Genomic DNA, 110,808 nt, shown 5'->3' with positions numbered 1-110,808 from the left:
CAGTCGAGCTTGACCTGCACCCGGGTTGCCGCCGACAGCGCCGGTCCCTGGCCGATCTGCATCACCCGATAATGAATCCGCGCGGTGCCACTGGCGATGAAACTCTCCGGCACCCGCAGGCTGACCGTTGCGCCAAGGTCTTCACTGGTCAGGACCCGCGAGGCGACGTAACAGTTGTTCCAGAACAGTTCGATCAGATCGCCGACGTCCATGCCGGGGTAGGGCATGACATCAATCAGCAAGTGCGCGGCAGCGGCCAGGTTGATGGCGTTTTTCTGCGCGGATGCGAGGTTCGGCGCTGCCAGTTCGGGGGTAGGCGAAGTGCGGGTCATCGGGTTCTCTCCTTGAAGTCTTGCGGCGAAGTCCGTTTCTTGAAAAAACAAAAGGCGTGATGAATCGGTAATGCAGCCATGAACTTTTGTTCGGGCTGAGTACGGATTGATTCAACTAATGGGTGCCGGTTGGCGACTAGATAAGAGCGTGCGGGAAAGAGTGTCAATAGAGCGCCTTAGTTAATCCATGAATTACGGATTAATCAGAAGCTTCCTACGCTGATGAGGCATGCTGCCTAGCGTTGATTGCGAATGGAACTACGGTTTTTCGCGAGTTTTTGCGATTTTTGTGCGGGCTCATCCAGTTCATTTCACAGGCGCGCAAGCGCGCATCAGATTACTTGTATCTGTTGCAGAACATATATGAATTGTTTTGACAGGTTTAAGGTTGGAGCGGTTTAGATGTTTTTTTCAAATCGGGGGAAGTATAACTTCCATCCATGGAAGTTAATGATGCAAAACAATGATGCTCTCAGGCGTGATTCAGAAACTTGCTGAGAAACTGTTGGGTGCGCTCTTCTTTCGGGTTGGCAAACAACGCCTTGGCTTCGCCTTGCTCGACGATCACGCCCTTGTCGAAAAACACCACACGGTTGGCCACGTCGCGGGCGAAACCCATTTCGTGGGTGACGATGACCATGGTGCGTTTTTCTTCAGCGAGACCGCGAATGGTCGCCAGCACTTCGCCCACCAGTTCCGGGTCGAGGGCCGAGGTCGGCTCGTCGAACAGGATCACTTCCGGCTCCATCGCCAGCGCCCGGGCAATCGCCACGCGCTGTTGCTGACCGCCGGACAGACGACGCGGATACGCATCTTCCTTGCCGGCCAGACCGACCTTGGCCAGCAGCTTCATGCCCAGGGCAACGGCTTGCTCGCGCGGCATCTTCTTGACCACGATCGGCCCTTCGATGACGTTTTCCAGTGCGGTGCGGTGGGGAAACAGGTTGAAGTTCTGGAACACGAAACCCACGTGCTGGCGCAGGTTGCGCACCAGACTCTGCTGCTGGCTCAGCGGGCGGCTGGTATCGATTTCGATATCGCCGACCTTGATCCGGCCGCTGGTGGGTTGTTCAAGGAAGTTCAGGCAGCGCAGGAACGTGGTTTTACCCGAACCGCTGGGGCCGATGATGGCCACGACCTCGCCTTCCTTCACCTCAAGATCGATGCCTTTGAGCACCTCTTGACCCTTGAACTGCTTTGTCAGTTTTTCCACGACAATCATGGGGTCAGGACTCCTGGTCGTGCCGATTGGCCCGCTCTTCCAACTTGTTCTGCAGGTGCGACAGCACCGTGGCCAGAATCCAGTAGATCAGTGCGGCGGCAAGATACATGGTGAAGACTTCGAAAGTCCGGGCGGTAATCAGTTGCGCCTGGCGGAACAGTTCCGGCACCTGAATGGTGGCGGCCAGTGCCGTGTCCTTGACCAGCGAAATGAAGCTGTTGCCCAGCGGCGGCAGGGCCGTGCGCATGGCCTGCGGCAGGATGGCTCGGCGCAGGGTTTGCGCACGGGTCATGCCGATGCTCGCAGCGGCTTCCCACTGACCACGCTCGATCGAACCGATCGCGGCCCGCAGGATTTCACAGGCGTAGGCGGCCATGTTCAGCGAGAAGCCGATCAGCGCTGCCGGGAGCGGATCCAGTTCCAGACCCAATTGCGGCAAGCCGTAATAGATCACGAACAGTTGCACCAGCAACGGCGTGCCGCGAAAGAACGACACGTAGATGCGGGCAATCCAGCTCACCAGTTTGAAGCGCGACAGGCGCATCAAGGCCAGGCCGAAGCCCAGCAGCAAGCCGAAGAACATGCCGCCCAGACTGAGGATGACCGTGTAGTACGCGCCCTTGAGCAGAAAGGGCGCGGAGTCCAGTGCGAGTTGGAAAGCTTCTTCCATTATTTGGTGACGTCAGCTTGGAAGTATTTTTCCGAGATCTTCGCCAGGGTACCGTCGGCACGCAGCTCATCGAGAGCCTTGTTCACCGCAGCCAGCAGTTCAGGCTCGCCTTTGCGCAGGGCGATACCGGATTCCTGACGGGAGAACGCTTGACCGGCAGCCACGGTTTTCGGGGCTTTTTTGGCGTATTCAAGCGCAGCCAGACGGTCGATCAGGATGGCGTCGGTGCGGCCGTTGTTCAGGTCGGCGAACTTGGTCGGATCATCATCGTAGGTACGCACGTCAGCGCCCGGCACATTGGCGCGGACCCATTGTTCGTAGTTGGTGCCCAGGCCGACACCGACTTTCTTGCCGGACAGGTCGGCAGCAGTCTTGATGTTCAGCGCGGCTTCCTTGCTCTTCAGCACCAGCGCCTGAATCCCGGAAATGGTGTACGGCTCGGAGAAGTCATACTTCTTCTTGCGCTCGTCGGAGATAGTCACCTGGTTGACCACGATGTCCAGACGCTTGGATTCCAGCGCCGCGAGAATGCCGTCCCACTTGGTCGGCTGAATCTTGGCTTTGACGCCCAGCTTTTTCGCCAGGGCTTCGGAAAGCTCGACTTCGAAACCGGACAGCTTGCCGTTCTCGTCAACAAAACTGAACGGTGGGTAAGTGCCTTCCAGGCCGACGTTGATAACGCCTTTGTCCTTGATCTGTTGCAGTTGCTCACCGGCGGTTGCCTGACCGATCAGGCCGGCGCTCAGTGCAAGGCCCAGCGAACCTACCAGCAGATTGCGACGTAGTGCGGAAAAATTCATGACAAGCCCCTGTGTTTTCTTATGGAAGACGCTTAAGGAAAGTTGGCGAATCCGGGATTTGAACGACTGCGTTATCGTGCCCTAAAGCAGCTTATGCGTCTTGCCCGAAATTCGCCTGCGGCGAGACTATAAGATGTCTGCTTTAGACTTGAAAATACTTAATATCTAATTTGATATTCGTATATGGAATATGTGGCTTCTACCTGTGGCGAGGGAGCTTGCTCCCGCCCGACTGCGCAGCAGTCGCAATACCTTCCGCCAGTGTTCAACTGAAAATGGGGAAGCAAGTTTGGGGGCGCTGCGCGCCCCAGCGGGAGCAAGCTCCCTCGCCACAAAGGCGCTTCAACCGCTCAAAGCGTCCTTGTAGGCAAACAACGCCGGCGCCCCACCGGTGTGCAGGAAGATGATCGGGCCATCGTCGAAACGCTGGCGGCCGATCCCGTCGAGCAACCCGGCCATGGCCTTGCCGGTGTACACCGGGTCGAGCAGCACCGCGTCCTGACTGGCCAACAGTTTCACCGCCGCCAGTGTCCCGGCATTCGGCTCGCCGTAACGCGGGCCGAAGTATTCGTCCCACAACTCGACCTTGAAGCTCTCCGGCAATTTCACGCCCAGCAGGTCTGCCGTGCGTTCGGCCAGACCCTGCACTTTTGGTCGCTGATCTTCCTCAGTGCGCGATACGGTCACGCCGATCACTGGCAGTTTCGGCAGTGCTTCGCTCAAGGCCAATGCCAGACCGCTGTGGGTTCCGGCGCTGCCCGAGGCCAGCACCACGGCGGCGAAATCGAGGCCGGTGTCCTTGATCTGCTCGGCCAGTTCCAGACCGGCACGCACGTAGCCCAATGCACCGAGAGCATTCGAGCCACCGATCGGCACCAGATACGGCTTCTTGCCATTGCTGCGCAGGCGCACGGCGAGGGCGGCGAGTTGTTCGTCGGCGTTGTCGAGGTTGTCCACCAGCTCGACCTTGGTGTCGAACAGATCCAGCAGCAGGCGGTTGCCGTTGCCGGTGTAGTTGCTGTCGTCGGTGCCCAGCGGATTTTCCAGCAGCGCCACGCACCCCAGGCCGAGTTTGGCCGCCAGCGCGGCGGTCTGGCGCACGTGATTCGATTGCAGGGCACCGGCGGTGATCAGCGTGTCGGCGCCCTGGGCGAGGGCATCGGCGGCGAGGTATTCGAGTTTGCGCAGCTTGTTGCCGCCCATGGCCAGCGGCGTCAGGTCATCGCGTTTGATGTACACCTCGCGGCCCAGCCAGGCGGACAGACGTTCAAGTTTTTCCAGCGGCGTGGGTTGGCCGAGCAGGTCGAGACGGTTAAAGCGATCCAGCTGTTGTTTGATCATGAGCCCGTACTGGCGGAGAAAGATGACAGGACTATAGGCACGCCGTTTTACCGGGGCAACCGCGAATCGCTTATAGCCAAATGTGCTTAGCCCAGCACTATCGGTTCTTAATTCGCCTTCGTTGGCATGCCGTAAAGTAGTCGCCGTTGACGCGGCCCGACCGTCCGGCCGCCCGTGAGGAGTCTTTACCGTGAGCGAGCGTTCCAGCCATTGGCAATTGCAGACCATCGTCAGCCAACTGCGTACCGCGCGGGATCAGTGGCGTACCCAGAATGGCCGGGCCAGCGGCGAGCAGGGTGGCCGTGAGTTACCGTCTCGCGCCGCGATGGCTGAGATTCTCGAGGCGCTGTGTGGCGCGTTGTTCCCGATGCGTCTGGGGCCGGTGGACCTGCGTGAGGAGAGTGAGGACTTCTATGTCGGGCATACCCTCGATGCAGCCCTGAATGCGTTGCTGGGGCAAGCGCGGCTGGAGTTGCGTTATGTCGCCCGGCACAGCGCTCAAGGTGACGCTGACGTCGAAGCTCAGGCGATCCGCATCATCCAGGACTTTGCCTTGGCCTTGCCGGGCCTGCGCAGCCTGCTCGACACCGACGTGCTGGCCGCCTATCACGGTGATCCGGCAGCGCGCAGCGTCGATGAAGTGCTGCTCTGCTATCCGGGGATTCTGGCGGTGATTCACCATCGTCTGGCGCACCATTTGTATCGCGCCGGGTTGCCGTTGCTGGCGCGGATCAGCGCGGAGATTGCGCACTCGGCCACCGGTATCGATATCCACCCGGGCGCGCAGATCGGCCGCAGTTTCTTCATCGACCACGGCACGGGTGTGGTGATCGGCGAGACCGCGATCATCGGCGAGCGGGTGCGGATCTATCAGGCTGTGACCCTCGGGGCCAAGCGCTTCCCGGCGGATGAAGATGGGCAGTTGCAAAAGGGCCATCCACGGCACCCGATTGTCGAGGACGACGTGGTGATTTATGCCGGGGCGACGATTCTCGGGCGGATCACCATCGGCCAGGGTTCGACCATTGGCGGCAACGTCTGGCTGACGCGCAGCGTGCCGGCGGGGAGCAACCTGACGCAGGCCAATCTGCAGCATGATGACGGCACGCAGAAGTAAGATTCCAGTTCGTTTGTGGCGAGGGAGCTTGCTCCCGCTGGAGGCCGCAGGACTCCCAATTGCGACTAACGCCGGATTGGGACCGCTGCGCAGTCCAGCGGGAGCAAGCTCCCTCGCCACAATTTACCCATCAATTCAGGTTGATGGCATTCAGCCAATTCTCCATTGAACGAATCCCCTCAAACCCGCGTCATACCCCTCCTTGGGCTACTGTAGGAAAACTACCGCCTGGCCCTGCGATTAGTCCTTAGCGCCCTATCCATGTTTAACTTGAACGTTCATTCAAGTTAAACCGGTGGTTCGCTGCCCGCTCACAACAGGAGGCTTGCCTTTGCTGAGTCCGATCATTTCAGCCACGTTTCAACCCCTCGAGGTGCACGTTTCATGAGTGCATCGTCTACCCCCGCCAGCGGTCTGGTACGCATGAATCCGCCGGTGTTCTACTTCGCCGCGACGGTCATTCTGCTGTTTGGTCTGGTTGTCATCGCCATGCCGGAGCAGGCCGGTGCCTGGCTGCTGCAAGCGCAAAACTGGGCGGCCAACACGGTCGGCTGGTACTACATGCTCGCGATGACTCTGTATCTGGTCTTCGTGGTGGTCACCGCGTTATCGGGCTACGGCAAGATCAAACTCGGTGCCGACCACGACGAACCCGAGTTCAGTTACCTGTCCTGGGCCGGCATGCTGTTTGCCGCCGGGATCAGCATCACGCTGTTTTTCTTTTGTGTCTCTGAACCGCTGACGCACATGCTCCAGCCGCCACAAGGCGAGGCCGGCACGGCGGACGCGGCGCGGCAGGCGATGCAGATTCTGTTTCTGCACTGGGGCCTGCACGGCTGGGGCGTGTTTGCCTTCGTCGGCATGGCGCTGGCCTATTTCGCCTACCGACATAACCTGCCGCTGGCCTTGCGTTCGGCGCTGTATCCGCTGATCGGCAAGCGCATCAACGGCCCCATCGGTTACGCGGTGGACGGCTTCGGCATCATCGCCACGGTGTTCGGTCTGGGTGCCGACATGGGCTTCGGCGTGCTGCACCTCAACTCCGGTCTCGATTACCTGTTTGGCATCGCGCACACCCAGTGGATTCAGGTCGGCCTGATCACGCTGATGATGGGCGCGGCGATCATCGTCGCCGTGTCGGGTGTGGATAAAGGTGTGCGGGTGATGTCCGACATCAACATGCTGCTGGCCTGTGCGCTGCTGCTGTTCGTGTTGTTCGCCGGCCCTACCCAGCACCTGCTCAACACCCTGATCCAGAACCTCGGCGATTACCTCGGCGCGTTGCCGATGAAGAGTTTCGACCTCTACGCCTACGACAAGCCAAGCGACTGGCTCGGTGGCTGGACGGTGTTCTACTGGGCCTGGTGGATCGCATGGTCGCCGTTCGTGGGTCTGTTCATCGCACGGATTTCCCGTGGCCGCACCATCCGTGAATTCGTCTTCGGCGTGCTGTTGATTCCGCTCGGCTTCACCCTGGCGTGGATGTCGATCTTCGGCAACAGCGCCATCGATCAGGTGCTCAACCACGGCATGTCGGCGCTGGGTATGTCGGCCATCGACAACCCGTCGATGACCCTCTACCTGCTGCTGGAAACCTACCCGTGGAGCAAGACCGTCATTGCGGTGACGGTGTTCATCAGCTTCGTGTTTTTCGTCACTTCCGCCGATTCCGGCACCGTGGTGCTCTCGACCCTGTCGGCCAAGGGCGGCAACCCGGATGAAGACGGGCCTAAGTGGCTGCGGGTGTTCTGGGGCGCGATGACTGCGCTGATCACCAGTGCGCTGCTGTTCTCCGGCAGTATCGATGCGCTGAAGTCAGCGGTGGTGCTGACCTCGCTGCCGTTCTCGCTGATTCTGTTGCTGATGATGTGGGGGCTGCACAAGGCGTTCTATCTGGAATCGCAGAAGCAGATCGCGCAGTTGCATTCGCTGGCACCGGTCTCCGGTTCGCGGCGTGGCACGGGCGGCTGGCGCCAGCGTCTGAGTCAGGCGGTGCACTTCCCGTCGCGCGACGAGGTGTACCGCTTCATGGACACCACGGTGCGCCCGGCGATTGAAGAGGTGACGGCGGTATTCGTCGAGAAGGGCCTGAACGTGGTCACCCAGCCGGATCCGGCGCACGACAACATCAGCCTGGAAATCGGCCACGGTGAGCAGCATCCGTTCATCTACCAGGTGCAGATGCGCGGCTATTTCACGCCGTCGTTTGCCCGGGGCGGCATGGGTTCCAAGCAGCTCAACAACCGCCGCTATTACCGCGCTGAAGTGCACTTGAGCGAGGGCAGTCAGGACTACGATCTGGTCGGCTACACCAAAGAGCAGATCATCAACGACATCCTCGACCAGTACGAACGCCACATGCAGTTCCTGCATCTGGTGCGTTGATCGGCAACTGAGCGCCGGGACGTTTCACGACTCGGCGCTCAGCACCATGAACAACACCATCGCCGCCATCGGCACCCCGAACACCGCACTGCCCACCGCGATTTCCGACCCCAGCGGCTGCCCGGCATGCACCACCCCCACCGCACCATTGATCACCGTCAACGCCAGCCACAGCGCGGCGAAACTGTAGGCCAACGTTTGTCGGCTGAAGCCAACGCGCTCGCCGATGTAGAGCATCAGGGCGAGCAGGACCAGGCCGAAGAAGATGATGATGGCGGTGTGCATAGGCGTGCCTGCGGGTCATGCGGTGCTTGATCGGACGCCTTCGCGGGCAAGCCCGCTCCCACAGTGATCTCGGTCATTCACAGATTCTGTGTACAACCAAAATCCTGTGGGAGCGGGCTTGCTCGCGAAGGGGCCACCTCGGTGTTACTTGGAGCATAGCCAATCCAGCCTAGGCCATTTTGGTCAGGTGCTCTCGCGCTCAATCACCTTGCACTGCAATAAATTCAGCCGCTGCACCTCATCGCTCGGCAACACCCCAAGGCTTTCCAATACTCGCGTTGCCGCCAGCACGCCAATCTCCAGTGCCGGTGGTTTGATCGTGCTCAGGCTCGGCAGCAGCATCTCGGCGAACGGGTAATCGCCGAAGCCGAGCACGGCGCAGTCTTCGGGGATCTTGAGGCCGGCGCGTTGCCCGGCGAGCAGGCCGCCGGCGGCGAGGTTGTCGTTGGCGAAGATGATGGCGTCGGGGCGGGGTGAAGCGTTCATCAGTGCTTCCATCGCTTGCTTGCCGGCCTCGAACGGCGCGCGGTCGGCGTCCGGGGCGAACACCCATGGCTGCAGTCCGAACTCGCGCACGGTGGCGGCGTAACCGTCGCGACGTTCGAGGGCACTGAGGTCACCAGGGGCGCTGTTCTGCACGAAGGCGATGCGGCGATAGCCTTTGCCGTGGAGATATTTTGCAGCCGTGACGCCGACTTCGTAGTGCGAAAAGCCGATCTGCATCGGCTCGCGATCCGGCTGGTAATCCCAAGTCTCGATCACCGGAATCTCTGCCTCGGCGATCATCTTTTCCGTGCCCGAACTGTGGAAGTGGCTGGTCAACACCAGCGCCGCCGGCGACCAGCCGAGAAATGCGCGCACGGCGTTTTCTTCCTGCTCGGTGCTGAAGTAACTCGACGCCAGCAGCAGTTGATAACCGTGGCGGCTGAGGGTGTCGCTGAAGCCCTGGATGGTGTTGGCAAAGATCGGCCCGGAGATGTTCGGAATCACCATGCCGACGATTTTGCCCCGCGCCGAGGCCAGCCCGCCGGCCACCAGGTTCGGCACGTAACCCAACTCGGCGACCACCGCCGCAATCCGCTCGCGGCGCTCCGGCGAGACGGTTCCCGGCTGATTGAAATAGCGCGACACGGTAATCGCCGACACCCCGGCCTCGCGCGCTACCGCATTGAGGGTCACGCGTCCGGCGCCACGGCGTTTGCGGGGCTTTTCCTGGCTCAAGGCTTGATCCTTCTTAAAAACCAAAACGCATATAAAAGTAATTTTTCAGTATTGGACGCTCTATGCCGAGCTTGCCGATACTGGCGATGTTAGCGCTAACAAAGCGCATTGTCTGCTACTCGCTCGAGCGAATGCCCAAGACACCGATTCAGGCGCTGTCGTCGCAGAACGGCAGTGGTTCAGGGCCAATTTCGAGCGGGCAAACATGCACAACATTCCTGGGGTGACACACACACTGGCGCAGTCGATTCGCGCCGCTGGCTGGATCCTTACCGGGCTGGCGGCGTTGCCGCTGCCCACTGCGTTCGCCGCTGACAGCAGCGATCAAGAGCCGACCCTCAAGTCCGTCACGGTCACCGCCACCCGCCGCGAAGAGTCGTTGCAGAAGGTGCCGGTGGCGGTTTCGGTGATCGACGGCGAACAACTGGAGCGCGACAACCGCAATGGCGTGGCGAGCATCGTCCAGCAAGTGCCGTCGCTGAATTTCCGTACCGGTGCGTCGAACAAGGACACCTCGTTGTTCGTGCGTGGCGTCGGCACGATTTCCACCTCGCCCGGCGTCGAGCCAACGGTGGCCACGGTGATCGACGGCGTGGTCTATGCCCGCCCCGGTCAATCGACTCTCGACCTGCTGGATCTGGAGCGCGTCGAAGTACTGCGCGGCCCGCAGGGCACGCTGTTCGGCAAGAATGCCTCGGCCGGTGTGCTCAACATCACCAGCAAGGCGCCGACCAACGAGACCCACGGCTACATCGACCAGTCGTACTACAGCGGCAACGAAAGCCGCACCCGCTTCGGCATTGGCGGCAGCCTGATTCCGGATACGTTGAAGGGCTCGATCAGCACCCTGGTCAGCAGCTACGACGGCAACGTCGACAACAAATACAACGGCCAGGAGGTCAACGGCTACAACCATCGCGGCGTGCGCGGCAAGCTCGAATTCACCCCGAATGACGACGTCACCTTCACCCTGATCGCCGACTACATGCAGTCCCACGACGACGGTCCCAACGGCGTCGTCAGCAAGTCGCTGACCCCGGCCTTCGCCAACGCGCTGAGCCCGGTCTACGCCAGCAGCCACAACCGCGACATCAACACCGATACCCGCACCCACGTCGAGGACACCAACAAAGGCCTGTCCGGTCAGCTCGACTGGCAACTGGGCGATTACACCCTGACGTCGATCACCGCGTGGCGCGGCTGGGACAACACGCAATATCAGGACGGCGATCGGCTGAGCACGATCACCGCCGCGTTCCCCGGCACCGCCGACAAGGGCGACCTGGCCTTCGATCAGTACTCGCAGGAGCTGCGCCTGGCCTCGCCAAAAGGTGAGTTCCTTGAATACGTCGGCGGCCTGTTCTACATGCACGGCAAGGATGACGAGACCTACCAGCGCACCCTGACGACGCCGACCAGCGTCAACCGTGGCGTGGCTGACTACAGCACCACCAGCGACAGCTACGCCGCGTTCGGTGAGACCACGCTGAACTTCACGTCGGCTTTCCGCGGCATCGCCGGCCTGCGCTACACCCACGATGATCTGGAATACGATCACCGTCGTGTCTCGACCTCGGCGACCACGGTCAGCGGCATCCAGCCGGCCACCAGCAGTTCCGGTTCGGTGGACGAGGACGGCTGGTCCGGGCGCCTCGGCGTGCAGTACGACCTGAGCGCTGCGGTCACTACGTACCTGACCTACTCGCGCGGCTACAAAGGCCCGGCCTACAACGTGTTCTTCAACATGCAGCCGCGTGACACCGAGGCGTTGAAACCGGAAACCTCGAACACCTGGGAAGCGGGGATCAAGGCCACCAGTTGGAACAACCGGCTGACCACCAACCTCGCCGTGTTCCATAGCGATTACGACAACTATCAGGCGAACTTTTTCGACACCGTCGCCGGGCAAGTGGTGACGCGCCTGATCAACGCCGGCAGCGTCAGTACCGAAGGCGTCGAACTCGATTACGCCTTGCAGGCGACCCAGCAACTGAAGTTCTCCGGGGCGCTGGCCTACACCCGCGCACGCATCGACCAATTCAGCTGCCCGGCGGGCGCGGCGGCCTCGTGCAACGTCAATGGCAAACCGTTGCCGTTCAGTCCGGACTGGAAAAGCTACGTGCGCGCCGACTACACCATCCCGCTGGAAAACGGTCTGGATATCGAACTCGGTACCGACTACAGCTGGCAGAGCGAAGTGCAGTACGACATCAGTCAGAACGCCGATACCAAGCAGGGCGCCTACGGCATCTGGAATGCCAGTGTGGCGCTGGCCGATTACAGCAACGGCTGGCGCGTGGCGCTGCTGGGCAAGAACCTCGCCGACAAATCCTACTCACCGCTGCTGGCCAGCGGCGGCAACTACATCTACCGCGCCGTGCCACGGGATGATGAGCGCTACTTCGGCGTGCAACTGCGCAAGGATTTCTGAGATGAGCAGACAGCTGAAACTCGGCGCCTTTCTCATGGCCACCGGGCACCACGTCGCCGCGTGGCGCCACCCGCAGGTTCCGGCGAATGCCGGGCTGGATTTCGCCCACTACAAGCGTTTGGCGCAGATTGCCGAGGCGGCGAAGTTCGACACGCTGTTCGTCGCCGACAGTGTGGCCGCGCCGACCCAGGACATCGCCAGCCGCATGGCGCGCTCGGATCACTTCGAACCGCTGACCTTGCTCTCGGCCCTGAGTGCGGTGACCGAGCACATCGGCCTGATCGCCACGGCGACCACCAGCTACAACGAGCCGTACCACGTGGCGCGTAAATTCGCTTCGCTCGATCATCTGTCGGGTGGCCGCGCCGGGTGGAATCTGGTGACCTCGGACAACGCCGCCGAGGCGCTGAATTTCGGTCGCGACGAGCACATCGGCCACGCCGAACGCTACAGCCGCGCCCGCGAGTTTCATCAGGTGGTCACCGGGCTGTGGGACAGTTGGGAGGACGATGCCTTTGTCCGCGACAAGGCCAGTGGCGCGTATTACGACCCTGCGAAGCTGCATGTGCTGGATCATGTCGGTGAGCATTTTCGGGTGAAAGGCCCGCTGAACGTGGCGCGCTCGCCGCAGGGACAACCGGTGATCGTGCAGGCTGGCTCGTCCGAAACCGGGCGTGAACTGGCGGCACAGACCGCCGAAGTGGTGTTCACCGCGCAGACTTCGCTGGCCGGCGCGCAGGCGTTCTACGCCGACCTCAAGGGCCGCTTGGCCAAGTACGGGCGCAGCGCCGATTCGCTGAAAATCATGCCGGGGGTGTTTGTCGTCGTCGGCCAGACAGAAGCCGAAGCGCAGGAAAAATGTGAAACGTTTCAGCAATTGGTCGAACCGGAGGTTGGCGTGGCGTTGCTTGGGCGTATGCTGGGCAACTTCGACTTGTCGAAGTACCCGCTGGACGGACCGCTGCCGGCGTTGCCGCTGACCGACAGCGGCCAGCAGAGCCGGCAGAAATTGCTGACTGAACTGGCAGGGCGGGAGCATCTGACCCTCGCCGAATTGGGCCGCAGGATTGCCGGTGGGCGCGGGCATTACAGCTTGGTGGGCACGCCGGCGCAGATCGCCGACCGCTTGCAGGAGTGGTTCGAACAGGGCGCGGCGGATGGCTTCAACGTGTTGGTGCCGCACCTGCCGGGCGGACTCGAAGACTTCGCTAATGGCGTGGTCCCGGAACTGCAGCGGCGTGGGCTGTTCAGAACCGAGTATGAGGGCCGGACCTTGCGCGAAAACCTGGGCCTCGCCCGACCGCAAAACAGATTTGTGTAAACACCCTGTGGTGAGGGGATTTATCCCCGATGGAGGGCGTAGCCGTCCCAAAAATTCGCTACAGAGAACGCAGATTCTGGGGCGGCTTCGCCGCCCATCGGGGATAAATCCCCTCACCACAAAGTTGGGATTCACCCTCAATTTGCTGGCAATCAAACAAGAGAGGATTCGATGACTTACACCGCTGCCGAAAACCGCTACGACTCCATCCCTTACCGCCGTGTCGGCCGCAGTGGTCTGGTACTGCCGGCGCTGTCGCTAGGCCTGTGGCACAACTTCGGCGACAGCACGCCGATCGACAGCCAACGCGCCTTGCTGCGCACCGCGTTCGACCTGGGCATCAACCACTTCGACCTGGCCAACAACTACGGCCCGCCGTACGGCAGCGCCGAGATCAATTTCGGTCGCCTGCTGCGCGAAGACTTCAAGCACTACCGCGACGAGCTGATCATCTCCAGCAAGGCCGGTTGGGACATGTGGCCCGGCCCCTACGGTCAGGGCGGCGGTTCGCGCAAATACGTGCTGGCCAGCCTCGACCAGAGCCTGCAGCGCCTCGGTCTGGACTATGTGGATATCTTCTATTCGCACCGCTTCGACCCGGACACCCCGCTGGAAGAGACCGCCAGCGCCCTCGCCACCGCCGTGCAGCAGGGCAAGGCGTTGTACATCGGTATCTCGTCGTACTCCGGGGTAAAAACCCGCGAGATCGCTGCGCTGCTCAAGGAATGGAAAGTACCGCTGCTGATTCATCAGCCGGCGTACAACCTGCTCAATCGCTGGGTGGAAAATGACCTGCTCGACACCACCGAAGAACTCGGCACTGGCGTCATCGCCTTCACGCCGTTGGCGCAAGGTCTGCTGACCGACAAATACCTCAACGGCGTGCCGGCGGATGCGCGGGTCAATCGTCCGGGCGGTGGTTCGCTGCAGGCTTCGCACCTGTCCGAGGCCAACATTGCGCATGTTCGCGCATTGAACGAGATCGCCAAGCGTCGCGGCCAGAGCCTGGCGCAACTGGCACTGGCCTGGACCCTGCGTGATCCACGCGTGACCTCGGCGCTGATTGGCGCGAGCCGGCCGGAGCAGATCATCGAGAACGTCGGGGCGTTGAAAAACCTGAGTTTCAGTGCCGAGGAACTGGCGGAGATCGACCGGTTTGCCCAAGAGGGCGGGATCAATCTTTGGGAGAAGCCTTCGACGGCTGAATAAGCGTTCCGCGCCGGATCACCCGGCGCCGGTACTGACGCCTTCGCGAGCAAGCCCGCTCCCACAGTTAATCGCGTTCCTCCTGAAGAAACACGATCAAACTGTGGGAGCGGGCTTGCTCGCGAAGGGGCCTTTAAACACAGCACATAAATCAGGCTTTATTTAAAAAACGGCACATCCCCCAACACCGTAGCCCGCTGCATCACTCGCCGCGCCGGACGGTAATCATCCACCGCGTAATGCTGGGTCACGCGGTTGTCCCAGAACGCAATGTCGTCTTTCTGCCAGCGCCAGCGAATGGTGAATTCCGGTCGGGTCGCATGAGCGAACAGGAATTTCAGAATCGCTTCGCTCTCGGTTTCCGACAGTTCGTTGATCTTCGAGGTGAAGCCTTCGTTGACGAACAACGAGCGCCGTCCACTGACCGGATGGGTGCGGATTACCGGGTGTGACAACGGTGGGTTCTTGCGTCGTGCCTCTTCCCACTGGGCCAGTGCTTGCGGCGTATTGCCGTAGCGTTCCAACGGGAAAGAGCGGGTGAAATCGTGAGTCGCGGTCAGCCCTTCGAGCAGGTTTTTCATCGGTGCCGACAGAGCTTCATACGCGGCAATCCCGCTGGCCCACAGGGTGTCGCCGCCAAACTCGGGCAGCAGCTTGGCGCTGAGCACCGCGCCCATCGCCGGGGTCGGCAGGAAGGTCACGTCGGTGTGCCAGATCGCGTTGTCGCGCACGTCGGTGACGGCGGTGTCGAGGATCAGCACTTCGGGCTGCTCCGGCACGTTCGGGTAGATCGGGTGAATGTGCAGGTCGCCGAAGTACGCGGCGAAACGCGCCTGTTGCGACGGTTTGATCGGCTGGGCGCGAAAGAACAGCACTTGATACTTGAGCAGCGCCTGCTCGATGGCGTCGCGCTGTTCCAGGTTCAACGGCTGGCTGACGTCGACGCCGTTGATCTGCGCGCCGAGGGCCGAGCTTAATGGGGTGATGGTCAGGCTGCTCATGGTGGGTCTCTGGAATTCGGGTTTTGAGCTCTTGGTGGGAGCGGGCTTGCTCCGGGCGGCGTTCCGACGAATGCGGTGTGTCAGAAGACATTTCTGTGACTGATACACCGCATTCGCGAGCAAGCCCGCTCCCACAGGTTTTGGATGGCAAGTATTCAATGCGCCTGGCCGTGCCACGGCACCAGTTTGCGCTGCAGGGCACGCAGGCCCATTTCCATGGCGAAGGCGATCAGGGCGATCACCAGAATCCCCAGCACCACCACATCGGTGACCAGGAACTGCGCAGCCGATTGCACCATGAAGCCCAAGCCGCTGGTGGCGGCGATCAGTTCGGCGGCGACCAGGGTCGACCAGCCGACGCCCAGACCAATGCGCACACCTGTGAGAATATCCGGCAACGCGCTGGGCAAAATCACATGAAGAATCAGCTGTGCGCGAGTGGCACCGAGCGACTGCGCGGCACGCAATTTAGCCGGGTCAACGGTGCGCACGCCGGTCGCGGTAGCGATGGCGATCGGCGCGAAAATCGCCAGGTAGATCAGCAGCACTTTCGACAACTCGCCGATGCCGCACCAGATCACGATCAGCGGCAGATAAGCCAATGGCGGAATGGGCCGGTAGAACTCGATCAGCGGATCTAGCACACCACGGGCAATACGGTTGGCACCGATGGCGATGCCCACCGGCACCGCGGTCAGAATCGCAAAACCAAGGCCCAGGCCAATGCGGCTCAGGCTCGCGCCCAGGTGCTGCCACAGGGTCGAATCCATGTAACCGGTGGTCGCGAGCAACCAGCCTTTTTGCAGCACGGCGGACGGTGGTGGCAGGAACAGCGGTTCGATCAAACCGCTGGCGGTCACGGCCCACCAGATCACCAGCAAGGCGAACAGTGTCAGCAGGCTGATCCAGCGGGTGCTGAGGCTGCGCCGCACCGGAATCACCACCGACGAAGCTTTTGCTACCGGGGCGGAAACGTCGTAACTGCTCATGCGCGCTCCTGCCGTTGAACGGCGCTGCGTTGCGAGAACACTTTGCTCAGCACGTGCTCGCGGGTCTCGATAAAACGCGGGTCGGATTTGATCGCCCGTGCCGATTCACCGGCGGCGTAGCGCTGACCGAAATCCAGGTGCAGGCGCTCGACGATCTGCCCAGGATTCGGTGCCAACAGAATCAGGTCAGTGGCGAGAAACACTGCTTCTTCGATGTCGTGGGTAATCAGGAACACCGGTTTGGCGGTGCGCTGCCAGACCTGTAGCAGCAGCTCCTGCATCTGCTCGCGGGTGAATGCATCAAGGGCGCCGAAGGGTTCGTCCATCAGCAGCACGCGCGGGTCGGCGGCGAGGGCGCGGGCCAGGCCGACACGCTGTTTCTGGCCGCCGGAAAGCTGCCAGATACGGCGGTGTTCAAAACCTGTGAGGTCGACCAGCGCAAGCATCTCGCGGGCGCGCTGTTCGCGTTTGTCTTTGGCAACGCCGGCCAGTTCCAGACCGAAGGCAACGTTGGCCAGCACGTCCTGCCACGGTAGCAGGGCGTCGTCCTGGAACACCACGCCACGTTCGGCGCTCGGGCCTTTGACCGGCACGCCGTCGAGGGTGATGCGCCCGGCGCTGGGTTCGACGAAGCCGGCAATCAGGTTCAACAGCGAAGTCTTGCCACTGCCGGACGGGCCGAGGGCGACCAGCAATTGCTGAGGCCCGAGGGTCAGGGAAATGTCCGCCAGCACCGGTTCCGGGCTGCCTGGGTACTGTGCGCTGATGCGCTCCAGCTGTAGCAAGGCCATCGCAGTTAACTCCCGATCAGTTGGTGATGTATTTGGCGCTGACGTACGGCGCGTAGTCCGGCAGTACGGCTTCGACCTTGCCTTGCTCCTTGAGGAACGCGGCGGTGTCGGTGATGGCTTTGGTGGTCGGCGCGCCGAGGGTGATCACCTGATCAGCCGCCAGCGGGTAGACGTTGCCTTGCAGCAGCAATGGAATGTCGCTGGCCTTGGCGCCGGAGAGCTTCACCAGCTTGTCGACGTGGGACTGGTCGGCGAGCCAGGCTTTCGGGTCCTTGCGGTAATCGGCGTAGGCGTCGAGGGTGACCTTGGCGAACGCGGTGACGATTTCCGGGTGCTTCTCGGCAAAGTCTTTGCGCACGATCCACGCATCGAAGGTCGGCGCGCCGAACTTGGCCAGTTCGCCGGAGGTGATCAGCACTTTGCCGTTTTCCTTGGCCACACCGAGGGCCGGATCCCAGACGTAAGTGGCGTCGATGTCACCGCGTTTCCATGCGGCGATGATCGCTGGCGGCGCGAGGTTGAGCACGGTGACTTTCGACGGATCGATGTTCCAGTGCTTCAACGCCGCGAGCAGGCTGTAGTGACCGGTGGACACGAATGGCACGGCGATTTTCTTGCCGACCAGATCCTGCGGGGTCTTGATCCCGGAACCGTCGCGAGCGACCAGCGCTTCGGCGGCGCCGATCTGGGTGGCGATGAGGAAAGTTTCCACCGGAACCTTGCGGGTGATGGCGGCGGTCAGCGGGCTGGAACCGAGGTAGCCGATCTGCACGTCACCGGAAGCGATGGCGGCGATGATGTCGGCGCCGTTATCGAACTTGCGCCAGCTGATGTCGGCCTTGGTGGCTTTCTCATAGGCACCATCGGCCTGGGCGACTTTCGCCGGATCAACGGTGGTCTGGTAGGCGACGGTGAGGTCGGCGGCCTGCGCCAGAAAGCTCGCAGCAGCCAACGAGGCCACGGCCAGCAGGCGAAGCGGGAAATTCAGTTTCATGGGGAGTGCTCCAAGTCAGGCGACCGATGATCGGCGTGAAAGGAGACTAAATGATCTAAGAATCTAAAAATAAATAACTTTTTAGACTTAGCTTATGAGCGGAAAAATCTAAGGCGTTAGGGATTGCTGGTGAGGTCATTGTGGCGAGGGAGCTTGCTCCCGCTGGAGGCCGAAGGACTCCAATATCAATTCATCACGGTGCTTCTTATGCACCGGGGGACTGAAATTGCGACTGCTGCGCAGCCGAGCGGGAGCAAGCTCCCTCGCCACAGGGAATAGTGGTTAGTTACTGATCGCCAGAATGCTCGCCTGATACGACCCGACAAACACATCGAAATCGCCCACCTCGTTCTGCTCCAGCTCAGCCTGCGCCCCCAGCGACGAACGCGCCAACTCCTCAAACTTCGCTTGCTCAGCCGCCGCCAACGGTTCGCTGCGGAAGAACTCGGCATGCGCCTGGCTCTGACGCAGGGAGAATTGCGCGAAGCTCTCCTTGTGTTCGGCCATCGCCGCCAGCACTTGGGCCGAAGGGGTCAGGGACGAATCCTTGACCTTGGCCAGTTGCGCGTCCAGCGCCTTGCTGTGCGCGTCGCCGCCATGGCTCTGATCGAGCAGGGCCGCCAGCGGGGCGATTTTTTCCAGCAGCTCGGCTGCCCAAACCTTCAGCTCGACCGCTTCGCCGTCACGCTGCAATTGCAGCCCCGGACGGCGGCCTTCCTTGACCACGCTGAGGAAGTTCGAGGTGGCGTTGCTGCAGGAATTGCTGGTCAGCAGCGGACTGTCGTTCAGCGCGCAGTACAGCAGGAACGCGTCAAGGAAGCGCGACTCGGTAAGGTCGATGCCCATCGGCAGGAACGGGTTGATGTCCAGGCAACGCACTTCGACGTACTGAATGCCACGGGCCATCAGGGCCTGGATCGGCCGTTCGCCGGTGTAGGTCACGCGTTTCGGGCGGATGTTGGAGTAGTACTCGTTTTCGATCTGCAGGATGTTGGTGTTGAGCTGTACCCACTCGCCATCCTTGTGCGTGCCGACCTCAACGTACGGCGCGTACGGCGTGGCGACGGCCTTGCGCAGGCTGTCGGTGTAGCTCGCCAGATCGTTGTAGCACGGCGTCAGGCCGGCCTGGGCGTTGCTTTGGTAACCAAGGTCGCTCATGCGCAGGCTGGTGGCGTACGGCAGATACAAAGTATCCGGATCGAGCTGTTCCAGTTGATGCGAGCGCCCACGGAGGAAACCGGCATCCAGTGCCGGCGAAGCCCCGAACAGGTACATCAGCAGCCAGCTGTAGCGGCGGAAGTTGCGGATCAGCGCGATGTACGACGATGACTGGAAGTCGCGGTCGGTGCCGACGAAGCCCTCGGCCTCGCGCAGCAGCGGCCAGAGCTTTTCCGGCAGGGAAAAGTTGTAGTGAATCCCGGCGATGCACTGCATGGTCTTGCCGTACCGCAGGGCCAGGCCCTTGCGGTAGACGTACTTGAGCTGACCGATGTTGGACGTGCCGTAATAGGCGATCGGGATGTCTTCCTCGGCCGGCAACGGGCACGGCATCGATGGACTCCACAGGTACTCGTTGCCGAGCTTGCTGTAGGCAAAGCGATGAATCTTGTCCAGGCTCGCCAGCGTATCGGCCGGATCGGGCAGGGCGGGGGTGATGAATTCCAGCAGCGACTCGGAGTAGTCGGTGGTGATCTGTTCATTGGTCAGCGCGGAACCCAAGGCTTCCGGGTGCGGCGTTTGCGCCAGACGACCTTCACTGGTCACGCGCAGGCATTCACGTTCGATACCGTGGAGGCACTGTTCGAGCAGAGAGAGGTTGGCGCGCTCGCCGAGCAGAGCCAGGCGGCGGTTGAGAAGTTCGCTCAATTTGGATTCCTTCACGCGTCAGTCGCCCCAATATGGGGGTGGGCAGGACGGTCTACAAGGGTGAAGTTGAAACTGGCGTTTTCGCCTGGTTTTGTAGCGGCAGGCCATTTGCCGGTCAGTCAGGAACTGCACAATCCCTGTGGGAGCGAGCTTGCTCGCGAAGAGGGTTTATCAGTCAACATTTCGGTTGCCTGATACACCGCCTTCGCGAGCAAGCTCGCTCCCACAAGGTTCGTTGCGCCGAAATTAACTCAAAATGATGAACAACATCTACAGGACAGCGAACGTGCCTTGCGCTTTTGCGACCAGTTTGTCGCCCTGCATCACGTCGGCCTCGACCACCAAAGTGCGGCGGCCCGGGTGGATGACCCGCGCCGTGCACAGCACCTCGCCGTCGGACACGGCGCGGATGTAGTTGATCTTGCACTCGATGGTCGCGCTCTGCTGATCGAAGCCGTGGGTGCTGGAACAGGCCAGCCCCATGGCGATATCGACCAGACTGAACAGCGCGCCACCGTGCAACTTGCCGCCGCGATTGCGCAGTTGTGGTTCCAGCACCAGGGCGACTTGCGCCACCCCGGTTTCCAGGCTGTGCAGGCGGCAGCCCAACAGCTTGAAAAACGCGCTCTCGACGAGCCCGGCCGGAACTTCCATCAGCGTTTCTTCAACTGCTTGGCGTTGGCGAACAGCGAGGCCATGGCGTTGTTCACCGGAGCGGCTGTGGCCGTTTCCTTGCGTGGTGCGTTGCCCGAAGACTGGCGCGGTGCCGAGCCTGGACGCGAACCACGGGCGCCGTCGATTTTCTCGCCAGGAGTGTCGCTCATGCGCATCGACAGACCGACGCGTTTGCGCGGGATATCGACTTCCATGACCTTCACTTTCACCACGTCACCGGCCTTCACCGCTTCGCGTGGATCCTTGATGAACTTCTCCGACAGCGCCGAGATGTGCACCAGACCGTCCTGATGCACGCCGATGTCGACGAATGCACCGAACGCGGTCACGTTGGTGACGACGCCTTCGAGGATCATCCCCAGTTGCAGGTCTTTAAGGTCTTCGACGCCTTCCTGGAACTCGGCAGTCTTGAACTCCGGACGCGGGTCGCGGCCCGGTTTTTCCAGTTCTTGCAGAATGTCGGTGACGGTTGGCAGGCCGAAGGTTTCGTCGGTGAATTTCTTCGGATCCAGACGCTTGAGGAACGCGGCGTCGCCGATCAGCGAGCGAATGTCGCGATCGGTTTCAGCGGCAATCCGCTGTACCAGTGGATAGGCTTCCGGGTGAACGGCCGAGGAATCCAGCGGGTTGTCGCCGTTCATCACGCGCAGGAAGCCTGCGGCCTGCTCGAAGGTTTTCTCGCCCAGACGCGCGACTTTCTTCAGCGCTGCACGGGTCTTGAACGCACCGTGTTCGTCGCGGTGGGCGACGATGTTCTGCGCCAGAGTCGCGTTGAGGCCGGAGATCCGCGCCAGCAGCGCCACCGAAGCGGTGTTCACATCGACGCCGACGGCGTTCACACAGTCCTCGACCACCGCATCCAGACCACGCGCCAGTTTCAGTTGCGACACGTCGTGCTGGTACTGGCCGACACCGATGGATTTCGGATCGATCTTCACCAGTTCGGCGAGCGGATCCTGCAGTCGACGGGCGATGGACACCGCACCACGGATCGACACGTCCAGGTCCGGGAATTCCTTGGCCGCCAGTTCCGATGCCGAGTACACCGATGCGCCGGCCTCGGAGACCATGACCTTGGTCATCTTCATCGCTGGGTATTTTTTGATCAGCTCGATCGCCAGTTTGTCGGTTTCGCGACTGGCGGTGCCGTTGCCGATGGCGATCAGGTCAACCGAGTGCTTGGCGCACAGGGCGGCCAGAATCGCGATGGTCTGATCCCACTTGTTGTGCGGCACGTGCGGGTAAACCGTGGCGTGATCCAGCAGTTTGCCAGTGGAGTCGACCACCGCGACCTTGCAGCCGGTACGCAGGCCCGGGTCGAGGCCCAGGGTGGCGCGCGGGCCGGCCGGAGCGGCCAGCAACAGGTCGTGCAGGTTATGGGCGAAGACGTTGATCGCCTCGGTTTCGGCACTGTCGCGCAGTTCGCCGAGCAGGTCGGTTTCGAGGTGGGTGTAAAGCTTGACCTTCCAGGTCCAGCGCACCACTTCGCCGAGCCATTTGTCGGCGGGGCGGTTCTGGTTCTGGATGCCGAATTGCTGGCCGATCATGCCTTCGCACGGGTGCATGGTGCCCGGCAGTTCGTCGCCGACTTTCAGCGCGGAACTGAGGATGCCTTCGTTGCGGCCACGGAAAATGGCGAGTGCGCGGTGCGACGGCATGCTTTTCAGCGGCTCGTCGTGTTCGAAGTAGTCGCGGAACTTCGCGCCTTCTTCTTCCTTGCCGGCGATCACGCGGGCGCTGATGGTCGCTTCCTGCTTGAGGAAGTTACGCAGCTTTTCCAGCAGGCTGGCGTCTTCGGCGAAGCGCTCCATGAGGATGTATTTGGCCCCTTCCAGCGCAGCCTTGACGTCGGCCACGCCTTTTTCGGCGTCGACGAAGCGGGCGGCTTCGGTTTCCGGCGTCAGGTTCGGGTCGTTGAAAAGGCCGTCGGCCAGCTCGCCAAGGCCGGCTTCGAGGGCAATCTGGCCCTTGGTGCGGCGCTTCTGCTTGTACGGCAGGTACAAGTCTTCGAGGCGGGTCTTGGTGTCGGCGAGCTTGATGTCGCGTTCGAGGGCCGGGGTGAGTTTGCCCTGCTCCTGGATGCTGGCGAGGATGCTGATGCGCCGTTCGTCGAGTTCTCGCAGGTAGCGCAGACGCTCTTCCAGATGACGCAACTGGGTGTCATCGAGGCTGCCGGTGACTTCTTTCCGGTAACGGGCGATGAAGGGAACGGTAGAGCCTTCATCGAGTAGCGCGACGGCCGCTTCGACCTGTTGCGGGCGTACGCCGAGTTCCTCGGCGATGCGGCTGTTGATGCTGTCCATAAAACCACCTGACATATTGTGAAAGCAGGCTCGCAGGCACGGAAATAAAGGCCCGGAGTCTGGTTGAGCGGCTAGAAAATTGCCGCTGCCTGGGTCAAGAGGCAGCCCATTGACCCGTGAAATCGAACCATTACTGCGGCCACCGGGAAAAAAGCTCGGCCACCTGCGGTAACGATTCAGACGTTGCCTGGCACAAAACGCCGCGCATTATAACCAGCGTTCTGTCATTCGGGGGTGTAGCAGTCTGTAGGCATAAACCCCGGTTTTCTGGCACTGAAGGAAAAATCTGCTAACAATGCACACGGTGCGTATAACGGCAGCTACGCCATAATGCGCGCCGAGCTAAAAGGAGCATCCAATGAGCAGCACTGCAAACAATGCTGAAGGCGAAAAAATTCTTATTGTTGACGACGATCCGGGGCTGAGCAGCCTGCTGGAACGTTTCTTCGTCAGCAAGGGCTACCGTGCCCGTGCCGTACCGAACACCGAGCAAATGGATCGTCTGCTGTCGCGTGAAGTGTTCAATCTGGTCGTCCTCGACCTGATGCTGCCGGGCGAAGACGGCCTGACCGCCTGCCGTCGCCTGCGGGCGGCGAACAATCAGATTCCGATCATCATGCTCACCGCCAAAGGCGATGAGATGAGCCGCATCAAGGGCCTGGAACTGGGCGCCGATGACTATCTGGCCAAGCCGTTCAACCCGGACGAGCTGATGGCTCGGGTCAAAGCGGTTCTGCGTCGTCAGGCCGCACCGGTGCCGGGCGCGCCGGGCAGCGAAGACGAAAATGTCACCTTCGGTGATTACGTGCTGTCGCTGGCGACCCGCGAGCTGAAACGTGGCGAAGAAGTGCACATGCTCACCACCGGTGAGTTTGCGGTGCTCAAGGCACTGGTGATGAACGCGCGTCAGCCGCTGACCCGCGACAAACTGATGAACCTGGCCCGTGGCCGCGAGTGGGATGCCCTGGAGCGTTCCATCGACGTGCAGATTTCCCGTCTGCGCCGGATGATCGAGCCGGATCCGTCGAAACCACGCTATATCCAGACTGTCTGGGGTGTGGGCTACGTGTTCGTACCGGACGGCGCCGCCACCAAGTGATCGGCGATTTGTAGGAGCGGGTCTGCGCATCGGGTTGATCGACCCTCTACGCAGACTCGCAATCCGCAATATGCGAGCATTGCTCGCTCCTGCAAGTGTTTAACGGTTATCGATGAAAACCCCCGTCTGGTTCCCCCAAAGTTTTTTCTCCCGCACCCTTTGGCTGGTGCTCATCGTCGTGCTGTTTTCCAAGGCACTGACCCTGGTTTATCTGTTGATGAACGAGGACGTGCTGGTGGATCGTCAGTACAGCCACGGCGTCGCCCTGACGCTGCGCGCCTATTGGGCGGCCGATGAAGAAAACCGCGCGAAGATCGCCGATGCCGCGACCCTGATCCGGGTGGTCGGCGCCGGGGTGCCGGAGGGCGAGCAGCACTGGCCGTACAGTGAAATCTATCAGCGGCAGATGCAGGCGGAGCTGGGCGCCGACACCGAAGTGCGTTTGCGCATGCACTCGCCGCCGGCGCTGTGGGTGCGTGCGCCAAGCCTCGGCGACGGTTGGCTGAAAGTGCCGCTGTACCCGCATCCGCTGCGCGGCCAGAAAATCTGGAACGTGCTCGGCTGGTTCCTCGCCATCGGTTTGCTGTCCACCGCCTCGGCATGGATTTTCGTCAGCCAGCTCAACCAGCCGTTGAAACGTCTGGTATATGCCGCGCGGCAACTCGGTCAGGGTCGCAGCGTGCGCCTGCCGATCAGCGATACACCCAGCGAGATGACCGAGGTGTATCGCGCCTTCAACCAGATGGCCGAAGACGTCGAGCAGGCCGGCCGTGAGCGTGAGCTGATGCTGGCGGGGGTGTCGCATGACTTGCGCACGCCGCTGACCCGCTTGCGGCTGTCGCTGGAGCTGATGGGCGACCGCAACGATTTGACCGACGACATGGTGCGCGACATCGAAGACATGGACGCGATTCTCGACCAGTTCCTCGCGTTCATTCGCGATGGTCGTGACGAGTCGGTGGAGGAGGTCGACCTGAGCGATCTGGTGCGTGAGGTGGCCGCACCGTACAACCAGAACGAAGAGAAGGTGCGCTTGCGTCTGGAGCCGATCCAGCCGTTTCCACTGCGCCGGGTGTCGATGAAACGCCTGCTGAACAACCTGATCGGCAACGCCTTGAATCACGCGGGCAGCGGCGTCGAGGTTGCGGCTTATGTGTCCGGCGATACCAGCGCGCCGTACGTGGTGCTGAGCGTGATGGACCGTGGCGCTGGGATCGATCCGTCGGAGCTGGAAGCGATCTTCAACCCGTTCACCCGTGGCGACCGTGCCCGGGGCGGCAAAGGTACGGGGTTGGGCCTGGCGATCGTGAAGCGGATTGCTTCGATGCATGGCGGCAATGTCGAGTTGCGCAACCGCTCCGGGGGCGGACTGGAGGCGCGAGTGCGATTGCCGTTGGGGTTGATGTTGCCGCGAGATGCCGTCTGACAGCCGAGATATTCAGCGGGGCTGATGGCCCCTTCGCGAGCAAGCCCGTTCCACAGGGGAGCGCATGCCAAAATGTGGGAGCGGGCTTGCTCGCGAACGCAGCCGCCCAGCCACCACATTTCTGACGGGTTAACCCTTGCCTTTGGTCCGAGTCATATTCGGCCCGCCATTCTTCTCAAGGTGTTCGATGATGATCCCCGCCACGTTCTTGCCGGTGGTGGTCTCGATCCCTTCCAGGCCCGGCGACGAGTTCACTTCCATCACCAGCGGGCCGTGGTTCGAACGCAGAATATCCACACCCGCCACCGCCAGCCCCATGACCTTGGCCGCACGCAACGCGGTCATGCGTTCTTCCGGGGTGATCTTGATCAGGCTCGCGCTGCCGCCACGGTGCAGGTTAGAGCGGAACTCGCCCGGCTTGGCCTGACGTTTCATGGCCGCGATCACCTTGTCGCCGACCACGAAGCAGCGGATGTCGGCACCGCCGGCCTCCTTGATGTATTCCTGGACCATGATGTTCTGCTTCAGACCCATGAACGCCTCGATCACCGATTCGGCCGCGGTCGCGGTTTCGCACAGCACCACGCCGATACCCTGAGTGCCTTCCAGCACTTTGATCACCAGCGGCGCGCCGTTGACCATGTCGATCAAGTCGGGAATGTCATCCGGCGAGTGGGCGAAGCCGGTTACCGGCAGGCCGATGCCGCGCCGCGACAGCAGTTGCAGCGAACGCAGTTTGTCCCGCGAACGGGCGATGGCTACGGACTCGTTGAGCGGAAACACTCCCATCATTTCGAACTGGCGCAACACGGCGCAACCGTAGAACGTCACCGACGCACCGATCCGCGGGATCACCGCGTCGAAGCCTTCCAGCGGCTTGCCGCGATAGTGGATCTGCGGCTTGTGGCTGGCGATGTTCATGTAGGCGCGCAGGGTGTCGACCACTACCATTTCATGCCCGCGTTCGGTGCCGGCTTCGACCAGACGACGGGTGGAATACAGACGCGGATTCCGCGACAGCACAGCGATCTTCATGCAACACCTGTGGAGGAGGTAGATACCGGGAACACCGGCTTGTCTTGTACATACTTGATGCCCGGATTGACCACCAACTGGCCATCAATCAGGGCTTTGGAACCGAGCAACAGGCGATATCGCATGGACTTGCGGCAGGCGAGGGTGAACTCGACTGCCCAGACCCGATCACCGAGGGCCAGGGTGGTGCTGATCACATAGCGCACCTGGGCCTGGCCGTTGGAGCTTTTAATGGTTTTGCGCGTCACCAGCGGTGCTTCGCAGCGCCGGTGACGCAACTGCACCACCGTGCCCAGGTGCGCGGTGAAGCGCACCCACTTCTCGCCGTCGCGTTCGAACGGCTCGATGTCGGTGGCATGCAGGCTGGAGGTGCTGGCGCCGGTGTCGATTTTCGCCCGCAGGCCCGCGACTCCCAGATCAGGGAGCGCCACCCACTCGCGCAGACCGACAACGGTCAAATGGTCAAATGTCTTCAAAGGTACTCAACCGGCAGAAACCGCTCGGGCCACGTACGGCCGAATTCGCGGTATTCACGCAGAATAATGGTTAAAAGGCGACAGATATCTACGGCCCGGATTGCCGACGCCTCAAGCGGGTGTCGGCTGCTGCGCATTGTAATCCGGGACGGCGTAATTCATGGCACGACAGAAACGGTAGTACAGTTCATCAATATTTCAGAATGAGGAAATTCCATGGCACAAAAAAGCGAAGAGGACGACAAGGTCCGTCTCGACAAGTGGTTGTGGGCGGCGCGCTTTTATAAAACCCGGGCCCTGGCCAAAGCGGCCATCGAGAGTGGCAAGGTGCATTGCCGAGGTGACCGCTGCAAGCCTGGCAAAGAGCCACGCATTGGTGATGAATTCGAGATTCGTACCGGTTTTGAAGAGCGCACGGTGAGGGTCGAAGCCTTGTCGATCGTGCGTCGCGGCGCACCCGAGGCGCAGACGCTGTATACCGAGACCGAGGCGAGTATTGCCAAACGTGAAGCGGCAGCGGCGATGCGCAAGGCCGGGGCGTTGGGCGTGAGCACCGATGGCAAGCCGAGCAAGAAGCAGCGGCGGGATCTGTTTAAGTTTCGTGGCAGCAGCAACGAGTAGTGTGCGACGAACACACTTGTGGCGAGGGAGCTTGCTCCCGCTGGCGGCCGAAGGACGCCCTGTACAGGCGAGCACGTATTTCAAAATACAACTGCATCGACGGGTAAAGCGACTGCTACGCAGCCGAGCGGGAGCAAGCTCCCTCGCCACAGGTCTTCACACAACTGTCAGTTTGCGGCAGACACCACACTCATCCGCGAAACCACCGGCAGCTTGCCCAGCAAAGCGAAAATCGGCGCTGTTACCTTCAGCCAGAAATTCGCCGCGTGACAGGCAAACGGCGTGTAGTAACCCCAGCCCAACGCCCACACCGCCAGCAGCAGGCCGCCGATGTAATCGTCCTGCCCCCAATGCGCGCCGGCCACCAGACGCGGCAGCATGAACAGCAGCGCCAGGCCCCAGACCGTCAGGAACTGCCCGACCGTACGGCTGAACACGCCCATGAACAGCGCCCAGATCAGCAACACTGAAGCATGGTCACCGGGGAAGCTCTGGCTTGAGCGATCCTTCAGCTCCCAGGCTTTTTCCAGTTGCGGGAAGTAGTCACTCAGGTGCACCGCGCCTTCCAGCACCATCGACGGACTGTTGTGTTGCCAGTCCATGTAGTCGGCGAATTTGGAAAACAGCGCACGGATCACCACCATCAACAGCAGAATGGAAAAAAAACCGAAGAAGGCGCGACGCACATCAATCGCCTTGAACACCCAGTCGCCCTTGATCAGCAGCGTCAGCAGAATCAGTCCGACAACGATGTCGAACGGGCGCAGACTTGCAATTGCCCAGATGTGGAGCCATATGGGGTTGCTGGCCAGTGGTGCATTGAGTGAGCGAAACAGCCACTCGTCGAAAATCACACACAGCATCTGGCCCGTAGGCCATAACCAGAAAGCCAGTAGTGCTAATGGCACTACGTTACACAGAACCAGCCGGCCGAGGTTCCACCTTGATTGGAACAAACCCGGATTGTTCATAAAATGCCTCCCGTGGCTGAACGTTTTGCACCAAACAGGTGCGAAGAAAGCGCGGGATTTTCATCTTTTGTAACCTTTTTGTCATCAATTCAGATACCCAGACCTATGACCGACCTACCGGATACCGACTACACCCAACGCTTCATCTTCGATGACAGCGACACTCGCGGCGAACTGGTGGCGCTGGAACGCAGTTACGCCGAAGTCCTCGCCAAGCACCCGTACCCGGAGCCGGTCGCGCAGTTGCTGGGCGAACTGATGGCGGCCGCTTCGTTGCTGGTGGGCACCCTGAAGTTCGACGGCTTGCTGATTCTTCAGGCGCGCTCCGAAGGCCCGATTCCGCTGCTGATGATCGAATGCTCCAGCGAGCGCGAGATCCGTGGTCTGGCGCGATACAACGCCGAGCAGATCGCGGCGGATGCCACGCTTGCCGACCTGATGCCGGGCGGTGACCTGACCCTGACCGTCGACCCGACGATCGGCCAGCGTTACCAGGGTATCGTCGACCTCGATGGTGAAACCCTGTCGGAATGCTTCACCAATTATTTCGTCATGTCGCAACAGGTCGGCACGCGCTTCAAGCTGTTCGCCGACGGCCGTCGTGCCCGTGGCATGCTGCTGCAGCAACTGCCGGCCGACCGTCTGAAAGACGAAGAAGACCGCGCCGCCAGCTGGCAGCACATCACCGCGCTGGCCAGCACCCTGACCGCCGATGAATTGCTCAGCCTGGACAACGAAACCGTGCTGCATCGCCTCTACCACGAAGAGCAGGTGCGCCTGTTCGATGTGCAGAACCTGCGCTTCCGTTGCAGCTGCTCGCGGGAACGCTCGGGCAATGCGTTGGTCAGTCTGGGTCTGGAAGACGCGCAGGCACTGGTGGCCGAACGCGGTGGCGAAATCGAGATCGATTGCCAGTTCTGCAACCAGCGTTACCTGTTCGATGCGGCCGATATTGCTCAATTGTTCGCTGGCGCAGGCGTCGACACGCCGTCAGATACCCGGCACTAAAACGGTTCAGCGCAGGTAAATTCACTGCGTAACGACGGAATTTCGCCGTTACGACGGGAGGACCCTACTCTTTTTGGGCTTTTCTGGCATAATCCGGCCCACTTTTTTCGCGGTAGTAGTGCACGACTTTCTACTACAAAACGTTTGGAGCACACTCGGCCACTGGCCGACGGGGAACCTCATGACGCAAGCCAATAACGCCGTGTACACCGATCTGAGTGTTGATGATCTGGTAAAAGAAGCCCTGCAACGCGGTGAGGGCGAGCTTGCCGATACCGGCGCTCTGGTCGTTCGCACCGGGCACCGTACCGGTCGTTCGCCAGTCGATCGTTTCATCGTTGAAGAGCCTTCCACCCAGGCCGCTATCGCCTGGGGCCCGATCAACCGCAAGTTCCCGGCCGACAAGTTCGACGCGCTGTGGGCTCGTGTCGAGGCGTTCAACAACGCGCAAGAGCACTTTGTTTCCCATGTGCATGTAGGTGCGGCTGAAGATCACTACCTGGCCGTGAAAATGACCACCCAGACTGCCTGGCAGAACCTGTTCGGTCGTTGCCTGTTCATCAACCCGGCCCAGTACAACCCGGCCGGTCGTGACGAGTGGCAGGTGCTCAACGTGGCCAACTTCGAGTGCGTACCAGAGCGTGACGGCACCAACTCCGATGGTTGCGTGATCATCAACTTCGCGCAGAAAAAAGTGCTGATCGCCGGCATGCGTTACGCCGGTGAGATGAAGAAAGCCATGTTCTCCGTGCAGAACTTCCTGCTGCCGGCCGCTGACGTGCTGCCAATGCACTGCGCTGCCAACATCGGCGAAGAAGGCGACGTGACCCTGTTCTTCGGTCTGTCGGGCACCGGTAAAACCACCCTGTCGGCCGACGAAAGCCGTTACCTGATCGGTGACGACGAACACGGCTGGGGCGAAGGCGTTGTCTTCAATATCGAAGGTGGCTGCTACGCCAAGTGCATCGACTTGTCCGAGAAGAACGAGCCGGTCATCTGGAAAGCCATCAAACACGGCGCGGTGCTGGAAAACGTGGTCATCGACGACGCCAAACACGCCGACTACACCGATGTCAGCCTGACCCAGAACAGCCGCGCGGCCTACCCGCTGGAGCACGTTGCCAAGCGTTCCGAGCAGAACCTGGGCGGCGAGCCAAACGCTGTAATCTTCCTGACTTGCGACCTGACCGGCGTGCTGCCGCCAGTGTCGATCCTCAACGAAGAACAAGCGGCCTACCACTTCCTGTCCGGCTACACCGCTTTGGTGGGCTCGACTGAAATGGGTTCGGGCAGCGGCATCAAGTCGACCTTCTCCACCTGCTTCGGCGCGCCGTTCTTCCCGCGTCCGGCTGGCGAATACGCAGAACTGCTGATCAAGCGCATCCGCGGCTTCGGCTCCAAGGTCTACCTGGTCAACACCGGCTGGACCGGCGGCGGCTACGGCGTCGGCAAACGCTTCAACATCCCGACCACCCGTGCGGTGATCGCTGCGATCCAGAGCGGCGCGCTGATCGGTGCCGCCACCGAGCACCTGGACACCATCAACCTCGACGTGCCACTGGCCGTACCGGGTGTTGAAACCAACCTGCTCAACCCACGCAACACCTGGGCTGACAAGGCTGCCTACGACGAAGCGGCCAAGGCCCTGGCCGGTCTGTTCATCGAGAACTTCAAGAAGTTCGAAGTGAGCGACGCGATCAAGGCTGCGGGTCCCAATTTGTAAGATTGGTTCGTTGTGAACTAAAAAGCCGCCTCCAGGGGCGGCTTTTTTGTGGGCATTAAAGGGGACTAAACGCTGTTGCCATAAGGTCCTGTTCACGCTTGGATAGTCCCAATACACGTGCTACTTCCGGCCAGTTGCTGATCTCGGATTTAAAGTGCTCAATTATTTCTTCTGCATGTATCGAGCTCACTCGAAAATACCCCGCCACTTCCCTCGCCAGCTCCAGATCCAACGCGTTGTCAGCATCAGTGATGTTCAGCTTCAACCCATCTGCATGCGCTACGGGATTCATGTCATACGCTGCCGACAAGCGCCATCCCCGACCGGGATCCAGAATAAATCCGTGATTACGCAGGTGGTCGTCGGTGTTGGATACCAGGATGTTGAAGACGATTCTCGACCATAACTCGCGAAGGTCTGCATTGGGCTCCGAACCGTGTTCCATGAGTACTTCCGCCAACTCAAGGTAGCTGGCGCCTGTTGAAGCGTCGTCGCCGTCGGTGCGGTTGGTCAGGGTCATGGCTGAGGCGAAGTGGTGGCGCCCACCGCGTTCGGTTCGGTCGAAGCGTTTGATCAGAAAACAGTGGTGGTCGCTCGCGTAACGTCGTGCCATGCCGGTTGCGACACGTAGCCCGCAGTTGACCGCCAAGGCGTTCACCAGCATTTCCCAGCCACCTACATCGTAGTCGTCTCGCGTACTCGGAAACTTGGCGATCCACAGTTGGCCATGCTCGTCGACCACACTGGCTTTTGGTCTGGCGCCGCCCAGTGAGCCACCCGGCGCGATGAGCATTCTTAGCCATTCGCGGCCATCGAGTGCGGTGTTGTCCGTGTCGTTTTCCAAGGCCAGACTCGCCTGTTCCAGCGCACGTAATTCAACAAAGGGTGGGGCAGCAACGCCATCGCGATCGTCGAGAAAATTACCCTCGTCGTTGAGCTTGTAGCGGATGGCGCCGACGCGGAACTGGTCATGCACGCCAAGGAGATAGTCAGACTCGAATAGCTTGCTGCCCTTGGGAATCAAACCGTCGCGGATATCCCTCTCCAGGCGCCGCTTCATTAGCAGTTGGCCCCAACGATCTGGGCTTGAGTCAGCGAAGACGCCAAAACGAGTCTGATGTTGACCAGGAAACTGACGTCCTTGAAAAAGTCCGATTCGTGGGTCCAGCTGTGTGAAGCTTAACTCGGGGTCGGCCAGCGCTACGGGATCGTATTCAAACTCGAATACGTTGGTGTTGCGTGTCTTACGGGCATGCAGGAAGCCGAGACGCCTGGCGCCGTTCAACGATTCCCAATCTGCATAAACAGCGATCAGCGTCATTTTTCACCTGTCGTGGAGCCTGGCTTTTTCTTCTTCAACAGATTGGAGAGAGTGTGCGTGTTGATTGGAAAATCGTCCGGAAGTTTTGTTGTAGTAGCGGCATCGATGACGCTTGAAGTCTCGCTGTGATCGGATGCAGCTTTTTTTAACGCGCTGACTCCGCGTACTCGCTGTGGCTTTTTGATTGGAGATCTTGATGCAGGCATTAACTGAGCATCCTGTAGCTGTCGGCCCATTTCATCGGTCGCGGCAAGCTGATTCAGATCCTTTTCCAGGCCCAGCACCTGCATGACCGACAGATAAGCGCCGATGGTTACTCCTGATTCGCCTGACTCCAGATTGCGCAAGGTGGTCAGCGACATGCCTGACCGTTCAGCGACCTGCTTTGCCGTCAGCTTGCGGCGCAGACGAGCCAGCTTCAGCCGTTCGCCAAATTCCGACAGCAGTCGAGCGGAGGCGGGCAGAAGTGGCGCTGTTTTCTTGGCCATGTGGCAGTATTCCTTCATTTTTTTTCTTTAACTGCCAGAATAATAGCACTTAAGTAGAAGGTTGCCTCTTGGCGTGGAGTCGGCAATAACGGCTCCTGTTAACTGCCATTATTCAAGATTTTTTTCATGTAAACAGCCAGAATAATGCCACTTAAGCGCCGCAGGTCACTCTCTGGGGTCAGCTAGTGTTGTGACGGTATCGATCAAGGATTTGCTGCCGAACAGGCAATGATTCAGCCGCATCGGCAGGCACCGTTTCAAAGCCTTCAATGCGTAAACTGGCGAGATAATTCGAGCGGTATACCTTGTCGTAATAGGCTTGTTTCTGCTGAAAAGTCAGCGTGTTCTTTTCAGATATTTTCGGAGCAAGGGGCGAGTTGCAGCGCTGCGCGTGCAAGATCTCGTCCATTTCCTGAACGCTTTCCATCAGTGCATCAAAAAACTCGCTCATGGTTGCTCCAATGTTTGATCACGTTTTTATTGATCGCTCTCAGGTGAGGCGGCAGAGCGATCCGAACATTGTCAATCTCAGGCCGGTGCTTTCCAGCCGAGCATCTGCTGCTGCGCGACCTGCAGCAGGTCACAGCCATCCTGCGTAAGCAGAAACAGGGCGTGGGTGATGTGGGGAATGTCTTCGACGTCGGCTTGTTTGAAGCTGAGGCAGTAGAGGGTTTTCAGCAGGTCGCTGGAGGCGCGCAAGCGTTGGACGGCGCATTCGAGGATGTCTTGCGGGTTGGCCTCTGTGTCGATGATCAGGGGCTTGGTGTCGGTGAGGTTGGATTCGAGTGAGCGGTAGCGATCAGCGGCTAATTGATTCCATGTTTTCATTTTGTTGATCCTCAAATGCTTCAAGTGAAGCCACCACATCGTGACCAAGCGACAGGAGGCGACTGTGTTCGGGTTGGTCAACCGGTGAGGATCGTGCACAGACCCGGCACACCCGTAGGTGTCCCAAACACAGCCACCATAAAACTGCAGGCAATTGAGTGCCGGCAGCATACAGCGGACGCGTATGCACGATCCATTCAGGTGACCAAGCCCGAGCCGCTGATTTGCCAGCGACAGTCACGACTATAGATAGGTGCCCTCAAGCCGCGATAGGCGACAAAGAGTCTTGGCCTGTAGGAACGGGATGAAGATCTCATCGGACGTTCCTACCGGTCTTTCATCGTTTTTCAACGTAAATGCTGATATGCCGAAGTATCCAGCAAGCTGGTTGCCAGGCCGGTCGCCGGCTTGTAGATCTCGCCTTTCACGCTGGTGAACGGTACACCTTTGCTGCCCAGCGAAACGTAGCGCTCGCCTTGGTCCAGCTCGGTGAAGTAGGTGTAGGAAAGTTTGTGCATCAATTTGTATTTGGCTTCATCGCGTGCGATGCCGTTGGTGAGGTTTTCCAGATCGGCCTGGGTCAGATTCAACGTTTTTTGCAGTCGTACGCCCCAGCGTTTGAGGCAGGTTTCAGCGAGGTGGCGCACGATGCGTCCGGGCTCGGACAGCGCTTTCAGATCGCTGGCGCCGGTCGGGACGCCGCCGCTGCTGGTGGCATTGCCGGCCATGGTGGCGTGGCGGCCAGCCATAGGATAGATGTAGGTTTTAGTGCCGGTAGCGGTCTGTGGGATGACGCAGCTGAAACCTTTGGAGCGTTCGTCACGAGCATAGAACGCTACATACTCTTTGACATTGCCCGCGAGTTTGACGCGCTCTTCCTGAAAGTTACCAATGCCTGGCACGGGATCAAGCGCAAAGATATTGACCGGGATGTTTTTCAGCAAACTGTCCTTGAACATTGCATTGGCCAACATATGGCAACTGATGCCGCCTCGGCTCCAACCGACGAGATTGACTTGAGTAGGAATAACACCATCCTTGCGGTGGGTTTTGATGATTCCTTCCTGTAATTGCTGCTGGGTAATGCTGCGATTACCGTAATTATATTTGCGCCAAAACCACGAACCCTCGGCTTTTACATCTTCAATCGGAATGCCGGCAGCCTTCAGGCGATTGTATTCGGCTTCAGTCAGTTGCTCGCGTTGCCAGTCGCACTTGCCCTTGATGATATTGAGCGCGTGCAACACGTTTTCTTCCCAGCCCTTGCCGAACAAGGTGCCGCTCATGCCGTATTCCTTGGTCTTGGTGAATAGATCGTCGGCCTGCATGTTGCCGCTGCCGGGGCCATCGACCACGATCCACTCGGCAAACTCGTGACCCGTATGATTGGCAGCCAAGGTGGAAATCAGTTCGCCGTTCCAGAAGTTTTCGTGGGCGACGTCGAATTTATTGGAACCAGTGCCGCAAAAAAAGATAGTTAAAACAGTCATTGTGTTGCTCTCGGTGAAAGTAAGAGTCAACAACTTAGTTCTATTTTGGTTGTTTATTAAAGCATTCTGTTGTTTCTAGATTTTAGTTGTTTTCAGTGTGGGTCTGGTTGTTGGGGTTTATGTTTTGCTACTTCGAGCAAGTCACAGCCATCCTGCACTAATAAATAAAGAGCATTGACGATGTTAGGTATATCTTTCACGTCGGCCTGTTTGAAACATAAACAGTAAAGGGTTTCCAGCAGATCGCTGGCGGCACGCAGTCGCTGGTCAGCGGCATCAAGCAGATCGCGATGGCTGGAGTGAGTATCGATGACCAACACGGGATTTTCGTTGTAGCAAGTCTTCAAGGGGCGATAGCGGGTAATCATGGTCAGGCTTGTCCTTTACAAAGGCACTTGGGCGGGGCTGATTCAGTGGTCAGTCGCGCCGGCCACTATAGAAGTGCGTGACGAGCACTCACAAGAGCGCCGCGATGGACAGAGTTCGTAGGGGTTTTTCCGAGGATCGGGCATATGCCCTACAAGGTTTTGCGGCTTTTTCGAGGTGAAACCCCTAGCGCTGAAATTTCCCACAGGATTCACAGGCGTTTCTTGGCAAACGTCTGTATGGTGCGCGCCAGAATCTGTAGGGCGTTTCCAAGCGTCCGATACGCACTTAAAGGGAATTAGGTATGCAGTGGCTACGTTTGGCCTCGATTTTATTGCTGTGGGCCAGTGGTTGCCGTTTGGCCCTGGCGTCGGACGTCGGTAACGGCTGGATGTTTGCCGACCTTGAACGCACCGGTTGGCCCGATGCGCTCTCTAGCCAGACCAGTATCGATACCGCCTCGCGTGCCGAGGTGTTGATGTTCGGTAAAGCCCTGCTCGCCAGCGAAGCGCTGGACGAGGCAGGTCTTGAGCAGCGGCTGGGAGTGCCGCATGTGCAGTTCAAGTCGATCAGACAGGTGCGTGATGGGTGGTGGGAGCGTTTGCTGAGTACCTATCGCAACGCCAGTCAGGACTGTGACGGACAGCCGTTCTGCCCGCGCGTGCGCAGTGTCGCGGAGCTGCGGCAGTTGGCGGCGGCCTTCACGGGTGACATCAGCCCGGCTCATGCGTTGTGGGCAAGCAAGAGCCAGGGCGTGCATGAGCAGATTTTGAACGAGCAACTGCGAGTGGCGGTTTTGCGGCCCTGAATGGTTTGTTTTGGTGTTGTTCGGCAGGGCCTCTTCGCGAACGGGTTCGCTCCCACAGGGGACCGAGGTGTTTGCGCCATTGGCTGTATCATCCCGTATTGAATTGACCCCCGGCCTTTTCTCGACTCGCTGCGATCGCCCGCTAGGCTGTTGGCATCACAGCGGTCAACGGAGTGACAGCGCATGCACAACACCCTGGAACAGGTTTTCGGTTATCCACAGTTTCGACCCGGGCAGGAAGCCGCGATCAGCGCGGTACTGGCCGGGCGCTCGGCGGCAGCGATTTTCCCCACCGGGTCTGGCAAGTCGCTGTGCTATCAAGTGCCGGCTCTGTTGCTGCCACATCTGACCCTGGTGGTCTCGCCATTGTTGGCGTTGATGCAGGATCAACTGGCATTCCTCAAGCGCCACGGCATCAGTGCCGGCAGCATCGATTCGGCACAAAGCCGCGATGACGCCAATGATGTGATGGCCCGCGCCCGTTCGGGTGAATTGAAGATCCTGATGATCTCGGTGGAGCGCCTGAAGAACGAGCGTTTTCGCAACTTTTTGCAGCAGGTGCCGATCTCGCTGCTGGTGATTGACGAGGCGCACTGCATCTCGGAATGGGGCCACAACTTCCGCCCCGACTACCTGAAACTGCCGGACTATCAACGCCAGTTCAACATCCCGCAAACGCTGCTGCTGACCGCTACGGCGACGCCGAAGGTCATCGCCGACATGCAGACCAAATTCGCCATCGCCGAAGCGGATGTGGTGACCACCGGTTTCTACCGACCCAATCTCAATCTGCTGGTGGAGCCGGTGCGCGGCCAGGACAAACGCCGACGTCTGGTGGAGTGGATGAGCGAGCGTCCGGGCCAGCCGAGCATCGTCTACGTCACGTTGCAGAAAACCGCCGAGCACATCGCTGAACATCTGGGGCGCAACGGCATACAGGCCGAGGCTTATCACGCCGGGTTGCCCAACGATCAGCGCGAGGCGATTCAGAAGCGCTTCATGGCCGGGCAGTCCAATTGCATTGTCGCGACCATTGCGTTCGGCATGGGCATCGACAAGAGCGACATCCGCAACGTAGTGCATTTCGACCTGCCGAAATCCATCGAGAACTACAGTCAGGAAATCGGTCGCGCCGGGCGTGACGGGCAGCCATCGGATTGTCTGGTGTTGGCCAACCGCGACAGCCTCAACGTGCTGGAAAACTTCGTCTACGGCGATACCCCGGAGCGCGAGGGGATTCGTTGTGTGCTGGAGGAAATGCAGGCTGCTGCACCTGAAGGGCAGTGGGAATTTCTGCTCGGGCCGTTGGCGGATCAGAGCAACATTCGCACGCTGCCGCTGAAGACGTTGTTGGTGCAAATGGAGCTGCGCGGCCTGATTGCTCCGCGATATGCCTATTACGCCGAGTACCGTTTCAAATACCTGCTGGAGCCGGAAGCGTTACTTGAGCGTTTCGAGGGAGAGCGCAGGGATTTTGTCGCGGCCATCATCCAGACCTCCAGCCGTGCACGCACCTGGGCGACGGTGAATTTCGAGGCGATGTACACGCAGTTTTCAGCTGAGCGCAATCGGGTGGTGAAGGCGCTGGATTACTTTCAGGAGAAGGGCTGGGTCGAGCTTGAAAGCAAGCAGATGACCGAGGTCTACAACGTGCTGCACAGTGATTTCGACAGCGCTGTGTTGAGCGCTGAGTTGCATGCCTGTTTCACCCGGCATGAGCAGACTGAAATCGCGCGGATTCACGCCATGCTCGAACTGTTCGGCACTGAGCGCTGCCTGGGTTATCGCCTGGCCGAATACTTCGGCGACCACAACGCACCCGAGCGCTGCGGGCACTGTTCGGTGTGCCACGGTGATGTCGCACGACTTCCGGCCCCTCCCGAGTTGCCAGCGCTTGTGGATAAAAACTTCGCGGCGCTGTGCGGTGATTTTATCCACAGGCACGAACAGCACACCGGCAGTGTGCCGACGGCGGAGCGCCTGACGCGGTTTCTGTGCGGGATCAGTGTGCCGTTGTTTACCAGGTTGAAGGCGCGAACGATCTCGGGGTATGCGGCGCTGGAGGAGTATCCGTATGCGCAAGTCCGCAGTTGGGCTGACAATCATCTGCCCGAGTAAGTACAAACCCTGTGGGAGCGGGCTTGCTCGCGAAGGCGTCATGTCAGTTGAAATATCCATGCATGACACTCCGTTTTCGCGAGCAAGCCCGCTCCCACAGGGGAAGTGCGGTGCCCTGACGGCCTCATCCATGCGCTGAATGTCGCTCATCACGGTAATAAACTTCAAAAATGCCCGGTGCCTGACTATGGTGAAGGCTGTCTTCGGATCGCCAACAAGAGAACAACATGAGCCAGACATCGTTCGATATTCAGCAAGCTGCCGTGATCGGCGCGGGCACCATGGGCCGTGGCATCGTCATGTGCCTGGCGAATGCCGGCATTGCCGTGCAGTGGGTCGATAACAATCCACAGATGCTTGAACAGGCGTTGGGCACGGTGGCCGACACTTATGCACACAATGTGCGCCAGGGCCGGATTGATCAGGCCGAAGCGGATGCGCGGATCGGCCGAGTTCGCGCAGCGGCGGATTATGCGGCGATCCGCAATGTCGATCTGGTGATTGAAGCGGTGTACGAAAATCTTGAGCTCAAGCAGAAGATCTTTCGTGAACTGGACAGCGTGCTCAAGCCTGCGGCGTTGTTGGCGAGCAACACATCGGCGCTGGATATCGACGCGATTGCCGCTGTAACAAAGCGTCCGTCGCAAGTACTCGGCCTGCATTTCTTCAGCCCGGCGCACATCATGAAGCTGCTGGAAATCGTTCGTGGGGCGCAGACTTCTCCGGCCGTGCTGGAAGCGGCACTGGCGCTCGGCAAACGTATGGGCAAGGTCAGTGTGATATCGGGTAATTGCCACGGGTTTATCGGCAATCGCATGTTGCATCCGTACGTGTTGGAGGCGCGCAAGATGCTGCTCGAAGGCGCTTATCCACAGCAGGTCGATGCGGCGTTGCAGGGCTTCGGTTTCGCGATGGGACCGTTCCGCATGTACGACGTGGTTGGCATTGATCTGGAATGGCGTGCGCGCGAATTGGCCGGCAAGGGCCAGGATGCGCCGGAGGTTCAGGTCGACAACCGCTTGTGCGAGTTGGGCCGCTTCGGGCAGAAATCCGGCAACGGTTATTACCATTATGAGCCGGGCAGTCGTCAGGCCGAACATGATCCCGAGGTCGATGCGCTGATATTGAGCGTCAGCGAAGGCCTCGGCTTTCAGCGCCGGGAGATTGGGTCCGAGGAAATCCTCGAGCGGTGTCTTCTGGCGCTGGTCAACGAGGGCGCGAAAATTCTGCAGGAAGGCATTGCCGAATCGGCCCATGACATCGATCTGGTGTACCTCAATGGCTACGGCTTCCCGGCGGACAGAGGCGGCCCGATGGCCTGGGCGGACGATCAGGGGCTGGCAGACATTCACAAGCGCTTGCTGGCGCTGGAGACGCGACAGGGCGATCAATGGCGGCCGGCGCCACTGATTGGCGAGTTGGCGGCGCGAGGGAAAGGTTTTTACCTTTAGACTGGGCAGAAACTCAAGGAATCGACACCGATGTCCAGCACCATGCCGCAACGCACCGATTACCCGCATTTCCAGCCGATCACCACCCGCTGGCACGACAACGATGCTTATGGACACATCAACAACGTTACCTACTACAGCTTTTTCGATACCGCGGTGAACACTTACTTGATTCAGGTCGGTGGCCTGGATATCCACGATGGCGAGGTAGTGGGGTTCGTCGTGAGTTCATCTTGCGATTATTTCGCCTCGATCGCGTTCCCGGATCAGATCGAGGTCGGTCTGCGGCTCGGCAAGCTGGGCAACAGTTCGGTGCAATATGAACTGGCGGTGTTCAAGGCTGGCGAAAGCGAGGCGTGTGCGGCGGGACGTTTCGTCCATGTGTTTGTGGATCGGGCGAGCAATCAACCGGTGCCGATTCCCGGCCAGTTGCGCCAGGCGCTGGAACGTTTGCTGGTTTGCTAAACGCAAAAGAGATCGCAGCCTGCGGCAGCTCCTACAGGGTTCGACTGTAGGAACTGCCGCAGGCTGCGATCTTTTGATCCGTTGCCCGCAAGGCTTGGCAATCAGCGGTGGTTGTAATACCGATGATGCTTGCGATGGCCGTAGGCATGGCCGCGACCGCGGTGGTCGTCGCGGTAGTAGCGACGGTCGTCGCGACCACGATCGTAACGACGATCGTCTTCATTGCTCTTGTTGCCCATGTAATTGCCCAGCGCGCCACCGGCACCGCCACCTGCTGCGGCGCCGATCAGGCTGCCCGTGGTGCCGCCCATGCTGCGACCAACCACGTTACCGCCGGCTGCGCCCAACGCACCGCCAATGGCCGCTTCGCCACGGCTGTGTTTGTTGGCGCCGACCGCGCTACCACCCGCGCCGCCCAGGGCTGCGCCAATGGTTGAACCTGTGCTGCCGCCTAAAGACTGACCGACGACCGAGCCAAGAACCCCGCCCAATGCGCCGCCCACACCTGCTTCGGTGGTGCCTCCAGCAGATGCAAAACCACTGACCAGGCCAAGGGACAACAAGAGAATCGAGGAGAACTTCATAGAGGAGCCTCAAAGGGATGACGGCGCGATCCTGAAGTGGTGTAACAAGGCTGACAATCGAATTCCGACGAATAACACGACTTGTATACAATTCTGCAAGTTACTGTTTTTTATGCGGAACTTAAGCGATTTTTGCCGGTCTTTAGCTACTTCGGACAGGCCGCTTTTGTGAAAAAGCGGCCTTTTTTGTGGGCGTTTGAAAGGTGCAGGGTACAAAGGATTTTGTTGAATGAGCCACCGCTTTCGCGAGCAAGCCCGCTCCCATATTGAAATGCATTTCAAATGTGGGAGCGGGCTTGCTCGCGAAGGGGTCAGTCCAGGCGCCGCATTACGCGGACTTGGCCATGATCAACCCCGTCTCACTCGCCGCTTCAAGGCGAATCGCAATGAACTTCGATGTCGGCGTATGGCTGCCATCCCCGGTGCTTTCCAGCGGCACCAGCGGATTCACTTCCGGGTAGTAAGCCGCTGCCTGACCCGCCGGAATATCAAACGCCAGCAAGGTAAAACCCTTGACCCGACGCTCACGGCCATCGTCCCACAGCGACACGATGTCGGCCTTCTGTCCCGGGCGGAAGCCCAGACGAATGATGTCGGCCTCGTTGGCGAACAACACATCGCGCTGGCCCTTGACCCCACGGTAACGGTCGTCGAGGCCATAGATCGTGGTGTTGTACTGATCGTGGGAGCGCATCGATTGCAGGATCAGGTCTGGCAGTTGTCCGGTGGCGCGGGTGCGTTCATGCACCAGATCTTTCGGCAACAGGTTCGCGCGGAAATTGGCCCGGCCCGACGGGGTGTTCCACTTGCGCGCGCCAGCGCTGTTGCCGAGGTAGAAACCGCCCGGGTTCTTGACCTTCTCGTTGAAGTCCTTGAAGCCCGGAATGGTATCGGCGATCAGGTCGCGGATACGCCGGTAATCGGCCACCAGCCAGTTCCAGTCCACCGGTTTGCTGCCCAGCGTGGCGGCGGCGATGCCGGCGATGATCGCCGGTTCCGAACGCATCTGGTTCGACAGCGGCTGCAACTGACCGTTGGAGGCGTGAACCATGCTGAACGAGTCTTCCACGGTGACCGCTTGCGGGCCTTCGGTCTGGATGTCGATGTCAGTACGGCCCAGGCACGGCAGGATCAAAGCGTCTTTACCGTGGGCCAGGTGACTGCGGTTGAGTTTGGTGCTGATCTGCACAGTCAGGTCGCAATTGCTCAGCGCCGCAAAGGTACGTGGGCTGTCCGGGGTTGCCTGGGCGAAGTTGCCGCCCAGACCGATGAAGACCTTGGCCCGGCCCTCGGCCATCGCATGAATCGCCTCGACCACGTTGTGCCCGTTGTCACGCGGCACCTTGAACTGGAAGCGCCGCTCAAGAGAATCGAGGAACGCCACCGGCGGACGCTCGTTGATGCCCATGGTGCGGTCGCCCTGCACGTTACTGTGACCGCGCACCGGACACAGGCCGGCGCCCGGCTTGCCGACGTTGCCGCGCAGCAACATCAGGTTGGCGATTTCCTGGATGGTCGGCACCGAATGGCGATGCTGAGTGATACCCATCGCCCAGCACATGATCACGTTCTTGCCTTTGGCGTACATGCGCGCCGCTTGCTCGATCTCCACCAGAGTCAGGCCGGACTGCGCGACGATCTGCTCCCACGGCGTGTCATCGACCACGCCCAGATACTCCAGCACGTTGGCGCTGTGCGCATTGAGGAAGTCATGATCGAACACTGCCGGCGTGCCGGCCTTCTGCGCATCGCGCTCCCACTGCAGGAGGAACTTGGCCATGCCGCGCAGCACCGCCATGTCGCCGCCCAATGCCGGACGGAAATACGCGGTGTTGGTCGGCTTGTCGCCGTTGGTGAGCATTTCGATCGGGTGCTGCGGGTGCTGGAAGCGTTCCAGACCACGCTCCTTGAGCGGGTTGATGCACACCACTTGCGCGCCGCGCTTCACCGCTTCACGCAGCGGTTCGAGCATCCGTGGGTGGTTGGTGCCGGGGTTCTGGCCCCAGACGAAAATCGCGTCGGCATGTTCGAAGTCGTCGAAGGTCACGGTGCCTTTGCCGACGCCAACACTCTGGGCCAATGCCACACCGCTGGCCTCGTGGCACATGTTCGAGCAGTCCGGGAAGTTGTTGGTGCCGTAGGCGCGCACGAACAGCTGATAGAGATACGCCGCTTCGTTGCTGGCACGGCCCGAGGTGTAGAACTCGGCCTGGTCGGGGCTCGACAGTGCTTGCAGGTGTTTGCCGATCAAGGCGAAGGCATCGTCCCACGCGATGGGCTTGTAGCGGTCGGTCTCGGCGTCGTAGACCATCGGCTCGGTCAGGCGACCCTGATATTCGAGCCAGTAGTCGCTCTGCTCCAGCAACGAGGTCACGCTGTGTTTGGCGAAGAACTTGCTGTCCACCCGGCGCTTGGTCGCTTCCCAGTTCACCGCTTTGGCGCCGTTCTCGCAGAACTTGACCATGCCGCTTTCCGGCGAATCGCCCCAGGCGCAGCCCGGGCAGTCGAAGCCGCCGTTCTGGTTGGTCTTGAGCATCATGCGCAGGTTTTTCAGCGCGTTGTCGCTGGTCAACCAGGCTTGGGCCACGCTGATCAGCGCACCCCAGCCGCCGGCTGCACCTTTGTAAGGTTTGTAGCGCGGGACAGGTTTCTGGTCGGCTTGATGATGTTGGCTCACGCTTGATTCTCCATCGCTGGGCTGTAGACCCGCGGCGCATTCTTCTGCGGCAGGTGGATGAGATTGAGGTTGTGGCGACGGGCCCATTGCACGGCAAGGCCCGTGGGCGCGGACAGGCTGACCAGAGTCTGGATGCCGGCGCGTAAAACTTTCTGGATCAATTCGAGACTGCAACGGCTGGTGACAATCGCCAGACCGCCTTCTGTGGAAATCTTCTGGCGGATCAGGCCGCCGATCAGTTTGTCGAGGGCGTTGTGCCGGCCGATGTCTTCACGGCCCAGCAACAGTTCACCACTGGCGTTCATGAACACCGCCGCGTGTACCGCGCCACAATGCTGGCCGAGGGGCTGGAACCCCCCTATGCGCTGGCGCAGACCGTCGAGCCACACGGCTGGCGGCAGCGGTGCGCCGGGCAGAACTTGCAGATCGGGCAAGGCTTGCTCGACGGCTTCAACGCCACACAGGCCGCAACCGCTGGTGCCGGCCAGTTGTCGGCGCTGTTGCTTGAGGTTCCAGAACGCGCGGTTGGCGATGGTCACCTGCGCGTATTGCGCCGAGCCCGCGCCGGTCAGTTGCAGGTCATAAATGTCGCCGGCGTCTTCGATGATGCCGCTGCCGAGGCTGAAACCGACGATGAAATCTTCCAGATCCGTCGGCGTCACCAGCATCACCGCCTGACTGATGCCGTTGTAGGCGATCGCCAACGCAACTTCCTCGGCGAGCGCGGTGCTGGCCGATTCCACAAGGGACAGATCGCTGTAGCTGTAGGTCTGGCTGGCGGCGGGCGCGGGCGTTTCGAGTGCAGGCGCCGCGCAAGTTGGGCGCTTGGCGTTCATGGCATCACCGACGGATTGATCAACGCTAAGACTAGGCGCGGCAACTTGTCGCGTCTAATCGGTACTGTCGATCTATTGATAGATGGCGTCGATCAAGCGGCTGCCGGGTCATTGGTCGGCCCGGAACCGGGCTGGTCTGGTGTGGTCTAGGCTTGGACGTCTGGAACCCAAATCAAGGAGTGTGCGCTATGAGTCTGTTGAGCTTTGTGAAAGAGGCCGGTGAAAAGCTGATCGACCTGCTGACCCCAGGTAATGCCAATGCCAGCGAGCAGTTGAAGGAACATATCGACAAGGTCGGTCTGGGCGATCCAAATGTTCAGGCGACGGTGGATGGCGACAAGGTCACGGTTAAGGGTGAAGTCGCGAGTCAGGAGGAGAAAGAAAAAATTCTTCTGGCTCTGGGCAATATTGCCGGGGTTGGCAGTGTTGATGACCAGATTACCGTTACGGGGCCGGTAGTGGTGGCAGCGGAATTTGTCGAGGTGAAGGCAGGTGACACGCTCAGTGCGATCTCCCTGCGGGTTTACGGCAACGCCAACCAGTACCAGAAAATCTTCGACGCCAACAAACCGATGCTCAAGGATGTGAACAAGATTTATCCAGGGCAGAAGCTCCGTATTCCGAAGTAATAACCACGCTGTGGCGAGGGAGCTTGCTCCCGTTCGGCTGCGCAGCAGTCGTGAACATTTGGGGCCGCTTCGCGGCCCATCGGGAGCAAGCTCCCTCGCCACAGTGGTGTTGCTAGAGTCCCCGAATCAAATCGCGGTAGTCTTCAACCGCCGCAAACTCGGCCGTGTCCTTCGGCCCCTTGCGGCTGTCCGGCTCTTTCACCGCCAGCAGATGTGCAACACCGAAATCCCGTGCACTACGCAGAATCGGCAACGTATCGTCGATGAACAGACTGCGCGCCGGATCAAAATCGATATCCGCCTGCAAGGCATCCCAGAACTGCGGGTTCTCCTTGGGATAACCGTAATCGTGGGAGCTGATCAGCCGTTCGAAATACGGCGCCAGTTCGATCCGTTCCAGTTTCAGCGACAGCGAGTCCCGGTGGGCGTTGGTGATCATGATCACCCGCTTGCCGGCCTGTTTTAGCGCGTGCAGAAAGGTATCGGCATCCGGGCGCAGCGCGATCAGGTGCGCGGTTTCCAGTTTCAGTTCACGCACCGAGAGCTTGAGTTCGGCACTCCAGAAATCCAGGCAGTACCACTGCAGTTGCCCGGCATGGCGCTCGAACAGCGGCTGCAGTTCCATGTCGGCCATGGCCCGGCTCACACCGTGCAATTCGGCGTAGCGTTGCGGCAGGTGTTCCAGCCAGAAATGGTTGTCGAAGTGCAGATCCAGCAGCGTACCGTCCATGTCCAGCAGGACGGTATCGATGTCAGACCACGGTAAAGAAGGCATGGCAACGTCTCGAGCGGTAGAAAGATATCCGACACAAACAATCGGGAAAGCCGCGTTATAGTAGCGCGTTCACGCCAAGGAGCTTTGCATGCGCCAGAAACCCACTGTACTCGCCCGCGAGATCGTCGCCACCAGTCGTCTGTTCTGCGTCGAAGAACTGAAGCTGCGTTTTTCCAATGGCGTGGAACGCACCTATGAGCGTCTGGTCGGCAAAGGCGCAGGCTATGGCGCGGTGATGATTGTGGCAATGCTCGATAGCGAACATGCGGTGCTGGTCGAGGAATACTGCGGCGGCACCGACGAGTACGAACTGTCCCTGCCCAAAGGCTTGATCGAGCCGGGCGAGGATGTGCTGGCAGCCGCTGAGCGCGAGCTCAAGGAAGAGGCCGGTTACGGCGCGCGCCAGCTGGAACATCTGACCGAGTTGTCACTGTCGCCCGGTTACATGAGCCAGAAGATTCAGGTGGTGCTGGCCACCGACCTTTACGAGGAGCGTCTGGAGGGCGACGAACCCGAGCCGATGCGTGTCGACAAGGTCAACCTGAGTGAACTGGCGGCGCTGGCGCAGAACCCGCAATTTACCGAAGGCCGTGCCTTGGCGGCGTTGTATCTGGCGCGTGATCTGCTGACGCAGCGCGGGTTTTTTCAGTCATGAGTGAGATGTCGATGAGTTTTCCCCATCCGTTGATGGCGCCAGTGGTTGAGCTGGCATTGCAGGCCGGCGAGGCGATCCTGCCGTTCTGGCGCGCTGACGTGGCGGTTACGGCCAAGTCCGATGACTCACCGGTGACGGCGGCGGACATCGCTGCGCACCATGTGATCGTTGCTGGGCTGACCGCGCTGGACTCCAGTATTCCGATTCTGTCCGAAGAAGATGCCGACATCCCGCAGAGCATGCGTGCCGGGTGGCAGCGCTGGTGGCTGGTGGACCCGCTGGATGGCACCAAGGAGTTCATCAGTGGCAGTGAAGAATTCACCGTCAACATCGCGCTGATCGAAAACGGTCGGGTGGTGTTTGGCGTGGTGTCGATGCCAACCAATGGGCGTTTCTATGTCGGCGGTGCGGGGCTCGGCGCGTGGCGTGGGGATAAAGGTGGCTCGCCGGTGGCGATTCAGGTGCGTGACGTACTCGCCGCTGGTGAAGCGTTCACCGTGGTGGCGAGCCGTCGGCATTCCAGTCCGGAGCAGGAGCGCCTGCTCGCTGGTTTGAGCGCCAGCCTGGGCGAGCTGCAACTGACGAATATCGGCAGTTCGTTGAAATTCTGTCTGTTGGCTGAAGGGGCAGCGGATTGCTATCCGCGACTGGCGCCGACTTCGCAGTGGGATACCGCGGCAGCACAGGGTGTGCTCGAAGGTGCGGGCGGTGAGGTGGTGGATCTGCAGGGCGAAGCGTTCTGTTATCCGGCGCGGGAGTCGCTGCTCAATGAATTCTTTCTGGCGCTGCCGGCAAAGGCGGCTTGGCGGTCCAGATTGCTGGAACTGGCTCGGGGGTAAGTGGGTGGATTCTCGATTCCCCTCACCCCAGCCCTCTCCCGGAGGGAGAGGGGGCCGATTGGGGGATGCTGGTGAGGTTCACCGACTTGAGCCAGTTCTACTGAATCCATAATCGCTGCCGATCTTTCAGGTCGATGCCTGACGCAAGACGCCTCGGTCAGTCCCTTCTCCCTCCGGGAGAGGGTTAGGGTGAGGGGCTGTTGACGTTCAGCGGTGCAGAACGTATTGCCCGCTGAACGTCACCGCATCCTCGTCGCTGCCGGCATTGACGATCCGTGTATTGAGCGTCAACCGTGCGCGCCCGTAGCGCTGATACATCGCCAGAAATTTCTTCCAGACCGCCGCTTCCGGTGGCGGACATATAGCCGTGGCATCACCGGTCACGGGCTGCGGATAGCTGATCTGCCCTTCCTGAATCACGATGTGCCCGTCTTCGATGCCTTCTTCCTTCAGGCGCAGATGCAGCCAGCCCCAACCCGCCAGCACCGCGCCGCAGTAGAGACTGCCGCCGAACATGGTGCTCTTGTGATTGACGTTCGGCTCCAGCGGCAAGTGCAGGCTTAACTGCTGCTCGTGCCAGGCGAGAACCTTGAGGCCCATTTCCCGGGTCAGGGGAATGTCGTGATGCAGCAACGATTCCAGATAGCGACTGTCGCGACTCATTCGGCTTCGTCTCCATGGGCGCTGCTGTCGGCAAAATTCAAGCCGTGCTTGCGCAGTTTGTCGTGCAGGGTTTTGCGCGGAATGCCCAGGGCTTCGGCGAGGCTGCGTACCGAACTGTGCGAGCGCGCCAGCTCGGCGGCAATCAACGACTTCTCGAAGTTTTCCACTTGCTCGCTGAGCCCGCCACTGATGACTTCCACCGTGCTGCCGCCGCCTTCGCTTCCACTGTTATCCAGCGCCAGTTCCAGACCGAGGGCGAAACGCTCGGCAGCGTTCTGCAGTTCGCGCACGTTGCCCGGCCAGGTGTGGCGCAGCAGCAAGGCGCGTTGCGCCGGTTGCAGTTCATGAGGCGGCAAACCGTGGCGGGCGCTGGCTTCATCGGCGTAATGCTGGAACAGCACCAGCGCGTCCTCGCCGCGTTCGCGCAGCGGCGGAATGCGTAGGGGGGCGACGTTCAGTCGGTAGTACAAGTCGGCGCGAAAACGCCCTTGATCGGCGGCCTGACGCAGGTCTTCCTTGGTCGCGGCGATGACCCGGATGTCCAACGGGATCAACTGATTGCCACCCAGACGTTCGACCACGCGCTCTTGCAGCATGCGCAGCAATTTCACCTGCACGTCCATGCTCATGCTTTCGATTTCATCGAGGAACAGCGTGCCGCCGTTGGCGAATTCGAACTTGCCGATGCGGCGTTTCTGCGCGCCGGTGAACGCGCCCGGCTCATGCCCGAACAGTTCGCTTTCGACCACCGATTCGGCCAGTGCCCCGGCGTTGATCGCCACGAATGGGCCATTGCGCCGGCTCGACAAGTCGTGCAGCGCACGGGCCACGACTTCTTTACCGGCGCCGGTTTCACCGAGAATCAGCACGTCAGCCTTGGTCGCCGCCAGCGCGCCGATCTGCTCGCGCAGGCGCAGCATCGGCGCCGAGTGGCCGACCAGTCGCGCGCTCAGTTCGTTGCGATCGCTCAGGGCCAGGCGCAGGCTGCGGTTGTCCAGCACCAGCCGGCGCAGGGCCAGGGCACGGCGCACGCTGTCGAGCAGCGCATCGCTGGCGAACGGTTTCTCCAGAAAGTCATAGGCGCCGGCACGCATCGCCTGCACCGCCAGCGGCACATCGCCGTGGCCGGTGATCAGCAGCACCGGCAGCTCCGGGTCCTGAGCATGCAATTCGCTCAACAGCTCCAGGCCGTCCATGCCCGGCATGCGGATGTCGCTGACCACCACACCGGGCCAGTCACGCTCCAGTTGCCCGGCCAGACCTTTGGCTTCGGACAGCGGGAGGATTTTCAGCCCGGCCAGGTCCAGGGTCTGGCCGAGGGCCTGACGCAGGTGCGGATCGTCGTCGATCAACACCACCTGAATGCGATTGTCGATGGTCATGCACTTCGATCCTCGGACGGTTGCAGGCTGACCCCGGGCGCGCCGGCGCGCAGCCGCAGGGTGATCAAGGCGCCACCTTGCTTGTGGTTGGCGAACGATAGTTCGCCACCGAAGGCGCGCATCAGGGTTTCACAGATGGCCAGCCCCAGGCCAAGGCCCTGGGTGCGGGTCTTGGTGGTGTAGAAGGGCTCGCTGGCGCGACCGAGGGCTTCCATGCAGAACCCCGGGCCGTTGTCGCGAATGTACAGGTTGACGCCCTCGGCGGTGGATTCGGCACTCAGCCACAGTTTGCGCGGCGGGCCTTTTTCGGTCAGCGCATCGAGCGCGTTGGCCAACAAGTTGCCGAGCACCTGACGCAGCCGGGTTTCCCCGGCCTCGACCCACAGGGTGGCGGCCGGCAGGTCGCGGATCAGCTCGACTTCCATGCTGCGGCGCCGTTTGGCCAGCAACGCCAGCGCATCGTCCAGCGCCGGTTGCAGGGCCACGCTTTCCGGGGCATGGCGATCGCGGCGGGCGAAGGCCCGCAGGTGGGCGATGATCGAGGCCATGCGCCCGGTGAGTTCGCTGATCAGTTTGAGGTTGCCGCGGGCGTCGTCGGTGCGCTGATGATCGAGCAACACTTCGGCGTTTTCGGCGTAGCTGCGAATCGCCGCCAGCGGCTGATTGAGTTCATGGCTGATGCTCGCCGACATGGTTCCGAGCGCCGATAGTTTTCCGGCCTGGACCAGATCGTCCTGGGCGCGCACCAGTTCCTGCTGGGCCTGTTCGCGCTCCAGCACTTCCTGCTTGAGGCGGCGGTTGAGGCCTTCGAGATCGCTGGTCCGTTCAGCCACCCGGCCTTCCAGTTCACGACGGGCCTTGGCTTCGAAAGCGATGCGCTCCAGGTAATGCCGACGGCGTTGCATCATCAGCCCCAGCAACAGCATCACCACCAACAGTGTGGCGCCACCGATCGCCACCACGGTGCGTACCGGACGGTCGATCAGCGTACGCGGGGCGAGGATGCTGACGCTCCAGCCGGTTTCGGCGATGTTCACGGTTTGCGTCAGCCAGGCATTGGGGCTGAGGTTCAGCGGGCGCGGCTCACGCGTCGGATAGGGCTGGATGGCGGTGATCGCCAAGCGCTCGGGCTCGCTCAGGGGGCGGGTCGAGCGGAAGCGCCATTCCGGGCGCGAGGTGAGAATCACCACGCCGTTATGGTCGGTCACCAGCAGTTGTTCCGGGGTTTTGCCCCACAGGCTTTCGGTGTGGTCGAGGTCAACCTTGATCACTAGCACCCCGATTATTTTCTCTCCGTTGCGCACTGCCGCCGCGAAGAAATAACCGCGCTTGGCCGAGGTGGTACCGAGGCCGAAGAAACGTCCGAGGCGTCCGGCCATGGCTTCACTGAAGTACGGGCGGAAAGAGAAATTGCGTCCGACGAAACTGTCGTGCTTGTCCCAGTTCGACGCTGCCAGGGTCTGGCCGCTGGTGTCCATCAGGTACATGACTTCGGCGCCGGTCTGCGCCGCGATGTTTTTCAGCAGGCGGTTGGCATTGCCCTGGGTGACGCCGTCGTCCGGTGCGCCGAGTACGGCGCGCAGGGCCGGCAGGTCGCCGAGGATCTGCGGCAGCACTTCATAGCGGTGCAGGGTACCGAGCAGGTTGGCAACGTAGAGGTCGAGGGTCTGGCGGTTTTGCCCGGCCAGTTCACTGCGGTAATAGCGCTCGGCCAGATGTTCCAGAGGCCATAGAAGCGGCGCCAGACACAGCGCCAGCAGGGCGAGGCTGCGCCAGCGAGGTCTGCGGGGAAGGGTAGGTTTCATGAGCCGGATGCGCCTGTGGTGACAGGCGCATTATGCCTAGGCTCAGGCGAAGACGTCAGCGTCCTTGAGCAGCGCGCCGGACTGATCCTTGGCCGACAGCTTCGGTGCTTCATCAAGCTGCCAGTCGATGCCCAGAGCGGGGTCGTCCCAGCGAATGCTGCGCTCGGACGATGGATCGTAGTAGTTGGTGGTCTTGTAGAGGAACTCGGCGAACTCGCTCAGCACCACGAAACCATGGGCGAAACCTTCCGGAACCCACAGTTGACGGTGGTTTTCAGCCGACAGGCGTACGGCAACCCATTTGCCGAAGTGCGGCGAGCTGCGACGGATGTCCACGGCCACATCCAGCACTTCACCGGCCGTTACCCGGACCAGTTTGCCTTGGGTATTTTGCAGTTGGTAATGCAGGCCGCGCAGCACACCTTTCTGCGAGCGCGAATGGTTGTCCTGAACGAATTGGGTCTCCAGCCCCGTTGCATCCTGGAATGCCTTGGCGTTGAAACTCTCGTAGAAGAAGCCGCGCTCGTCACCAAATACCTTGGGTTCGATGATCAGAACACCCGGCAGATCGGTGGTGATTACATTCATGAGGTTTTTCCAGATAGAGGTGAATGGCCGACATTCTTGCGCAAAGTGCCCGCGGATGCGAGCGCTTGAATAACACGGATCGGGGGTTGCGCATCCACGGTAGCAATGGCGATATAGGCGCCTAATAAAATTTCAGGGGTCGTTCCATGCCGCTCGCCACGTTGATTCATCGCGCCAGTTTGCCCAGCCCGCAGGTTTCTGAAGCGCAGGCCCGGCAGTGGTTGGCGGAGCATTACGGCCTCAGTGGCACGTTACAGGCACTGGGCAGTCAGCAGGATCTGAATTATCGGGTCGACACTGAGCGTGGGCGGTTTGTCCTGAAAATCTGCCGCGGCGACTATGCACTTGTGGAGTTGCAGGCTCAGCATTCTGGCCTCAAGTACCTTGCCGAGCACTCTTCGGTGCACGTGCCCAGAGTGATCCCGGCCAGTAACGGCGCGGATCTGTTATCGCTGGAGGCCGACGGCGAGCCAGTGCACGTGCGTTTGCTGGACTACATCGAGGGTCAGTCGCTGACTCATCTTGATCACTTGGGCCACGACGTGGTGGCCGGTTTCGGTCAACTGTGTGGCGAGATGGATCTGGCCCTGGCCGGCTTCGATCACCCAGGCCTTCAGCGCACGCTGCAGTGGGATGCGCGTCACGCCAGTGCGCTGATCAAGCATCTGCTGCCGGTGATCAAGGATGAAGGCCAGCGCGCACTGATTGCTGACGCTGCCGAACAGGCCGAACGTCGCTTGCAGCCGCTGCTGGACAAGCTGCCGGTGCAGGCGATCCACATGGACATCACCGACGACAACGTGGTCTGGCAACGAGATGCCCGGCGTCATTGGCAATTGCAGGGCGTGATCGACTTCGGTGATCTGGTGCGCACCTGGCGCATTACCGATCTGTCGGTGACCTGCGCGGCGCTGCTGCACCATGCCGGCGGAGATCCGTTGGTGATTCTGCCGGCAGTGCAGGCCTATCACGCAGTCAATCCGTTGCAACATGAAGAGCTGTTGGCGTTGTGGCCATTGATCGTGGCGCGCGCAGCGGTGCTGGTACTCAGTGGCGAGCAGCAGGTCAGCATCGATCCGGGCAACACCTACAGCCGCGATAACCTTGGCCACGAATGGGAAATTTTCCACGTGGCCACGTCTGTGCCGCTGGCGCTGATGGAAGCGGCGATCCTCACGGCGGTCGGCCAGCCGCTGCCGGCCATTGACAGTGAAGGCTTCGCTCCGCTGTTGCCAGAGCTGGTCGGGCGCGAGTTTGCGTTGATAGATCTTGGCGTCCTCAGTCCGCATTTCGAAGCGGGCAACTGGGAGCAGGAGGGGATCGATCAACGGCTGCTGACTGAAGCCGCTGCCGCGCATGGCCTGGCGGCGAGTCGTTATGGGCAATACCGTTTGTCGCAGACGCGAGTGGACAGCGCGGTAGAGCCGGAGACCTTCCCGCTGCACGTTGAACTGCGCGTGCCACAGGGCACGACCGTGGAAGCGCCGTTTGCCGGTGTGCTGCACCGCGCGGCGGACGGTGTGCTGCAGCTCGACGGGCCGCAGCTCAGCGTGCGTTTGCGCGGTGTGAACGCTTCGCTGCACAGCGGCGCGGCGCTGGTCAAAGGACAGGTGCTCGGGGCGGTCAGCGGTCCGTTGCTTGTGCAGTTGAGTCGTGTGGCATCGCTGGATGCACCATGGTTCTGCAGCCCTTCGCGCGCTGCCGCGTGGCAGGCCTTGTGTCCTTCGCCAGCCACTCTGCTCGGCCTGGCTTGCGATGCCGAACCGGAGCTGGACGGCAAAACCTTGCTCGAACGGCGCGACGCGAGTTTCGCCCGCACGCAAAAACATTATTACGTCGACCCGCCGCGTATCGAGCGCGGCTGGCGCAATCACCTGATCGACATGCAGGGCCGCTCCTACCTCGACATGCTCAACAACGTAGCGGTGCTCGGTCATGGTCATCCGCGCATGGCTCAGGTGGCGGCGCGACAGTGGTCGCTGCTCAACACCAACTCGCGCTTCAACTATGCCGCCGTGGCGGAGTTTTCCGAACGCTTGCTGAAACTGGCGCCGGACGGCATGGACCGGGTGTTTCTGGTCAACAGCGGCAGCGAGGCCAACGACCTGGCGATCCGTCTGGCGTGGGCCTACAGCGGCGGGCGCGACATGCTCAGCGTGCTCGAGGCCTATCACGGCTGGACGGTCGGCGCCGATGCGGTATCGACATCCATCGCCGACAACCCGCGTGCGCTGGAAAGCCGTCCGGACTGGGTGCACCCGGTGACCGCGCCGAATATTTATCGTGGCCAATTCCGTGGTCTCGATTCTGCGCCGGACTATGTGCGCAGCGTCGAAGCGCAACTGGCGCATATCGCCGCGCAGAAGCGCCAACTGGCCGGGTTCATCTGCGAACCGGTGTACGGCAATGCCGGCGGGATTTCCCTGCCGCCCGGTTATCTGAAACAGGTCTATGCGCTGGTACGGGCCCAAGGCGGGGTGTGCATCGCCGACGAAGTGCAGGTCGGTTACGGGCGCATGGGCCACTTCTTCTGGGGCTTCGAAGAGCAGGGCGTGGTGCCGGACATCATCACCATGGCCAAGGGCATGGGCAACGGTCAGCCGCTCGGCGCGGTGATTACGCGTCGGGAAATCGCCGAGGCGCTGGAGGCCGAAGGCTATTTCTTCTCGTCGGCAGGTGGCAGCCCGGTGAGCTGTCAGATCGGCATGGCAGTCCTGGATGTGATGGAAGAAGAAAAGCTCTGGGAAAACGCGCAGATCGTCGGCGGTCACTTCAAGGCGCGGCTGGAAGCGCTGATCGATAAACATCCGCTGGTGGGTGCGGTACATGGCTCCGGCTTCTATCTGGGGGTGGAACTGATCCGCAACCGCGAGACGCTGGAGCCGGCCACCGAGGAGACCACGTTGTTGTGCGATCGCCTGCGCGAGCTGGGGATCTTCATGCAACCGACCGGGGATGACCTGAATATTCTCAAGATCAAACCGCCGATGGTCACCTCGCGGCGCAGCGTAGACTTCTTTGTCGACATGCTGGATCGGGTGCTCGAAGAAGGTCTGTAAACGCTGCTTTTGTGGGAGCGGGCTTGCTCGCGAATGCGGTTTTTCATTCAAAGGTGATATCGACGGATGTGCCGCCTTCGCGAGCAAGCCCGCTCCCACATGGGTTCAGTGCTAATTCGATTTGTATCGGTATTTAACTGTTTTTTTTAGACGAGCGTCATTTTAAAGCATTTTAAATACGATATTTATCGGTTATAAAGTCGCCATTGCTTTGCAACCCTTCGACGGTTCCCAGGAGTCCTGATCCGATGACCACTTTGAAAAGTACCCCGCGTGACGATGGCTTCTACATGCCGGCCGAGTGGGCGCCGCAGACCCAGACCTGGATGATCTGGCCCGAGCGCCCGGACAACTGGCGCCTGGGTGGCAAGCCGGCACAAGCTGCGCATGCCGCCGTGGCCAAGGCCATCGCCCGGTTTGAACCAGTGACCGTCGCGGTTTCCGCTGGCCAGTACGAAAACGCCCGTGCGCGCCTCGACGTGCCGAATATCCGTGTGGTCGAGATGTCCAGCGATGACGCCTGGGTGCGCGACAGCGGCCCGACTTTCGTCATCAATAACAGCGGTGAAGTGCGCGGTGTGAACTGGGACTTCAACGCCTGGGGCGGCTTTGAAGGCGGTCTGTACTCGCCGTGGAACCGTGATTCACAGGTCGGCGGCAAGATCCTCGAAATCGAGCGCAGCCCGCGTTATCGCACCGAAGGTTTTGTGCTGGAAGGCGGCTCGATACACGTCGACGGCGAAGGCACGCTGATCACCACCGAAGAGTGCCTGCTCAACCACAATCGCAACCCGCACCTGAGCCGCGAAGAGATCGAAGCGGTGCTTCGCGACAATCTGTCTGTGGATAAGATCATCTGGCTGCCCGATGGCCTGTTCAACGACGAAACCGACGGTCATGTGGATAACTTCTGCTGCTACGTGCGTCCAGGCGAAGTGCTGCTGGCGTGGACCGACGATCCGCAGGATCCGAACTACCCGCGCTGCCAGGCCGCGATGAACGTGCTGCAAAGCAGCACCGACGCCAAGGGCCGCCCGTTCACGGTGCACAAGATGCCGATCCCGGGGCCGCTGTATGCCACCGAAGAAGAGTGCGCGGGCGTCGATCCGGTCGACGGTAGCCAGGAGCGCAATCCTTCTGTGCGTCTGGCCGGTTCCTACGTGAACTTCCTGATTGTCAACGGCGGCATCATCGCGCCGAGCTTCGACGATCCGATGGATGCCCCTGCACGAGAAATTCTGCAGAAGCTGTTCCCGCAGCACGAAGTGGTGATGGTGCCGGGTCGTGAACTGTTACTGGGCGGTGGCAATATTCACTGCCTTACCCAACAGCAGCCAGCGCCGCACAAAGAGTGAGTTGAGACGTAACAGCTTGAGTTGATTCATAAATCAGCCAGGCAACAATTAGCTCGCTGTGCATGCAAAGAAGCCCGCGGCCTTACAGGACCGCGGGCTTCTTTGTATCCGCTTGTCGACAAATCGGAAACCTTGGCATAGCTCTTGTATCGGACAAAGCGCACTAGGGAGAGGGGGGACTTCAATAGTTCTGTCATAAACCTTGGATAACTTGGCCGCTCACGAACGGGGAGAGAGCGCTGAAATGAACGCCGAAGTGAACGTAGTCAGCGAGCGGAATTTGCATCCCATGGTCGTAAACGGCGAATCGCTCCAGATTGTCGCGCACTTTTTGAAATCCAATGGAACGCGTCAGATCAGGGAACCTGATCCGCGCCGGATGATGATCGAGCGCTATCCCGCTGGCCTGTTCAGCGAGGCCGAACTGGAAGCGTTATGGGCTGTGATGCAAGGATAAGAAAAACAACAAGGATTGGTAAAAGCGCTGCCGGGATGGCGGCGCTTTTTTATGCACGACACAAAACCCACTGCGAACATTGGACCTGTGGGAGGGGGCTTGCTCCCGAATGCGGTAAGTCAGTGACGATGATGTTGCCTGGCCCGACGCCTTCGGGAGCAAGCCCCCTCCCACAGGATTTGTGTGAAATCAGAAGCTGTAAGTACCGGTCATCACCACGCTGCGCGGTGCGCCAGGCTGGATCTGATATTGGCTGGTGGCCGAGGCGTAATACTCGCGGTCAGTGATGTTGTTCAGTGCCGCACGCAAATCCCAGTCCTTGAAGCGGTAACCGACCAGTGCATCCCAGCGGCCATACCCCGGCAGCACGGTGGTGTTGGCGTTGTCGGCATAACGCTGGCCGACCAGGGTCAGGCCGGTTTCGCCGTACCAGCCCATTTCCGGTTTCCAGGTCAGGAACAGGCTGCCGTTGTGTTTGGCCACGTTGTTGACGCGCTTGCCTTCCAGGCCGTTGTTGTCCTTCTCGATGGTGGTGTCCTGCACGCCGACGCCGCCGCGCATGTACCAGTTGCCGACCAGTTTGCCGGTGGCGGTCAGCTCGATACCGCGTGAGCGCTGAAGGCCGGTCATGACGGTCAGGGTCGGATCGTTCGGATCGCTGGTGCGGCGGTTGTAGAGTTCCAGGTCGTAGACCGCCAGCGTGGTGCTCAGGCGATCATCCAGCCAGTCGCTTTTCACCCCGATTTCTTTCTGTTTGGTCAGCTCCGGACTCAAGTCGTTGCTATTGCCGGCTGCGCCCGGGGTGATGCCGATCAGGCCGCCGCCGACCGGCGAGAAGGTCTTCGACCACGAGGCGTAGAACGAATGATTCTGCAGCGGCGTCCAGACAATCCCGACGCGCGGGCTAGTGCTGTGGCTGTCGCGATCTTCAGTGATGTTCTTGAGCTTGTTGGTCGACTCGATATCGAAGGTGTCGTAGCGCAAGCCGGCCAGCAGTTGCCATTGATCGTTCAGACGCAACTGATCCTGCACGTACAGCGCGCGGCTTTCGACTTCGGTATGGCTGCTGCTTGAGACCTGCATGCTGCCGGTGTGGCGCAGATTGCGGTTCGGGTTGTACAGGTCGAGCGATGGCACGGGTTGTGCGCCTTGCGTTCTGCCGGTGGCGGCGTTGTACAGCGTCGGGTCGCGGCGCTGGCTGCCGATCTCGATACCCGTGAGCAGGCGATGCTCAAGGCCAAAGGTATCGAAACCGCCTTCCAGTTCGAGGTTGTTGTAGACGTTGCGGGTGGTCAGATCCTGCTGCCAGTGCTGGCGCGCGACCTTGTTGGTTTTCGGGTCGAAGTTGGTGAGGTAGGTGTTGTCGAAATCACTGTCGAGCTTGAACACGCCCAAGGTCTGGCGCAGTTGCCAGTTGTCGTTGATCTCGTAGGTGAGTTTGGAGCGCAGAGACTGCGCCTTGTCATCGATGAAGTCGTGATCATTGCCGTAGGTGGTGTCGCGACCAACGTCTGCCGGGCGGCCATTTACCCCCGGAATGCCGCGATCCGGGGTGCGGTTGTAGCGGCTGTATTCGTATTGCACCAGCCAGTTGAGGTCCGGGGTCAACTGCCAGCTCATCGACGGGGCGAACAGCTGGCGGTTGCCGCTTACGCCGTCGCGGAAGCTGTTTTCATCCATGTTGCCCATGTTCAGGCGCAGGCTGAGGTTTTCGCTGGGGTCGGTGCTGAGGTCGGCGTACAGGCTGCGCAGGTCTTCGCTGCCGCCCTGCGCTTCGATGGTCGAGCGACGGCCGAACTCGGGCAGCTTGCTCACGCGGTTGACGATCCCGCCCTGGCTGCCACGGCCGTAAAGTACCGCCGCCGGGCCTTTGAGCACTTCGACCCGTTCGATATTGTGCAGGTCGCGCTTGTACTGGCTGTCGTCGCGGATGCCGTCCAGATAGAAGTCGTTGCTGGCGTCGAAGCCACGGATGCGCAGGCTGTCGAAGCGGGTGTCGGCGCTGCTGCTGACGTTGGGAATGCCGCTCAGGGCGTCGCCGATGTCATTGGTGCCGTAGTCGGCGACGTTCGCGGTCTTGATCGAGTCGATGGCCTGCGGCACGTAACGCACCGGGGTGGAGGTGCGGGTCGCAGTGCTGATGATTTTGACGCGCGGGTCTTCGGCTTGTTCTTCGGCGCTGATCGCGGTGGCAGGCAGTTCGGTGGCGGAGTAAGCAAAACCGCTGGACAGAATGGCAGACAATCCAAGGGTGACGGGCGTGAGGCGGAACGGGGCAGGCATGGAAAAGCGCATCCGAAAGGGTAGGGAAATTCAAACGCGCAAATGTTAATGCTTTGCATTTGCTCCCGTAATTTATTCCTGAGAAGTTCCCCTGTTGGATTGTTTCAATTTGTGTCGATCTCGATACATGCCGACCCTTTGAACAATTTGACCGATTACCGAAACAGTCTGAAAGGCATTCCGACGTTTTTCGCCAACACACGAGGGAATAGTCTGCCGGCATCGAATTTTCCTGATTGGTTGCCGGAGTACTCCCATGATCCTTCACTACATCTACGACCCATTGTGCGGCTGGTGCTACGGCGCCAAACCGCTGGTGCAAGCGGCGCAGCAAGTGCTGCCGGTCGTTGCCCATGCGGGTGGAATGATGAGCGGCGCGAATCGCCAGCGCGTTTCGCCGCAACTGCGCGATTACGTCATGCCCCACGACCGGCGCATTGCCGAATACACCGGGCAGCCATTTGGCGAGGCGTATTTCGAAGGTCTGCTGCGCGATCACTTGGCGGTTTTCGATTCGACGCCGCCGATCGCAGCGGTGATGGCGGCAGAGTCCATCGACGGCCGTGGTCTGCAACTGCTTGGACGTTTGCAAACGGCGCATTACGTGGAAGGGCGGCGCATTGCCGATGAATCTGTGCTGTTCGAACTCGCCAGTGAGTTGGGTTACGCCGAGCACACCTTTGCGGCTGCGTTTAAGTCCGTTGATACGACAGCGCATGTAAAAGCCAGCCGCGCGCTGTTGGCGCAACTGGGCGGCCAGGGATTTCCAACGTTGGCACTGGAGCAGGACGGACAATTCACCTTGCTCGACATCAGCCCATGGCTTGGCAAACCGCAGGCTTTCGCCGAGTGGTTGGGGCAAGCGGTTGTCGCTGTTGAGCCAGGGCAATCCCCCGCGCAATGCGGTCTCGACGGCTGCGTGTAATCGCGCTGGATTCACTGGCTGAGCGCATTTCCGAGCAATGCGCTATCGCAAAATTTACGATTCTTAGACGATTTTTACCTATTTAAAGACGATTCTTGAAATTGACACATTATTGAGGGCGCGGCTACGATTCGGCCCAACGCCTGTGGCCAACCGCCATGACTCAAAATAATAAACAGGCCCGCCACGGTTTTTCCGTGGGCGGGCCTTTTTGTTTTCGGGGTGAAAAAAGAGTGCATTAGCGCCGTTTCAGCCGTTCGACACAGCGCGTTTCAACCCGTAATAAGGAAAACAAAATGTTGAACAAGCGAATCAGTCTGATCGCACTGGGGATGTTGAGTGCCACACAGGCCATGGCTGACGGCCAGGCCGAGTCCAAGGGTTTTGTTGAAGACAGCAGCCTGAAAGTGCTGCTGCGCAATGCCTACATCAATCGTGATTACAAAGACGGCAACAAAGACAAGTCTGAGTGGGGCCAAGCGGCCATCGGTACGTTCTCGTCCGGTTTCACCCAAGGCACCATCGGTGTGGGTGTTGACGCCTTCGGCCTGTACGCCCTGAACCTGGAGCGTAGCGAAGATCGCAGCGGTGCCGGCGGCATCGACTTCTTCAAACGTGGCGACAGCGGCAAACCTGCCAACGACCTGTCCAAGGGCGGCGCAGCGGTCAAATTCCGTCTGTCCAATACCACGCTGACCTACGGCGACCAGATGCCGGCCCTGCCGGTGCTGAATTACGACAATTCGCGTCTGCTGCCGGAAAGCTACACCGGTACCTTGATCACTTCCAAAGAGATCAAAGGCCTGCAACTGGACGCCGGTCGTTTCACCGCCGAATCGCGTAAAAGCGCTGAAGGCCGTGACAGCGGTGGTCTGAAGGCTATCAACGTATTGGGCGGTAGCTACCAGTTCACCGAACAGTTCAAGGCGGCGCTGTACGCTTCCGACGTTGAAGACGTGCTGAAGAAGCAGTACGTGAACGCCAACTACGTGTTCCCGATCGACAAGGATCAGTCCCTGACCCTGGACTTCAACGGCTACCGCACCAAGCTCGACGACTCCTATGTTCGTCAGAGTGGTGCTACCGGTGACGACAACAAGATCTGGAGCCTGGCAGCGACGTTCGCCACCGGCCCGCACTCGTTCACCGTGGCGCACCAGCGTTCCACCGGCGACAGCAACCTGGGCTACGCCTACGGCGGCTATCAGAAAGAGCAAGGTCGTGTCGGTGACGGTGGCAACACCATCTACCTGGCCAACTCCTACTGGTCGGACTTCAACGCTGAAGACGAGCGGAGCTGGCAGCTGGGTTACGGCCTGGACTTCGGCGCATTCGGCGTACCGGGTCTGAGCTACAACTTCGCTTATGTGCGTGGCGACAACATCACCACTTCCACCAGCGAAGGCGGTACCGAGCGTGAGATCTTCAACCAGGTCAAATACGTCGTGCAAAGCGGTCCGGCGAAAGACCTGAGCGTGAAGTTGCGCAGCTCGATCCTGCGCGTGTCGCAGAAATCCAGCGAGTACAACGTCAGCGGCAACGAGCTGCGTGTATTCGTGGACTACCCGATCAACATCTTCTGATGAACGATCCGGTGTAAGAAACATGAGAAAACCCCGACTGGTTCGTAATGCTGTTCACTTAAGTGGAGCAGCCTTACGATCCACAGGAAACCGGGTCTTTGAAATTTTCACCGTCCTAGGTCTCGAAGGCCTTGGGCGGTGATCCAGAAACAATCCTCCAATACCTGCCCTCAACTCTGATAGCCGCCTCCCTGTCGCTGAAATCGGATTGGCTGCTGCCATTACGATCAGTTGGACCGCGATGTACTGACAGGCTGGTTTGAAGCGGATGTCCGAAGGGAGGCGACCCAATGCAACTGCCGCTTGACTGGCTTCCCGACGAACCACGTTGTAAGCCAGCAACAGTCCCCAGACTTCCTGATAGATCAAGTCGACTTTTTTGCTACGCAAGGTCACTGCGTTCTGCTGCATTGAGCTTTTGATGTCTCTGAAGCCTAACTCGATTTCCCAGCGTTCCTGATAAAGCCGGGCAACGGCTTCGGTGCTGTAGGTGCTCGCCGGCAGTGACGTCATGACTGTCTTGAGTTTGCCTTGAATTTCATAGCTGACTTCGCGGGCCTCCCAATGTGTTGAGAGGGCCGGATTTCGGGCTCTGGCTTGCGGTGAGAACTTCATGCGCACCAAGCGATTGTGCGGGTTGTAACGAGCCACTTCCTCACAAACCGTGCCTTTTTTGGCTGGAATCAACCAGTGCCGATGTGCACCGGCTTTATTCAGATTCGACAGTAGTTCGGCACCCCAGAACCCTTTATCGAATAACGTCACCGAGTGATCGGGAACCTGCTGCAAAAACTCGTCGGCCAAGCGCATTTCACTGCGTCGGTAAGGGCTCAATTGGGCATCCAGGATTACGTGCGAACGCACATTCATCAACGCCACCAAGCGCAGCATGGGGAACGGAGTCTGGCGCTCGGTCCGGGTGTTTCCCGACCCGAAATGATCTCGAAGTTCGGGCGTATCCGGAGTACGCAAAAGCGCACCGTCCACTGCAAACACTTGCAGGCCCTGCCAAGCATCATCGGTATAACGCTCCGCGCCCCATTGATGACCTGTCTTGCGAAATAACCATTCAACAGGATCGGCACCGAGCCGCTTACGCGCTTCGGTTACACCGCTTCGTGCTAATAGCTGGTCAGAGGCCAGCCCTTGGGCACAAATGTTCAAACGCCTGGCCACTTCGTGGACCGGCTCGTCACGAAACAGCGCCATACCGAGTACCAGCCAAAGCACTTGATCGGCGGGCAAGCGACGTCGGCGAATGGTCGCCTGACTGGAGAGATCCAGTGCAGACGCTACCCACTCAACCGGAATATGTTGGGTAAAGGTACTCAGATCGCAGAAGTTAAAAAGATCGCCAAGGTCGAGCAGGTCTTGCTGAACAGACATAAAAAATCCGATGCCAGAGGTCTGGCATCGGATTTTCAAGTAAGCCCTGCTGAGACTCAAATGCTTAAGTGAACAGCATTACGACTGGTTCGGGTTTTTTTTTCGACCTCTTTTCTATAGAAACTGTAAAAAACCCGTGTTTTTGTCATGTAAAAGTTGTTTTTACGCTGCTGCAAACTCCGTTTCAAACTGGGCTTTAAATGCCTGAAATTCTTTCTCATGGACGCAAATTCTCCACCTAATAGATTAGGCCGCTCAACGCAGCGGAGAATTTGGTAATGATCGTTTTGAACAGAGAAGTGGGCGAATCGCTACGGCGCGACAAATATGTCAACGTCCAGGGTGGTGACTTCAATCTCTACGGTCATTTTGCCGACTTCGTCAGACTGACCAAAAGTTGGGAAAACATGGAGCCAGACAGTTACTACGGTCAGGCCGAAGCCGGCATGCGTTACCGTCGTTACAGCGACTTTGAGTACAACCCGAAAACACGTGAATTGAAGCAACTCGAGCATCGCGCGTACGTGCAGTCGAAAGAGAACAACGCCTACGTGGGTGGTGTTGTGCGGCACTTTCAGGACTTCTCCGATGAAGTGATTACTTCACCGGTGATGCGCAGCCTGATCGACACCGATTTTGAAGTGTACAAAAGCGTGTTGCCGGAAGAGCTGCACGATGAAATCTGGCAATGCCAGATCCATCAGATCCGCATCGAGATCAAACCCGGCAAGCAACTGGAAATCACTCCGGAAGGGATTCACTGCGACGGCTATCCGTTCAGCGGTGTGCACTTCTGGGGGCGCAACAACGTCGAGGGCGCGGAGAGCCGTTTGTACGATGTGCACGAGCATCAACTGGCGTCGACCACCTACAAGGAAATCCTCGACACCACGTACTTCCTTGACCGCGACATGCGCCACTACGTGACTCCGGCGCGCAACACCCACACGCATGCCATGGCTTACCGGCAGATTCTGGCGATTTCCTTCTCGCGGCCCGGGACCGCTTTCGACATTGTTCGCTAATCAGATCACCCCAATCGATGGCGTCGAGTGCTCGACGCCGGTGGTGCTGCGACGCGCCACCGCCAAGGACGCGCAGCGCATGGAGCGTTTCTTCCGCCAGTTCGACGAGGTGTCGTTCTGTGAGTGGCAGGACGCCAAATGCCTGCGCGGTGTATTGATCCAGAAGACCACCACGGCCTATCTGGCCTTCGACGTCGAAGGCGAAATCGTCGGTGCGGTGCTCGGCGGCATGCTCGGCAGCCGCGGCACCATCAACCACCTGGCGGTCAGCCCACGCTATCGCAGCCAGGGCGTCGGCCAGCGGCTGGTGGAAGCGGCGTCGTCTGACATGAAACGGGTCGGTGTATTACGGATGTTTCTGTTCGTCGACGATGCTAACCTCGCGGGCAAGCGATTCTGGACTGCCCAGGGTTTTTGCGAACCCCACGGCGAGCGGACATTTGAGAGGGATCTATGAATGAAACGTCCGGCAGTGCGCCGCTGATGGCTGCCCATCAGCCATCGCGCACGTTTGCCGAAGCCAGCCCGGTGGTGGCCGGTTATTTCACGGTGTCGTTCGTGTTCGGGCTGATGGCGGTCAACGCCGGGCTGCCGATGTGGCTGCCGGTGGCGATGTGCTTGTTCGTCTACGCCGGCGCTTCGCAATTCGCCGCGCTGGCGCTGATCTCCAGTGGTGCTTCGCTGACTACCATTGTGCTGACCACGTTCCTGATCAATGCGCGGCACATGCTGATGTCGGTGTACATGGCCAAGGCCCTGCGCGCACTGGGGCTCAGCCGCATGGAGCGCTGGGCTTACGCGGGTGGGCTGACCGATGAGTCTTTTGCGTTTCACAGCGTCAAGTTGGGCACCGGCGCGCCGGTCAATATCCGTTACCTGATCGGCTTCAACCTGTTCTGCCACACCTCCTGGGTGCTGGGCGGATTGCTGGGCGCCGTTTGCGCGCAATATGCGTCGCACCTGATCAAATACCAGCTCGACTACGCACTGACCGCGATGATGCTCTACGTGCTGGTGTCGCTGTGCAACACCCGCAACAAACTCATCGCCGCAGCGGCTGCCGTCGCCTGCATGGGCGCGCTGAGCCTGGTCGGTACTTCGCCATTCAACGTATTCATCGCCACGTTCGTGGGCTGCGGAGTAGGTGTATGCCTGACCAAACGTTCCTGATCCTGGTGGTAGCGCTGATGATGGCCGTGACTTTCCTGCCACGCGCGTTGCCACTGCAAGTCAACACCGAGCACTGGCCGCCATTCGTTGCGCGGGCGCTGGAATACCTGCCGGTGGCGATCGTCGCTGCGATTAGCCTGACTCCCTTGTTGATCAAGGATCAGCACCTACAGCTCGACCGCCCGGAATTTTATGCAGCCATTCCGACGCTGTTATGTGCGTATTTCAGCAAAAACCTCTTTCTCAGTGTGGCGGTTGGGACGGCTGCGTACATTGCGCTCGGCTCGTTCATGTAGCGGCAGATCGACCACGTCATTCAGGGCCTGGCCCGACAGGTTCGGATTGTTCACCGCCAGACGCACTTCGAGGAAATCCTCGAAACCGGGGAAAATCGTCAGGCCGTTCTTTTGCGCGGCCTCACGAGACACCATGCCGACCGCGTCCATCTGCGTGATCAACGACAGCGTCAGGGTCTCGCTACAGGAATAAACCATGCGCTGACCGTTCTCGTGATTGCCCAGACCAGCGTCGAGAAAGCGCAGGAAGCTGTGGGAATACGGACAATCTTCCGCAGGACGCACCTGAAACTTGTTGCCCAGCAACGTCAGTGGATCGTTTTCCTGCCCGCAATGGGCACCGACCACCTGCACCTGTACATCCGGCAGGACGATGCTCGGCAGACCCGGACGCTGCGGGCCGATCAGCACCGCGAGATCAAAGTCTTCATTTTTCAGCTTGCTCAGGTTCTCCATCGACTCGGCGTAGCTGAATTCCATCTGGTAATCGGGAAACACCTCGATCAGGCGTCCGATCATTCGCCGATTGAAGTCAGACGACAACGTGTTGTTCAACGCAACCTTCAATGTGCGCTGGCCAGGCACCTTGAGCGCCTCGACCTTTTCTTCCATCTGTCGCGTGGCAATCAGCACTTTGTCGATGTAGGGCGTCAGCTCCGTGCCTTGCGGCGTCAGCGTCAGCCCTTTGTTGGAACGACGAAACAAGCGGAAACCGAACTGCTCTTCGACCTTGTTCAACTGCGCGGCCAAGGCCTGCACAGTCAGGCACGAATGCTCGGCTGCGGCCGACAACGAGCCGGTCTGCACGATGCGCATGAGGTTGCGTAAGGTTCTGCTATCCATGGGTAATGCCCTCTGAAGTGGGCTGGGTATTGTTGTTTACGAGACTGCCGATCCGGCGTCATATGCTGGCTATATTCCAGCACCTGAGCATAGTTGTCGCGGGTTTAGTAGCGAATTGATGTCCCCGCCGATGGCTGGAAGCTGACACAGGATCGGGATTTTTGATGACGTGGGGGTGATTGGGGTCAAGAAATGTGCGTGGTTTTGGTGCGCAGGGCGGGTTTTTCGAGGAGAAACGGCTTACATCTTCCGAGGTTTTTGCCTGCGTCATGAGCAGATAGGTCTCAGGCAAAGTAACGATTCAGCTGATACCACCTACCTCGTCAAAGGAGTTGAAATGGATGCTTGGCGTCTGAGCCATGGCGGTAGAGAACCACCTATCAACTTCGCGTTGACCGACGAAGATCCCTCCGACCACAATGCAGAGGTAGCGCTGATGTAGCTACAAAATCATGATGAGGTAATTGAAATGGCTGCACTACTGAAAACTACCGATGTGCGCTGCCGCATTGATGAGGATTTGAAAGCGCGTGCCACTGAAGTCTTGAACGCTTGCGGGCTGAGCATTAGCGACGCCATGCGACTTTTTCTGCGGCAGGTTGTTGCCACTCAGGGGCTTCCCTTCGAGGTGCGAGTTCCATCAGAGAAAACGGCCCGCGCAATGATGGAAGCACGAGAAATCCGTCAGCGTTTCGACTCGATAGACGACATGCTGAGGACTGCTGATGGCGAGACCGGAGAAAACACAAAAACGCGCTGATCGGCCTAAACAGTGTGCACAGACTTCTGAATTCAAGAAGTCTTGGGATCGTTATAACCGCGCCGGAAGGCGAGACATGAACGACGTCCGGAAGGTGATGGCGATGTTGTTCTTGGGGCAGCAATTACCGGCAGAATATCTGGATCATGCGTTGACTGGAGATTGGTCTGGATTCCGCGAGTGTCATATCGGTGGCGATTTTCTGATGATTTACGAGAACACGCGCCCAGACCTGATCACGTTTGTGGATCTAGGGAGCCATTCAGAATTGTTTAAGTAGCGCAGAAATACATCAGCCGGCTTAACTCCGCCTTCTGTGCGTTTGATCATTACGATTGTTCGTTTGTGTATAAAAACTCTAAAAAATTACAGTTATGTACTAGTCTTCAGCTAACACAAAAAAATCAGGAGGCGTCTATGCCTACCTCATCCCCGGCCTTCCCCCCACGCGAACAACTCGACGCCCCCGATGCCGGTCGCGTCGCGCTGAAGTTCTTCTTTAACCTCATGGAGCGCTGGGGCTGCAGCGCCGAGCAGCAACGCACATTACTCGGCGGAGTTGGCAACACCACGTTCTACAAATACAAACACCTGCCGAACATACGTCTGCCTAACGACACCCTTGAGCGGATCTCCTACCTGATGGGTATTCACAAGGCGCTGAGCATCATCTTCAGCAATAGCCGCGAGCGCGCCTATACGTGGGTCAGCAGCCCGAATACGGCGGCGCCATTCAATGGCCGGACCGCGCTGGATTACATGCTGGCGGGGAGGGTGGTCGATATCGCCGACGTGCGCCGCTACCTCGACGGGGTGCGCGGTTGAAGGCCCCACCGCTGGCCGATCCGCAATGGCCCAAAGCCTACCGGATCGTCAACAGCAGCTTCCCGCCGATTGCGTTGTTCGAAGACGTGCTCGACCCCGAAGACCTGGAAATCGCCTACGCGCTGGAAGCGCTGACCAATGATCGCCTGATCGAGCAGGCCGGCGTCCTCGCCCGCGTGCGCCCCGAAGACCGGCTCTCCGGCCCGGGCTCAACTCCGGTGATGGCGGCGTTCACCCACATCGGCAAAAGCAGCCGCTTCACCGATGGCACCTTCGGCGTCTACTACGCCGCCAGCAGCCAGGCCGCGGCCATCGCCGAAACCTGCTATCACCAGGAACGTTTTCTTGCGGCCACCAACGAAGCGGATCTTGAGTTGACCATGCGTACTTACGTTAATCGGGTGGTTAAGCCGCTGCATGATGTTCGTGATGGTTTTGCACATTTGCATCAACCCGATCCGGAAGCCTATGGCCCGTCCCAGACGTTTGCCCGACAACTGCGTGAGTCTGAATCGTGGGGGATGCTCTACAACAGCGTTCGCCTGCCGGGCCACGAATGTGTTGCCGCGTTCCGGCCGCCGGCCGTGTCGATTCCGAAGCAGGGTAAGCATTTGCGTTATGTGTGGAGTGCGAGTCAGAGAAGGATTTCGTTTGTGTTTGAGATCAGTCAGGTTTGAAACGCAAAAAGCCCTCGCGATACCGCGAGGGCTTTCTTTTGGCGGTTTACGTCAATGGCTTGCTGTTGGCGCATCCAGCACTTTCACCACGTCGTCGATCAGCGCCTTGCTTAACTCCTGCAGATACCGGGAGGCATAAGCGTGAAGGTCAGGATCGCGAGAAACTGTAGAGTCGGCGGTCAGCAGCTTGGAGATGTGAAGCAAGTGTGAGGCGTGCGAGAGGGCGGCCATCACTGGAACACCACGATTGGTGCGGAACAGCGCTCGATTGGCCTGGAAGGAAAAGTGTGTAAAGCCTGGTGTTTTCAAATCGAGGTAGTTGGTCATTTCGCTTCACCTGTATCTAAGGTGTGGAGTGAGTTGACCGATGTGGCAGCGCGGCGGATTACGGATGGATTGATGGCATTCATTTGTAAACTCCCTGTATCAAATGAGAGCTGCCATTTTCGTTCTCAGGCGAAAGGGTGGCAGCTATGCGCAGGCTGAGAAACCGGAGATACAGGAATCCGGCAGACCCGAAGGTCTCCCACGCACAGCCGCCATTACACGTGAATGCGGGTGCAAAAAAGCGCCGGCAATCATGGGTTTGGGGCGCTGGTGCGCCTGCATCTTACGCGGGTTCTCAGGCCCGGTCGCTGATTTGGTAGCGACGGGTTTGACGGTAGCTTGCGGAGGACGGACGCGCAATCGTGGCCAGGTGGTGGCCGTTGCCATCTCTGTGTAGTGCAACACTTATGTTGCGAATGCAGCAAATATGTTGCACATTCGCTTTACCGAAACGGCGAGTGATGCACATGAAGTACAGCGAGTTTCGGCGATGGTTGAAAGCCCAAGGCGTTGAGTTTCAAACCGGCAAGGGCAGTCACTTCAAGGTTTCCTTGAATGGCAAATCAACTGTGTTTCCCGACCATGGAGCCAAGGAAATGGGCGAAGGGCTGAGAAAATCAATAATCAAACAGCTGGGCCTCATGAGAGGAATCGTGATGTTCGAATATGCGTTGGAAGTTCACGAAGAGCCGGACAGTGTCTGGTTGTCCTGCGCAGAAATTCCTGAGATGCACGCCGTTGGCGACACCCTCGAGCAAGCGTTGGACACCGCCATTGATGCAATCGAGACGGCATTCTCGATATACGTTGATGATCGCCGGTTGATTCCGACCGGGCAGGCAGGAGAACAGGCAAGTGACGTTGTATTGCGTCTGCCTGCGCTGACTGCAGCAAAGGTTGCTCTGTGGAATACGCTTTTGGAGTCAGGTTTAAGCAAGGCCGAGTTGGCACGTCGTCTCGGCGTACAACGGCCTCAGGTCGATCGCCTGGTAGATTTCCTGCATCACTCCAAAATCGAGAATGTTGAGCGTGCGTTGCAGCAACTTGGAAGGCGGATTTCGCTTTCGGTTCAAGCGGCATAAGTTCAGCCAGCGAGCGTTGGAGAAAATGGCTGAAGGCGAAGAAAAGGCATGGCAAATGAACTAGAGCGATTTCAGACTTGATGGAATCTGTACGTCAGATGAAGGCTGGACAGGCCTCGTGCGCAACGCTGCTGCCGCTCTCGGCGGCCAATGAAGAGCAAAGGAAGGCCAGGGTTTCTCAAAGCGTTTTCGCCAACCTAAGCACCGTGGTGACACGAGCAAAATAAGGTGGGGAAAAATAGAGTCAGACCACAGTCTCAGCTCAAAACGTGGTCTGACCCTTATTTCCATAAGCAACTGAAGGAGGAAATCAGCGATGCTCAATGAACTGGAGCAATTCCAGCAAGACTTGCTGGAATCTGTACGTCAAATGAAGGCCGGAAAGGCTGCACGTGTCACCGAGGTACCGCTCTCTGCACCGGCAGAAGCAGTTGCCTCCCCGACGAGCCATCCAGATTAACGACGAATTTTGAGTGCACGGCTGTGACAGGCAATGTGGACGTACCAGAAACAACAAAGCCCCTGCATTTCTGCAGGGGCTTCGTTTTGTATGGTGCCGGCACCAGGAGTCGAACCCGGGACCTACTGATTACAAGTCAGTTGCTCTACCAACTGAGCTATACCGGCGTGTGGGCGACGATTATAGCGATTGGGTTGGTTCTGTAAACCCCTGAATTCAGACTATTTTTACGCAGGCGCTGGATCAGGCTTGGCGTGAGCGGTGACGCCGGGTTTTTAGCCGCAAAACCGAGGTGCTACGCGATCAAGCCAGAATGAGCGTGAGGGCAGAATTTCCGCACCGTTCAAGCACCCATTTCACCCGTTTATGTCGTTTTGATTGGAAGCTTATGCACAACGGATCGACGCAACGGCAGTGTTGCAGGGGATTTTGTGGACACGTTCTCATTTTGTGTGCAAATCCCTGTTTTACAGGTTTTTTATCTATATGAACAAAAAATGACCAATGCTGTTTTAGCGGTCTAACGGCCGTGAGTATTGGATCCACTGGAAAACCATCAACAGAGTTATCCACAGGCTGTAAAGATTTTAAGCGCGTTCGGCCAGTAGCAGGAAATTACGTGGTGTGAGTGGGGTGTCGCAAAAGGTGCCGAGGCGTACGACATACCCCAGTTCACTGAGGAAAATCGCTCGATCAAGGTTCAGCCAAAGCTCCAGCGGTCGTCGGAACAGTCCGCGCAGTAGTTCCAGGTTGCGAACTTCGGCCAACCGCTGCCAACCGGCGGCTTCCAGTGCCTGCCAGTTCGGCGTGCCGATTGTGGATAACTCTCTCAGCGCTGCCAGGTCGCGGCAGTAAGCGGCGAAGGGTTTGTCCAGCCAGACGCTGGGCAGGGACGGGGTTGGCAGGTATTCGTCGACGCCGCGCACTTGCCTTTGCAGCAGGTCGAAGGCCAGGCGCCGGGCCATGGAGGTGTCGCGCTGACGTCGGACGCGTGCGCCGGCGGTGACGGTTTCGCTCATGGGCAGTGCCAGATCTTCGAGCGAGAGTTGTAGGGCGGATCGCATGCCGGCGCAGGACAAGGCCCGGTACTCGTTGCGATTGATCCGGTTGTAGCAGCACGGGGCGATGGCCATCTGCTGACATCCGGCAGCGCTCGCCAGTTGCATCAGGCGCACATGCAGGTCGCCGCAGGCGTGGAGGGCGACCGGAGTGTGTTGAGCGCTCAAAACAGTCGTGGCGTCTGCTGCCAGCACATCCTGCTCGACATGCAGGGCGTGCAAATGATGGTGCTGACTTAATGCCTGACCGCTGGCGACCAGCGCCGGATCGTATTCAACACAGGTCAGCTGTTGCCCGGCGCCCAGCAGGCGTCGGCCCAAATGCCCCTTGCCGGAACACCAGTCCAGCCAATGTGTTGGCGCAGAGGCGAAAGACAAGCGGCTGGCGAACGCTTCAATTTGCTGCCACTTGCGCCCCGGCACATCGACATTCAATCGATGGCTTGCCGCTTCCAGCGCATGTGCCGGCAACTCTCCGACTGCGCTCAGCTCAGCCGACAACGCCGCCAATGAAGCGAACGGCTCCGGCGCATCGATGAGATCGGCAGGGTGGTTATGCACAAGCTCTGCATCTTCCAGCGATCGTCCGCGTAGCCACGAAGCCAATTCGGGGTAGGCGGTTTCCCATGGAAGCGAAAGATGAGTGAACGGACGAGGTTTCCACAGCGCCTGATGCTCAATCAAAAAAGCATCCAGCGCAGTGAAACGGGCGAGTAGGTCCTCGCCCGTCAGCACGTGGGAAGTTTCAACGCCCTTGGCAGGCATCGACGCGCAGCCAGCGCTCCAGCAGCTTGAAGCCGCGCACCAGCACGTAGGACATCAGCAGATAAAACACGCCGGCGGCGAAGAAGATTTCCACCGGCAGGTAGGTGCGGGCAATGATCGTGCGGGCCATGCCGGTCAGTTCCAGCAGGGTCACGGTGCTCGCCAGCGCACTGGCCTTGAGCATCAGGATCACTTCGTTGCTGTAGGCCGGCAGGCCGATGCGCGCCGCACGCGGCAACATGATGTAGAACATCGCCTTGGGCTTGGACATGCCCAGTGCCCGCGCCGCTTCGATTTCGCCCGGTGGAATCGCCTGGATCGCGCCGCGCAGGATCTCGGCGATGTACGCCGCGGTGTGCAGGGTCATGGTCGCGGTGGTACACCAGAACGGATCGCGCAGGTACGGCCACAGTGCGCTGCTACGCACCGCATCGAACTGCGCCAGGCCGTAGTAGACGAGGAACAGTTGCACCAGCAGCGGCGTGCCACGGAAAAAGAAGATGTAGGCGTAGGGCAAAGCGCGCACGTACCACAGCTTCGAGGAGCGGGCGATGCCCAGCGGAATGGCCAGCAGCAGGCCGGCAATCACGGCAATCGCCACCAGTTCCAGGGTCAGGGTTGCGCCCTGCGCCAGTTTCGGCAGCCACTTGATGATCACTTCCCAGTTCATGAAGCGCTCCTCGCAAAGCCGCGAGCGGCGCGTTTTTCCAGGAAGTGCATGCCGCTCATCGCCAGCACCGTCAGGCCCAGATACATCACCGCGGCCACCAGATAGAAGGTGAACGGCTGTTTCGACACGGTCACGCCGATCTGCGCGTGACGCATGATTTCTTCCAGGCCGATCACCGACACCAGCGCGGTGTCTTTCATCAGAATCATAAACAGATTGCCCAGGCCGGGCAGGGCGATGCGCCACATCTGCGGCATGATCAGCTTGGTGAAGATCCGCCATTTCGACAGGCCCAGCGCCACACCGGCTTCACGGTGGCCCTTGGGAATGGCGAGGATCGCGCCGCGGAACACTTCCGTGGCGTAGGCGCCGAAGCACAGGCCCAGCGCAATCACGCCAGCGGCGAATGCGCTGAGTTGCAGGTCGGGGTTGCCGAAGAATTCACCGAGGCTGCGCATCAGGTTGACCGTACCGAAGTAGATCAACAGCACCCAGAGCAATTCCGGGACACCGCGCACCAAAGTCGAATAAGTACCGCCAAGCCATTGCAGCGGCTTGTACGGCGAAGTCTTGGCCAAGGCGCCGAGCAGACCGAGCACCAGTCCCAGGCACAGGGCCGTCAGCGCCAGTTTGACGGTCATCAGCGCACCGGCAGCGAGGGCCGGGCCGAATCCGTAGAGGTCGATAATCATGGATTTCTTTTCAAATCGCGGCAGGCAAGGCCGGGAGCCGGTGCCGTCGGATCACGGCGCCGGTCCCGCAGGTCAGATCAATAGATGCTGAACGGGAAGTACTTGTCGTTGATCTTCTTGTAGGTACCGTCAGCGACGATTTCCTTCAGCGCGGCGTTCAGCTTCTCACGCAGCGGATCGCCTTTACGCACGGCGATGCCGATCTTGTCGCTTTCCACGACCGGGTCGCCCTTGAACTCGTAGTTCTTGCCGGCGTCGGTTTTCAGCCAGTCGTAGTTGGCGTACTTGTCGGCGAGGATCGCGTCGACACGACCGGAGGTCAGGTCCAGGTAGGCGTTTTCCTGGGTGTCGTAGAGTTTTACTTCGATATCGCTACCGTAAGTGTCCTCGAGCCAGGTGCCTGCCAGCGTTGCACGCTGAGTACCGATGATCTTGCCTTTGAGCGCGTCCTTGTCGGTTTTGAAGTCGACGTTTTTCGGCGCGATGAACTGCAGCTTGTTCGAGTAGTACGGGTCAGTGAAGTCCACCGCGCCCTTGCGCTCTTCGGTGATCGACAGCGAGGAGATCAGGAAATCGAACTTCTTCGCGTTCAATGCAGGAATGATGCCGTCCCAGTCGGAGGTGACCACGGTGCACTCGACTTTCATCTTGGCGCACAGGGCGTCGCCGATGTCTTTGTCGAAGCCGACCACGTTGCCGCTGGCGTCTTTGTTGTTGAACGGCGGGTAAGCCGCTTCGATGCCCATCTTCAGGGTCTCGGCCATGGCACCGGCGCTGAACGCGAGGGTGACGGCGGCGGCCAGGAAGACCTTTTTAAAATTCTGCATGCATGTTGCTCCGTTAGCGGTTGCTGGACATGAATTGTTTGCAGCGCGCCGAAAGCGGGTTGTCGAACACCTGCTGAGGCGATCCTTGCTCTTCCACCAACCCCTGGTGGAGGAACACCACTTCGCTGGAGACCTGACGGGCAAAGCCCATCTCGTGGGTCACCAACAGCATGGTGCGGCCTTCTTCGGCCAGTGCGCGGATGACACTAAGTACTTCCTGAACCATTTCCGGGTCAAGGGCGGAGGTGGGTTCGTCGAACAGAATCACCTTCGGCTGCATCGCCAGCGTGCGGGCGATCGCGGCCCGTTGTTGCTGACCACCGGACAATTGCGCCGGGTAGGCGTGGCGCTTGTCGGCGATGCCGACCTTGGCCAGCAGCGCTTCGGCGACTTCGATGGCTTCGGCCTTGCTCTGGCCGAGCACACGGCGCGGGGCTTCGATGATGTTGTCGAGCACGCTCATGTGCGGCCACAGATTAAAGTTTTGAAATACAAAACCAATCTCGGAACGCAGGCGGTTGATCTGTTTGCCGTCGGCAGCAATCAGTTCGCCATTCTTGGCGGGCTTGAGCTTGAGTTCTTCACCGGCCACCAGAATCTGGCCCTGGTGCGGGTTTTCCAACAGGTTGATGCAACGCAGGAACGTGGACTTGCCGGAACCGGAGGAACCGAGGATCGAGATCACATCGCCGTCGCGGGCGGTCAGCGAGATGCCTTTGAGCACCTCAAGCTGTCCGTAGCGTTTGTGCAAGTTGCGGATTTCAAGCGCGGGCGTGGCCTCAGCCATGTGCGTTCCTCATATATGTTGCGCTCCTGCTGTTGGCGGGCCTTCCTGGCGAGGCGGCCAAGCTAGCATAGCGTTTCAATGGCAGCCAACAGCGCTACGAGCGGTAAGCGGATGGCGTGTGGCAGGTTGTCGCATCGGCACAGCAGACTGTCGCCCCATCAACAACCGAACGGGTGTTTAAACGTGCAGCCCCGTGGGTGTTGCGTAAAAAAAGGCGCGATGTTGCCAGCTTTGGCGGGGTGTTGGAAGCGCTATCCGGCCGAACGTTCCTGAATCGCCCTTTTATTGTGCATCCCACACTTTTTCAGTGTGTTTCTGGTGCGCTCGTTCGTTTGAAAAGTGAGTCGCAGGGTAACGTTCTGGCAAATTGCCATTAATTTTAAGGACTTGCGATGACTGTCCGGTCGCGTTAAAAGCCGCGGCCCAGAAGAGTTTGAAACATTTTGGCGCACTTATTGCGTGCAGAATCTGGAACGCCCCGTTGGTTTCTTTTTACGAGAAGGAAAACCAGACGGGACGGACGCAATCGCTTTCCTCGCAAAGGTAGTTCCGATGAGCAGTACCCCAAGCTCCAATGGCCTCGAACAGGGGCTCAAACCGCGTCATGTGACCATGTTGTCGATCGCCGGTGTTATCGGCGCCGGTCTGTTCGTTGGCTCCGGCCACGCTATCGCTGCCGCCGGCCCTGCTGTGCTGCTGGCTTACGCCGCCGCCGGTACCTTGGTGGTGCTGGTGATGCGCATGCTCGGTGAGATGGCTGTCGCTTCGCCCGACACCGGCTCGTTCTCGACTTACGCCGACCGTGCCATCGGGCACTGGGCCGGTTTCACCATCGGCTGGTTGTACTGGTGGTTCTGGGTATTGGTGATTCCGCTGGAGGCCAACGCCGCCGCGACCATCCTCCATGCCTGGTTCCCGAGTGTCGGCATCTGGGCGTTCGCACTGATCATCACCCTGCTGCTGACGGTCACCAACCTGTTCAGTGTGAAGAACTACGGTGAGTTCGAATTCTGGTTCGCCCTGATCAAAGTGCTGGCGATCATCGGCTTCATCATCCTTGGCCTTGCGGCGATCTTCGGCTTCCTGCCGAACAGCCAGGTCAGCGGTGTTTCACACCTGTTCGACTCCGGCGGCTTCCTGCCAAACGGCATGGGCGCGGTGCTGGGTGCAATCCTGACCACCATGTTCTCGTTCATGGGTACCGAAATCGTGACCATTGCGGCTGCGGAATCGAAGAACCCGGGCAAACAGATCTCCAAGGCTACCAACTCGGTGATCTGGCGGATCGGCCTGTTCTACCTCGTGTCGATCTTCATCGTTGTGGCCCTGGTGCCGTGGAACGATCCGACCCTGGCCAACCTCGGTTCCTACCAGACCGTGCTTGAGCGCATGGGCATCCCGAACGCGAAAATGATCGTCGACATCGTAGTGCTGGTCGCGGTAACCAGCTGCCTGAACTCGGCGCTGTACACCTCGTCGCGCATGCTGTTCTCCCTCGGCAAGCGCGGTGACGCACCGGCCATGTCAACTCGGGTCAACAAAAGCGGCACGCCTTACTGGGCAGTGATGTTGTCGACCGGCGCGGCGTTCCTCTGCACCTTCGCCAACTACGTGGCCCCGGCCGCGGTGTTCGAATTCCTGCTGGCCAGTTCCGGCGCCATCGCGCTGCTGGTGTACCTGGTGATCGCGTTCTCGCAACTGCGCATGCGTAAACAACGCATGGCCCGCGGCGAGAAAATCGTCTTCAGCATGTGGCTGTTCCCGAGCCTGACCTACGCGGTGATCATCTTCATCGTCGCGGCCCTGACCATCATGCTGTTCCAGGAAGCCCACCGCGTGGAAATCCTCGCAACCGGCCTGCTGAGCCTCATGGTAGTCGTCGCCGGCCTGCTGGTGGCGCGTCGTCGCAAGCTGGAAAACCGTGGTGCGGTGGTGTTGAACTGATCCGCAACGCGTAATGCAAAACGGCCGCTGTCAGTGATGACGAGCGGCCGTTTTTGTTTGTGCTGCCGGTAGCGAAACGTCGCCACATATCCGTAATCAGCTTTGTTCTCGCAAGAGCATAAAGTCTGAGCTGCCTTTCTCTTCGTCGAACCATTCATCCCAAGTTGTTTCCTTGGGAGTTTTAACGGTTTTGCTTTGGAGGGTCGCAGCTGAGTCTTCTGATTTCGACGATTGTCCGTCCTTGTATGAAGCTGCTTTTCTCACCTGACCTCCTTTTTTTGATCGTGCGTGAAAAGTCAGGTGCAAAAAGTTACTCGGCTTTGGGGGCGCTGTCTTCCAGCGACTTGCCGTAAGTATCCAGCGCCATCCCGAAATCGCTGATGAACTGTGGCTCGGTCAGCCAGGCCTGGGCGGTTTCGATGTCCATGCCGTCGGCCCACATGCGGTAGTCGATCAGCATGTCGGCGGCCAGGTGAGTGGCGGCCATGCCTTCGTTCTCGGCATTTTCCATGTCCAGCAGCTCTGGATGGTCAACGATGATGAACGCCAGTTCGCGCAGCAGGGTCAGCAGCATTTCGTTGCGGCTGACGGCTTCGGCGTCGCGCATTTTGCTGAACATTGCGAGGGTGTATTCCGGGATCGGCTCGTCCAGATGCCCGAGATTGTCGTCCTGGTCCAGCGGCTTACGGCCGACCATGCGGATGTGCTTGGCTTTGGCCTTGGCGCGTTTGGCGCGTTTCTGTTGCTTGTTCAGGGATGCCATGGGAACTCAGTTCTTCTGTTGGGTTTGTGCGGCGATCACGTCGGACGCCGCCACATAGTCGGCCTGGAAGGCCGGGGATTCGATCCACGCCAGGGCGCCGGCTTCGTCGGTTTCCTGGGACCACTGGCGATACTCGATCAGCGCGGCGAGGATGAAATCCATCGCGCCTTCTTCGCCTTCCTGCTCGTAGACCAGTCCTAGCAGCGGGTCTTCGAGGAACGCGGAGCACATGGCTTGCTGGCTGATCTTCTCGGCATCGATCATTTTCTTGAACAGCTCGGTCAGGTCCACCGACTCGAAGTCGATACGGTCATCGTTCGGGTCCAGTTCGACCGGCGTCTCGGCGCGTTTGCTGCGGTTTTGCTTGGCCTTGGTCTTGGCCCGGGCGGCGCGTTTTTGCTGCTTGTTGGCGGAGGCCATGGTGTGTTCCGTCGTGCGTTGAAAGGGCTCAGCTGCGTGGCACTGGCCGCCCGGGTGTGTCGGGGGCCAGCTCGCCGGTTTGCAGCCAGGTCAGAGCGATGGGCCATAGTGTGGCTTGGTATGCGCTGCGAAAAAAGGCGAAATGTCCGACTTGTTGTTCGCCGATGTCCTGCGGCTCGATGCGCAGGTGGGTTTTGTGCGCATGGCTGAAGTAGTCGAGCAGGCGTTCGATGGCTGGGATGGTGCCGTAGGGGTCGTCGCTGATGCTGATCGCCAGGGTGTTTGCGCGGACGTTGGCGAAGGGCAGGCGACCGCTTGCCTTCAGCAGTCGGCGACCACTCGGACGCTGCTCGTAGCGCGCGGCAGGCGTGCTCCAGTCGCGTACGACGCCGGCGGGCGTGTCCTCCAGCCAGCCGAGGCGTTTGCCCGGGAAATAGCCACAGAACCGCGTCAGCAGCGGCATCAGCAGGTGCCATTTACCGAACATGCGCCGGCGCTGTTCGGGGGCATAGTCGCGCCAGTAAGCGAACTGCGCGCCGACCGTCACCAGCCGACGAATGACCTGCCCGGACTCGCCGAGCCCGGCCGCGCAACCGCCGAAGCTATGGCCGACCACATCGATTGGCTGGCCGGAGAATTCCCGTTGCGCGCGTTTGAGCATCGCCTCGAAATCCAGCGCGCCCCAGTCGGTCCATGAAGCCTCAAGGCCTTTCAGGGTTGCCGGGCGTGATTCGCCGATGCCTCGATAGTCGTAGGTGATCACGTCGAAGCCGTTGGCGAACAGGTAATCGGCGAAGCGTGAATAGTGTCGGCAGCGTACCGAGGTGGCGGCGTTGATGATGACTACCGGGCGCTGGATGTCGGGCAGGGCATGGCGCCAGGTGAAGCCGCCAAGGGCAAAGTCATCCTCGGCGGCTTCCGTGAAGGGTTCACCTTGCGCCGCGGTCAAAATTGGCAACCTTGACTGCATATCCTGCATCGCGGGCGTGTCCTGACAGGTCATGGCTTTCCACCTTTGCGGGTAAGTTGCCAACGATAGTCTCGGCGCCGCCCGGCAACAATCCAGCAGGTTTATTCAGTCGATTGAATGAGCAGGCGTTCTTCGATCAAGGCCTGTTCCCGATTGAGTTCTGCGCGTAATTCTTCCTCACTCGGCAGTATCGTCTTGTAACTGCTGGCGAACAGTTGCTCATTGCCCTTGAGCATCGAGTAACGCGCGACCGAATCATTGCTCTCTGCACACAGAATGATCCCGACTGTCGGCTTGTCGCCCTCGCTGCGCTTGAGTTCGTCGTACATGCGTACATACATGTCCATCTGTCCGACATCGCCGGCACTGAGCCTTCCGCTTTTGAGCTCAATGATCACGAAGCATTTGAGCAAATAGTTGTAGAACACCAGATCGATGTACAGATCTACATCATGAGTACTGAGGCGTTGTTGGCGAGCGACGAAGGAAAAGCCCTTGCCCAGCTCAAGAAGAAAGCTCTGCAGGTGTTCGATGAGAGCCTGTTCAAGAGCATCCTCTCTGATCTTGCAGGGCGCAGGCAGCCCGAGAAACTCTAGCAAGACTGGGTCGCGAATGAACTCGCGTGGATTGTCTTTCATCGCCTCAATGTTGGTGGAGGCTTCCTCAATCACATCGGCCTTGTCTCGACTCATGAGGAGTCGTTCGTAGTAGAGCGTATTGATCTGGCGATCAAGGGCGCGGCTGGACCAGTTCAGGTTCGCGGTTTCTTCCACGTACCATTGACGCGCTTTTGCACTTTCGACCCGCAGCAGCCTGCGATAGTGAGTCCAGCTCAATTCGAGACGCAGTGCGTCTCGAATTGGGAACAGCTGATAAAACAGGCGCATCTTGCGAAGATTGGTTTCATCAAACCCCTTCCCGAACTGCGCCGTCAGATCCTTCGCCAACAAGGCCAGCAACTGCTTGCCATACCCCGCCCGCTGCGCCCCTTGCTGTTCAAACTCGACAATATGCCGGCCGATCTGCCAACAGGTCTGGACTTGAATCGTATCAACCGCACGCAGCACTTTTTGCCGCGACTGGCGAATCAGTTCGCCCAACTCCCCCAGCAATGAATCGATTTTCGGGTCTTGCGCATCAGTAGGTTTTACCTGGCTCATCGAGTCTTCCGCATCAGTGGAAACAGACGCAAAAGCATGCCGGGATTCGCCGCTCGGCGATGTCGGGCGAGCCCCGTATAGGCGGCAGGAAGAGGGGATGGGTATTGCAGGACGTTGCCGGCAAAAGGTGTTTCAGTGAGTGATGGTCTGTAGTCCATTTCGTACACAGGCCAAGTTCCAATCAATCTAAAACGCGTGCTTCCCTGGCCGGATCAAATAAAGAGTCACGGTTGGGCTCTAAAAGAGTCCGGGAGTAGGGATTATGAAGCGCATTCTTTCATTCATGCTGCCAGTCGCTGCGGTCGCTGTATTGGCTTTTCCGGCGATGCTGCAGGCGGCCAGCCTTGAGCCCGTCGACAGCGCAGGCGTACAGGCTCAACAACAGCAGCAAAACGGCATCAACTACTTGTCCGGCGGGATTGGCGTTGATGAGGCAAAAGCCATTCAACAATCCACCGGTTACAACCTGCACATGACGTTCGCGGTGGGCGCGCAAGACCAGTACACCGCTGATGTCGATGTGATGATTCAAAAGTCACCAGGGCAAACCGTACTGACCCTCACCCAAACGGGTCCGCTGGTTTACGTGCAACTACCACCCGGTAAGTACACGGTGGTCGCCACCCGCAATGGCGAAACACGGCGCGATGAGACAGACGTTGGCAGCGGCGCTGCCCGCAATCTGGTGTTCCACTGGAATGACGCTGGATAGTGTTGGGTTCAATTGAAAGTCGAGGCGCGGGTACAATCCCGCGCCTTATGTTTCTGTGATGCAAGGAAGTGCTGGTTTGAAAGGGATTTTGCGTATTGGCTCAGCGGTGAGCCTGGTTTTGCTGTTGGCTGGTTGTGGAACGATGAAGGGGCGCCTGAACGGTGATTCTGCAGAACCGTACTACAAAGGCGTCGATGGCAACTTGCACTTGCTTGGCGTGAGAGGGGGAGACGGCATGCCCGCCGCGGTCATCTGCTACATGATGATCGTTTGCCCGGTGATTACCGTGGTATCGCTGCCGGTAGACGCCGCGCTCGACACGGTTTTGTTGCCGGTCGACTACGTCAACACCCTCTGAGGACCAACCGTCATTTACCCCCGCGTACGCTTGCCCTTCTGCTTGTCAGTGGGTTCTTGCGCCATTCGGTGAATCCATAGTCCGATCCAGCCGACGGCTATCAGGAATACGGTGCCGATGCATTGCGACACGATCTCGAACCAGAACATTCGCGGTTGCAGTGCAAGGGTGTAGGTGTGGCGTGGACCGGAGCGGTTCCATGTGGTGATGGAGCCGCTGATCAAGCTGTGGACGATCAGATAAATCGACGCGCCGATGAGGAAGGCGATCAGTACGCCGACCAGCACCGTCACCCAGAATGCAGCCCGACTCTGGCGATAGGGTGGCGGATGGGGCAGGGGTACGCGGGTTCTTTTCTGGTTCATCGAACGGATGACCCTCTTCCATAAGGTGTAGCCAAAGTAGCGCGGATCGTCTTTGTTCGAAACCCGTCGACGTTGAAGGCTCGCTTCGAACCTGGAAGACGCCGAACTGGGCGTGGTTATCCCACCGATCTCGACCCGCGTACCAAGCGCGTGCTGCTCAACGCCAACTATCACCACAGCGATGTACTCGGTCAGGACTTCTACCTGCAAGCGCCTTACCGCAACGAAGACACCAACTTCTATCCGTTCCCTTACTATCACCAGCGACCTGCTCGGCAGCCGCGACACCGACATCGGCACCTTCAGCGCAGAGATTCAGAACTTGCTCGACAAGGAATGCAGCACAGTGTGGGGGCAGCGCGCGACACTGTCCTGCTTGCCGACTCATGGCCCGGCACATCTCTACGATTACCGGGGGTGGGCGGACGTACACGTTGAGTTGATCGATAGCTTATTGATCGACTGAAACGATAAAACCCGCGATCCCATGGAGGAGCGCGGGTCTTTCATCAGGAATAAATGCATCGATAAGCAGCGTTTAGAGTGAAGCGAATGTCTGAGCTATGGCAATGCGCAATGGATTGTTCTCTACGCTCAGAAGTTTGATGGCCAAGGCGCAGCAAACCACGATCAACATCGGTTTGACCAACTTCGGCCCGACCCGAACAGCGGCACGAGCGCCCAACTGTGCGCCGATGAAGGCAGCCAGCGCCATCGCTAAAGCTACTGGCCAGATAATCACGCCCTTGGTGATGAAGACAGAAAGCGAGCCGAGATTGCACGAGGCGTTGGCAAGTTTGGTAAAACTCATGGCCCGCATCATGCCCAGGCCGCAGAGCAGTACAAAACCAACGATAAAGAACGATCCCACCCCGGGACCGAATATTCCGTCGTAAAAACCGAGGATCGGCGCGACAGTAAAAGAGAAAAGCAGAATTCCGATTCTCTTGCGCCGATCTTCATTGGCCAGTTTCGGCGATAGCGCAAAATAGATCGCCACCAGAATCAGCATTACAGGCACGCAAGCTTCCAGATATCGTTTATCGATTGAACTGACCAGCAAGGCGCCGCTGGCTCCACCAATAAATCCGCAGACAACCAGGAAGCGTCCTTCACGCCATTCGATCAACCCTTTGCGAGCAAAAGTCACTGTCGCCGAAATGGTTGCTGATGCTGCCTGAAACTTGTTGGTTGCAATCGCGCTGATCGGATCTACACCGGCCAGAAACAATGCAGGCAAGGTGATCAGTCCTCCACCACCGGCAATAGCATCAAAAAAACCGGCACAAAATGCGACGAGCGCCAGCATGCCGATGATGTCCCAAGACATTGCATTACCTCTTTAATGGTTACCAATCAATTTTCTGCTTGCGAGAAGCTCCGTACCCGGAGTGCGGAGATCAGCCCCGCACTAGTAATGGATCTTCTGAAATGACAATCGGGGTGGAGAATTTTGAGAGTCCGAAAATACGCACCAGCACTCTTCTGTTGTCTTTAATCACATCGCGACAGTGCAGTGCCCGGGTGTTATTGATGACCATGGCTGATTCCTGAGTCAGCGCGTACTCCGCCGGAGTCGATTCCTCTACGCTTTGGCAAAGAGCGGAGTAAGCCGTTTTCACAAACTTCGACACATTACTGTTCACCGAGAAGCGATAAGAGTTGAATCGGGCCGAGAACCCGACTTTGTCGTCGAAAGCCAGAATCGACACGTCACGACCGTTTGCACCTTTGCCACTGACAAAGGAGTCGCTGCGAGTGAACTGGAAGTTTTTAGTGGTCAGCGCCAGACAGTTGATGATGCCAATTCTTTCGAGGACAGGTGGGAGCGGGATGACCCGTGTAGGTTCAAGGGTGGGGTTCCACAGCGCAGAAAGTATTAGCGAAGACGGGGAGGGTGAATGCCCGTCCTTTGCATCTACGGCACACCAGTAAGGTGCTTCAGTGTGCGGGCCAAGCGCCAGGCCTGAGTGTGAACTCAATTCTCTGGATTCTGGCTCCGCCTTGATCTTTGTGAGGCCGCCTCCCTTGAAGTTGGCCACCAGCCGTACCAATTTCCCATTGTTGTCTAGGTCGTAAGCGAACGCGTTATTGTCCACCAGCTTCAACAAAATCTGATTGCGTGAAGCCAGACAAAGAACATCTGGACGAGTTTCCAGAGTGGCTAGATCAGGGAGTTCATCTGGAGGGTTGGAAGTGTTGATAGTCTTGAGGCCTTCGAATATCAACACCGAGAACAGGCTGTCGGAATACGCCTCGAGCAATGCACATTGGTGTTGCGAAAAGGAAGGCTTCAATTCATTGGCCGCGGCAGAGGTCAGGAAATTGGCACCAGGAGCCTGCGGTCCACCGATGGCTGCGATTTCCATAGAGAGTTGATGAAGCAATGCCGATTGCCGGCAATTGAAGGTGAAGGTTCTGGATTCTTGCCCAATGCATGAATCAGTGGATTGGGCTCTGATCTTGCTAATCATCTGTTACATCCCTGTTATGCATCTGCTTCGGGATACGCGGCAGCTCTGAGTCCAATTCTGCCCAATCCATGGGCGAGCGTATGTCGTCCATTTCCGCTAGGGCCTACGGAGCGTTCTGGCAGTTTTGAAAGAATTCAGGAAAGGGGAGATTTTTGATATGGAGCGCAGGGACGGTTCGGTGCTTCGCAGAGGCGGGCGGCGTGCTTGATCAAATCGCAGGCATAAAAAAACCCTGAATCTTGCGATTCAGGGTTTTCGGTATTTGGTGCCCAGAGACGGAATCGAACCGCCGACACGGGGATTTTCAATCCCCTGCTCTACCGACTGAGCTATCTGGGCAACGGGGCGCATTAAAAGGGTTTTTCGGATTTACGTCAACGACTTTTTTAAAATTTCTTAAATTAATTCCGTCGCTTACGATCCGACCCCCGATTTTGCGGGTTTACTCTGCAGGCGGAACGTAGCCTTCAGCCTTGGCGTAATCCTCGCCGGAGAAGTACTTGTCCATTTCGCCCTGAAGATATTTGCGGTCTTCGGCGTTCATCATGTTCAGACGCTTTTCGTTGATCAGCAGGGTCTGGTGTTTCTGCCAGTCAGCCCAGGCCTTGGCCGAGACGTGGTCAAAAATATCCTGACCTTTGGCGCCCGGGAAAGGAGCGCGTTCCAGCGCGGGCAGTTCTTCTTTGTACTTGCGGCACATGATGGTGCGGGTCATGACGACTCTCCTGCGTTCAATACGGCGGCCGCGCGTTCGAGCAAGGTTTTGACCGGGGCGGCAAGGCCCAGGCGCGGCGGGGTGGCGAGGTTATACCAGAGCCAGTCGGCCTCGGCCACGTGCTGACCGGCCTCCTGCACCTGAACTAGCCAGGGTTCGATGGACAGCTGGAAATGGCTGAAGGTGTGGACGAGGCTTGGCAGCGCCTGCTGCTCGCCCATGGTCAGCGAGTGCTGGTCGGCCAGATGCTGCAGGTCGTCGAGGTCATCGAGTTCCGGCAGGCTCCATAAACCGCCCCACAGACCTGTCGACGGGCGACGATAAAGCAGAATCGCGCCTTCGCTGTTGGCCAGCAGCGGCATCAGCGTGCGTTTCTGCGGGATGGCCTTGCGCGGTTTGGGAATCGGGTAGCGGGTCTCCAGGCCAAGCATGTGCGCCTCGCAGCCCTTTTCCAGCGGACACAGCAGGCAGCTCGGTTTGCTGCGCGTACACAGCGTGGCGCCAAGATCCATCATCGCCTGGGTGTAGGCGTTGACCCGATCGTGCGGCGTGAAACGCTCTGCGTTGGCCCATAGCTGTTTGGCGACCTTCGGGTCCCCCGGGTAACCCTCTTGCGCGGTAAAACGCGCCAGAACGCGTTTGACGTTGCCATCGAGGATCGGCGCGCGCAGGCCCATGCTGATGCTGGCGATAGCCCCAGCGGTGGACAGGCCGATCCCCGGCAGATCCGTCAGCTTTTCGACGTCACGCGGAAATTCGCCGCCATACTGGCTGACGACGATCTTCGCGGTCTTCTGCAGATTGCGCGCGCGGGTGTAGTAACCCAGCCCGGTCCATAGATGCAGCACTTCGTCCTCCGGCGCTTCGGCCAGCGCTTGTACTGTTGGCAGCGCGGCCATGAAGCGGTCGAAGTAATTGAGCACGGTGCTGACCTGGGTCTGCTGCAACATGATCTCCGAGACCCATACCCGATACGGATTGATGTCTTGCTGCCAAGGCAAATCGTGGCGGCCGTGGCGGTCGAACCATTCCAGCACCGCCGTGGAAAACTGCTCCGCTCTCATCGCTTGAACAGCCCTTTCAATGCGTTTTTCAATTCCGGGCTGACCTTGTCGCCGAGTTTTTCATCGATCTTTTCGCTGAGTTTGTCACCGGCGATTTTGGTCGCGACCTGGCCGAGACGTTCGTTATCCACACGGCAGGCCTTGGCGCCCAGCTCCAGCGGGCCACGGCAGCGCAGCGGCCACTCGATACCGACGAATTTCTCGCCGACCTGACATGCCGGATCCGGCATGGCGCTGGTGTCGCCCTCGACGATGATGCCGACGCGGTAATCCATGCCCAGCACTTTCAGGTCGATGTCGCCGTTGCCGTTGACGGTCATGCCCGGGATGCGCACTTTCAGGTCCGGGTTGCTCGCCACGCCGTTGCGCAAGGTCAGGTTGCCCTTGAGTTCCTGGAACGGTGTGTCCTTGCCTCGTGGCTCGCCGCTGAGGGTTTTGCGATTGAGGGTGGCGATGCCTTTGCACAGTTGCTGTTCAAGATTGGCGTTGAGCAGCACGCCGTTGTTGATCACGAAACTGGCGTTGCCGTTGAGGGTTTCGATCAGCGCCTGCTGACTGTTGCCGCTGCCGGTGAGGTTGCTGGTCAGCGTGACCAGGCCTTTGACCGGCGGATTCTTGCCCTGGCTTTCGAGAATTTTCTCGGCCGGCACGCGGTTGATTTTGGTCTGCAGATTGAGCACGGGGGCGCTCGGGCGTACGTCGAGGGTGCCTTTGGCTTCGAAGTCGCCGCCGTATAGCTCGCCGCGCAGGTTTTGCAGGGTCAGCAGGCCGCTCTGGCCTGTGGCCTTGAGTGCAGCGTTCTGGATCGGCAGTTTGTCGAGGGTCAGTTGGCCGAAGGTCAGGTCGGCATCGACGTCGAGTTTGGCCAGACGCTCGACCGGCAGCAGACGCTCGGTGCTCCAGGCGCTTTTGCTCGGTTTGTCCGGCAGCGGTGTGCTGCCGGCGCCGGCCATGGCATCGGCTTCGGTGCTGGCGACTTCAGCCTGACGCACTTGCGTGGCGTTTTTGGCCTTGTCCGATTTCGGCGGCAGGTAGCGGTCGACATCAAAGGTGTCGGCCTTGAGGATCGCGCGCAGCGACTGCTTGGCGAAGTCTTCCACGGCAATGCGCCCGCTGAAGCTGCTGTCGTCGAGTTTCAGGTTGACGTTGTCGAAAGCCACGCTGGTTGGCGTGGCGGCCACGCGGCTGACCAGTTCAACCTTGCTCAGGCTGCCGGGCGCCATGGCTGGCAACGTCTGACCGATGCTGTCGACGAATTTCGCCAGATCGAACTGGGCGATCGAGATCCCGCCAGTGATCTGCGGGGTCTTGTCGAGGTCGTTGGCCTTCAGCTCGCCGAGGGCACGCAGCTGGTTGGCGGAGATCTTGATCCCGGTCCATTCGGCGACATTCGCTGCCTTGTCCAGGGAGATCTGGCCTTGGGCGGAGAAGGTCATGGCCTTGCCCTGCAGTGGGTCGCCGGTCAGTTCGCCGGACAGTTTCATGTCTTCGAACTTGTAACGTTGCAGTGCGCGTTCGATGCGCAGCTCGCCGTTGAGCTCGGTGCGCACCCGCAGCACAGGCTGATTGGTGCTGAGGAACGCCGTGGCTTTCAGCGGAATGTTGGTCGAGTCGTGTACTGCACCGGTGCTCAACTGAATGCTTTCGGCGCTGTACTGCTTGCCGGTCTGCTCGTCGTTGTATTCAACGCGGGCGTTGTTGACCGTCAGGCTGTCGATGTCGAGGCGGATCGGCTGCGGCGGTTTTTCCGGCTGGGCAGGGGCTTCGGCAGCAGGTGCGCTGCCAGGCGCCGGGCTGCCGGCGGGCGCGGCGGCTGTCGGCAATTTGCCGATATCTTCCCAGTTGCCATGGCCGTTCTTGTCGCGTTTGAGGCGCAGGTTCAGGCCTTCGACACGCACATCGCTCATCTGCACTTCACGGCGCAACAGCGGCAGCACGCGCACGGACAGGCCGAGCATCTGCAAGTCGGCATACGGTTCGGTCGGGTTGATCAGGGTGGCGATGCTGGCTTCATGCAGTTCCAGGCCGAGCCACGGGAACAGGCTCCAGCCGATATCGCCATTGAGCGTCAGCTCGATGTGGGCCTTGTCGCGGGCTATCTGGCGGATCTCGTCTTTGTAGTCGTTGGGATCAAACAGGTGGGTCAGGGCGAAGCCCGCCGCCACAATGATCAGCAACAGCCCGAGAAGTACCAGACCCAGGATTTTGCCGAACGCTTTCATGGGCGAGTCCTTGTAGTTAGTCGAATTCGTAATTTAGCCGGGGAGTATAGCGCTGCATCCGCCCGGTTCGGGGCGCTGTCATGTCGCGATGACTTCCAGCGGCACTTGCAGTTTGGCGGCCAGCGCCTGCGTTTCAAGGTGTCTGGCCGGTGCCAGCAGGCGCAGTTGGGCACCCGCTTGCGACGCCATTTTCTGCGCTTGGTTCACCAATCGCTCAGCCACCCCACGGCGCCGGGTGACTTTTCGTACACACAAATGCGACAAGTACCAAATCCCGTCGTGCCTTGTCAGGCGCGCCGCACCGAGCAGTCGGTCGTTGAAACGTCCTGTAATCAAAGACCCGTCCGCCAGGCTGCTTTCGATCAACTGGGCGTCCCCGGAATACGGCGCGAACAGCCACTGTGGAGCGTCACGATAGATCTTCTGCAAATCCTGTTGATCCTGGTAACTGGCATCGTTCAGCGCTTGGACAACGATCGGCATGGCTTTTTCCTGAGGGGGCGAGATCAGATGACACGAAAAAGGTGATATCAGTTTGGTTTTTCTGTCACGTGCAAATGGTAACCTTCGCCGGTTCGTCCGTCCTTCTGCGACTTAACGTCGCGCCTTCAAGGAGCTTCACCTGAAAAAACGGTCATGCCTGCGTGCATAAAGGCCGAGGGTGAACAGTGGCTGGCGAACCATACTAATAATTGGGGGATACACAATGAGCACGAGTATCACGGCGGACGGCCTTCGCGCCGACCAGCCTGCGTTCCTGTCCAAGGAACGCATCATCGCCAAGCCCGGTTTCAACCGCTGGCTGGTTCCACCGGCCGCGCTGGCCATCCACCTGTGCATCGGCATGGCCTACGGTTTCTCGGTGTTCTGGTTGCCGCTGTCCAAGGCGCTGGGCGTCACCGCGCCAGTGGCTTGCGCGCCGGACATGAGCTTCATCGCTCAGGTCTTCTCTTCGCAATGCGACTGGCCGATCTCCATGCTCGGCTGGATCTACACCCTGTTCTTCATCTTCCTCGGCTGCTCGGCAGCGATCTGGGGTGGCTGGCTGGAACACGCCGGGCCACGCAAGGCTGGTGTGGTTTCGGCACTGTGCTGGTGCGGCGGTCTGCTGATCTCGGCACTGGGGATCTATACCCACCAGATCTGGCTGATGTGGATCGGCTCCGGCGTGATCGGCGGTATCGGTCTGGGCCTGGGCTATATCTCGCCGGTATCGACCCTGATCAAGTGGTTCCCGGACAAGCGCGGCATGGCGACCGGCATGGCGATCATGGGCTTTGGTGGCGGCGCGATGGTCGGTGCACCGTTGGCGACGGCACTGATGAGCCACTTCGCTTCGCCTGCCGGTGTCGGTGTCTGGCAGAGCTTCGTGGCCATGGCGGCGATCTACTTCGTGTTCATGATCGGTGGCGCCCTGGCCTACCGCGTGCCGCCAACCGGCTGGAAGCCTGAAGGCTGGACCGCTCCAGCGAAAAAAGCTTCGAACGCGATGATCACCCACCGTCACGTGCACGTGAATGTGGCGTGGAAAACCCCGCAGTTCCGTCTGGTGTGGCTGGTGCTGTGCCTGAACGTATCGGCCGGTATCGGCATCCTCGGCATGGCTTCGCCACTGCTGCAGGAAGTGTTCGGCGGCAAGTTGCTGGGCGTTGACGTGCCGTTCGGTCAACTGGATGCCGGGCAACTGGCTTCGATTGCCGCGATCGCTGCCGGCTTCACCGGCCTGCTGAGCCTGTTCAACATCGGTGGCCGCTTCTTCTGGGCTTCGTTCTCGGACTACCTGGGTCGCAAAAACACTTACTTCGTGTTCTTCGCCCTCGGTTTTGCCCTGTACGCGCTGATCCCGAACATGGGCCATCTGGGCAACGTTGCGCTGTTCGTCGCGGCGTTCTGCATCATCCTGTCGATGTACGGCGGTGGTTTTGCGACCGTTCCGGCGTATCTGGCCGACCTGTTCGGCACGCAAATGGTTGGCGCGATCCACGGTCGCCTACTGACCGCCTGGGCTGCGGCCGGTGTGCTCGGTCCGGTGCTGGTGAACTACCTGCGCGAGTATCAACTGAGCATCGGCGTTGAACGCGCTGCCGCTTACGACATCACCCTGTACATCCTCGCGGGCCTGCTGGTGCTGGGTTTCCTGTGCAACCTGCTGGTCCGTCCGGTGGCCGACAAGTACTTCATGACCGACGCCGAACTGGCTGCCGAACAGGCGCTGGGCCACGACAAGGGTGCTGATGCGAGCACCGTGCTGGAGTGGAAAGCCGCACCGGGCAGCAAGCCGCTGGCTGTGGCTGCATGGCTGGTGGTGGGTATTCCGTTGGCGTGGGGTGTGTGGGTGACCCTGCAGAAGACGGCGGTACTGTTTCACTAAGTAATGGGTAAAACGCAGTACCCCTGTGGGAGCGGGCTTGCTCGCGAAGGCGGTATGTCATTCAGCATTGATGTTGACTGACACTCCCTCTTCGCGAGCAAGCCCGCTCCCACATTTGTTTTGTGCTGCTTCAAATGGCTTGTATGGACATGTCTATCCCCGACAACACGGGAGTCTGTCCGTCAGCCATATCACGTCTCGTGTTTCTGTTTCGGCCCCGCGTGCCTATAATGGCTGCCTTTTTCGCCCAATGATTTTGCGGAGCTGGTGATGGCCGAACGTAAGGCGTCTGTCGAGCGCGACACTCTGGAAACCCAGATCAAAGCCTCGATCAACCTTGATGGCACCGGAAAGGCCCGATTCGATATCGGTGTTCCTTTTCTTGAGCACATGCTGGATCAGATCGCCCGTCACGGGTTGATCGACCTGGATATTGAATGCAAGGGCGATCTGCATATCGACGACCACCATACCGTGGAAGACGTCGGTATCACCCTCGGCCAGGCCTTCGCCAAAGCCATCGGCGACAAGAAAGGCATCCGTCGCTACGGCCACGCCTACGTGCCGCTCGATGAAGCGCTGTCGCGCGTGGTGATCGACTTCTCCGGCCGTCCAGGCCTGCAGATGCACGTGCCGTACACCCGCGCCACCGTGGGCGGCTTCGACGTCGACCTGTTCCAGGAATTCTTCCAGGGCTTCGTCAACCACGCACTGGTCAGCCTGCACATCGACAACCTGCGTGGCACCAACACCCACCACCAGATCGAAACCGTGTTCAAGGCTTTCGGCCGCGCGCTGCGCATGGCCGTCGAGCTGGACGAGCGCATGGCCGGGCAAATGCCATCGACCAAAGGCGTTCTGTAATGCAGACGGTTGCAGTTATCGACTACGGCATGGGCAACCTGCACTCGGTGGCCAAGGCCCTCGAGCACGTCGGCGCCGGCAAGGTGCTGATCACCAGCGACGCGGACGTGATTCGCGAAGCCGACCGCGTGGTATTCCCTGGCGTTGGCGCGATTCGCGATTGCATGGCGGAGATCCGTCGCCTCGGTTTCGACGCGCTGGTGCGTGAAGTCAGCCAGGATCGTCCGTTCCTCGGCATCTGCGTCGGCATGCAAGCCCTGCTCGACAGCAGCGAAGAGAACGATGGCGTCGACTGCATCGGCCTGTTCCCGGGCGCGGTGAAGTTCTTCGGCAAAGACCTGCATGAAGACGGCGAGCACCTGAAAGTCCCGCACATGGGCTGGAACGAAGTGCAGCAGAAGGTCAGCCACCCGCTGTGGCACGACATTCCGGACAAGGCGCGTTTCTACTTCGTGCACAGCTACTACATCGCTGCCGCCAATGCGCGGCAGGTAGTCGGCAGCGGTCATTACGGGGTCGATTTCGCAGCAGCGCTGGCCGAAGGCTCGCGTTTCGCCGTTCAGTTCCACCCGGAGAAGAGCCATACCCATGGCCTGCAATTGCTGCAGAACTTCGCCGCGTGGGACGGTCGCTGGTAAATGGCCGCCAAGAAGTCCAAACCGCCGATTCTGACCCTCACTCCCGAGCAGGAGAACGAGGCCAGCCGCAAGATCCAGCGGTTCATGGAGGATCGGTTCGAACTCGACCTGGGTTCGTTCGAGGCGGCGGAAATTCTTGAGCTGTTTACCCGCGAAATTGCTCCGCACTATTACAACAGGGCGATTTTCGATGTGCAGACTCACCTCAAAGAGCGGTTTGAAAGCATCGAAAGCGACCTGTGGGCGCTCGAGAAAAACTGATTTCCGAGCCAAGCTGAACATTCAAATTTGAAGGTTTGCCAGATGCTGATTATTCCCGCTATCGATCTTAAAGACGGTGCCTGCGTACGTCTGCGCCAGGGCCGCATGGAAGATTCCACAGTGTTCTCCGATGACCCGGTGAGCATGGCTGCCAAGTGGGTGGAGGGCGGTTGCCGCCGTCTGCATCTGGTCGATCTGAACGGCGCATTTGAAGGCCAGCCGGTCAACGGCGAAGTGGTCACCGCGATCGCCAAGCGCTACCCGACCCTGCCGATCCAGATCGGCGGCGGTATCCGCTCGCTGGAAACCATCGAGCACTACGTCAAGGCGGGCGTGAGCTACGTGATCATCGGTACCAAAGCGGTGAAGGATCCGGCGTTCGTCGCTGAGGCCTGCCGCGCGTTCCCGGGCAAAATCATCGTCGGTCTGGATGCCAAAGACGGGTTCGTCGCCACCGATGGCTGGGCTGAAATCAGCACCGTGCAAGTCATCGATCTGGCCAAGCAGTTTGAAGCCGACGGTGTGTCCTCGATCGTTTATACCGACATCGCCAAAGACGGCATGATGCAGGGCTGCAACGTACCGTTCACCGCTGCGCTGGCGGCAGCGACGAAGATCCCGGTGATTGCTTCCGGCGGTATCCACAATCTGGGTGACATCAAGTCGCTGCTCGACGCCAAGGCGCCGGGCATCATCGGTGCAATCACTGGCCGGGCGATCTACGAAGGCACCCTCGACGTCGCTGAAGCGCAAGCTTTCTGCGATTCGTACCAAGGCTGAGGACTGACCATGGCGCTGGCCAAACGCATCATCCCTTGCCTGGACGTGGACAACGGCCGGGTCGTCAAAGGTGTGAAGTTCGAGAACATCCGCGATGCCGGTGACCCGGTGGAAATCGCCCGTCGTTATGACGAGCAGGGTGCCGACGAGATTACCTTCCTCGACATCACCGCCAGCGTCGATGGTCGCGACACCACACTGCATACCGTCGAGCGCATGGCCAGCCAGGTGTTCATCCCGCTGACCGTCGGCGGCGGCGTGCGCACCGTGCAGGACATTCGCAACCTGCTCAATGCCGGTGCGGACAAGGTTTCGATCAACACCGCAGCGGTGTTCAATCCGGAGTTCGTCGGCGAAGCCGCGCAGCATTTCGGCTCGCAGTGCATCGTCGTCGCCATCGACGCGAAGAAGGTCTCCGGCCCGGGTGAAACCCCGCGCTGGGAAATCTTCACCCACGGCGGGCGCAAGCCGACCGGTCTCGATGCAGTCGAGTGGGCGAAAAAAATGGAAGGCCTCGGTGCCGGCGAGATCCTGTTGACCAGCATGGATCAGGACGGCATGAAAAACGGCTTCGACCTCGGCGTGACTCGGGCGATCAGCGATGCACTGGGCATCCCGGTGATCGCTTCCGGTGGCGTCGGCAACCTGCAGCATCTGGCCGACGGCATCCTCGAAGGCCACGCCAGCGCGGTACTGGCGGCGAGTATTTTTCACTTCGGCGAATACACCGTGCAGGAGGCCAAGGCCTACATGGCGCAACGCGGAATTGTCATGCGCTAAACCGTACAGGCCAGTGGACAGCATGGCGTACCCAAGGCACTCTTGGGCACGCCATGGATTCCGGTAGCCCGACATGATCAAACGCCTGCTTCTTGTTCTCGCCAGTGCCTCTGTGTTGCTGCTCAACACGGCGCGGGCCGAAAACAGTCCCGACACCGATCTGGTGCTCCTCACCGAAAACTTCCCGCCCTACAACATGGCGAAAGACGGCAAGAATTTCGCCAAGGGCGAGAATATCAACGGCATTGCCGCCGACATCGTGCGCGAAATGTTCAAGCGCGCCGGGCTCACCTACAGCCTGACGCTGCGCTTCCCATGGGAGCGGGTCTACAAACTGGCGCTGGAAAACCCCGGTTATGGCGCCTTCGTGATGGCTCGCCTGCCCGATCGCGAGAACCTGTTCAAATGGGTCGGCCCGATCGGTCCGGACGACTGGATCATGTTGGCCAGGGCCGACAGCAAGATCACCCTCGACACCCTCAACGATGCACGCAAATACAAGATCGGCGCCTACAAGGGTGACGCGATTGCCGAGACGCTGGCCAAGCAGGGCCTGAAGCCGATCGTGGTGCTGCGTGATCAGGACAACGCGAAAAAACTGGTCAATGGCCAGATCGACCTGTGGGCCACGGGTGATCCTGCCGGGCGTTATCTGGCGCGGCAGGATGGGGTCACCGGACTCAAGACCGTGCTGCGCTTCAACAGCGCCGAGTTGTACCTGGCGCTGAACAAGGACGTGTCGGATGCAACGGTCGCCAGGTTGCAGGCGGCGCTGGATCAGATGCGCAAGGACGGTGTGGTGGACGAGATCATGGGACGGTATCTGTAGTGGTCGGCAACGCCTTGTCCGCAGTATCGTGGCTGCATTCTTCCAGCGGATATTGCAGCAGATGCAGGTTTTCGCACTCGGTGTAGCCGAGGTTGATCCCTGCCTGTGAACCGTCTCCACGCACCAGCTCGTAGAAACTCTCCAGTTGATACACCGCGACGAACTTGCCTTTGCCGGCCATGGCGAGGACTTGGGTGACAAACGCAGTCTGCCAGCCACTGCTTGAGGTCTCGCTGTGGGTGAACTGGCTGTTCAATCTTGCCGAGAACGGCAGTGATGGTTGAGCGTCTGCCGTCGTTGCCCACGGCCCCACGAAATTGATCGCTGTGAGCTGCGTGAACAGGCGCAGCATCTTGGAGTTCTGCAGTCGCTGCGCCGTCCACTTGAACGAGCAGGCCTGGTCGCTCGTGTTGTGTCCGCTCCCGACCAGATAGTAGTGATCGGTTCTTTCCAGACGATAGAGGGGGCTGGTGCGCAGTTGTTCCAGGGGTGACAGGTCATCCTTGATGACGAACCAGGGAAGTTCGACGACTTGAGCAAGCGTGGCCGCCGCGTGGATTTGCGAAACGTTCGATCCGGAAAGCGTCGGCAGCGAAGGCGCCGACAGGATCTGCGGCGCGATCTGCATCCGCAGTGAGTAAGCGCCGCCATCGCCCTCGGGTTTGCCGAAACCGTTGGCCGCCACAAAAGTGCCTGGCGCGAAGTGAATCTCTCCCGGCGGGGCGCTGCGCGGTGCAACACTCCAGGCACTGAAGCTCTGTCTGGCGCCGCTGCCCTTGTCATTCCAGATCAGCTCGCCGACGTCCGATGCGATCACCAGATCGGCACGCACACAGCGAACCGCATTGACTGAAGGTTTTTCATGATCATTGGAGCAGACCGCTCCCATGGCCACATAACCTTGCGGGGCAAGCGGTCGCCATACGGCCCCGTCTTTCTTCGATTTTGAGCCGGAGTCTTTCCAGATCAATTCGAAGTCGTCCGGGCGACATAGTGCCGGGCCCCGGGTTGGATCCGCGCTGGGGGTATCGGCCTCGCAAACCACGGCGACCACGGTGCTGCCGTTAATGTTGTCGTGTCCGGCAATGAACACATCGCCGAGCGGGAAATAGCCCGGTAATACATCCGGCGCTGGTGTCGGCCGCCAGAAAGCCGCAGGTTTTGCCCGCGAGCCGGCGCTGTCCCAGATTCGGTGGTATTCCGTGGTGAACTGGATCAGCAGGTTGTCGTGTCTGATCGGCTCGATTGGCCTGGATGGCGCTGCGGCCTGTTCATGAATGGTCATAGTCACTCCTGATAGTTGAACGACGACTCAAGGGAGTCGCGACCCGTTGCAGGTCTCACTATCGGTATTCGCGCCAGGCCTTTGGCGGTAACTATGTATTCAGCGTAGTGACCGGATATTTCCGATAGACATCATCTTGGCCATTGGCAGCCTTGCGCTTCTTCTGTTTGCCGTTGATGCAGAAGCACAAGGCTGCGGGGCGCCGTTCAGATCAAGGGGCGCGATTTTTGAGCGTTTCCCATTGCAGGATGTATTCCTTCAGCACTGAGCGCTGATTGTTGGTATCGAGGGCATACATGCAGAATTTCATGGGGAAGTTGCTTTCTCGGCGAACCCAATTGTATTTTGGAACGGTATACCCCTGCGGATCGACGCAACGGGTTGTATCCGCAGGGCCGGCTTTTACTTCATAACGATCAATGCCCTCGATGTTCCTTTTCGGCCAGAGGAATATCACTCGGTCTGTCTCTTTGTCATAGAAAGCGTCCAGGGCAGGAGCTGGTGTCGGGCCCGCATCAATCAGATAGGTAGGAACGGTCACGGCGTTGCGGTAAGTTCCGGCGGGTAATACTTCGCTGGTATCGTCCGTGGCGATAATGCAAAGGTTATTAGTCCCGGTTTCAGGTCCCATTGGAACATTCAACCGAGTGGTGCGGGTGTCGCTGTTGATCGGTTGGCTGTAGCCTTCAGGCTTTTCGCAATCGAGTGAGTCGGCAGTACGTTTGGTTCGAATAAATCGGGTGCTGGCGGTTACTTCGAAGTTCCACGCGGGATACTCATAACTGCCTTGCGTAGTTACGCTGATTTTTGCGTGCATTGGCAGTTCGGCGGGTAGCCTGATGGAAGCTGCCGGAAATAACTCGCACACCTGTGGGTTGGTATTGAGTTTGCCATCGATAAAGCAATTGTTGAAAACCGAGGTTGAACTACCGTAACTGCCGCTCGGCATCTGGCCGTAGCCGGGCAGCGGCGTCAGATGGGCTGCAAGCGTACCCAGAACGCCATAGACTTCGTTGGTCGCTCGAACAATGACAGGGCTCCCGGAGCTTCCGGAGGCAACGTCTTTGCACTGATTGCTGAGACTATGCCGCCAGACCCAGGGCTTTTCGAAAATGGCCGGCGAAGGTACGTGGGTACAGGCTGAAATTCGTAATGGCGCTCCACCGGGTCCGTGCACAATCAGAATGTCGGTGTCTTCGGCCGGTGGTTGTTCTGCCAGTTTCATGGGCGTAATGCCCTGTGCCAGAAGTTCGCCTTGTGACATCCCTAGTTCCAAAAGAGCCAGATCGACACCCTGAATACTGCTCCAGGCTACTTTTTTCAGAGGGACGGCCTTGCGGGCATCCGGTGTGTCATTGAAATGGTTGAAGGTGATCGTGCCTTCGATGGGGTCATCTATTCGCATGACGCCATTTTCCTTGCCCACGCAATGTGCGCTGGTCAGTGCATAGGCAGAGTCGGACGCATCAGAGCTGTTTGTGTCGATCAGAAAAGCGGTGCAGGTAAGTTGCCCAGGGCTTTTGTATACGCCTATTCCGTTCCAGTACTTATAGTCACCATCCTGGTTTTTCAGGTAATAAGAGGATGAGAAGTTCTCAATGCCCTTGCCATAATCCACTGGGATGGAATAAGCAGGCAGCGAGAATGCAGGAAGTAATAAAAAGCCTGTGTAGATGTTCTTTAAGTTCATGGCCAGTCCTTGGCGAGTGTGTTGGGGTGCAAGACTGGCGCAGAATAAATGAGTTTTGTTGTTAGTGAATTTCCAAGGTGTTGCTATTTGTTGGATTCGGCGCGGGGTAATAAGAAGTTAATTAATTGGCCGGTTAGCGATAAATACCATTTTTCCCGTGTGCAGCGGTCGCCCTGTTGCTCCGCACGCTGATCATCTGCTTGATGTCGATCCACTCGATGCCCTGGGCCTTGAGCTTCGGCAATTCACGCTCCAACACTGCCAGCGTCTGCGGGTACGGGTGACCGATCATCACCGCCGATCCCTGTTTGCGCGCCAGGCTGATGGCGGTCTGCAGTTGGGTGAAAATCGCTGCTTCGGTGCGTTCGTCATCGAGGAATACATCCCGCGAAACACTCGCCAGGTCGATTTTCTGTGCCTGCTGCGCCGCCACGGTTTGCGCACTGGTGCGGCTGTCGACGAAGAACTTGTGGCGGCGTTGCAACTCACCCATCAGCCACGCCATCGCCACCGGTTGCGCGGTCATGCGACTGCCCATGTGGTTGTTGATGCCCGCGGTGTAAGGGACCATTTTGAACGCGGCGTCGAGGCGCTTTTGCAGCTCTTCGAGCGGCAGTTCGGGGTGCCAGGCGTACGGGCCGGTGGCCGGATCCATCGGCATGTGCAGGATCACGATCTTGCCGGCGCGATGGGCTTCGCGGGCGAATTCGGTGGCGTGCGGGGTGTCGGGCATGATCGCCGTGGTCACCGGGCCGGGCAGGGCCAGCACGCGGCGATCCCGGGGCAGGTTCTGTCCCAGGTCGTCGATGATCAGCGTCAGATAGGCTTTTGGCGGGGTAGTGCTGGGGGGTTCTGCGTGCGCAGCACCCCCCAGACAGCACAGCAGGACGAAGAGGAAACGCAAAGACATCCTCAACGGCCGGACGTGATGCTCAGCCCTTTGAGCAGGCTCAGGGCCTGGGCCAGTTGGTAATCGTCATCCTGCGGCATGGCCTTGGCCTTCGCGCCGGAACCGGTCGGCTTGTCTGCGCCGCCGTTGCCGTTGCCCAGGTGGCCTTGCAGGTCGGCTTCCTTGAAGTAGTCGCCGTCCGCTTCGTTGGTGATCTTGGCCTTGCGCACTTCGATGTCCGGGACAATGCCCTGGGCCTGGATCGAGCGGCCGTTCGGCGTGAAGTACAGCGCCGTGGTGATCTTCAGCGCGCGGTCGTTGTTCAGCGGCAGCACGGTTTGCACCGAGCCCTTGCCGAAACTGGTGGTGCCCATGACCACCGCGCGTTTCTGGTCCTGCAGGGCACCGGCAACGATTTCCGACGCCGAGGCGCTGCCACCGTTGATCAGCACCACCATCGGCACCGCTTCGCTTTCGTCCTTGCCGGTGGCGGAGAAGCGCAGTTCGGAGTTGGCGATTCGGCCTTTGGTGTAGACGATCAGACCTTTCTTGATGAAGTGGTCGACCACTTCCACGGCTGCCTGCAACACACCGCCCGGGTTGTTGCGCAGGTCGAGGATGATGCCGTTGAGCTTCTTGCCGTTGTCTTTGCGCAGCTTGGCCAGGGCCTTGGAGACCTCTTCGCCGGTCTTGACCTGGAACTGGGTGATGCGGATGTAGCCGTAGCCCGATTCCAGCAGCTGCGCCTTGACGCTCTTCACTTGAATCACGGCGCGCGCCAGGGTCACGTCGAACGGCGTGCCGCCGTCGCGCACCAGGGTCAGGGTGATCTTCTGGCCGATCTTGCCGCGCATCTTGTCCACGGCTTCGGTCATGGTCTGGCCGCGAGTCGGCTGACCGTTGATCTTGACGATGAAGTCGCCAGCCTGAATGCCAGCCTTGGACGCAGGCGTGTCGTCGATTGGCGACACGACTTTTATGAAGCCGTCTTCCGAGCCGACTTCGATACCGAGGCCGCCGAATTCGCCGCTGGTGCTTTCCTGCAGCTCGGTGAAGTCTTCAGGGCCCAGATAGGCGGAGTGCGGATCGAGGTTGCTGAGCATGCCCTTGATCGCGTTTTCCAGCAGGGTCTTGTCGTCTACCGGCTCGACATAGGCGGCTTTGATTCGATCCATGACCTCGGCAAAGGTACGCAACTCTTCCAGCGGCAGCGGTGCCTTGGAGGTCGCGGCAGTACCTGCCGGAGCGACGGCCGGGGCCGGTTGAGCAGCGAACGCCAGAGGCGCGCCGATCACCACAGCGATCGTCAGGGCCAGCGAGGTAAGGCGGGACAAATGCAGCATGTCGAACGAACTCCTGAATTAGGCGACGCGCTTATCCTTGCGCGTGACACCATTGCGCCGGATCACTCGGGTGACCCTGCTGACGAATTGCGAAATACAGCGCTGGTGTGTCCTGACCGCCACTGTTACCGACAGTGGAAATCGACTCACCGGCTTTTACTACGTCACCGGCCGACTTGAGCAGTGTCTGGTTGTGACCGTAAAGGCTCAGATAACCATTGCCATGATCAAGGATCACCAGCAGCCCGGCGCCACGCAACCAGTCGGCGAACACCACGCGCCCGCCATGCACGGCATGCACCTGGCTGCCGGCAGCGGCGCTGATCATCACGCCATCCCACTTGGTCCGGGCATCGTCGCCACGGCTTTCGCCGAAGCGTGCCAGCAATCGACCATCAACCGGCCATGGAAGTTTTCCCCGGGTTGCGGCAAAAGGGCCGCCAAAGGTCTCGCCGCTGCTGGACACCAGTGCGCCGGGGGTTGATCTGGCGGGTTTTCGTGGGGCGTCGCTGTTTTCAGCCTGCGCCTCACGCAAACGCTTTTTTTCCGCTTCCTGCTGGGCGATCAGCGCTTTCTGCCGCGCTTCTTCTGCCTCACGAGCCTGGCGGGCCAGGGTTTCTTCAATGGTTTTAAGGACTTTAGACAGGTCTGCCTGATCCTGCTCGCGGGCGGCGAGTTTCTGGTCGCGGGCCTTGACGTCATCGTTGAGCTTGGCGAGGACTTGCTGGCGTTCCTTGCGGACCTTTTCCAGCTCGTCGCGCTGGGTGTCGAGGCTGCTTTTCTGTACCAGCAATTGCGCCTGTTGCGTGGCGATGTCTTTTTCGACATTGGCCAGTTGGCGCAGGGTTTCGTTGAAGTTCTTCAACTGCTCCAGGCGGGCCTGGCTCAGGTAATCGTAATAGGTGAGGGTGCGGGCGAATTTCTCGGGATTCTGCTGGTTGAGCAGCAGCTTGAGGTATTCCTGACGGCCGTTCTGGTAGGCCGCGCGGGCCTGGATGGCGATCAGTCGCTGCTGTTCAGTGCGCGCGCTCTGGAGTTTTTTTTTCTCCGCATCGAGCCGCTGCAGCTCGGATTCGCTTTTCTTCAGCTCTTTCTGCAGGGCATCGACCTGCTTCTCGAGCTTGCCCATCTCGGTTTCAGTGCCCTTGAGCTCTTTCTGCACGCCGGATTTTTCTTCCTGCAGCTTGCCCAGCAGCTTTTTCAGCTCGGCAATGTCCTGACGCGTGGCATCCAGCTGCTGTTGGGTTTGCGCGCGCTCGTCAGCGAAGGCCGGTTGGAGCAGGCATGTCAGAGCGAGGGCGATCAGGACGCGGAGCATAGAGGCGGGCGGCACCAGGGTAATGGACGGCCTAGTATGCCCGCCCGAGGCTGCAAAAAAAACGCCCAATTGGGCTTGTGTGATAACTGGAGCAGATTCGGTAATAAAAATAGCGCAAAACCAATGTGGGAGCGGGCTTGCTCGCGAATGCGGGGCGTCAGTCAACATCAACGTTGCTGATACTCCGCATTCGCGAGCAAGCCCGCTCCCACAGGGTTTGGCGGTGTTTGATCTGGCGAATTACACCAGAATCGACGTACCAGTCATTTCCGCCGGTTTTTCCAGACCCAGCAGCATCAGCATGGTCGGCGCCACGTCCGCCAGTACGCCACCTGCACGGACCTTGAGGTCACGCTTGCCGACATAAATGAACGGCACTGGCTCGGTGGTGTGCGCGGTGTGAGCCTGGTGGGTTTCTTCATCGGCCATTTTTTCGACGTTGCCGTGGTCGGCGGTGATCAGCGCTTCGCCGCCAACCTTTTCCAACGCCTCGACGATGCGCCCGACGCAAGTGTCGAGGCATTCCACGGCTTTCACCGCGGCATCGAACACGCCGCTGTGGCCGACCATGTCGCCGTTGGCGTAGTTGACCACAATCACGTCGTAACGCTGATGCTCGATGGCATCGACGATGCGGTCGGTGACTTCCGGCGCGCTCATTTCCGGCTGCAGGTCGTAGGTGGCGACTTTCGGCGACGGAATCAGGATGCGCTCTTCACCCGGGAACGGCTCTTCACGGCCACCGGAGAAGAAGAAGGTCACGTGTGCATATTTTTCGGTTTCGGCGATGCGCAGCTGGGTCTTGCCGTTCTTCGCCAGATAGTCGCCAAGCACGTTTTCCAGGCTGCCGGCGGCGAAGGCCGACGGCGCAGGGATGCTGGCGGCGTACTGGGTCAGCATGACGAAACCGGCCAGTTTCGGCTGGCGCGCGCGCTCGAACTCCTTGAAATCGTCTTCGACGAATACGCGGGTCAGCTCGCGGGCACGGTCGGCGCGGAAGTTCATGAACACCACGGCGTCGCCGTCTTCGACCTTGACCGGCTCACCGATGGTGGTGGCTTTGACGAATTCGTCGCTCTCGCCACGGGCGTAGGCGGCTTCGAGGCCTTCCTGGGCCGTGGCGGCGTTGAACTCGGCGTTGCCGTCGACGATCAGGTTGTAGGCCTGGGACACGCGGTCCCAGCGGTTGTCACGGTCCATCGCGAAGTAGCGACCGACGATGCTGGCGATACGGCCCTTGCCAAGCGCCTGGAAGGTCGCGTCGAGCAGTTCGATCGACGACGTGGCGCTTTTCGGCGGCGTGTCGCGACCATCGAGGAAGGCGTGCAGGTAGATTTTTTCGGCGCCGCGCTTGAAGGCCAGTTCGGCCATCGCGACTAGGTGATCCTGATGGCTGTGCACGCCGCCATCGGACAGCAGGCCCATGAAATGCACGGCTTTGCCGGCGGCCACGGCTTTATCCACAGCGGCGCAGATGGTCGGGTTCTCGAAGAACTCGCCGTCGCGGATCGCTTTGGTCACGCGAGTGAAGTCCTGATACACCACGCGCCCGGCGCCGAGATTCATGTGACCGACTTCGGAGTTGCCCATCTGGCCGTCCGGCAGGCCGACGTCCATGCCGCTGCCGGAGATCAGGCCGTTCGGCACTGTGGCCCAGAGACGATCGAGCACAGGCTTCTTCGCCGCATACACGGCATTGGATTCGTGGCTGTCACTGTGACCGAAGCCGTCGAGAATCATCAGGACCAAAGGTTTAGGCGTGGTAGTCATGGAATCCACTCGTGGCTAATAAAGAAGAGGGCGTTGAAAAAGGGAGTGGCGAGTTTAATGCTTAGTTCCGACCACGTCACCGCCGGACGGGGTTTGGCCCACCCTAGGGGCTGTGTATACTGGCCGACATTTTAACGCCCTGGAACCTCCTTCGATGGTTGCTCACCTGATTGAATTTGCCACTAACCACTACATTCTTGTCGGTATCTTCGTCGTATTGCTGGCTTTGCTGCTGGCGCACACGATGCAGGGCGGCGGTAAAAGCCTGAGCACCGGCGAACTGACCGCACTGGTCAACAAGGACGCAGGCGTGGTGGTGGACATCCGTCCGGCGAAAGATTACGCCGCCGGCCATATCGTTGGCGCGATCAACATTCCTCAAGACAAGCTGGCTGCGCGCATCGGCGAGCTGGAAAAGCACAAGGCCAAGACCATCATTCTGGTCGACGCTCTGGGCCAGACCGCTGGCACCCACGCTCGCGAGCTGATGAAATCCGGCTTCACCGCCGCCAAGCTGTCCGGCGGGATCTCCAGCTGGAAAGGCGACAACCTGCCGCTGGTGAAGTGATATGAGCGAAGTCATCGTCTACTCCAGCGATTACTGCCCTTACTGCATGCGAGCCAAGCAATTGCTCGCGAACAAAGGTGTGGCCTTCGAAGAGATCAAGGTCGATGGCAAGCCGCAGATTCGTGCTGCCATGAGCCAGAAGGCCGGACGCACGTCCGTGCCGCAGATCTGGATCGGCGAAAAGCACATCGGCGGTTGTGATGATTTGTATGCCCTGGAGCGCGCCGGCAAGCTCGACGCGCTGCTCAAGGCCTGAACGGCTGCACCCACGTACAGCAATCCCTAAAAGACCCAAGATCAGAAAGGATCTGAGATGACTGACCAACAGAACACTGCAGCCAGCGAAGAAGAAACCGCACCGCAATTCTCCTTGCAGCGCATCTACGTACGCGACCTGTCCTTCGAAGCCCCGAAAAGCCCGGCGATCTTCCGCCAGCAGTGGGACCCGACCGTCGGTCTGGATCTGAACACCCGCCAGAAAGAGCTGGAAGGCGATTTCTACGAAGTCGTGCTGACCTTGTCGGTTACCGTGAAAAACGGTGACGAAGTGGCCTTCATCGCTGAAGTGCAACAGGCCGGTATCTTCCTGATCAAGAACCTCGACGCGGCTTCGATGAGCCACACCCTGGGTGCGTTCTGCCCGAACATCCTGTTCCCGTACGCTCGCGAAACCCTGGACAGCCTGGTGACCCGTGGCTCGTTCCCGGCCCTGATGCTGGCTCCGGTGAACTTCGACGCCCTGTACGCGCAAGAGCTGCAGCGCATGCAGGCAGCGGGCGAGACGCCGACCGTACAATAAAAGCTTCGTTTGCCCCATGAAAAAAGCGCCGTTTAAAGGCGCTTTTTTCATGGGGCAAACGAAACCTTCGTGTAGGAGCTGCCGCAGGGGTGATGTTTTTGCGGGCGGCGGGTTATTTGAAGTCGTTCTGCCGCCACGCTTCGTACACGGCCACCGCCACGGTGTTGGACAGGTTCAGGCTGCGGCAGCCTTCGCGCATCGGCAGGCGCAGGCGCTGTTCGGCGGGCAGGGCGTCCAGCACTTCCGGCGGCAGGCCACGGCTTTCCGGGCCGAAGATGAACGCATCGCCCGGGACGAACGCGGCATCGTGAAACGGCCGCGAACCTTTGGTGGTAAAGGCGAACAGCCGTGGGTTGCCGAGGCTTTCCAGGCAACTGGCGAGGTCGGCGTGGCGCTGCAACGTGGCATATTCGTGGTAGTCGAGACCGGCCCGGCGCAAGCGCTTGTCGTCCATCTCGAAACCCAGCGGTTCGATCAAATGCAGGTGGCAGCCGCTGTTGGCGCACAGCCTGATAACGTTGCCGGTGTTCGGCGGAATTTCTGGTTGAAAAAGGATGACGTGAAACATGCACGGCTCCGAAGGTAAAGATGACGCGCATTCTACGCCGCAAGCCGACCCGCGTTCGAAACTATTCCCGCGGGTGATCGGTTCGCTGGCGATCTTCGGCTTGATGGTCGGCTTGATGATCGGTCGCCTGACCACGCCGGATCCGACTGTGCTGCAGCAGGTCGAGGTGACCGCTGACGGCCTGGTGGTGTGGTTCAACAACGAACCGCAGCTGCACGGCGAAATCATCGATGGCACCGTGGCCCTGTTGTTTCAGGCAGAGGGCAAGGCGCAGAAGGGGCAGCTTAAGCTCAACGGCAAGGACGTGAACTGGCGAACGCGCGTGAGTGACGGTGGGTTGTTGCTGACGGTGCTGGCGGCGCGGCCGCTGCAAGGGGAGTGGGCCGGGAGCAAGGTCGATGACCGCTGGCGGCTGGAGATCCATCTCCGGGAGCAATAAAAGCGGGAATCCCCGGCCTGCCTGTACCAGGGTTCCCAAAACGGGGTGGACTTCGCTGCGAGCGTCGGTCCGGTGTAAAGAGGGAACCCCCGGCCTGCCTGTACCAAGGATCCCAAAAGGGTGGGCGCATCGCGTTGGCGCTGTGAGCCCGGTGTAAAGAGGGGATTCCCCGGCCTGCCTGTACCAAGGTCCCCGAAACGGGTGGTGAATCGAATCACCTGTTAGGGGTTATTGCAGGGCGCGTGCCAGTTTTAGTATTTCGAAACAGAAAAAAGCTTCAGATGCGCGAAAGCCCCGTAAATCGGGGCTTTCGTGTTTTTACTGGCTGGGTTTTTCAGCCTTGCCTGGATGTTTTTAGCAACGGCTGCGATGCCCGATCACGGGTCAAAGTGCATTAGGTTGGTGCACGGCGGGGCTACTATGGGAGCGGGCTTGCTCGCGAAGGCGTCGCGTCAGTCACTGATACGTTTCATGAACAGCGCTTTCGTGAGCAAGCCCACTCTCACAGAGGGCGTGGTTGATCAGCCCTCATCCCCCTCATCCTCGTCCCCGCCATCCACCTTCATCCCCAATTCCTTGATCTTGCGCGTCAGGGTGTTGCGCCCCCAGCCAAGCAATACCGCCGCATCGCGCCGCCGACCGGCGGTGTGCTTCAGTGCAGTCTCGATCATGATCCGCTCGAACGCCGGCACCGCGCTGTCGAGCAGGCTCGACTGGCCGCGGGCCAACGCCTGATCGGCCCACTGGCGCAGCGCTTGTTCCCAGTTGGTCACCGGCGCCGAATCCTGTGGCAGGCTCAGCAGTTCCGGTGGCAGGTCACTGATGTGCACTTCGCGCCCGGAGGCCATCACGGTGATCCAGCGGCAGGTGTTCTCCAACTGGCGCACGTTGCCGCCCCACGGCAGGTTTTTCAGGTATTCCTCGGTCTCGCTCTTCAGCAGCTTCGGCTCCACCGCCAGTTCTTGCGCAGCGCGGCTGAGGAAATGCTTGGCGAGGGTCGGGATGTCTTCGCGACGGTCCGACAGGCGTGGAATGTGGATACGGATCACGTTGAGGCGGTGGAACAAGTCCTCACGGAATTTCCCGGCATGCACCAGGGTTTCCAGATTCTGGTGAGTCGCGGCAATGATCCGCACGTCGACCTTGACCGGCACATGGCCGCCGACGCGATAGAACTCACCGTCCGCCAGCACCCGCAGCAAGCGGGTCTGGGTATCGGCCGGCATGTCGCCGATTTCGTCGAGGAACAGCGTGCCGCCGTCAGCCTGTTCGAAGCGCCCGCGCCGCAGGTTGGCCGCGCCGGTGAACGCGCCTTTCTCGTGGCCGAACAGCTCGGATTCCATCAGGTCTTTCGGGATCGCCGCCATGTTCAGCGCGATGAACGGCGAGGCCGCGCGCGGGCTGTGGCGGTGCAGGGCGTGCGCCACCAGTTCTTTACCGGTGCCGGATTCGCCGTTGATCAGTACGGTGATGTTGGAATGGCTCAAGCGGCCGATGGCGCGAAACACTTCCTGCATCGCCGGTGCTTCGCCGATGATTTCCGGCGTGCGGGTCAGCGCCGGCACCACTTCCAGGCCTTGCTGTTCCTGTGCGTGCTGGTTCGCGCGTTTGACCAGCGATACCGCCTCGTCCACGTCGAAAGGCTTGGGCAGGTATTCGAACGCGCCGCCCTGATACGAGGCCACCGCGCTGTCCAGGTCGGAGTGAGCGGTCATGATGATGACCGGCAACCGTGGATGCTGTTCGCGGATGCGCGCCAGCAGGTCGAGGCCACTGGCGCCCGGCATGCGGATATCGGAAATGATCACATCAGGCTGCTGACGGGCCAGACGACTCATCACGCCATCGGCGCTGTCGAAGCTCTGGGTGGTCATGCCTTCCTGCTGCAAGGCCTTTTCCAGAACCCAACGGATAGAACGGTCGTCATCGACGATCCACACGGTTTCACTACGGCTCATGTCGATGTGGCTCCTTGTTCCAGTGGCAGAAAGATCGAGAACGTGGTGTGGCCGGGGTGGCTGTCACACTCGATCAGGCCCTGGTGCTGGCTGATGATGTTCTGGGTAATGGCCAGGCCCAGCCCAGTACCGTCCGGGCGGCCGCTGACCATGGGAAAGAAAATGGTTTCCTGGAGTTCCGCGGGGATCCCGGGGCCGTTGTCGATGATCTCGATCTTGGTCACCAGGCGATGACGGACGTGGCCGATGGTGAACTGGCGCATGGTCCGGGTGCGCAGGCTGATGCGGCCCAGACGCAGCTCATTCTGGCTGCTGATCGCCTGCATCGCGTTGCGCACGATGTTCAGTACGGCCTGAATCATTTGTTCGCGGTCGATCAGGACGTCGGGAATGCTCGGGTCGTAGTCGCGCACCAAGGTGATGCAGCCCTGGCTTTCCGCTTCGACCAGTTGGCTGACGCGCTCCAGCACTTCGTGGACGTTGCACAGCGCGAGTGACGGCAGCTTGTTGGAGCCGAGCATGCGGTCGACCAGATTGCGCAGGCGGTCGGCCTCTTCGATGATCACATTGGTGTAGTCGCGCAGACTGTCTTCCGGCAGCTCACGGGCCAGCAACTGCGCCGCACCACGGATACCGCCGAGCGGATTCTTGATCTCGTGGGCCAGGCCGCGCACCAGCATCTTGCTGGTTTCCTGCTTGGACAGCTGCGCCTCTTCCTTGGTGATCCGCAGCAGACGGTCGCGCGGATGTACCTCCAGCAGGAGCATGGTCGCGCCGTTGCTGAGGATCGGCGTCACCGCGTAATCCACGGTCAGGGTCTGGCCGGTGAGGGCGGTGAGCATCGCTTCGCGTTTGGTGAACGGGTGCGCCTGTTCGACTGCCTGGCGCAATGAGTTGAGCGCCTCGGTGGACTCGGTGAACAGCTCGCTGATGAACTGCCCATGGCTGCGCTGGCCGCTGATGGCCAGCAGCATTTCCGCCGCCGGGTTCATGTATTCGAGGCGCAATTCGGCGTCGAGCAGGATGGTGGCGGTGGTCAGGTTGTCGAGCAGCAAACGGTGGATTGCGTCGCTAATAGTCATCGGAGCCTCTTTTGGGGGCGGAGCGTGCGCAAGAAGCAGGCGTCGTTAAACGGAAAATGCAAAAACCAAACCAAGGCTCCGAAAAGAAGCGCTCAACCCCTGAAACAGGCGTTTGACGCTCATTTGCGTGGCGCTCAATGCACGAGAACGGGAAGTTTCGAACCAAAATGGGTTGGGATGTGGGTACGGTGCAACCTTATGCACCAATATAGTGCGCAAAGCTGAACGGCGTTAGAAGAAACGCAGGAAGGGATTTTTTTCTTCGGCGGGTTTGTCTTTCAGCGGACATTCCGGGCGCACGCCGTAGTCCTCGCTGACACAGGGTTTGACCTGGCGTTTCTGCGCCAGCGAGATGCGCAGCATGTGGAACGGCTGGTTGGCGGTGCGCTCGACGATGCGACCCTCGGCATCGAGGATTTCCACCGACAGGTTGTGGCTGCCACGGTCGATGTTACTCAATGGGAATACCGGACTCAGGCCCGGCTCGCCAGTGGCCTGGCCGTCGAGCAGCAGGCGATAGCGATGGCCCTGCTGCAAACCGGGTTCGCTGGTGACGCTGACGATCACCTCTCCCGCACTGCTGCGAATGGTCGCGTCCGGCTCGGGGATCAGGATGCGCAGCATGTCGTAGTGGAACAGCGGTTGTTCCGCGACCTTTTTTGCAGCGCTGATCGGTGCTGCAGCCGTGGGGTTGGCCGACATTCGATTACTGGTCGCGATAGGTACTCGCTTGGCGTTGCCGCGCGGCTGGTCGGTGTAGACGCGATTGCCCTGGGCGTCGACATAGGTGAAGACCTCGGCGTGCACGGGCAGGGCGCACAGGCACAGGATCAGCCAGAAAATCCTCACGGCTTGTGCACCCGCTGCACGGTGAACACCACCGCCGGGCTCTGCTGGATGCTCGCTTCACCGTCGATCACCTGCACCGCGAGACGATGCTCGCCGCGATCGACATTCACCAGTTGCAGGATCGGCACGTTGCTCGGCTGGCCGTAGGGCGCATCGTCCAATACCAGTCTTAGTTGGTGCGGCGACTGCAGGCGCGGCTTGATCTGCACGTTGACGGTGAAGGTGCCGTTGTTGGCGCGCAGGGCTTCTTCGCTGGGCAGGCCGGTCAGTTCCAGCACTTCATAAGCACTGCGTGCCGCTGGGCGCGTGTCCGTGCTGGCGGGCGCCGGTGCGCTCGGTGCCTGCGGTTCGACGCTGTTGAGCGGTGGCAGCTCTACCGGCAGCGCCTTTACACCGTCCGGCGCATGATCGCTGTAGACCGTGTTGCCGCTGGCGTCGGTGTACTTGTAGATCTGCGCGGCGGCGGGCAGGGCGATCAGCAGCAGGAGGTAGAGAAAGGTGCGACCCATGAAATCGACCGGCAATGAAAACGATGGGGTGGAGCATAGGCCAGGTGCAGCAATTGGCCCAACCCTGGACATATCCGCAAATCATTCAGGCGCTGCAATGCCCCTGTGGGAGCGGGCTTGCTCGCGAATGCGGTCGGTCATTGAAGATGATGGTGACTGACAGACGCCTTCGCGAGCAAGCCCGCTCCCACAGGGTCGTGCGGCGCCAACGAAATCCGCGCAATAAAAAAGGCCTCCCGAAGGAGGCCTCTTTTTGTTACGCCGCGTAGCGCAGCGCTACCGGATCAGCAGCTGTAGTACAGCTCATATTCCAGTGGGTGTACGAAGGTGCGGACCTTGATTTCTTCTTCGGATTTCAGCGCGATGTAAGCGTCGATGAAGTCGTCGGAGAACACGCCGCCCTTGGTCAGGAACGCACGGCCCTTGTCCAGCTCTTCCAGGGCTTCTTTCAGGCTGCCGCAAACTTGTGGGATCTCTTTCGCCTCTTCAGGCGGCAGGTCGTACAGGTTTTTGTCAGCGGCGTCGCCTGGGTGGATCTTGTTCTGGATACCGTCCAGGCCGGCCATCAGCAGTGCTGCGAAAGCCAGGTACGGGTTGGCAGCCGGATCCGGGAAACGGGCTTCGATACGACGGCCGCGTGGGCTGTTGACGTAAGGAATACG

At 59.7% G+C, this 110,808-nt stretch carries 108 protein-coding genes, 2 tRNA genes and 2 pseudogenes (2 of these 112 running past the window's edge); 47 read left to right on the top strand and 65 right to left on the bottom strand.

Annotation, left to right across the window (positions count from 1 at the left end):
- The 5 genes from AC27VU_RS08255 to AC27VU_RS08235 all read right to left on the bottom strand — a co-directional run.
- On the bottom strand, nucleotides 1–332 hold the 5' end (the start) of the coding sequence (locus tag AC27VU_RS08255) for a hypothetical protein (RefSeq protein WP_400506106.1). 439 nt of this gene lie to the left of the window's left edge; 332 of the gene's 771 nt are visible here — the first part of the coding sequence; its start codon is at nucleotides 330–332; its stop codon lies off the left edge, out of view.
- A 472-nt stretch (nucleotides 333–804) separates the two neighbouring features.
- Nucleotides 805–1,554: an L-cystine ABC transporter ATP-binding protein TcyN gene (tcyN, locus tag AC27VU_RS08250; RefSeq protein WP_003220606.1), complete on the bottom strand. Its 750-nt coding sequence runs from the start codon at nucleotides 1,552–1,554 to the stop codon at nucleotides 805–807.
- Between the two features lie 4 nt (nucleotides 1,555–1,558).
- Complete coding sequence (gene tcyL, locus AC27VU_RS08245) at nucleotides 1,559–2,224, bottom strand: cystine ABC transporter permease (protein WP_003220607.1); 666 nt, start codon at nucleotides 2,222–2,224, stop codon at nucleotides 1,559–1,561.
- Nucleotides 2,224–3,024: a cystine ABC transporter substrate-binding protein gene (gene tcyJ / locus AC27VU_RS08240; RefSeq protein WP_201136067.1), complete on the bottom strand. Its 801-nt coding sequence runs from the start codon at nucleotides 3,022–3,024 to the stop codon at nucleotides 2,224–2,226. The genes tcyL and tcyJ overlap by 1 nt, the downstream gene beginning before the upstream one ends.
- Before the next feature lie 342 nt (nucleotides 3,025–3,366).
- Complete coding sequence (locus AC27VU_RS08235) at nucleotides 3,367–4,365, bottom strand: D-cysteine desulfhydrase (RefSeq protein WP_103485322.1); 999 nt, start codon at nucleotides 4,363–4,365, stop codon at nucleotides 3,367–3,369.
- 190 nt (nucleotides 4,366–4,555) lie between these two features.
- On the opposite strand from AC27VU_RS08235, the gene epsC reads away from it, so the two are divergent.
- Both epsC and betT read left to right on the top strand, forming a co-directional pair.
- Complete coding sequence (epsC, locus tag AC27VU_RS08230) at nucleotides 4,556–5,482, top strand: serine O-acetyltransferase EpsC (RefSeq protein ID WP_003220610.1); 927 nt, start codon at nucleotides 4,556–4,558, stop codon at nucleotides 5,480–5,482.
- A gap of 423 nt (nucleotides 5,483–5,905) precedes the next feature.
- A complete protein-coding gene (gene betT, locus AC27VU_RS08225; RefSeq protein ID WP_400496560.1) occupies nucleotides 5,906–7,867 on the top strand; it encodes a choline transporter BetT in 1,962 nt (653 codons plus the stop codon).
- Between the two features lie 24 nt (nucleotides 7,868–7,891).
- Here the strand turns inward: betT and AC27VU_RS08220 are convergent, their stop codons facing one another.
- Both AC27VU_RS08220 and AC27VU_RS08215 read right to left on the bottom strand, forming a co-directional pair.
- On the bottom strand, nucleotides 7,892–8,152 hold the full coding sequence (locus AC27VU_RS08220; RefSeq protein WP_003220613.1) for a hypothetical protein: 261 nt from the start codon (nucleotides 8,150–8,152) through the stop codon (nucleotides 7,892–7,894).
- Between the two features lie 183 nt (nucleotides 8,153–8,335).
- The gene (locus AC27VU_RS08215; protein ID WP_488723848.1) at nucleotides 8,336–9,373 is read right to left on the bottom strand and encodes a LacI family DNA-binding transcriptional regulator; all 1,038 of its coding nucleotides are present in this window, start codon (nucleotides 9,371–9,373) and stop codon (nucleotides 8,336–8,338) included.
- A gap of 205 nt (nucleotides 9,374–9,578) precedes the next feature.
- On the opposite strand from AC27VU_RS08215, the gene AC27VU_RS08210 reads away from it, so the two are divergent.
- The 3 genes from AC27VU_RS08210 (at nucleotide 9,579) to mgrA (ending at nucleotide 14,334) form a co-directional block, all read left to right on the top strand.
- Entirely contained in the window at nucleotides 9,579–11,804 is a 2,226-nt protein-coding gene (locus AC27VU_RS08210; protein ID WP_488723847.1) for a TonB-dependent receptor, read from the top strand.
- A gap of 1 nt (nucleotide 11,805) precedes the next feature.
- Nucleotides 11,806–13,125, top strand: coding sequence for an LLM class flavin-dependent oxidoreductase (locus tag AC27VU_RS08205; RefSeq protein WP_488723846.1), 1,320 nt, complete (start codon nucleotides 11,806–11,808; stop codon nucleotides 13,123–13,125).
- Between the two features lie 171 nt (nucleotides 13,126–13,296).
- Nucleotides 13,297–14,334: an L-glyceraldehyde 3-phosphate reductase gene (mgrA, locus tag AC27VU_RS08200; protein ID WP_488723845.1), complete on the top strand. Its 1,038-nt coding sequence runs from the start codon at nucleotides 13,297–13,299 to the stop codon at nucleotides 14,332–14,334.
- A gap of 155 nt (nucleotides 14,335–14,489) precedes the next feature.
- Here the strand turns inward: mgrA and tauD are convergent, their stop codons facing one another.
- The 7 genes from tauD to AC27VU_RS08165 form a co-directional block, all read right to left on the bottom strand.
- Entirely contained in the window at nucleotides 14,490–15,332 is an 843-nt protein-coding gene (gene tauD, locus AC27VU_RS08195; RefSeq protein WP_488723844.1) for a taurine dioxygenase, read from the bottom strand.
- A 155-nt stretch (nucleotides 15,333–15,487) separates the two neighbouring features.
- The gene (gene tauC, locus AC27VU_RS08190) at nucleotides 15,488–16,321 is read right to left on the bottom strand and encodes a taurine ABC transporter permease TauC (RefSeq protein WP_488723843.1); all 834 of its coding nucleotides are present in this window, start codon (nucleotides 16,319–16,321) and stop codon (nucleotides 15,488–15,490) included.
- Complete coding sequence (gene tauB / locus AC27VU_RS08185; protein ID WP_103485314.1) at nucleotides 16,318–17,112, bottom strand: taurine ABC transporter ATP-binding subunit; 795 nt, start codon at nucleotides 17,110–17,112, stop codon at nucleotides 16,318–16,320. The genes tauC and tauB overlap by 4 nt, the downstream gene beginning before the upstream one ends.
- A gap of 16 nt (nucleotides 17,113–17,128) precedes the next feature.
- The gene (gene tauA / locus AC27VU_RS08180) at nucleotides 17,129–18,106 is read right to left on the bottom strand and encodes a taurine ABC transporter substrate-binding protein (RefSeq protein WP_007964707.1); all 978 of its coding nucleotides are present in this window, start codon (nucleotides 18,104–18,106) and stop codon (nucleotides 17,129–17,131) included.
- A gap of 282 nt (nucleotides 18,107–18,388) precedes the next feature.
- On the bottom strand, nucleotides 18,389–19,972 hold the full coding sequence (gene gshA / locus AC27VU_RS08175) for a glutamate--cysteine ligase (protein WP_488723842.1): 1,584 nt from the start codon (nucleotides 19,970–19,972) through the stop codon (nucleotides 18,389–18,391).
- 270 nt (nucleotides 19,973–20,242) lie between these two features.
- Nucleotides 20,243–20,626 carry a PaaI family thioesterase gene (locus AC27VU_RS08170; protein WP_003220635.1) on the bottom strand — a complete coding sequence of 128 codons (384 nt, stop codon included), beginning with the start codon at nucleotides 20,624–20,626 and terminating at the stop codon, nucleotides 20,243–20,245.
- A complete protein-coding gene (locus AC27VU_RS08165; protein ID WP_045122251.1) occupies nucleotides 20,626–22,950 on the bottom strand; it encodes a Tex family protein in 2,325 nt (774 codons plus the stop codon). Before AC27VU_RS08165 ends, AC27VU_RS08170 begins: the two co-directional genes overlap by 1 nt.
- Nucleotides 22,951–23,308: 358 nt before the next feature.
- Here AC27VU_RS08165 and ompR point away from each other — a divergent pair, with 358 nt between their 5' ends.
- Together ompR and AC27VU_RS08155 are read left to right on the top strand one after the other, a co-directional pair.
- Entirely contained in the window at nucleotides 23,309–24,049 is a 741-nt protein-coding gene (ompR, locus tag AC27VU_RS08160; protein WP_003220637.1) for an osmolarity response regulator transcription factor OmpR, read from the top strand.
- Between the two features lie 112 nt (nucleotides 24,050–24,161).
- Nucleotides 24,162–25,475, top strand: a complete 1,314-nt coding sequence (locus AC27VU_RS08155) for an ATP-binding protein (RefSeq protein ID WP_003220639.1) — start codon at nucleotides 24,162–24,164, stop codon at nucleotides 25,473–25,475.
- Nucleotides 25,476–25,604: 129 nt separating this feature from the next.
- Here AC27VU_RS08155 and rimK read toward each other — a convergent pair whose 3' ends face one another.
- Together rimK and rimB are read right to left on the bottom strand one after the other, a co-directional pair.
- On the bottom strand, nucleotides 25,605–26,510 hold the full coding sequence (gene rimK, locus AC27VU_RS08150; protein WP_003220641.1) for a 30S ribosomal protein S6--L-glutamate ligase: 906 nt from the start codon (nucleotides 26,508–26,510) through the stop codon (nucleotides 25,605–25,607).
- Complete coding sequence (gene rimB / locus AC27VU_RS08145) at nucleotides 26,507–26,986, bottom strand: retropepsin-like aspartic endopeptidase RimB (protein ID WP_003220644.1); 480 nt, start codon at nucleotides 26,984–26,986, stop codon at nucleotides 26,507–26,509. The genes rimK and rimB overlap by 4 nt, the downstream gene beginning before the upstream one ends.
- Nucleotides 26,987–27,202: 216 nt before the next feature.
- Here rimB and AC27VU_RS08140 point away from each other — a divergent pair, with 216 nt between their 5' ends.
- Entirely contained in the window at nucleotides 27,203–27,607 is a 405-nt protein-coding gene (locus AC27VU_RS08140; protein WP_003220645.1) for an RNA-binding S4 domain-containing protein, read from the top strand.
- 167 nt (nucleotides 27,608–27,774) lie between these two features.
- Here AC27VU_RS08140 and AC27VU_RS08135 read toward each other — a convergent pair whose 3' ends face one another.
- Complete coding sequence (locus tag AC27VU_RS08135; protein WP_103485311.1) at nucleotides 27,775–28,578, bottom strand: phosphatase PAP2 family protein; 804 nt, start codon at nucleotides 28,576–28,578, stop codon at nucleotides 27,775–27,777.
- Between the two features lie 105 nt (nucleotides 28,579–28,683).
- Between AC27VU_RS08135 and hslO the strand changes: the two genes are divergently transcribed.
- Both hslO and AC27VU_RS08125 read left to right on the top strand, forming a co-directional pair.
- Nucleotides 28,684–29,586, top strand: coding sequence for an Hsp33 family molecular chaperone HslO (gene hslO, locus AC27VU_RS08130; protein ID WP_103485310.1), 903 nt, complete (start codon nucleotides 28,684–28,686; stop codon nucleotides 29,584–29,586).
- Between the two features lie 181 nt (nucleotides 29,587–29,767).
- On the top strand, nucleotides 29,768–31,309 hold the full coding sequence (locus AC27VU_RS08125) for a phosphoenolpyruvate carboxykinase (RefSeq protein ID WP_103485309.1): 1,542 nt from the start codon (nucleotides 29,768–29,770) through the stop codon (nucleotides 31,307–31,309).
- 55 nt (nucleotides 31,310–31,364) lie between these two features.
- Here the strand turns inward: AC27VU_RS08125 and AC27VU_RS08120 are convergent, their stop codons facing one another.
- From AC27VU_RS08120 to AC27VU_RS08095, 6 genes are all read right to left on the bottom strand, one after another.
- On the bottom strand, nucleotides 31,365–32,630 hold the full coding sequence (locus AC27VU_RS08120) for a type II toxin-antitoxin system HipA family toxin (RefSeq protein WP_488723841.1): 1,266 nt from the start codon (nucleotides 32,628–32,630) through the stop codon (nucleotides 31,365–31,367).
- A complete protein-coding gene (locus tag AC27VU_RS08115; protein WP_045122694.1) occupies nucleotides 32,627–33,118 on the bottom strand; it encodes a helix-turn-helix domain-containing protein in 492 nt (163 codons plus the stop codon). Before AC27VU_RS08115 ends, AC27VU_RS08120 begins: the two co-directional genes overlap by 4 nt.
- Nucleotides 33,119–33,296: 178 nt before the next feature.
- Entirely contained in the window at nucleotides 33,297–33,458 is a 162-nt protein-coding gene (locus tag AC27VU_RS08110; RefSeq protein WP_400498785.1) for a YhfG family protein, read from the bottom strand.
- A gap of 188 nt (nucleotides 33,459–33,646) precedes the next feature.
- Complete coding sequence (locus AC27VU_RS08105) at nucleotides 33,647–33,946, bottom strand: hypothetical protein (RefSeq protein ID WP_488723840.1); 300 nt, start codon at nucleotides 33,944–33,946, stop codon at nucleotides 33,647–33,649.
- 347 nt (nucleotides 33,947–34,293) lie between these two features.
- Nucleotides 34,294–35,436: a hypothetical protein gene (locus AC27VU_RS08100; protein ID WP_488723839.1), complete on the bottom strand. Its 1,143-nt coding sequence runs from the start codon at nucleotides 35,434–35,436 to the stop codon at nucleotides 34,294–34,296.
- Between the two features lie 92 nt (nucleotides 35,437–35,528).
- The gene (locus AC27VU_RS08095; RefSeq protein WP_003220660.1) at nucleotides 35,529–35,804 is read right to left on the bottom strand and encodes a hypothetical protein; all 276 of its coding nucleotides are present in this window, start codon (nucleotides 35,802–35,804) and stop codon (nucleotides 35,529–35,531) included.
- 302 nt (nucleotides 35,805–36,106) lie between these two features.
- On the opposite strand from AC27VU_RS08095, the gene AC27VU_RS08090 reads away from it, so the two are divergent.
- From AC27VU_RS08090 to AC27VU_RS08075, 4 genes are all read left to right on the top strand, one after another.
- Complete coding sequence (locus AC27VU_RS08090) at nucleotides 36,107–36,610, top strand: polysaccharide deacetylase (RefSeq protein WP_488723838.1); 504 nt, start codon at nucleotides 36,107–36,109, stop codon at nucleotides 36,608–36,610.
- A 183-nt stretch (nucleotides 36,611–36,793) separates the two neighbouring features.
- On the top strand, nucleotides 36,794–38,728 hold the full coding sequence (locus tag AC27VU_RS08085) for a RecQ family ATP-dependent DNA helicase (protein ID WP_488723837.1): 1,935 nt from the start codon (nucleotides 36,794–36,796) through the stop codon (nucleotides 38,726–38,728).
- Between the two features lie 227 nt (nucleotides 38,729–38,955).
- Nucleotides 38,956–40,179 (top strand): 3-hydroxyacyl-CoA dehydrogenase, encoded by a 1,224-nt coding sequence (locus AC27VU_RS08080; RefSeq protein ID WP_003220666.1) that lies wholly within the window; start codon nucleotides 38,956–38,958, stop codon nucleotides 40,177–40,179.
- A gap of 30 nt (nucleotides 40,180–40,209) precedes the next feature.
- A complete protein-coding gene (locus tag AC27VU_RS08075) occupies nucleotides 40,210–40,644 on the top strand; it encodes an acyl-CoA thioesterase (RefSeq protein ID WP_488723836.1) in 435 nt (144 codons plus the stop codon).
- Nucleotides 40,645–40,745: 101 nt separating this feature from the next.
- On the opposite strand, the gene AC27VU_RS08070 is transcribed toward AC27VU_RS08075, so the two are convergent.
- The 3 genes from AC27VU_RS08070 to fdhD all read right to left on the bottom strand — a co-directional run bounded on the left by AC27VU_RS08070 (nucleotide 40,746) and on the right by fdhD (nucleotide 44,741).
- Complete coding sequence (locus tag AC27VU_RS08070) at nucleotides 40,746–41,228, bottom strand: glycine zipper domain-containing protein (RefSeq protein WP_003220670.1); 483 nt, start codon at nucleotides 41,226–41,228, stop codon at nucleotides 40,746–40,748.
- Between the two features lie 328 nt (nucleotides 41,229–41,556).
- Nucleotides 41,557–43,905: an FdhF/YdeP family oxidoreductase gene (locus AC27VU_RS08065; protein WP_488723835.1), complete on the bottom strand. Its 2,349-nt coding sequence runs from the start codon at nucleotides 43,903–43,905 to the stop codon at nucleotides 41,557–41,559.
- Entirely contained in the window at nucleotides 43,902–44,741 is an 840-nt protein-coding gene (gene fdhD, locus AC27VU_RS08060) for a formate dehydrogenase accessory sulfurtransferase FdhD (RefSeq protein WP_488723834.1), read from the bottom strand. Before fdhD ends, AC27VU_RS08065 begins: the two co-directional genes overlap by 4 nt.
- Nucleotides 44,742–44,929: 188 nt before the next feature.
- Here fdhD and lysM point away from each other — a divergent pair, with 188 nt between their 5' ends.
- Nucleotides 44,930–45,370, top strand: a complete 441-nt coding sequence (gene lysM / locus AC27VU_RS08055; protein ID WP_473018600.1) for a peptidoglycan-binding protein LysM — start codon at nucleotides 44,930–44,932, stop codon at nucleotides 45,368–45,370.
- Nucleotides 45,371–45,482: 112 nt separating this feature from the next.
- On the opposite strand, the gene yrfG is transcribed toward lysM, so the two are convergent.
- Nucleotides 45,483–46,145: a GMP/IMP nucleotidase gene (yrfG, locus tag AC27VU_RS08050; RefSeq protein WP_488723833.1), complete on the bottom strand. Its 663-nt coding sequence runs from the start codon at nucleotides 46,143–46,145 to the stop codon at nucleotides 45,483–45,485.
- Nucleotides 46,146–46,233: 88 nt separating this feature from the next.
- On the opposite strand from yrfG, the gene nudE reads away from it, so the two are divergent.
- Both nudE and cysQ read left to right on the top strand, forming a co-directional pair.
- Nucleotides 46,234–46,800, top strand: a complete 567-nt coding sequence (nudE, locus tag AC27VU_RS08045; RefSeq protein WP_003220680.1) for an ADP compounds hydrolase NudE — start codon at nucleotides 46,234–46,236, stop codon at nucleotides 46,798–46,800.
- A gap of 5 nt (nucleotides 46,801–46,805) precedes the next feature.
- Entirely contained in the window at nucleotides 46,806–47,639 is an 834-nt protein-coding gene (gene cysQ, locus AC27VU_RS08040; RefSeq protein ID WP_488723864.1) for a 3'(2'),5'-bisphosphate nucleotidase CysQ, read from the top strand.
- 207 nt (nucleotides 47,640–47,846) lie between these two features.
- Here cysQ and AC27VU_RS08035 read toward each other — a convergent pair whose 3' ends face one another.
- The 4 genes from AC27VU_RS08035 to rfbC are packed head-to-tail and all read right to left on the bottom strand — an operon-like array spanning nucleotide 47,847 to nucleotide 52,077.
- On the bottom strand, nucleotides 47,847–48,302 hold the full coding sequence (locus tag AC27VU_RS08035; RefSeq protein WP_488723832.1) for a YiiD C-terminal domain-containing protein: 456 nt from the start codon (nucleotides 48,300–48,302) through the stop codon (nucleotides 47,847–47,849).
- On the bottom strand, nucleotides 48,299–49,684 hold the full coding sequence (locus AC27VU_RS08030) for a sigma-54-dependent transcriptional regulator (protein ID WP_003220686.1): 1,386 nt from the start codon (nucleotides 49,682–49,684) through the stop codon (nucleotides 48,299–48,301). The genes AC27VU_RS08035 and AC27VU_RS08030 overlap by 4 nt, the downstream gene beginning before the upstream one ends.
- Nucleotides 49,681–51,489, bottom strand: coding sequence for a sensor histidine kinase (locus AC27VU_RS08025; protein ID WP_488723831.1), 1,809 nt, complete (start codon nucleotides 51,487–51,489; stop codon nucleotides 49,681–49,683). The genes AC27VU_RS08030 and AC27VU_RS08025 overlap by 4 nt, the downstream gene beginning before the upstream one ends.
- 42 nt (nucleotides 51,490–51,531) lie before the next feature.
- Nucleotides 51,532–52,077: a dTDP-4-dehydrorhamnose 3,5-epimerase gene (gene rfbC / locus AC27VU_RS08020; protein WP_488723830.1), complete on the bottom strand. Its 546-nt coding sequence runs from the start codon at nucleotides 52,075–52,077 to the stop codon at nucleotides 51,532–51,534.
- 146 nt (nucleotides 52,078–52,223) lie between these two features.
- Between rfbC and AC27VU_RS08015 the strand changes: the two genes are divergently transcribed.
- From AC27VU_RS08015 to AC27VU_RS08005, 3 genes are all read left to right on the top strand, one after another.
- Nucleotides 52,224–55,136, top strand: a complete 2,913-nt coding sequence (locus tag AC27VU_RS08015; protein WP_488723829.1) for an aminotransferase — start codon at nucleotides 52,224–52,226, stop codon at nucleotides 55,134–55,136.
- 248 nt (nucleotides 55,137–55,384) lie between these two features.
- Complete coding sequence (gene aguA / locus AC27VU_RS08010) at nucleotides 55,385–56,491, top strand: agmatine deiminase (RefSeq protein WP_488723828.1); 1,107 nt, start codon at nucleotides 55,385–55,387, stop codon at nucleotides 56,489–56,491.
- Between the two features lie 244 nt (nucleotides 56,492–56,735).
- Nucleotides 56,736–56,948, top strand: coding sequence for a hypothetical protein (locus AC27VU_RS08005; protein WP_003220694.1), 213 nt, complete (start codon nucleotides 56,736–56,738; stop codon nucleotides 56,946–56,948).
- Nucleotides 56,949–57,137: 189 nt separating this feature from the next.
- Here AC27VU_RS08005 and AC27VU_RS08000 read toward each other — a convergent pair whose 3' ends face one another.
- Nucleotides 57,138–59,231, bottom strand: coding sequence for a TonB-dependent receptor (locus tag AC27VU_RS08000; protein ID WP_488723827.1), 2,094 nt, complete (start codon nucleotides 59,229–59,231; stop codon nucleotides 57,138–57,140).
- Between the two features lie 256 nt (nucleotides 59,232–59,487).
- Between AC27VU_RS08000 and AC27VU_RS07995 the strand changes: the two genes are divergently transcribed.
- Complete coding sequence (locus AC27VU_RS07995) at nucleotides 59,488–60,156, top strand: DsbA family protein (RefSeq protein WP_488723826.1); 669 nt, start codon at nucleotides 59,488–59,490, stop codon at nucleotides 60,154–60,156.
- Nucleotides 60,157–60,452: 296 nt separating this feature from the next.
- On the top strand, nucleotides 60,453–61,739 hold the full coding sequence (locus AC27VU_RS07990; protein ID WP_400498756.1) for an OprD family porin: 1,287 nt from the start codon (nucleotides 60,453–60,455) through the stop codon (nucleotides 61,737–61,739).
- A 54-nt stretch (nucleotides 61,740–61,793) separates the two neighbouring features.
- Here the strand turns inward: AC27VU_RS07990 and AC27VU_RS07985 are convergent, their stop codons facing one another.
- A complete protein-coding gene (locus AC27VU_RS07985) occupies nucleotides 61,794–63,125 on the bottom strand; it encodes an IS4 family transposase (RefSeq protein ID WP_488723825.1) in 1,332 nt (443 codons plus the stop codon).
- 278 nt (nucleotides 63,126–63,403) lie between these two features.
- Here AC27VU_RS07985 and AC27VU_RS07980 point away from each other — a divergent pair, with 278 nt between their 5' ends.
- From AC27VU_RS07980 to AC27VU_RS07965, 4 genes are all read left to right on the top strand, one after another.
- The gene (locus AC27VU_RS07980; RefSeq protein ID WP_003220699.1) at nucleotides 63,404–64,150 is read left to right on the top strand and encodes a 2OG-Fe dioxygenase family protein; all 747 of its coding nucleotides are present in this window, start codon (nucleotides 63,404–63,406) and stop codon (nucleotides 64,148–64,150) included.
- 79 nt (nucleotides 64,151–64,229) lie between these two features.
- Nucleotides 64,230–64,607: a GNAT family N-acetyltransferase gene (locus AC27VU_RS07975; RefSeq protein ID WP_003220700.1), complete on the top strand. Its 378-nt coding sequence runs from the start codon at nucleotides 64,230–64,232 to the stop codon at nucleotides 64,605–64,607.
- Entirely contained in the window at nucleotides 64,604–65,320 is a 717-nt protein-coding gene (locus tag AC27VU_RS07970) for an AzlC family ABC transporter permease (protein WP_003220701.1), read from the top strand. The genes AC27VU_RS07975 and AC27VU_RS07970 overlap by 4 nt, the downstream gene beginning before the upstream one ends.
- Entirely contained in the window at nucleotides 65,299–65,616 is a 318-nt protein-coding gene (locus AC27VU_RS07965; protein WP_003220702.1) for an AzlD domain-containing protein, read from the top strand. Before AC27VU_RS07970 ends, AC27VU_RS07965 begins: the two co-directional genes overlap by 22 nt.
- On the opposite strand, the gene AC27VU_RS07960 is transcribed toward AC27VU_RS07965, so the two are convergent.
- Nucleotides 65,533–66,459 carry a LysR family transcriptional regulator gene (locus tag AC27VU_RS07960; RefSeq protein ID WP_045122253.1) on the bottom strand — a complete coding sequence of 309 codons (927 nt, stop codon included), beginning with the start codon at nucleotides 66,457–66,459 and terminating at the stop codon, nucleotides 65,533–65,535. The two genes, AC27VU_RS07965 and AC27VU_RS07960, sit on opposite strands and share 84 nt — an antisense overlap.
- Nucleotides 66,460–66,928: 469 nt before the next feature.
- On the opposite strand from AC27VU_RS07960, the gene AC27VU_RS07955 reads away from it, so the two are divergent.
- The 4 genes from AC27VU_RS07955 to AC27VU_RS07940 all read left to right on the top strand — a co-directional run bounded on the left by AC27VU_RS07955 (nucleotide 66,929) and on the right by AC27VU_RS07940 (nucleotide 68,721).
- Entirely contained in the window at nucleotides 66,929–67,219 is a 291-nt protein-coding gene (locus AC27VU_RS07955) for a type II toxin-antitoxin system RelB/DinJ family antitoxin (RefSeq protein ID WP_003220704.1), read from the top strand.
- Nucleotides 67,185–67,499 (top strand): type II toxin-antitoxin system YafQ family toxin, encoded by a 315-nt coding sequence (locus AC27VU_RS07950; protein ID WP_003220705.1) that lies wholly within the window; start codon nucleotides 67,185–67,187, stop codon nucleotides 67,497–67,499. The genes AC27VU_RS07955 and AC27VU_RS07950 overlap by 35 nt, the downstream gene beginning before the upstream one ends.
- Nucleotides 67,500–67,636: 137 nt before the next feature.
- The gene (locus tag AC27VU_RS07945) at nucleotides 67,637–68,044 is read left to right on the top strand and encodes an MbcA/ParS/Xre antitoxin family protein (RefSeq protein ID WP_003220706.1); all 408 of its coding nucleotides are present in this window, start codon (nucleotides 67,637–67,639) and stop codon (nucleotides 68,042–68,044) included.
- Nucleotides 68,041–68,721, top strand: coding sequence for an RES family NAD+ phosphorylase (locus AC27VU_RS07940; protein ID WP_488723824.1), 681 nt, complete (start codon nucleotides 68,041–68,043; stop codon nucleotides 68,719–68,721). The genes AC27VU_RS07945 and AC27VU_RS07940 overlap by 4 nt, the downstream gene beginning before the upstream one ends.
- Nucleotides 68,722–68,772: 51 nt before the next feature.
- Here AC27VU_RS07940 and AC27VU_RS07935 read toward each other — a convergent pair whose 3' ends face one another.
- The gene (locus AC27VU_RS07935; protein WP_103485286.1) at nucleotides 68,773–69,048 is read right to left on the bottom strand and encodes a DUF3077 domain-containing protein; all 276 of its coding nucleotides are present in this window, start codon (nucleotides 69,046–69,048) and stop codon (nucleotides 68,773–68,775) included.
- 467 nt (nucleotides 69,049–69,515) lie between these two features.
- On the opposite strand from AC27VU_RS07935, the pseudogene AC27VU_RS07930 reads away from it, so the two are divergent.
- The 3 genes and pseudogenes from AC27VU_RS07930 to AC27VU_RS07920 all read left to right on the top strand — a co-directional run.
- Nucleotides 69,516–69,689 (top strand): annotated as a pseudogene (locus AC27VU_RS07930) (type II toxin-antitoxin system HicA family toxin); the annotation flags it as partial.
- A gap of 15 nt (nucleotides 69,690–69,704) precedes the next feature.
- Complete coding sequence (locus AC27VU_RS07925; RefSeq protein ID WP_103485324.1) at nucleotides 69,705–70,130, top strand: type II toxin-antitoxin system HicB family antitoxin; 426 nt, start codon at nucleotides 69,705–69,707, stop codon at nucleotides 70,128–70,130.
- A gap of 316 nt (nucleotides 70,131–70,446) precedes the next feature.
- Nucleotides 70,447–70,566 (top strand): annotated as a pseudogene (locus AC27VU_RS07920) (helix-turn-helix domain-containing protein); the annotation flags it as partial.
- 115 nt (nucleotides 70,567–70,681) lie between these two features.
- On the opposite strand, the gene AC27VU_RS07915 reads toward AC27VU_RS07920, so the two are convergent.
- The 6 genes from AC27VU_RS07915 to AC27VU_RS07890 all read right to left on the bottom strand — a co-directional run bounded on the left by AC27VU_RS07915 (nucleotide 70,682) and on the right by AC27VU_RS07890 (nucleotide 75,389).
- Nucleotides 70,682–70,757: transfer RNA gene (locus tag AC27VU_RS07915), tRNA-Thr, on the bottom strand.
- Between the two features lie 420 nt (nucleotides 70,758–71,177).
- Nucleotides 71,178–72,413: a methyltransferase gene (locus AC27VU_RS07910; RefSeq protein WP_488723823.1), complete on the bottom strand. Its 1,236-nt coding sequence runs from the start codon at nucleotides 72,411–72,413 to the stop codon at nucleotides 71,178–71,180.
- Entirely contained in the window at nucleotides 72,394–73,083 is a 690-nt protein-coding gene (locus AC27VU_RS07905) for an ABC transporter permease (RefSeq protein ID WP_003220713.1), read from the bottom strand. The genes AC27VU_RS07910 and AC27VU_RS07905 overlap by 20 nt, the downstream gene beginning before the upstream one ends.
- Nucleotides 73,080–73,775, bottom strand: coding sequence for an ABC transporter permease (locus AC27VU_RS07900; RefSeq protein WP_003220715.1), 696 nt, complete (start codon nucleotides 73,773–73,775; stop codon nucleotides 73,080–73,082). Before AC27VU_RS07900 ends, AC27VU_RS07905 begins: the two co-directional genes overlap by 4 nt.
- 77 nt (nucleotides 73,776–73,852) lie before the next feature.
- Nucleotides 73,853–74,602, bottom strand: a complete 750-nt coding sequence (locus tag AC27VU_RS07895) for an ABC transporter substrate-binding protein (RefSeq protein WP_103520119.1) — start codon at nucleotides 74,600–74,602, stop codon at nucleotides 73,853–73,855.
- 13 nt (nucleotides 74,603–74,615) lie between these two features.
- Nucleotides 74,616–75,389: an ABC transporter ATP-binding protein gene (locus tag AC27VU_RS07890; RefSeq protein ID WP_201136039.1), complete on the bottom strand. Its 774-nt coding sequence runs from the start codon at nucleotides 75,387–75,389 to the stop codon at nucleotides 74,616–74,618.
- A 552-nt stretch (nucleotides 75,390–75,941) separates the two neighbouring features.
- On the opposite strand from AC27VU_RS07890, the gene gabP reads away from it, so the two are divergent.
- Nucleotides 75,942–77,333, top strand: a complete 1,392-nt coding sequence (gene gabP / locus AC27VU_RS07885; RefSeq protein WP_488723822.1) for a GABA permease — start codon at nucleotides 75,942–75,944, stop codon at nucleotides 77,331–77,333.
- A gap of 310 nt (nucleotides 77,334–77,643) precedes the next feature.
- Here the strand turns inward: gabP and AC27VU_RS07880 are convergent, their stop codons facing one another.
- From AC27VU_RS07880 to AC27VU_RS07865, 4 genes are all read right to left on the bottom strand, one after another.
- Complete coding sequence (locus AC27VU_RS07880; RefSeq protein ID WP_488723821.1) at nucleotides 77,644–78,096, bottom strand: hypothetical protein; 453 nt, start codon at nucleotides 78,094–78,096, stop codon at nucleotides 77,644–77,646.
- A gap of 6 nt (nucleotides 78,097–78,102) precedes the next feature.
- The gene (locus tag AC27VU_RS07875; RefSeq protein WP_488723820.1) at nucleotides 78,103–78,516 is read right to left on the bottom strand and encodes a hypothetical protein; all 414 of its coding nucleotides are present in this window, start codon (nucleotides 78,514–78,516) and stop codon (nucleotides 78,103–78,105) included.
- A 28-nt stretch (nucleotides 78,517–78,544) separates the two neighbouring features.
- Entirely contained in the window at nucleotides 78,545–79,519 is a 975-nt protein-coding gene (locus AC27VU_RS07870; RefSeq protein ID WP_488723819.1) for an alpha/beta hydrolase family protein, read from the bottom strand.
- A 68-nt stretch (nucleotides 79,520–79,587) separates the two neighbouring features.
- Nucleotides 79,588–80,646: a PDDEXK nuclease domain-containing protein gene (locus tag AC27VU_RS07865; protein ID WP_003220729.1), complete on the bottom strand. Its 1,059-nt coding sequence runs from the start codon at nucleotides 80,644–80,646 to the stop codon at nucleotides 79,588–79,590.
- 262 nt (nucleotides 80,647–80,908) lie between these two features.
- Between AC27VU_RS07865 and AC27VU_RS07860 the strand changes: the two genes are divergently transcribed.
- Nucleotides 80,909–81,358: a hypothetical protein gene (locus AC27VU_RS07860; protein ID WP_003220731.1), complete on the top strand. Its 450-nt coding sequence runs from the start codon at nucleotides 80,909–80,911 to the stop codon at nucleotides 81,356–81,358.
- Between the two features lie 76 nt (nucleotides 81,359–81,434).
- Entirely contained in the window at nucleotides 81,435–81,716 is a 282-nt protein-coding gene (locus tag AC27VU_RS07855) for a YceK/YidQ family lipoprotein (RefSeq protein WP_488723818.1), read from the top strand.
- 14 nt (nucleotides 81,717–81,730) lie between these two features.
- Here the strand turns inward: AC27VU_RS07855 and AC27VU_RS07850 are convergent, their stop codons facing one another.
- From AC27VU_RS07850 to AC27VU_RS07815, 8 genes are all read right to left on the bottom strand, one after another.
- On the bottom strand, nucleotides 81,731–82,081 hold the full coding sequence (locus AC27VU_RS07850) for a hypothetical protein (RefSeq protein ID WP_201137058.1): 351 nt from the start codon (nucleotides 82,079–82,081) through the stop codon (nucleotides 81,731–81,733).
- 538 nt (nucleotides 82,082–82,619) lie between these two features.
- Nucleotides 82,620–83,411: a TSUP family transporter gene (locus AC27VU_RS07845; protein WP_139053582.1), complete on the bottom strand. Its 792-nt coding sequence runs from the start codon at nucleotides 83,409–83,411 to the stop codon at nucleotides 82,620–82,622.
- A gap of 70 nt (nucleotides 83,412–83,481) precedes the next feature.
- Nucleotides 83,482–84,555, bottom strand: a complete 1,074-nt coding sequence (locus tag AC27VU_RS07840) for a hypothetical protein (protein ID WP_488723817.1) — start codon at nucleotides 84,553–84,555, stop codon at nucleotides 83,482–83,484.
- 263 nt (nucleotides 84,556–84,818) lie between these two features.
- Nucleotides 84,819–84,894, bottom strand: a tRNA-Phe gene (locus AC27VU_RS07835).
- Between the two features lie 103 nt (nucleotides 84,895–84,997).
- Nucleotides 84,998–85,270 carry an oxidative damage protection protein gene (locus tag AC27VU_RS07830; RefSeq protein ID WP_003220737.1) on the bottom strand — a complete coding sequence of 91 codons (273 nt, stop codon included), beginning with the start codon at nucleotides 85,268–85,270 and terminating at the stop codon, nucleotides 84,998–85,000.
- On the bottom strand, nucleotides 85,267–86,334 hold the full coding sequence (gene mutY / locus AC27VU_RS07825) for an A/G-specific adenine glycosylase (RefSeq protein WP_226499812.1): 1,068 nt from the start codon (nucleotides 86,332–86,334) through the stop codon (nucleotides 85,267–85,269). The genes AC27VU_RS07830 and mutY overlap by 4 nt, the downstream gene beginning before the upstream one ends.
- Complete coding sequence (locus AC27VU_RS07820; RefSeq protein ID WP_488723816.1) at nucleotides 86,331–88,556, bottom strand: AsmA family protein; 2,226 nt, start codon at nucleotides 88,554–88,556, stop codon at nucleotides 86,331–86,333. Before AC27VU_RS07820 ends, mutY begins: the two co-directional genes overlap by 4 nt.
- 78 nt (nucleotides 88,557–88,634) lie before the next feature.
- Nucleotides 88,635–89,039, bottom strand: coding sequence for an acetyl-CoA sensor PanZ family protein (locus tag AC27VU_RS07815; protein ID WP_488723815.1), 405 nt, complete (start codon nucleotides 89,037–89,039; stop codon nucleotides 88,635–88,637).
- 223 nt (nucleotides 89,040–89,262) lie between these two features.
- Here AC27VU_RS07815 and AC27VU_RS07810 point away from each other — a divergent pair, with 223 nt between their 5' ends.
- The 7 genes from AC27VU_RS07810 (at nucleotide 89,263) to AC27VU_RS07780 (ending at nucleotide 95,079) form a co-directional block, all read left to right on the top strand.
- Nucleotides 89,263–90,927, top strand: a complete 1,665-nt coding sequence (locus AC27VU_RS07810) for an OFA family MFS transporter (RefSeq protein ID WP_103520112.1) — start codon at nucleotides 89,263–89,265, stop codon at nucleotides 90,925–90,927.
- A gap of 270 nt (nucleotides 90,928–91,197) precedes the next feature.
- A complete protein-coding gene (hisB, locus tag AC27VU_RS07805) occupies nucleotides 91,198–91,791 on the top strand; it encodes an imidazoleglycerol-phosphate dehydratase HisB (RefSeq protein ID WP_007909204.1) in 594 nt (197 codons plus the stop codon).
- Nucleotides 91,791–92,429 (top strand): imidazole glycerol phosphate synthase subunit HisH, encoded by a 639-nt coding sequence (hisH, locus tag AC27VU_RS07800; protein ID WP_103520111.1) that lies wholly within the window; start codon nucleotides 91,791–91,793, stop codon nucleotides 92,427–92,429. The genes hisB and hisH overlap by 1 nt, the downstream gene beginning before the upstream one ends.
- Entirely contained in the window at nucleotides 92,430–92,690 is a 261-nt protein-coding gene (locus AC27VU_RS07795) for a DUF2164 domain-containing protein (RefSeq protein WP_103485273.1), read from the top strand. It begins immediately after the preceding gene.
- Between the two features lie 42 nt (nucleotides 92,691–92,732).
- Nucleotides 92,733–93,470 carry a 1-(5-phosphoribosyl)-5-[(5-phosphoribosylamino)methylideneamino]imidazole-4-carboxamide isomerase gene (gene hisA, locus AC27VU_RS07790; protein ID WP_003220753.1) on the top strand — a complete coding sequence of 246 codons (738 nt, stop codon included), beginning with the start codon at nucleotides 92,733–92,735 and terminating at the stop codon, nucleotides 93,468–93,470.
- Nucleotides 93,471–93,479: 9 nt separating this feature from the next.
- A complete protein-coding gene (gene hisF, locus AC27VU_RS07785) occupies nucleotides 93,480–94,250 on the top strand; it encodes an imidazole glycerol phosphate synthase subunit HisF (RefSeq protein ID WP_003220755.1) in 771 nt (256 codons plus the stop codon).
- A gap of 73 nt (nucleotides 94,251–94,323) precedes the next feature.
- Entirely contained in the window at nucleotides 94,324–95,079 is a 756-nt protein-coding gene (locus AC27VU_RS07780) for a substrate-binding periplasmic protein (protein WP_003220757.1), read from the top strand.
- On the opposite strand, the gene AC27VU_RS07775 is transcribed toward AC27VU_RS07780, so the two are convergent.
- The 6 genes from AC27VU_RS07775 to gpmI form a co-directional block, all read right to left on the bottom strand.
- Nucleotides 95,060–96,364: a Vps62-related protein gene (locus tag AC27VU_RS07775; RefSeq protein WP_488723814.1), complete on the bottom strand. Its 1,305-nt coding sequence runs from the start codon at nucleotides 96,362–96,364 to the stop codon at nucleotides 95,060–95,062. The two genes, AC27VU_RS07780 and AC27VU_RS07775, sit on opposite strands and share 20 nt — an antisense overlap.
- A 211-nt stretch (nucleotides 96,365–96,575) precedes the next feature.
- A complete protein-coding gene (locus AC27VU_RS07770) occupies nucleotides 96,576–98,054 on the bottom strand; it encodes a S1 family peptidase (protein WP_488723813.1) in 1,479 nt (492 codons plus the stop codon).
- Between the two features lie 133 nt (nucleotides 98,055–98,187).
- A complete protein-coding gene (locus tag AC27VU_RS07765) occupies nucleotides 98,188–98,964 on the bottom strand; it encodes a divergent polysaccharide deacetylase family protein (RefSeq protein WP_473018618.1) in 777 nt (258 codons plus the stop codon).
- Nucleotides 98,965–98,966: 2 nt separating this feature from the next.
- The gene (locus AC27VU_RS07760) at nucleotides 98,967–100,286 is read right to left on the bottom strand and encodes a S41 family peptidase (RefSeq protein ID WP_201136030.1); all 1,320 of its coding nucleotides are present in this window, start codon (nucleotides 100,284–100,286) and stop codon (nucleotides 98,967–98,969) included.
- Nucleotides 100,287–100,317: 31 nt separating this feature from the next.
- On the bottom strand, nucleotides 100,318–101,604 hold the full coding sequence (locus AC27VU_RS07755; protein ID WP_003220768.1) for a murein hydrolase activator EnvC family protein: 1,287 nt from the start codon (nucleotides 101,602–101,604) through the stop codon (nucleotides 100,318–100,320).
- Nucleotides 101,605–101,844: 240 nt separating this feature from the next.
- Complete coding sequence (gene gpmI / locus AC27VU_RS07750) at nucleotides 101,845–103,374, bottom strand: 2,3-bisphosphoglycerate-independent phosphoglycerate mutase (protein WP_262143477.1); 1,530 nt, start codon at nucleotides 103,372–103,374, stop codon at nucleotides 101,845–101,847.
- A 154-nt stretch (nucleotides 103,375–103,528) separates the two neighbouring features.
- On the opposite strand from gpmI, the gene AC27VU_RS07745 reads away from it, so the two are divergent.
- Genes AC27VU_RS07745 through secB form a run of 3 tightly spaced genes read left to right on the top strand, consistent with a single transcriptional unit; the run spans nucleotide 103,529 to nucleotide 104,741 of the window.
- Complete coding sequence (locus tag AC27VU_RS07745) at nucleotides 103,529–103,942, top strand: rhodanese-like domain-containing protein (protein ID WP_003220772.1); 414 nt, start codon at nucleotides 103,529–103,531, stop codon at nucleotides 103,940–103,942.
- A 1-nt stretch (nucleotide 103,943) separates the two neighbouring features.
- Entirely contained in the window at nucleotides 103,944–104,198 is a 255-nt protein-coding gene (gene grxC, locus AC27VU_RS07740; RefSeq protein ID WP_003220774.1) for a glutaredoxin 3, read from the top strand.
- A 57-nt stretch (nucleotides 104,199–104,255) separates the two neighbouring features.
- Nucleotides 104,256–104,741 (top strand): protein-export chaperone SecB, encoded by a 486-nt coding sequence (secB, locus tag AC27VU_RS07735; protein WP_025110924.1) that lies wholly within the window; start codon nucleotides 104,256–104,258, stop codon nucleotides 104,739–104,741.
- A gap of 112 nt (nucleotides 104,742–104,853) precedes the next feature.
- On the opposite strand, the gene AC27VU_RS07730 is transcribed toward secB, so the two are convergent.
- Entirely contained in the window at nucleotides 104,854–105,309 is a 456-nt protein-coding gene (locus tag AC27VU_RS07730) for a tRNA (cytidine(34)-2'-O)-methyltransferase (protein ID WP_003220777.1), read from the bottom strand.
- Here AC27VU_RS07730 and AC27VU_RS07725 point away from each other — a divergent pair.
- Nucleotides 105,308–105,748, top strand: a complete 441-nt coding sequence (locus AC27VU_RS07725) for a hypothetical protein (RefSeq protein WP_103485266.1) — start codon at nucleotides 105,308–105,310, stop codon at nucleotides 105,746–105,748. The genes AC27VU_RS07730 and AC27VU_RS07725 overlap by 2 nt on opposite strands.
- Nucleotides 105,749–106,269: 521 nt before the next feature.
- Here the strand turns inward: AC27VU_RS07725 and ntrC are convergent.
- The 5 genes from ntrC to glnA form a co-directional block, all read right to left on the bottom strand.
- A complete protein-coding gene (ntrC, locus tag AC27VU_RS07720; protein ID WP_103485265.1) occupies nucleotides 106,270–107,706 on the bottom strand; it encodes a nitrogen regulation protein NR(I) in 1,437 nt (478 codons plus the stop codon).
- The gene (gene glnL, locus AC27VU_RS07715; RefSeq protein ID WP_003220783.1) at nucleotides 107,703–108,788 is read right to left on the bottom strand and encodes a nitrogen regulation protein NR(II); all 1,086 of its coding nucleotides are present in this window, start codon (nucleotides 108,786–108,788) and stop codon (nucleotides 107,703–107,705) included. Before glnL ends, ntrC begins: the two co-directional genes overlap by 4 nt.
- A gap of 231 nt (nucleotides 108,789–109,019) precedes the next feature.
- Nucleotides 109,020–109,637, bottom strand: a complete 618-nt coding sequence (locus AC27VU_RS07710; protein ID WP_488723812.1) for a DUF4124 domain-containing protein — start codon at nucleotides 109,635–109,637, stop codon at nucleotides 109,020–109,022.
- Nucleotides 109,634–110,146 (bottom strand): DUF4124 domain-containing protein, encoded by a 513-nt coding sequence (locus AC27VU_RS07705; protein WP_488723811.1) that lies wholly within the window; start codon nucleotides 110,144–110,146, stop codon nucleotides 109,634–109,636. Before AC27VU_RS07705 ends, AC27VU_RS07710 begins: the two co-directional genes overlap by 4 nt.
- 284 nt (nucleotides 110,147–110,430) lie before the next feature.
- A protein-coding gene (gene glnA / locus AC27VU_RS07700; RefSeq protein ID WP_003220788.1) for a glutamate--ammonia ligase crosses the window boundary here: on the bottom strand, nucleotides 110,431–110,808 show its end. It continues 1,029 nt past the right edge of the window; only the last 378 of its 1,407 coding nucleotides appear in the window; its start codon lies beyond the right edge, outside the window; it ends in the stop codon at nucleotides 110,431–110,433.

Source organism: Pseudomonas sp. 14P5.3.2, from assembly GCF_057799175.1.
The sequence above is the reverse complement of the archived record's forward strand: the minus strand, read 5'-3'. Positions and strand labels throughout refer to the sequence as shown.

What these genes read in the sequence shown, in the direction of transcription:
- AC27VU_RS08135 (WP_103485311.1), bottom strand. Translation starts at nt 28,578, where the DNA reads ATGAACAATCCGGGTTTGTTCCAATCAAGGTGGAACCTCGGCCGGCTG.
- gpmI (WP_262143477.1), bottom strand. Translation starts at nt 103,374, where the DNA reads ATGACTACCACGCCTAAACCTTTGGTCCTGATGATTCTCGACGGCTTC.
- AC27VU_RS07745 (WP_003220772.1), top strand. Translation starts at nt 103,529, where the DNA reads ATGGTTGCTCACCTGATTGAATTTGCCACTAACCACTACATTCTTGTC.
- AC27VU_RS07705 (WP_488723811.1), bottom strand. Translation starts at nt 110,146, where the DNA reads ATGGGTCGCACCTTTCTCTACCTCCTGCTGCTGATCGCCCTGCCCGCC.
- AC27VU_RS07965 (WP_003220702.1), top strand. Translation starts at nt 65,299, where the DNA reads ATGCCTGACCAAACGTTCCTGATCCTGGTGGTAGCGCTGATGATGGCC.
- AC27VU_RS07810 (WP_103520112.1), top strand. Translation starts at nt 89,263, where the DNA reads ATGAGCACGAGTATCACGGCGGACGGCCTTCGCGCCGACCAGCCTGCG.
- AC27VU_RS08105 (WP_488723840.1), bottom strand. Translation starts at nt 33,946, where the DNA reads ATGAAAACATGGAATCAATTAGCCGCTGATCGCTACCGCTCACTCGAA.
- AC27VU_RS07925 (WP_103485324.1), top strand. Translation starts at nt 69,705, where the DNA reads ATGTTCGAATATGCGTTGGAAGTTCACGAAGAGCCGGACAGTGTCTGG.
- tauD (WP_488723844.1), bottom strand. Translation starts at nt 15,332, where the DNA reads ATGAGCAGCCTGACCATCACCCCATTAAGCTCGGCCCTCGGCGCGCAG.
- betT (WP_400496560.1), top strand. Translation starts at nt 5,906, where the DNA reads ATGAATCCGCCGGTGTTCTACTTCGCCGCGACGGTCATTCTGCTGTTT.
- yrfG (WP_488723833.1), bottom strand. Translation starts at nt 46,145, where the DNA reads ATGCCTTCTTTACCGTGGTCTGACATCGATACCGTCCTGCTGGACATG.
- AC27VU_RS08070 (WP_003220670.1), bottom strand. Translation starts at nt 41,228, where the DNA reads ATGAAGTTCTCCTCGATTCTCTTGTTGTCCCTTGGCCTGGTCAGTGGT.
- hslO (WP_103485310.1), top strand. Translation starts at nt 28,684, where the DNA reads ATGACCGACCTACCGGATACCGACTACACCCAACGCTTCATCTTCGAT.
- tcyL (WP_003220607.1), bottom strand. Translation starts at nt 2,224, where the DNA reads ATGGAAGAAGCTTTCCAACTCGCACTGGACTCCGCGCCCTTTCTGCTC.
- AC27VU_RS08090 (WP_488723838.1), top strand. Translation starts at nt 36,107, where the DNA reads ATGCAGTGGCTACGTTTGGCCTCGATTTTATTGCTGTGGGCCAGTGGT.
- AC27VU_RS07990 (WP_400498756.1), top strand. Translation starts at nt 60,453, where the DNA reads ATGTTGAACAAGCGAATCAGTCTGATCGCACTGGGGATGTTGAGTGCC.
- AC27VU_RS07865 (WP_003220729.1), bottom strand. Translation starts at nt 80,646, where the DNA reads ATGAGCCAGGTAAAACCTACTGATGCGCAAGACCCGAAAATCGATTCA.
- AC27VU_RS08165 (WP_045122251.1), bottom strand. Translation starts at nt 22,950, where the DNA reads ATGGACAGCATCAACAGCCGCATCGCCGAGGAACTCGGCGTACGCCCG.
- mutY (WP_226499812.1), bottom strand. Translation starts at nt 86,334, where the DNA reads ATGAGAGCGGAGCAGTTTTCCACGGCGGTGCTGGAATGGTTCGACCGC.
- AC27VU_RS08210 (WP_488723847.1), top strand. Translation starts at nt 9,579, where the DNA reads ATGCACAACATTCCTGGGGTGACACACACACTGGCGCAGTCGATTCGC.
- AC27VU_RS07890 (WP_201136039.1), bottom strand. Translation starts at nt 75,389, where the DNA reads ATGGCTGAGGCCACGCCCGCGCTTGAAATCCGCAACTTGCACAAACGC.
- AC27VU_RS07730 (WP_003220777.1), bottom strand. Translation starts at nt 105,309, where the DNA reads ATGTTTCACGTCATCCTTTTTCAACCAGAAATTCCGCCGAACACCGGC.
- AC27VU_RS07755 (WP_003220768.1), bottom strand. Translation starts at nt 101,604, where the DNA reads ATGCTCCGCGTCCTGATCGCCCTCGCTCTGACATGCCTGCTCCAACCG.
- tauB (WP_103485314.1), bottom strand. Translation starts at nt 17,112, where the DNA reads ATGGCCTTGCTACAGCTGGAGCGCATCAGCGCACAGTACCCAGGCAGC.
- AC27VU_RS07995 (WP_488723826.1), top strand. Translation starts at nt 59,488, where the DNA reads ATGATCCTTCACTACATCTACGACCCATTGTGCGGCTGGTGCTACGGC.
- AC27VU_RS07860 (WP_003220731.1), top strand. Translation starts at nt 80,909, where the DNA reads ATGAAGCGCATTCTTTCATTCATGCTGCCAGTCGCTGCGGTCGCTGTA.
- AC27VU_RS07935 (WP_103485286.1), bottom strand. Translation starts at nt 69,048, where the DNA reads ATGACCAACTACCTCGATTTGAAAACACCAGGCTTTACACACTTTTCC.
- AC27VU_RS08015 (WP_488723829.1), top strand. Translation starts at nt 52,224, where the DNA reads ATGCCGCTCGCCACGTTGATTCATCGCGCCAGTTTGCCCAGCCCGCAG.
- AC27VU_RS08035 (WP_488723832.1), bottom strand. Translation starts at nt 48,302, where the DNA reads ATGAGTCGCGACAGTCGCTATCTGGAATCGTTGCTGCATCACGACATT.
- tcyN (WP_003220606.1), bottom strand. Translation starts at nt 1,554, where the DNA reads ATGATTGTCGTGGAAAAACTGACAAAGCAGTTCAAGGGTCAAGAGGTG.
- AC27VU_RS08115 (WP_045122694.1), bottom strand. Translation starts at nt 33,118, where the DNA reads ATGGCCAAGAAAACAGCGCCACTTCTGCCCGCCTCCGCTCGACTGCTG.
- AC27VU_RS07955 (WP_003220704.1), top strand. Translation starts at nt 66,929, where the DNA reads ATGGCTGCACTACTGAAAACTACCGATGTGCGCTGCCGCATTGATGAG.
- AC27VU_RS07815 (WP_488723815.1), bottom strand. Translation starts at nt 89,039, where the DNA reads ATGCCGATCGTTGTCCAAGCGCTGAACGATGCCAGTTACCAGGATCAA.
- AC27VU_RS07900 (WP_003220715.1), bottom strand. Translation starts at nt 73,775, where the DNA reads ATGATTATCGACCTCTACGGATTCGGCCCGGCCCTCGCTGCCGGTGCG.
- AC27VU_RS07875 (WP_488723820.1), bottom strand. Translation starts at nt 78,516, where the DNA reads ATGGCCTCCGCCAACAAGCAGCAAAAACGCGCCGCCCGGGCCAAGACC.
- AC27VU_RS08075 (WP_488723836.1), top strand. Translation starts at nt 40,210, where the DNA reads ATGTCCAGCACCATGCCGCAACGCACCGATTACCCGCATTTCCAGCCG.
- AC27VU_RS07975 (WP_003220700.1), top strand. Translation starts at nt 64,230, where the DNA reads ATGGAGCGTTTCTTCCGCCAGTTCGACGAGGTGTCGTTCTGTGAGTGG.
- AC27VU_RS07960 (WP_045122253.1), bottom strand. Translation starts at nt 66,459, where the DNA reads ATGGATAGCAGAACCTTACGCAACCTCATGCGCATCGTGCAGACCGGC.
- glnL (WP_003220783.1), bottom strand. Translation starts at nt 108,788, where the DNA reads ATGACTATTAGCGACGCAATCCACCGTTTGCTGCTCGACAACCTGACC.
- AC27VU_RS08235 (WP_103485322.1), bottom strand. Translation starts at nt 4,365, where the DNA reads ATGATCAAACAACAGCTGGATCGCTTTAACCGTCTCGACCTGCTCGGC.
- AC27VU_RS07910 (WP_488723823.1), bottom strand. Translation starts at nt 72,413, where the DNA reads ATGCCTGCCAAGGGCGTTGAAACTTCCCACGTGCTGACGGGCGAGGAC.
- hisB (WP_007909204.1), top strand. Translation starts at nt 91,198, where the DNA reads ATGGCCGAACGTAAGGCGTCTGTCGAGCGCGACACTCTGGAAACCCAG.
- AC27VU_RS08205 (WP_488723846.1), top strand. Translation starts at nt 11,806, where the DNA reads ATGAGCAGACAGCTGAAACTCGGCGCCTTTCTCATGGCCACCGGGCAC.
- AC27VU_RS07850 (WP_201137058.1), bottom strand. Translation starts at nt 82,081, where the DNA reads ATGAACCAGAAAAGAACCCGCGTACCCCTGCCCCATCCGCCACCCTAT.
- AC27VU_RS07945 (WP_003220706.1), top strand. Translation starts at nt 67,637, where the DNA reads ATGCCTACCTCATCCCCGGCCTTCCCCCCACGCGAACAACTCGACGCC.
- nudE (WP_003220680.1), top strand. Translation starts at nt 46,234, where the DNA reads ATGCGCCAGAAACCCACTGTACTCGCCCGCGAGATCGTCGCCACCAGT.
- AC27VU_RS07985 (WP_488723825.1), bottom strand. Translation starts at nt 63,125, where the DNA reads ATGTCTGTTCAGCAAGACCTGCTCGACCTTGGCGATCTTTTTAACTTC.
- tauC (WP_488723843.1), bottom strand. Translation starts at nt 16,321, where the DNA reads ATGAGCAGTTACGACGTTTCCGCCCCGGTAGCAAAAGCTTCGTCGGTG.
- AC27VU_RS08220 (WP_003220613.1), bottom strand. Translation starts at nt 8,152, where the DNA reads ATGCACACCGCCATCATCATCTTCTTCGGCCTGGTCCTGCTCGCCCTG.
- AC27VU_RS07870 (WP_488723819.1), bottom strand. Translation starts at nt 79,519, where the DNA reads ATGACCTGTCAGGACACGCCCGCGATGCAGGATATGCAGTCAAGGTTG.
- AC27VU_RS07775 (WP_488723814.1), bottom strand. Translation starts at nt 96,364, where the DNA reads ATGACCATTCATGAACAGGCCGCAGCGCCATCCAGGCCAATCGAGCCG.
- hisA (WP_003220753.1), top strand. Translation starts at nt 92,733, where the DNA reads ATGCTGATTATTCCCGCTATCGATCTTAAAGACGGTGCCTGCGTACGT.
- ompR (WP_003220637.1), top strand. Translation starts at nt 23,309, where the DNA reads ATGAGCAGCACTGCAAACAATGCTGAAGGCGAAAAAATTCTTATTGTT.
- AC27VU_RS07840 (WP_488723817.1), bottom strand. Translation starts at nt 84,555, where the DNA reads ATGATTAGCAAGATCAGAGCCCAATCCACTGATTCATGCATTGGGCAA.
- AC27VU_RS07780 (WP_003220757.1), top strand. Translation starts at nt 94,324, where the DNA reads ATGATCAAACGCCTGCTTCTTGTTCTCGCCAGTGCCTCTGTGTTGCTG.
- rimK (WP_003220641.1), bottom strand. Translation starts at nt 26,510, where the DNA reads ATGAAGATCGCTGTGCTGTCGCGGAATCCGCGTCTGTATTCCACCCGT.
- AC27VU_RS08120 (WP_488723841.1), bottom strand. Translation starts at nt 32,630, where the DNA reads ATGACGCTGATCGCTGTTTATGCAGATTGGGAATCGTTGAACGGCGCC.
- AC27VU_RS07795 (WP_103485273.1), top strand. Translation starts at nt 92,430, where the DNA reads ATGGCCGCCAAGAAGTCCAAACCGCCGATTCTGACCCTCACTCCCGAG.
- gabP (WP_488723822.1), top strand. Translation starts at nt 75,942, where the DNA reads ATGAGCAGTACCCCAAGCTCCAATGGCCTCGAACAGGGGCTCAAACCG.
- AC27VU_RS08095 (WP_003220660.1), bottom strand. Translation starts at nt 35,804, where the DNA reads ATGATTACCCGCTATCGCCCCTTGAAGACTTGCTACAACGAAAATCCC.
- AC27VU_RS07760 (WP_201136030.1), bottom strand. Translation starts at nt 100,286, where the DNA reads ATGCTGCATTTGTCCCGCCTTACCTCGCTGGCCCTGACGATCGCTGTG.
- cysQ (WP_488723864.1), top strand. Translation starts at nt 46,806, where the DNA reads ATGTCGATGAGTTTTCCCCATCCGTTGATGGCGCCAGTGGTTGAGCTG.
- AC27VU_RS08000 (WP_488723827.1), bottom strand. Translation starts at nt 59,231, where the DNA reads ATGCCTGCCCCGTTCCGCCTCACGCCCGTCACCCTTGGATTGTCTGCC.
- tcyJ (WP_201136067.1), bottom strand. Translation starts at nt 3,024, where the DNA reads ATGAATTTTTCCGCACTACGTCGCAATCTGCTGGTAGGTTCGCTGGGC.
- AC27VU_RS07980 (WP_003220699.1), top strand. Translation starts at nt 63,404, where the DNA reads ATGATCGTTTTGAACAGAGAAGTGGGCGAATCGCTACGGCGCGACAAA.
- lysM (WP_473018600.1), top strand. Translation starts at nt 44,930, where the DNA reads ATGAGTCTGTTGAGCTTTGTGAAAGAGGCCGGTGAAAAGCTGATCGAC.
- AC27VU_RS08025 (WP_488723831.1), bottom strand. Translation starts at nt 51,489, where the DNA reads ATGAAACCTACCCTTCCCCGCAGACCTCGCTGGCGCAGCCTCGCCCTG.
- grxC (WP_003220774.1), top strand. Translation starts at nt 103,944, where the DNA reads ATGAGCGAAGTCATCGTCTACTCCAGCGATTACTGCCCTTACTGCATG.
- mgrA (WP_488723845.1), top strand. Translation starts at nt 13,297, where the DNA reads ATGACTTACACCGCTGCCGAAAACCGCTACGACTCCATCCCTTACCGC.
- rfbC (WP_488723830.1), bottom strand. Translation starts at nt 52,077, where the DNA reads ATGAATGTAATCACCACCGATCTGCCGGGTGTTCTGATCATCGAACCC.
- AC27VU_RS07770 (WP_488723813.1), bottom strand. Translation starts at nt 98,054, where the DNA reads ATGAACTTAAAGAACATCTACACAGGCTTTTTATTACTTCCTGCATTC.
- AC27VU_RS08030 (WP_003220686.1), bottom strand. Translation starts at nt 49,684, where the DNA reads ATGACCATCGACAATCGCATTCAGGTGGTGTTGATCGACGACGATCCG.
- secB (WP_025110924.1), top strand. Translation starts at nt 104,256, where the DNA reads ATGACTGACCAACAGAACACTGCAGCCAGCGAAGAAGAAACCGCACCG.
- AC27VU_RS08125 (WP_103485309.1), top strand. Translation starts at nt 29,768, where the DNA reads ATGACGCAAGCCAATAACGCCGTGTACACCGATCTGAGTGTTGATGAT.
- hisH (WP_103520111.1), top strand. Translation starts at nt 91,791, where the DNA reads ATGCAGACGGTTGCAGTTATCGACTACGGCATGGGCAACCTGCACTCG.
- AC27VU_RS08155 (WP_003220639.1), top strand. Translation starts at nt 24,162, where the DNA reads ATGAAAACCCCCGTCTGGTTCCCCCAAAGTTTTTTCTCCCGCACCCTT.
- AC27VU_RS08080 (WP_003220666.1), top strand. Translation starts at nt 38,956, where the DNA reads ATGAGCCAGACATCGTTCGATATTCAGCAAGCTGCCGTGATCGGCGCG.
- AC27VU_RS07905 (WP_003220713.1), bottom strand. Translation starts at nt 73,083, where the DNA reads ATGAACTGGGAAGTGATCATCAAGTGGCTGCCGAAACTGGCGCAGGGC.
- hisF (WP_003220755.1), top strand. Translation starts at nt 93,480, where the DNA reads ATGGCGCTGGCCAAACGCATCATCCCTTGCCTGGACGTGGACAACGGC.
- tauA (WP_007964707.1), bottom strand. Translation starts at nt 18,106, where the DNA reads ATGAAACTGAATTTCCCGCTTCGCCTGCTGGCCGTGGCCTCGTTGGCT.
- AC27VU_RS07765 (WP_473018618.1), bottom strand. Translation starts at nt 98,964, where the DNA reads ATGTCTTTGCGTTTCCTCTTCGTCCTGCTGTGCTGTCTGGGGGGTGCT.
- fdhD (WP_488723834.1), bottom strand. Translation starts at nt 44,741, where the DNA reads ATGAACGCCAAGCGCCCAACTTGCGCGGCGCCTGCACTCGAAACGCCC.
- aguA (WP_488723828.1), top strand. Translation starts at nt 55,385, where the DNA reads ATGACCACTTTGAAAAGTACCCCGCGTGACGATGGCTTCTACATGCCG.
- AC27VU_RS08140 (WP_003220645.1), top strand. Translation starts at nt 27,203, where the DNA reads ATGGCACAAAAAAGCGAAGAGGACGACAAGGTCCGTCTCGACAAGTGG.
- AC27VU_RS07970 (WP_003220701.1), top strand. Translation starts at nt 64,604, where the DNA reads ATGAATGAAACGTCCGGCAGTGCGCCGCTGATGGCTGCCCATCAGCCA.
- ntrC (WP_103485265.1), bottom strand. Translation starts at nt 107,706, where the DNA reads ATGAGCCGTAGTGAAACCGTGTGGATCGTCGATGACGACCGTTCTATC.
- AC27VU_RS08100 (WP_488723839.1), bottom strand. Translation starts at nt 35,436, where the DNA reads ATGACTGTTTTAACTATCTTTTTTTGCGGCACTGGTTCCAATAAATTC.
- AC27VU_RS08085 (WP_488723837.1), top strand. Translation starts at nt 36,794, where the DNA reads ATGCACAACACCCTGGAACAGGTTTTCGGTTATCCACAGTTTCGACCC.
- AC27VU_RS07725 (WP_103485266.1), top strand. Translation starts at nt 105,308, where the DNA reads ATGCACGGCTCCGAAGGTAAAGATGACGCGCATTCTACGCCGCAAGCC.
- AC27VU_RS07950 (WP_003220705.1), top strand. Translation starts at nt 67,185, where the DNA reads ATGGCGAGACCGGAGAAAACACAAAAACGCGCTGATCGGCCTAAACAG.
- AC27VU_RS08170 (WP_003220635.1), bottom strand. Translation starts at nt 20,626, where the DNA reads ATGGAAGTTCCGGCCGGGCTCGTCGAGAGCGCGTTTTTCAAGCTGTTG.
- AC27VU_RS07895 (WP_103520119.1), bottom strand. Translation starts at nt 74,602, where the DNA reads ATGCAGAATTTTAAAAAGGTCTTCCTGGCCGCCGCCGTCACCCTCGCG.
- AC27VU_RS07820 (WP_488723816.1), bottom strand. Translation starts at nt 88,556, where the DNA reads ATGAAAGCGTTCGGCAAAATCCTGGGTCTGGTACTTCTCGGGCTGTTG.
- AC27VU_RS07880 (WP_488723821.1), bottom strand. Translation starts at nt 78,096, where the DNA reads ATGGCATCCCTGAACAAGCAACAGAAACGCGCCAAACGCGCCAAGGCC.
- AC27VU_RS07830 (WP_003220737.1), bottom strand. Translation starts at nt 85,270, where the DNA reads ATGACCCGCACCATCATGTGCCGCAAGTACAAAGAAGAACTGCCCGCG.
- AC27VU_RS08005 (WP_003220694.1), top strand. Translation starts at nt 56,736, where the DNA reads ATGAACGCCGAAGTGAACGTAGTCAGCGAGCGGAATTTGCATCCCATG.
- AC27VU_RS07845 (WP_139053582.1), bottom strand. Translation starts at nt 83,411, where the DNA reads ATGTCTTGGGACATCATCGGCATGCTGGCGCTCGTCGCATTTTGTGCC.